This window comes from Arthrobacter sp. 10N43 (assembly GCF_056394525.1).
In genome coordinates, this window is sequence record NZ_JBFTIA010000002.1 from 1 (window position 1) to 115,343 (window position 115,343).

General features: G+C 66.6%; 100 protein-coding genes and 1 tRNA gene (1 of these 101 running past the window's edge). 63 read left to right on the forward strand and 38 right to left on the reverse strand.

What is annotated here, in order from left to right:
- Positions 1-193 precede the first annotated feature (193 nt).
- Positions 194-691, reverse strand: a complete 498-nt coding sequence (locus AC1DDO_RS02580; RefSeq protein ID WP_476971376.1) for a pyridoxamine 5'-phosphate oxidase family protein — start codon at positions 689-691, stop codon at positions 194-196.
- 157 nt (positions 692-848) lie between these two features.
- Between AC1DDO_RS02580 and AC1DDO_RS02585 the strand changes: the two genes are divergently transcribed.
- Complete coding sequence (locus AC1DDO_RS02585; protein WP_476971377.1) at positions 849-2,549, forward strand: GAF domain-containing sensor histidine kinase; 1,701 nt, start codon at positions 849-851, stop codon at positions 2,547-2,549.
- A 37-nt stretch (positions 2,550-2,586) separates the two neighbouring features.
- Here the strand turns inward: AC1DDO_RS02585 and AC1DDO_RS02590 are convergent, their stop codons facing one another.
- A complete protein-coding gene (locus AC1DDO_RS02590) occupies positions 2,587-3,318 on the reverse strand; it encodes a response regulator (RefSeq protein ID WP_441408688.1) in 732 nt (243 codons plus the stop codon).
- A gap of 292 nt (positions 3,319-3,610) precedes the next feature.
- On the opposite strand from AC1DDO_RS02590, the gene AC1DDO_RS02595 reads away from it, so the two are divergent.
- On the forward strand, positions 3,611-4,054 hold the full coding sequence (locus AC1DDO_RS02595; RefSeq protein WP_476971378.1) for a universal stress protein: 444 nt from the start codon (positions 3,611-3,613) through the stop codon (positions 4,052-4,054).
- 51 nt (positions 4,055-4,105) lie between these two features.
- On the opposite strand, the gene AC1DDO_RS02600 is transcribed toward AC1DDO_RS02595, so the two are convergent.
- The 3 genes from AC1DDO_RS02600 to glgC form a co-directional block, all read right to left on the reverse strand.
- On the reverse strand, positions 4,106-4,573 hold the full coding sequence (locus AC1DDO_RS02600) for a pyridoxamine 5'-phosphate oxidase family protein (protein WP_476971379.1): 468 nt from the start codon (positions 4,571-4,573) through the stop codon (positions 4,106-4,108).
- 92 nt (positions 4,574-4,665) lie between these two features.
- A complete protein-coding gene (locus tag AC1DDO_RS02605) occupies positions 4,666-6,174 on the reverse strand; it encodes an SDR family NAD(P)-dependent oxidoreductase (protein ID WP_476971380.1) in 1,509 nt (502 codons plus the stop codon).
- 61 nt (positions 6,175-6,235) lie between these two features.
- Positions 6,236-7,651: a glucose-1-phosphate adenylyltransferase gene (glgC, locus tag AC1DDO_RS02610; RefSeq protein WP_441408632.1), complete on the reverse strand. Its 1,416-nt coding sequence runs from the start codon at positions 7,649-7,651 to the stop codon at positions 6,236-6,238.
- 102 nt (positions 7,652-7,753) lie between these two features.
- Here glgC and glgA point away from each other — a divergent pair, with 102 nt between their 5' ends.
- Positions 7,754-8,974, forward strand: a complete 1,221-nt coding sequence (gene glgA, locus AC1DDO_RS02615) for a glycogen synthase (RefSeq protein WP_476971381.1) — start codon at positions 7,754-7,756, stop codon at positions 8,972-8,974.
- Positions 8,975-9,069: 95 nt separating this feature from the next.
- Here the strand turns inward: glgA and AC1DDO_RS02620 are convergent, their stop codons facing one another.
- Entirely contained in the window at positions 9,070-11,250 is a 2,181-nt protein-coding gene (locus tag AC1DDO_RS02620) for an acyl-CoA dehydrogenase family protein (protein ID WP_476971382.1), read from the reverse strand.
- A 60-nt stretch (positions 11,251-11,310) separates the two neighbouring features.
- Positions 11,311-12,084, reverse strand: a complete 774-nt coding sequence (locus AC1DDO_RS02625; RefSeq protein WP_476971383.1) for a TetR family transcriptional regulator — start codon at positions 12,082-12,084, stop codon at positions 11,311-11,313.
- A gap of 61 nt (positions 12,085-12,145) precedes the next feature.
- On the opposite strand from AC1DDO_RS02625, the gene AC1DDO_RS02630 reads away from it, so the two are divergent.
- The 3 genes from AC1DDO_RS02630 to AC1DDO_RS02640 are packed head-to-tail and all read left to right on the forward strand — an operon-like array spanning position 12,146 to position 15,799.
- Positions 12,146-13,537, forward strand: coding sequence for an acetyl-CoA C-acetyltransferase (locus tag AC1DDO_RS02630; RefSeq protein ID WP_476971384.1), 1,392 nt, complete (start codon positions 12,146-12,148; stop codon positions 13,535-13,537).
- A gap of 10 nt (positions 13,538-13,547) precedes the next feature.
- Positions 13,548-14,888, forward strand: coding sequence for a 3-oxoacyl-ACP reductase (locus AC1DDO_RS02635; RefSeq protein ID WP_476971385.1), 1,341 nt, complete (start codon positions 13,548-13,550; stop codon positions 14,886-14,888).
- Positions 14,885-15,799 carry a MaoC family dehydratase gene (locus AC1DDO_RS02640; protein ID WP_476971386.1) on the forward strand — a complete coding sequence of 305 codons (915 nt, stop codon included), beginning with the start codon at positions 14,885-14,887 and terminating at the stop codon, positions 15,797-15,799. The genes AC1DDO_RS02635 and AC1DDO_RS02640 overlap by 4 nt, the downstream gene beginning before the upstream one ends.
- Before the next feature lie 93 nt (positions 15,800-15,892).
- On the opposite strand, the gene AC1DDO_RS02645 is transcribed toward AC1DDO_RS02640, so the two are convergent.
- The 4 genes from AC1DDO_RS02645 to AC1DDO_RS02660 form a co-directional block, all read right to left on the reverse strand.
- Positions 15,893-16,954, reverse strand: a complete 1,062-nt coding sequence (locus AC1DDO_RS02645) for an FUSC family protein (RefSeq protein ID WP_476868131.1) — start codon at positions 16,952-16,954, stop codon at positions 15,893-15,895.
- A 184-nt stretch (positions 16,955-17,138) separates the two neighbouring features.
- Complete coding sequence (locus tag AC1DDO_RS02650) at positions 17,139-18,206, reverse strand: glutathione S-transferase family protein (RefSeq protein WP_476971387.1); 1,068 nt, start codon at positions 18,204-18,206, stop codon at positions 17,139-17,141.
- A gap of 44 nt (positions 18,207-18,250) precedes the next feature.
- Positions 18,251-19,015: a M50 family metallopeptidase gene (locus AC1DDO_RS02655; protein WP_476971388.1), complete on the reverse strand. Its 765-nt coding sequence runs from the start codon at positions 19,013-19,015 to the stop codon at positions 18,251-18,253.
- Positions 19,012-19,170, reverse strand: coding sequence for a hypothetical protein (locus AC1DDO_RS02660; protein WP_476971389.1), 159 nt, complete (start codon positions 19,168-19,170; stop codon positions 19,012-19,014). Before AC1DDO_RS02660 ends, AC1DDO_RS02655 begins: the two co-directional genes overlap by 4 nt.
- Before the next feature lie 167 nt (positions 19,171-19,337).
- Here AC1DDO_RS02660 and malQ point away from each other — a divergent pair, with 167 nt between their 5' ends.
- From malQ to AC1DDO_RS02680, 4 genes are all read left to right on the forward strand, one after another.
- The gene (gene malQ, locus AC1DDO_RS02665; protein ID WP_476971390.1) at positions 19,338-21,575 is read left to right on the forward strand and encodes a 4-alpha-glucanotransferase; all 2,238 of its coding nucleotides are present in this window, start codon (positions 19,338-19,340) and stop codon (positions 21,573-21,575) included.
- 112 nt (positions 21,576-21,687) lie between these two features.
- Positions 21,688-22,806 (forward strand): alkaline phosphatase family protein, encoded by a 1,119-nt coding sequence (locus AC1DDO_RS02670; protein ID WP_476971391.1) that lies wholly within the window; start codon positions 21,688-21,690, stop codon positions 22,804-22,806.
- A 247-nt stretch (positions 22,807-23,053) separates the two neighbouring features.
- Entirely contained in the window at positions 23,054-24,574 is a 1,521-nt protein-coding gene (locus AC1DDO_RS02675; protein ID WP_476971392.1) for a CYTH and CHAD domain-containing protein, read from the forward strand.
- 34 nt (positions 24,575-24,608) lie between these two features.
- A complete protein-coding gene (locus AC1DDO_RS02680; RefSeq protein ID WP_476971393.1) occupies positions 24,609-25,739 on the forward strand; it encodes an AI-2E family transporter in 1,131 nt (376 codons plus the stop codon).
- Between the two features lie 157 nt (positions 25,740-25,896).
- Here AC1DDO_RS02680 and AC1DDO_RS02685 read toward each other — a convergent pair.
- Positions 25,897-25,979 (reverse strand) — tRNA-Leu (locus AC1DDO_RS02685).
- Positions 25,980-26,143: 164 nt separating this feature from the next.
- Between AC1DDO_RS02685 and AC1DDO_RS02690 the strand changes: the two genes are divergently transcribed.
- Positions 26,144-27,460: a M20/M25/M40 family metallo-hydrolase gene (locus AC1DDO_RS02690; RefSeq protein ID WP_476971394.1), complete on the forward strand. Its 1,317-nt coding sequence runs from the start codon at positions 26,144-26,146 to the stop codon at positions 27,458-27,460.
- Positions 27,461-27,475: 15 nt separating this feature from the next.
- Positions 27,476-28,636, forward strand: a complete 1,161-nt coding sequence (locus AC1DDO_RS02695) for an acyl-CoA dehydrogenase family protein (protein ID WP_476971395.1) — start codon at positions 27,476-27,478, stop codon at positions 28,634-28,636.
- Positions 28,637-28,662: 26 nt separating this feature from the next.
- On the opposite strand, the gene AC1DDO_RS02700 is transcribed toward AC1DDO_RS02695, so the two are convergent.
- Positions 28,663-28,896, reverse strand: coding sequence for a DUF5703 family protein (locus AC1DDO_RS02700; protein WP_476971396.1), 234 nt, complete (start codon positions 28,894-28,896; stop codon positions 28,663-28,665).
- A 39-nt stretch (positions 28,897-28,935) separates the two neighbouring features.
- Between AC1DDO_RS02700 and AC1DDO_RS02705 the strand changes: the two genes are divergently transcribed.
- Entirely contained in the window at positions 28,936-29,208 is a 273-nt protein-coding gene (locus AC1DDO_RS02705) for a hypothetical protein (RefSeq protein ID WP_476971397.1), read from the forward strand.
- A 75-nt stretch (positions 29,209-29,283) separates the two neighbouring features.
- Here the strand turns inward: AC1DDO_RS02705 and AC1DDO_RS02710 are convergent, their stop codons facing one another.
- Positions 29,284-30,219: an aldo/keto reductase gene (locus AC1DDO_RS02710; protein ID WP_476971398.1), complete on the reverse strand. Its 936-nt coding sequence runs from the start codon at positions 30,217-30,219 to the stop codon at positions 29,284-29,286.
- Between the two features lie 51 nt (positions 30,220-30,270).
- Between AC1DDO_RS02710 and AC1DDO_RS02715 the strand changes: the two genes are divergently transcribed.
- Together AC1DDO_RS02715 and mshC are read left to right on the forward strand one after the other, a co-directional pair.
- On the forward strand, positions 30,271-31,104 hold the full coding sequence (locus AC1DDO_RS02715; protein WP_476971399.1) for an undecaprenyl-diphosphate phosphatase: 834 nt from the start codon (positions 30,271-30,273) through the stop codon (positions 31,102-31,104).
- Between the two features lie 15 nt (positions 31,105-31,119).
- Positions 31,120-32,400 carry a cysteine--1-D-myo-inosityl 2-amino-2-deoxy-alpha-D-glucopyranoside ligase gene (gene mshC / locus AC1DDO_RS02720; RefSeq protein WP_476971400.1) on the forward strand — a complete coding sequence of 427 codons (1,281 nt, stop codon included), beginning with the start codon at positions 31,120-31,122 and terminating at the stop codon, positions 32,398-32,400.
- A gap of 31 nt (positions 32,401-32,431) precedes the next feature.
- Here mshC and AC1DDO_RS02725 read toward each other — a convergent pair whose 3' ends face one another.
- Complete coding sequence (locus AC1DDO_RS02725) at positions 32,432-33,337, reverse strand: PAC2 family protein (RefSeq protein ID WP_476868096.1); 906 nt, start codon at positions 33,335-33,337, stop codon at positions 32,432-32,434.
- Between the two features lie 153 nt (positions 33,338-33,490).
- Between AC1DDO_RS02725 and AC1DDO_RS02730 the strand changes: the two genes are divergently transcribed.
- The 18 genes from AC1DDO_RS02730 (at position 33,491) to AC1DDO_RS02815 (ending at position 54,764) form a co-directional block, all read left to right on the forward strand.
- Positions 33,491-34,264, forward strand: a complete 774-nt coding sequence (locus AC1DDO_RS02730; protein ID WP_476971401.1) for an HAD family hydrolase — start codon at positions 33,491-33,493, stop codon at positions 34,262-34,264.
- Entirely contained in the window at positions 34,257-35,444 is a 1,188-nt protein-coding gene (locus AC1DDO_RS02735; RefSeq protein WP_441408654.1) for a site-2 protease family protein, read from the forward strand. The genes AC1DDO_RS02730 and AC1DDO_RS02735 overlap by 8 nt, the downstream gene beginning before the upstream one ends.
- A 101-nt stretch (positions 35,445-35,545) precedes the next feature.
- Positions 35,546-36,622, forward strand: coding sequence for a tRNA (adenine-N1)-methyltransferase (locus tag AC1DDO_RS02740; RefSeq protein WP_441408655.1), 1,077 nt, complete (start codon positions 35,546-35,548; stop codon positions 36,620-36,622).
- Positions 36,623-36,706: 84 nt separating this feature from the next.
- Positions 36,707-38,518, forward strand: coding sequence for a proteasome ATPase (gene arc, locus AC1DDO_RS02745; RefSeq protein ID WP_476868092.1), 1,812 nt, complete (start codon positions 36,707-36,709; stop codon positions 38,516-38,518).
- Positions 38,519-38,574: 56 nt separating this feature from the next.
- Complete coding sequence (gene dop / locus AC1DDO_RS02750) at positions 38,575-40,185, forward strand: depupylase/deamidase Dop (protein WP_476971558.1); 1,611 nt, start codon at positions 38,575-38,577, stop codon at positions 40,183-40,185.
- Between the two features lie 90 nt (positions 40,186-40,275).
- Entirely contained in the window at positions 40,276-40,479 is a 204-nt protein-coding gene (locus tag AC1DDO_RS02755) for a ubiquitin-like protein Pup (protein ID WP_026266331.1), read from the forward strand.
- Between the two features lie 86 nt (positions 40,480-40,565).
- Positions 40,566-41,408, forward strand: coding sequence for a proteasome subunit beta (gene prcB, locus AC1DDO_RS02760; RefSeq protein ID WP_476971402.1), 843 nt, complete (start codon positions 40,566-40,568; stop codon positions 41,406-41,408).
- Between the two features lies 1 nt (position 41,409).
- Positions 41,410-42,117: a proteasome subunit alpha gene (prcA, locus tag AC1DDO_RS02765; protein WP_441408658.1), complete on the forward strand. Its 708-nt coding sequence runs from the start codon at positions 41,410-41,412 to the stop codon at positions 42,115-42,117.
- Position 42,118: 1 nt separating this feature from the next.
- A complete protein-coding gene (pafA, locus tag AC1DDO_RS02770; RefSeq protein ID WP_476971403.1) occupies positions 42,119-43,483 on the forward strand; it encodes a Pup--protein ligase in 1,365 nt (454 codons plus the stop codon).
- A gap of 111 nt (positions 43,484-43,594) precedes the next feature.
- Positions 43,595-44,530 carry an FKBP-type peptidyl-prolyl cis-trans isomerase gene (locus AC1DDO_RS02775; protein WP_441408660.1) on the forward strand — a complete coding sequence of 312 codons (936 nt, stop codon included), beginning with the start codon at positions 43,595-43,597 and terminating at the stop codon, positions 44,528-44,530.
- A 40-nt stretch (positions 44,531-44,570) separates the two neighbouring features.
- Positions 44,571-44,966, forward strand: a complete 396-nt coding sequence (locus AC1DDO_RS02780; protein WP_018772903.1) for an FKBP-type peptidyl-prolyl cis-trans isomerase — start codon at positions 44,571-44,573, stop codon at positions 44,964-44,966.
- Between the two features lie 155 nt (positions 44,967-45,121).
- Positions 45,122-47,188 carry a helix-turn-helix transcriptional regulator gene (locus AC1DDO_RS02785; protein ID WP_476971404.1) on the forward strand — a complete coding sequence of 689 codons (2,067 nt, stop codon included), beginning with the start codon at positions 45,122-45,124 and terminating at the stop codon, positions 47,186-47,188.
- Positions 47,189-47,193: 5 nt separating this feature from the next.
- Complete coding sequence (locus AC1DDO_RS02790) at positions 47,194-47,577, forward strand: hypothetical protein (RefSeq protein ID WP_476971405.1); 384 nt, start codon at positions 47,194-47,196, stop codon at positions 47,575-47,577.
- A 35-nt stretch (positions 47,578-47,612) separates the two neighbouring features.
- Positions 47,613-47,882 (forward strand): Sec-independent protein translocase subunit TatA, encoded by a 270-nt coding sequence (tatA, locus tag AC1DDO_RS02795; protein ID WP_390202465.1) that lies wholly within the window; start codon positions 47,613-47,615, stop codon positions 47,880-47,882.
- A gap of 48 nt (positions 47,883-47,930) precedes the next feature.
- Positions 47,931-48,725, forward strand: coding sequence for a twin-arginine translocase subunit TatC (gene tatC, locus AC1DDO_RS02800; protein ID WP_476971559.1), 795 nt, complete (start codon positions 47,931-47,933; stop codon positions 48,723-48,725).
- Positions 48,726-48,749: 24 nt separating this feature from the next.
- Positions 48,750-51,689, forward strand: a complete 2,940-nt coding sequence (locus AC1DDO_RS02805) for a DEAD/DEAH box helicase (protein WP_476971406.1) — start codon at positions 48,750-48,752, stop codon at positions 51,687-51,689.
- Positions 51,690-51,828: 139 nt separating this feature from the next.
- The gene (locus tag AC1DDO_RS02810; RefSeq protein WP_476868086.1) at positions 51,829-53,517 is read left to right on the forward strand and encodes an amidohydrolase; all 1,689 of its coding nucleotides are present in this window, start codon (positions 51,829-51,831) and stop codon (positions 53,515-53,517) included.
- Positions 53,518-54,026: 509 nt separating this feature from the next.
- Positions 54,027-54,764 carry a polyprenol monophosphomannose synthase gene (locus tag AC1DDO_RS02815; RefSeq protein WP_441408666.1) on the forward strand — a complete coding sequence of 246 codons (738 nt, stop codon included), beginning with the start codon at positions 54,027-54,029 and terminating at the stop codon, positions 54,762-54,764.
- 144 nt (positions 54,765-54,908) lie between these two features.
- Here the strand turns inward: AC1DDO_RS02815 and AC1DDO_RS02820 are convergent, their stop codons facing one another.
- From AC1DDO_RS02820 to AC1DDO_RS02835, 4 genes are all read right to left on the reverse strand, one after another.
- Positions 54,909-55,256: an RNA polymerase-binding protein RbpA gene (locus AC1DDO_RS02820; protein ID WP_208748926.1), complete on the reverse strand. Its 348-nt coding sequence runs from the start codon at positions 55,254-55,256 to the stop codon at positions 54,909-54,911.
- Positions 55,257-55,622: 366 nt separating this feature from the next.
- Positions 55,623-56,579 carry an SPFH domain-containing protein gene (locus AC1DDO_RS02825; protein ID WP_476868085.1) on the reverse strand — a complete coding sequence of 319 codons (957 nt, stop codon included), beginning with the start codon at positions 56,577-56,579 and terminating at the stop codon, positions 55,623-55,625.
- A 91-nt stretch (positions 56,580-56,670) separates the two neighbouring features.
- On the reverse strand, positions 56,671-57,132 hold the full coding sequence (locus tag AC1DDO_RS02830) for an NfeD family protein (protein ID WP_441408668.1): 462 nt from the start codon (positions 57,130-57,132) through the stop codon (positions 56,671-56,673).
- Between the two features lie 210 nt (positions 57,133-57,342).
- Entirely contained in the window at positions 57,343-58,224 is an 882-nt protein-coding gene (locus tag AC1DDO_RS02835) for a methyltransferase domain-containing protein (RefSeq protein ID WP_476971407.1), read from the reverse strand.
- 178 nt (positions 58,225-58,402) lie between these two features.
- Here AC1DDO_RS02835 and AC1DDO_RS02840 point away from each other — a divergent pair, with 178 nt between their 5' ends.
- The gene (locus AC1DDO_RS02840) at positions 58,403-60,472 is read left to right on the forward strand and encodes a S9 family peptidase (protein ID WP_476868083.1); all 2,070 of its coding nucleotides are present in this window, start codon (positions 58,403-58,405) and stop codon (positions 60,470-60,472) included.
- 35 nt (positions 60,473-60,507) lie between these two features.
- Here AC1DDO_RS02840 and AC1DDO_RS02845 read toward each other — a convergent pair whose 3' ends face one another.
- The 5 genes from AC1DDO_RS02845 to AC1DDO_RS02865 form a co-directional block, all read right to left on the reverse strand.
- A complete protein-coding gene (locus AC1DDO_RS02845) occupies positions 60,508-61,179 on the reverse strand; it encodes a peptide deformylase (protein WP_476868082.1) in 672 nt (223 codons plus the stop codon).
- Positions 61,180-61,188: 9 nt separating this feature from the next.
- Positions 61,189-62,166, reverse strand: a complete 978-nt coding sequence (locus AC1DDO_RS02850) for a hypothetical protein (RefSeq protein WP_476868081.1) — start codon at positions 62,164-62,166, stop codon at positions 61,189-61,191.
- A gap of 90 nt (positions 62,167-62,256) precedes the next feature.
- Positions 62,257-63,435, reverse strand: a complete 1,179-nt coding sequence (locus tag AC1DDO_RS02855) for an FAD-dependent oxidoreductase (protein WP_476868080.1) — start codon at positions 63,433-63,435, stop codon at positions 62,257-62,259.
- Positions 63,428-64,168 carry a class I SAM-dependent methyltransferase gene (locus tag AC1DDO_RS02860; protein WP_476868127.1) on the reverse strand — a complete coding sequence of 247 codons (741 nt, stop codon included), beginning with the start codon at positions 64,166-64,168 and terminating at the stop codon, positions 63,428-63,430. Before AC1DDO_RS02860 ends, AC1DDO_RS02855 begins: the two co-directional genes overlap by 8 nt.
- Positions 64,169-64,203: 35 nt before the next feature.
- Positions 64,204-65,496 (reverse strand): type III polyketide synthase, encoded by a 1,293-nt coding sequence (locus tag AC1DDO_RS02865; protein ID WP_476868079.1) that lies wholly within the window; start codon positions 65,494-65,496, stop codon positions 64,204-64,206.
- Positions 65,497-65,617: 121 nt separating this feature from the next.
- Between AC1DDO_RS02865 and AC1DDO_RS02870 the strand changes: the two genes are divergently transcribed.
- From AC1DDO_RS02870 to AC1DDO_RS02880, 3 genes are all read left to right on the forward strand, one after another.
- Positions 65,618-66,049: a helix-turn-helix transcriptional regulator gene (locus AC1DDO_RS02870; RefSeq protein ID WP_476868126.1), complete on the forward strand. Its 432-nt coding sequence runs from the start codon at positions 65,618-65,620 to the stop codon at positions 66,047-66,049.
- Positions 66,046-66,465, forward strand: a complete 420-nt coding sequence (locus tag AC1DDO_RS02875; protein ID WP_476868078.1) for a VOC family protein — start codon at positions 66,046-66,048, stop codon at positions 66,463-66,465. The genes AC1DDO_RS02870 and AC1DDO_RS02875 overlap by 4 nt, the downstream gene beginning before the upstream one ends.
- 134 nt (positions 66,466-66,599) lie before the next feature.
- Entirely contained in the window at positions 66,600-68,993 is a 2,394-nt protein-coding gene (locus AC1DDO_RS02880) for an ATP-binding cassette domain-containing protein (RefSeq protein WP_476868077.1), read from the forward strand.
- Between the two features lie 40 nt (positions 68,994-69,033).
- On the opposite strand, the gene AC1DDO_RS02885 is transcribed toward AC1DDO_RS02880, so the two are convergent.
- Positions 69,034-70,131, reverse strand: a complete 1,098-nt coding sequence (locus tag AC1DDO_RS02885; RefSeq protein WP_476868076.1) for an AAA family ATPase — start codon at positions 70,129-70,131, stop codon at positions 69,034-69,036.
- Positions 70,132-71,501: 1,370 nt separating this feature from the next.
- Between AC1DDO_RS02885 and AC1DDO_RS02890 the strand changes: the two genes are divergently transcribed.
- Complete coding sequence (locus tag AC1DDO_RS02890; protein WP_476868075.1) at positions 71,502-72,299, forward strand: alpha/beta fold hydrolase; 798 nt, start codon at positions 71,502-71,504, stop codon at positions 72,297-72,299.
- 153 nt (positions 72,300-72,452) lie between these two features.
- Here the strand turns inward: AC1DDO_RS02890 and AC1DDO_RS02895 are convergent, their stop codons facing one another.
- The gene (locus tag AC1DDO_RS02895; RefSeq protein WP_476868074.1) at positions 72,453-73,268 is read right to left on the reverse strand and encodes an MBL fold metallo-hydrolase; all 816 of its coding nucleotides are present in this window, start codon (positions 73,266-73,268) and stop codon (positions 72,453-72,455) included.
- 318 nt (positions 73,269-73,586) lie between these two features.
- Here AC1DDO_RS02895 and AC1DDO_RS02900 point away from each other — a divergent pair, with 318 nt between their 5' ends.
- Positions 73,587-74,201, forward strand: a complete 615-nt coding sequence (locus AC1DDO_RS02900; RefSeq protein WP_476868073.1) for a dihydrofolate reductase family protein — start codon at positions 73,587-73,589, stop codon at positions 74,199-74,201.
- Positions 74,202-74,290: 89 nt separating this feature from the next.
- On the opposite strand, the gene AC1DDO_RS02905 is transcribed toward AC1DDO_RS02900, so the two are convergent.
- A complete protein-coding gene (locus AC1DDO_RS02905) occupies positions 74,291-75,880 on the reverse strand; it encodes a helix-turn-helix domain-containing protein (RefSeq protein ID WP_476868072.1) in 1,590 nt (529 codons plus the stop codon).
- A 155-nt stretch (positions 75,881-76,035) separates the two neighbouring features.
- Between AC1DDO_RS02905 and AC1DDO_RS02910 the strand changes: the two genes are divergently transcribed.
- The 3 genes from AC1DDO_RS02910 to AC1DDO_RS02920 all read left to right on the forward strand — a co-directional run bounded on the left by AC1DDO_RS02910 (position 76,036) and on the right by AC1DDO_RS02920 (position 81,608).
- Complete coding sequence (locus AC1DDO_RS02910; RefSeq protein ID WP_476868071.1) at positions 76,036-78,090, forward strand: hydantoinase/oxoprolinase family protein; 2,055 nt, start codon at positions 76,036-76,038, stop codon at positions 78,088-78,090.
- Between the two features lie 2 nt (positions 78,091-78,092).
- On the forward strand, positions 78,093-80,099 hold the full coding sequence (locus AC1DDO_RS02915) for a hydantoinase B/oxoprolinase family protein (protein ID WP_476868070.1): 2,007 nt from the start codon (positions 78,093-78,095) through the stop codon (positions 80,097-80,099).
- Positions 80,100-80,225: 126 nt separating this feature from the next.
- Entirely contained in the window at positions 80,226-81,608 is a 1,383-nt protein-coding gene (locus tag AC1DDO_RS02920; RefSeq protein WP_476868069.1) for a purine-cytosine permease family protein, read from the forward strand.
- An 885-nt stretch (positions 81,609-82,493) separates the two neighbouring features.
- On the opposite strand, the gene AC1DDO_RS02925 is transcribed toward AC1DDO_RS02920, so the two are convergent.
- Positions 82,494-84,203: an FAD-dependent monooxygenase gene (locus AC1DDO_RS02925; RefSeq protein WP_476971408.1), complete on the reverse strand. Its 1,710-nt coding sequence runs from the start codon at positions 84,201-84,203 to the stop codon at positions 82,494-82,496.
- A gap of 20 nt (positions 84,204-84,223) precedes the next feature.
- On the opposite strand from AC1DDO_RS02925, the gene AC1DDO_RS02930 reads away from it, so the two are divergent.
- The 8 genes from AC1DDO_RS02930 (at position 84,224) to AC1DDO_RS02965 (ending at position 90,052) form a co-directional block, all read left to right on the forward strand.
- Positions 84,224-84,814, forward strand: a complete 591-nt coding sequence (locus AC1DDO_RS02930; protein WP_476971409.1) for a dihydrofolate reductase family protein — start codon at positions 84,224-84,226, stop codon at positions 84,812-84,814.
- 219 nt (positions 84,815-85,033) lie between these two features.
- The gene (locus tag AC1DDO_RS02935) at positions 85,034-85,453 is read left to right on the forward strand and encodes a hypothetical protein (RefSeq protein ID WP_476971410.1); all 420 of its coding nucleotides are present in this window, start codon (positions 85,034-85,036) and stop codon (positions 85,451-85,453) included.
- Between the two features lie 405 nt (positions 85,454-85,858).
- Entirely contained in the window at positions 85,859-86,290 is a 432-nt protein-coding gene (locus AC1DDO_RS02940; RefSeq protein ID WP_441411020.1) for a LexA family protein, read from the forward strand.
- A 24-nt stretch (positions 86,291-86,314) separates the two neighbouring features.
- Entirely contained in the window at positions 86,315-87,613 is a 1,299-nt protein-coding gene (locus AC1DDO_RS02945) for a Y-family DNA polymerase (protein ID WP_476971411.1), read from the forward strand.
- A gap of 39 nt (positions 87,614-87,652) precedes the next feature.
- Positions 87,653-87,973: a hypothetical protein gene (locus tag AC1DDO_RS02950; protein ID WP_476971412.1), complete on the forward strand. Its 321-nt coding sequence runs from the start codon at positions 87,653-87,655 to the stop codon at positions 87,971-87,973.
- A 132-nt stretch (positions 87,974-88,105) separates the two neighbouring features.
- Positions 88,106-88,360 (forward strand): hypothetical protein, encoded by a 255-nt coding sequence (locus tag AC1DDO_RS02955; RefSeq protein WP_476971413.1) that lies wholly within the window; start codon positions 88,106-88,108, stop codon positions 88,358-88,360.
- A 510-nt stretch (positions 88,361-88,870) separates the two neighbouring features.
- Positions 88,871-89,482, forward strand: a complete 612-nt coding sequence (locus tag AC1DDO_RS02960) for a VOC family protein (RefSeq protein ID WP_476971414.1) — start codon at positions 88,871-88,873, stop codon at positions 89,480-89,482.
- 99 nt (positions 89,483-89,581) lie between these two features.
- Positions 89,582-90,052, forward strand: a complete 471-nt coding sequence (locus AC1DDO_RS02965; protein ID WP_476971415.1) for a group II truncated hemoglobin — start codon at positions 89,582-89,584, stop codon at positions 90,050-90,052.
- Positions 90,053-90,091: 39 nt separating this feature from the next.
- Here the strand turns inward: AC1DDO_RS02965 and AC1DDO_RS02970 are convergent, their stop codons facing one another.
- Positions 90,092-91,009: a helix-turn-helix transcriptional regulator gene (locus AC1DDO_RS02970; RefSeq protein ID WP_476971416.1), complete on the reverse strand. Its 918-nt coding sequence runs from the start codon at positions 91,007-91,009 to the stop codon at positions 90,092-90,094.
- Positions 91,010-91,163: 154 nt separating this feature from the next.
- On the opposite strand from AC1DDO_RS02970, the gene AC1DDO_RS02975 reads away from it, so the two are divergent.
- From AC1DDO_RS02975 to AC1DDO_RS02985, 3 genes are all read left to right on the forward strand, one after another.
- Positions 91,164-91,574: a (R)-mandelonitrile lyase gene (locus AC1DDO_RS02975; RefSeq protein ID WP_476971417.1), complete on the forward strand. Its 411-nt coding sequence runs from the start codon at positions 91,164-91,166 to the stop codon at positions 91,572-91,574.
- Between the two features lie 24 nt (positions 91,575-91,598).
- Positions 91,599-92,456, forward strand: a complete 858-nt coding sequence (locus tag AC1DDO_RS02980) for an aldo/keto reductase (RefSeq protein WP_476971418.1) — start codon at positions 91,599-91,601, stop codon at positions 92,454-92,456.
- 349 nt (positions 92,457-92,805) lie between these two features.
- The gene (locus AC1DDO_RS02985) at positions 92,806-93,747 is read left to right on the forward strand and encodes a C2 family cysteine protease (RefSeq protein ID WP_476971419.1); all 942 of its coding nucleotides are present in this window, start codon (positions 92,806-92,808) and stop codon (positions 93,745-93,747) included.
- A 47-nt stretch (positions 93,748-93,794) separates the two neighbouring features.
- Here the strand turns inward: AC1DDO_RS02985 and AC1DDO_RS02990 are convergent, their stop codons facing one another.
- Complete coding sequence (locus AC1DDO_RS02990) at positions 93,795-94,379, reverse strand: helix-turn-helix domain-containing protein (RefSeq protein WP_476868056.1); 585 nt, start codon at positions 94,377-94,379, stop codon at positions 93,795-93,797.
- A 122-nt stretch (positions 94,380-94,501) separates the two neighbouring features.
- On the opposite strand from AC1DDO_RS02990, the gene AC1DDO_RS02995 reads away from it, so the two are divergent.
- The 3 genes from AC1DDO_RS02995 (at position 94,502) to AC1DDO_RS03005 (ending at position 97,011) form a co-directional block, all read left to right on the forward strand.
- Positions 94,502-95,563 (forward strand): NAD(P)/FAD-dependent oxidoreductase, encoded by a 1,062-nt coding sequence (locus tag AC1DDO_RS02995; protein ID WP_476971420.1) that lies wholly within the window; start codon positions 94,502-94,504, stop codon positions 95,561-95,563.
- 13 nt (positions 95,564-95,576) lie between these two features.
- Positions 95,577-96,416, forward strand: a complete 840-nt coding sequence (locus AC1DDO_RS03000; protein ID WP_476971421.1) for a class I SAM-dependent methyltransferase — start codon at positions 95,577-95,579, stop codon at positions 96,414-96,416.
- Positions 96,417-96,747: 331 nt separating this feature from the next.
- Positions 96,748-97,011, forward strand: coding sequence for a hypothetical protein (locus AC1DDO_RS03005; protein ID WP_441408412.1), 264 nt, complete (start codon positions 96,748-96,750; stop codon positions 97,009-97,011).
- Positions 97,012-97,282: 271 nt separating this feature from the next.
- On the opposite strand, the gene AC1DDO_RS03010 is transcribed toward AC1DDO_RS03005, so the two are convergent.
- Positions 97,283-99,313: a glycogen debranching N-terminal domain-containing protein gene (locus AC1DDO_RS03010; protein WP_476868521.1), complete on the reverse strand. Its 2,031-nt coding sequence runs from the start codon at positions 99,311-99,313 to the stop codon at positions 97,283-97,285.
- Between the two features lie 182 nt (positions 99,314-99,495).
- Between AC1DDO_RS03010 and AC1DDO_RS03015 the strand changes: the two genes are divergently transcribed.
- The 4 genes from AC1DDO_RS03015 to AC1DDO_RS03030 all read left to right on the forward strand — a co-directional run bounded on the left by AC1DDO_RS03015 (position 99,496) and on the right by AC1DDO_RS03030 (position 103,920).
- Complete coding sequence (locus AC1DDO_RS03015) at positions 99,496-100,545, forward strand: LacI family DNA-binding transcriptional regulator (protein ID WP_476868520.1); 1,050 nt, start codon at positions 99,496-99,498, stop codon at positions 100,543-100,545.
- A gap of 86 nt (positions 100,546-100,631) precedes the next feature.
- A complete protein-coding gene (locus tag AC1DDO_RS03020) occupies positions 100,632-101,882 on the forward strand; it encodes a sugar ABC transporter substrate-binding protein (RefSeq protein ID WP_476868519.1) in 1,251 nt (416 codons plus the stop codon).
- 2 nt (positions 101,883-101,884) lie between these two features.
- Positions 101,885-102,976, forward strand: a complete 1,092-nt coding sequence (locus AC1DDO_RS03025; protein WP_476868526.1) for a carbohydrate ABC transporter permease — start codon at positions 101,885-101,887, stop codon at positions 102,974-102,976.
- Positions 102,977-103,116: 140 nt separating this feature from the next.
- On the forward strand, positions 103,117-103,920 hold the full coding sequence (locus tag AC1DDO_RS03030; RefSeq protein WP_476868525.1) for a carbohydrate ABC transporter permease: 804 nt from the start codon (positions 103,117-103,119) through the stop codon (positions 103,918-103,920).
- Between the two features lie 40 nt (positions 103,921-103,960).
- On the opposite strand, the gene AC1DDO_RS03035 is transcribed toward AC1DDO_RS03030, so the two are convergent.
- The 7 genes from AC1DDO_RS03035 to AC1DDO_RS03065 all read right to left on the reverse strand — a co-directional run bounded on the left by AC1DDO_RS03035 (position 103,961) and on the right by AC1DDO_RS03065 (position 112,757).
- Positions 103,961-105,484 (reverse strand): glycoside hydrolase family 32 protein, encoded by a 1,524-nt coding sequence (locus AC1DDO_RS03035; protein WP_476868518.1) that lies wholly within the window; start codon positions 105,482-105,484, stop codon positions 103,961-103,963.
- 59 nt (positions 105,485-105,543) lie between these two features.
- Positions 105,544-106,422: a carbohydrate ABC transporter permease gene (locus AC1DDO_RS03040; protein ID WP_476868517.1), complete on the reverse strand. Its 879-nt coding sequence runs from the start codon at positions 106,420-106,422 to the stop codon at positions 105,544-105,546.
- 1 nt (position 106,423) lies between these two features.
- The gene (locus tag AC1DDO_RS03045) at positions 106,424-107,386 is read right to left on the reverse strand and encodes a carbohydrate ABC transporter permease (protein ID WP_476868516.1); all 963 of its coding nucleotides are present in this window, start codon (positions 107,384-107,386) and stop codon (positions 106,424-106,426) included.
- A gap of 81 nt (positions 107,387-107,467) precedes the next feature.
- Positions 107,468-108,763, reverse strand: coding sequence for a sugar ABC transporter substrate-binding protein (locus AC1DDO_RS03050; RefSeq protein WP_476868515.1), 1,296 nt, complete (start codon positions 108,761-108,763; stop codon positions 107,468-107,470).
- A 200-nt stretch (positions 108,764-108,963) separates the two neighbouring features.
- Entirely contained in the window at positions 108,964-109,983 is a 1,020-nt protein-coding gene (locus AC1DDO_RS03055; RefSeq protein ID WP_476868514.1) for a LacI family DNA-binding transcriptional regulator, read from the reverse strand.
- A 196-nt stretch (positions 109,984-110,179) separates the two neighbouring features.
- Entirely contained in the window at positions 110,180-111,448 is a 1,269-nt protein-coding gene (locus AC1DDO_RS03060) for an FAD-dependent oxidoreductase (RefSeq protein WP_476868513.1), read from the reverse strand.
- Positions 111,441-112,757: an MFS transporter gene (locus AC1DDO_RS03065; protein ID WP_476868512.1), complete on the reverse strand. Its 1,317-nt coding sequence runs from the start codon at positions 112,755-112,757 to the stop codon at positions 111,441-111,443. The genes AC1DDO_RS03060 and AC1DDO_RS03065 overlap by 8 nt, the downstream gene beginning before the upstream one ends.
- A gap of 48 nt (positions 112,758-112,805) precedes the next feature.
- On the opposite strand from AC1DDO_RS03065, the gene AC1DDO_RS03070 reads away from it, so the two are divergent.
- The 3 genes from AC1DDO_RS03070 to AC1DDO_RS03080 form a co-directional block, all read left to right on the forward strand.
- On the forward strand, positions 112,806-113,627 hold the full coding sequence (locus tag AC1DDO_RS03070) for an IclR family transcriptional regulator (protein WP_476868511.1): 822 nt from the start codon (positions 112,806-112,808) through the stop codon (positions 113,625-113,627).
- Positions 113,628-113,801: 174 nt separating this feature from the next.
- Positions 113,802-114,932, forward strand: coding sequence for a cupin domain-containing protein (locus tag AC1DDO_RS03075; RefSeq protein ID WP_476868510.1), 1,131 nt, complete (start codon positions 113,802-113,804; stop codon positions 114,930-114,932).
- Positions 114,929-115,343, forward strand: the 5' portion of a protein-coding gene (locus AC1DDO_RS03080) for a fumarylacetoacetate hydrolase family protein (RefSeq protein ID WP_476971422.1). Its footprint extends 422 nt past the window's final position; 415 of the gene's 837 nt are visible here — the first part of the coding sequence; the start codon lies at positions 114,929-114,931; the stop codon falls past the right edge of the window. The genes AC1DDO_RS03075 and AC1DDO_RS03080 overlap by 4 nt, the downstream gene beginning before the upstream one ends.

The window sequence follows — 115,343 nt, forward strand, 5'->3', positions numbered from 1 at the left end:
CCCGACGCACCGACACGCCGGGCGGCACCCAGGATCGACATCCCTGCGCATACCAAATCGAAGAATTCAGTGCGCGCATCCAGGGAAAACACTCTGGCCATCTAACGCTCCATCAATCAGAGCGTTGCTGCGACCATATGACTCTGCCGCCCTCAGGGCAGCTCTAACTGATAGCGCATGTGGTGTTTTGGGGTTATTCGAGGCCGGTGCGGGTGGAGTCGTCCAGCGGCGTCCACCACGTCATCGGCGGCACCACTTTGAAGCGCCGGCCGGTGATGGTGTCCGGCGTGATCCGGACGAAGTGTTCCTTTTGGCCGGCCTGCCACGGGAACAGCAGCAGGCCCACGGTGTCCATGACTTCCTGGGGGTTCTGCACCGGCGCGGCCTGGCCTTTAACCACAACGCTCCAGGCGACCCCGGTGTCCGCGTCCACGCCGTCCGCTTCCAACGCCACCGGCGTGTCCCCGGTGGCCGCCTGCAGCTTGGTGCCCTCCGCGGTCCGGAAGACCAGCGAACCGTGGTCCACCTTGTAGTTGAGGGGGAAGATGTCCGGATGGTCGTCCACCCACACCGCCAGCCTGCCGACCGAGACGCTGCGCAATAGCTCCCAGCATTCGTGATGCTCGAGGTTTTCCACCGTGTGGGCCTGGTCCTTTGACTCGTGACCGCCCGGGTTCGAATCAGTAGTCATGCACGAGAGCGTACGCGGACGGGCCGACGGCGGATAGGGCAAATGGACCCAAGCCCCGGGAAAAACTGCGAAATCTGAGGCCTTCCTGAGTGGTTCACTGTATTCTGGCATAGGGCCGTCAGCGTCGACAGTGGCCGGAGCGATTGGGGGCAATAACATGCATTCAACGGGTGAGAGTTCAGGCCATACCGTATCCGCGCCAAATTCTGCCGTCGAGGAACTTCTGACGGGATTCGGCGCCCGCGCGGAAGAGCTGCTCCAATCCAAGGAACGCATGGCCGGCCTGCTGGAAGCGGTCGTCGCCCTGGCCGAGGACCTGAGCCTGGATGCCGTCCTGGAACGCGTGGTCGAATCGGCCTGCCGGTTGCTCCATGCCCGGTTTGGTGCAATGGGAGTGATCGGTGATGACCACGCGCTGAGCCACTTCATCACCGTCGGTATCGATGGCGAACTGGCCCGGAGGATCGGTCCGCTGCCGACCGGGCATGGCGTGCTCGGCCTCCTGATCACGGACCCCCGGCCCCTGCGGCTGCATGATCTTCGCCAGCACCCCGAGGCCTACGGCTTCCCGGCGCACCACCCGCCCATGCAGTCGTTCCTGGGGGTCCCGGTCCGCGTCCGCGACGTGGTGTTCGGGAACCTGTACCTGACGGAAAAAATAGGCGGCGAAGACTTCAGCGCCGAGGACGAGGCCCTGGCCGTCGCCTTGGCGGCAGCCGCCGGCGTGGCCATCGAGAATGCCAGGCTCTACGACGACGCCCGCCGCAGGGCCCGCTGGCTGGAGGCCTGCATGGACGTCTCCGGGCTGATGCTGAGCACGGACCGTGACTACACCTCCGGCGGCCTGGATCCCATCGCCGGCCGCGCGCTCCAGGAGTCCGCGTCCGACCTCGCCCTGCTGGTGGCGCCCGCCGCCAACGGCGTTGCCCACGTGGTGGTCGGTGTTGCCGGTGAGCGCGGCATCGCGTTTTCGGGACGGTCACTGCACCTGGAATCAGAACTCCTGGACGAGGTTCTCGACGGCGGCGAGCCGCTGCTGTTCGACGACGCCTCGGAGGTGGTCGGGGAGGTCGACGCCGGCGTGACCGGGCCGCTGCTGGCCGTGGCACTTAGCACCCAGGGCGCCCACCACGGCCTGCTGCTGCTGGCACGGAACAAGGATTCGGTCCGCTACACCCGGACAGACATCGAAATGGGCGCCGTCTTCGGCTCCCACGTGGCCCTGGCCCTGGAACTGTCCCGCGTGCACCGGCTGCGCGAAGAGCTCCTGGTCTTCACGGACCGGGACAGGATCGCCCGCGACCTGCACGACCTCGTCATCCAGCGGCTGTTCGCGGCCGGACTGAGCGTGCAAAGCCTCACCCGGTTCACCAGGGAGGAGCTGGCGATGGAGCGCATCCGCAACATCACCGGCGAACTCGACGAGGCGATCCGCAGCCTGCGTGACACCATCTACTCGCTGAAGAGCAACACCGGCGTTACTGAACTGCTGAGCGGCCGGATCCGCCGGGTCACCCGGAGCTCCTCGAAATCCATGCCCTTCGCCCCGCGCCTGACCATCACAGGACCCGTCGATGCCGTGACGCCGGATAAGGCGGACAACGTCGTGGCGGTAGTCTCCGAAGGGCTCAGCAACGCCATCCGGCACTCCGGGGCGGACACCATCTCGGTCTCGGTTGCCGTTGTCAAGGGCCGCGTGACGGTGGTGATCAGCGACAACGGCGCCGGATTTGCCCAGCCGGGAAAGCGCAACGGGCTGAGCAATCTCGAGGACCGTGCGCGGATGCTCGACGGCGAATGCACCATCACGAGCGCGCCCGACGCCGGGACCAGCCTGGAATGGTCGGTGCCGCTTTAGTTAGTGTCCCCGTTGGCCGACGCCTACCGAATCGCGCCTACCTAACGCTGTGCGGCCGCGTCCCGTCCGTGGCACTCCCGGCGGAGGCTACCGGATATGCCGGGCTGGCGATGAAGACCGCTGCCTGGGTGCGGCGTTCGAATCCGAGCTTGGCCAGCAGTGAGGATACATAGTTCTTGACGGTCTTTTCCGCCAGGAACATTTCCGCGGCAATCTGCCGGTTCGTCAGTCCGCCGCCCACCAGTTCCAGTACCTTGCGTTCCTGGGGTGTGAGGGAGGCCGTACGGGGGTCCACTTCCTCGGCCTCTACGAGGCTGTCCACGACGCCGGCGGCGACGCCCTCATCGAAGAGGGACTCGCCCGCTGCTGCCCGCCGCAGGGCGCCGATCAGGTCAGTTCCGCCGATCTCCTTAAGCACGTATCCGCGCGCCCCGGCCAGGACAGCGCCACGGAGGGCCTGTTCGTCGTCGAAACTCGTCAGGATGATGCAGTTCAAGGACGGGTCCACTGACCGCACGTCGCGGCAGACTTCAATGCCGGTCCCGTCCGGAAGGCGGGCGTCCAGCACACAGACATCGGGGTGCAGGGCGGGAATCCGGCGCGTCGCCTCCACCGCGGAGCCGGAACTGCCAACCACCACGAACCCTTCGCCTTCGAGGAGTTCCTGGAGCCCGCGCCTGACGAGCTCGTGGTCATCAAGGATAAAGACGCGCATCACCGACTGCATACCCTCGGATGCAGTGAGACCTGCGTCTGCCCAGGCAATCATGATTCTCCCGTCCGGCCGCTTGGTGGACCGCTTGATCCTGTAGTTCATCGACGTACCCCAGCCCTGCCATTCTTCTGCACGGCGGGGCCACGGACAAGGGTCATAGTGCCCAGCCGGCCGGCTCCGGCCGCCGTCCGCACCGCCTTCGCTGGCTTCCGCCTGCGCCCCGGGTCGGTGCCGGACCGATGGCTGGATGTCTTTTGGCCCTAGCCGCCGGGAGGGCCGGGCGAAATTATGGGAGCGTCGCCAAACCGGGCAGGATGTCCGGCCGGCACGAGGGCAAGGATCACCGATGAACGAAGCCAGGGACGTGCGCACGATCGTTGTAGGCGTAGACGGCTCGGAGGCTTCGGTGGAGGCGCTGCGGCAGGCCCAGGGCCTCGCCGTGCCCCTGTCCGCCAAAGTGGTCGCCTTGGCGTGCTGGGACTATCCGCCCGTGTACGACGGCTACGTCGCCGTCGGCATTGGCGACTTCGACGTCCGGGCCGGGGAGATCCTCAACGAGGCGGTAGCGAAGGCCTTCGGCCCAGAGACTCCTGGGAACGTCGAGATCCGCCTCGTCCAGGGCCACCCCCGCAACATCCTCATCGACGAGAGCAAGTCGGCGGACATGCTCGTGCTCGGCCGCCGCGGCCGCGGCGGGTTCGGCGGCCTGCTGCTGGGTTCGGTCAGCTCCGCCTGTGTGGCGCACGCTCATTGCCCCGTGCTGGTGGTTCACGCACCGGAGAAGGCCTGACGCCCGCGCCGTGCCTGACTCGAATGCCATGCCTGTCTCGAATGCCGGGCCTTACTCGAATGAAGAGCGCCGCGGATCCGACAGGCGCGTGGTCCACAGATCGGGCTTGTTGACCTTGAAGCGCCGACCGGTGAGCGCATTGGGCGCCACACGTACGTAGTAGGCCTTCTCGCCCGGCTGCCAGGGCTCCAGGAGCAGGGCGTCCGCCGCATCCTTCTCGTCCTGGCTTTCGATGAGCTCGGCTTCGCCGCGGGCCATCACGCTCCAGGCCGACTCGCCAGGGGCGTCATAGCCGTCGATCTCGAATGCCACCGGCTTGCCCGTGATGGCGCCCCACAACTTCGTCCCGCCGGAGGTGCGGAAGACAATCCTCCGCCGCTCCAGCACGAAATTCACCGGAAAGATCTCTGGATGGCTGTCCACGATCAGTGCCACGCGCCCCACGACTTCGGTGTCGAGCAGGGCCCAGCACTGGTCCATGGTCAGCGAGTAGTCCGGCGTGGGCGAGGTGGTGTCCATGTGGAGCCACGTTACGGACCGTCCCGGACCTCGATTAGGGCCATAAGACCCGCGGTGCGCACGTGCGGGCCGTACGCCGCGCGGGCCGCCGGTCACCAGGGACTGGGCTTGTAGTCCTTCAGGAAGACGCCGTACTGGTCCTCGCCGGTCTCGCCCATCACGATAGGGTCGTAAACGCGGGCCGCGCCGTCAACCAGGTCAAGGGGTGCATGGAAGCCCTCTTCCATGAGGCGGACCTTGGTGTAGTGCGGCCGTTCGTCCGTGATCCAGCCCGTGTCCACGGCTGTCATCAGGATGCCGTCGGCGTCGAGCATTTCCTGGGCGCTGGTGCGCGTCATCATGTTCAGCGCCGCCTTGGCCATGTTGGTGTGCGGGTGCCCGGGGCCCTTGTAGGCGCGGGAGAACTGGCCCTCCATGGCGCTGACGTTGACGATGTACTTCCGCCGGGCGGTGGAGCGCTTCATTGCCCCGCGCAACCGGCTGACCAGCAGGAACGGAGCTGTCACGTTGCACAGCTGCACTTCGAGCATCTCGAGTGGGTCCACCTCGTCCACCACCTGGGTCCAGCTGTTGATTGTGGCGAGGTCCGGCACCAGTCCGCCGGCGTCGATGGCGGTACCGGAGGCAATGCGCTCCAGCGATGCGGAACCGGTGGACAGCGCCAGTGAGGTGATCGCGTCCCCGGCGAGCACGGGGTGTTCGAGCACGGTGCTGGCCAGGGCAAGCGGGTGCTTGTCATGGGCGTGGCCGAATGTCACAAGCTCGGGTCCGCCGTTGGCGGCCTGGAGGGCGGCGGGCAGCGGCTCGTCCTCGGCGTCTACGAGGGGCTTGTAGGCGTTTCCGGAGCGGCGTACCGTCTGGGCCGCGTTGTTGATGATGATGTCCAGCGGCCCCGCTGCGTCGAGCGAATCTGTCAGGGCCATCACTTGGGACGGGTCGCGGAGGTCGATGCCCACGATCCGGAGCCGGTGCAGCCAGTCGGCGCTGTCCTCCATCGCGGCGAAGCGGCGGGCAGCGTCCTTGGGGAACCGGGTGGTGATCGTCGTGTGGGCGCCATCGCGCAGGAGCCGGAGCGCGATGTACATGCCGATCTTGGCCCGGCCACCGGTGAGGAGGGCCCTGCGGCCGGTCAGATCGGTCCGGGCGTCGCGCTTGGTGTGGCTGAAGGATGCGCATTCGGGGCACAGCTGGTGGTAGAAGGCGTCCACCTGCGTGTAGTGCTGCTTGCAGATGTAGCACGGCCGGGACCTGATCAGGTGCCCTGCGATCTCGCCGGTTGCGGACGGGGCAAGCTTGTTGCCGCGCGTCTCGTCGTCGATCCTGTCGGGGGCCGCCGTCGCCGTCTGGGCGATCACGGCGCGGTCCGCTTCGGCGATCTCGTCGCGCTTGCTGACCCGCCGGTGGCGCTTGACGGCCTTGAACATCTTCCCGGTGGCGCGGCGCACGGAAACGTAGTCCGGGTGCTCCTCGTCGTAGGCGTGGATCGTGTTCAGGACCTTCAGGCAGGCGCGGATTTCCTCCGGGGTCAACTCGGCAGCGCCGGACCCGGCGACACCAGGCTCGGCAGAGGGGAGATCGGAGGACAGATCGGGGGAGCTCATTGCCCTAATTTTACAGGGTGCGGGGAGCCCGGCCTTACGCCAGCGCCGGGCCCCCGCCGGGCTAAGCCGTGGGAGTTTGCTTGCCGGAGGCGTCCGCACCTACGGCGGCGGCCTGCACATCTGCGACCTTGTCCACTGACTCCCGCATTTCGGGCCAGTTTTCCGTGGCGGAAAGAACGGCCGACGGCACCAGGCGCAGGTTGGCGGCCGAGAGCGCACGTTCCGCGTCGCTGGGATCCGGCACCAGCTGCCCCTTGGACAGGACCGTGATTCCGGAGTCGGTAACCTTGAATCCGCGGGCGCGATCCAGCTCGGGGTCGAGACCGATCGCGGCCCCGGCAGGAACCTTGACGTTCTTGTCGAGGATGGCACGCTTGATCACCGCGCCCTCGCCCACATTGACCTTGTCCATCAGGACGGAATCCAGGACCCGGCTGGACGTGCCGACGTAGACGTCGTTGGAGAGTACGGAGCCCTCCACGATGCCGCCGGAGACGACGACGCCGTTGGCCACGATGGAATCGAGGGCGGTGCCTACCGTGTTGGATTTGCCGCGCACGAACTTGGCCGGCGGCGAGACGCTCTGCCGGGTGTAGATCGGCCATTCGGAGTTATAGAGGTTGAACACAGGGACGGGGGAGATGAGGTCCATGTGGGCGTCGTAGAACGAGTCGATGGTGCCGACGTCGCGCCAGTAGGTGCGGTCCCGTTCGGTCGATCCGGGAATGTCGTTGAGGGTGAAGTCGTAAACGCCGGCCTCACCCTTGGTGACGAAGTAGGGGATGATGTCCCCGCCCATGTCGTGCTTGGTGTCCAGGCGCTCGGCGTCAACGTGGAGGGCTTCGACCAGGGCGTCGGCGTCGAACACGTAGTTGCCCATGGAGGCCAGGAACTGGCTCGGATCGGCCGCGAGGCCGGGCGTCGAGGACGGCTTTTCGACGAACGCGGCGATCTTGTCCGGGTTCTCCGCGTCCGTTTCGATCACGCCGAACTGGTCCGCCATGTGCAGCGGCTGGCGGACGGCGGCCACAGTTGCCTTGGCCCCGCTGGCCACGTGTTGGGCCACCATCTGGGAGAAGTCCATCCGGTAGACGTGGTCTGCGCCGACCACGACGACGATGTCGGGATTGGCGTCATGGATCAGGTTCAGGGACTGGTAGATGGCGTTGGCGCTGCCCAGGAACCAGCTCTTGCCGACGCGCTGCTGGGCTGGAACGGAGGCCACGTAGTTGCCCAATTGGGTGGACAAACGCCACGTTTCGGAAATGTGCCGGTCAAGGCTGTGCGACTTGTATTGCGTCAGCACCACAATTTGCAGATACCGGGAATTCACAAGATTGGAAAGGGCAAAGTCAATAAGCCGGTAGCTCCCGGCAAAGGGCACGCCCGGCTTGGCCCGGTCCGCCGTCAACGGCATGAGCCGGTTTCCCTCGCCACCTGCGAGGACAATTGCCAAGACTTTCTTTTGATGCGGCATGGTGATCGCTCCTGAACGCCTTCGTTACTCCCCAAAACAGTCCGGCATGCCCGAACGTCTTCACACTAGATCAGTTCCACCGTAACGACTACCTTGGTGCATGTGCGAATAGATATTGTGACTAAAGAATTCCCGCCGGAAATCTACGGCGGCGCCGGAGTCCATGTGGCCGAGCTCAGCAGGGTGCTGGCCCAACATGTGGACCTACAGGTGCGTGCCTTCGGCGCGCCCCGTGAGCCCGGGTATCACGGGGCGACTGTCACGTCGTACTCCGTGCCCGAAGACCTGGGTTCAGCAAACGCCGCCATCCAGACCCTCGGGGTGGACCTGAGGATCGTCCCGGACATCGCCGGCGCGGATCTGGTCCACTCCCACACCTGGTACGCCAACATGGCCGGACATATCGCGTCGCTGCTCCACGGCATCCCGCATGTCCTTAGCGCCCACAGCCTGGAGCCGCTGCGACCGTGGAAGGCCGAGCAGCTCGGTGGCGGATACGCCGTCTCCTCCTGGGTCGAAAAGACCGCCTATGAGGCCGCCGCCGCCATCATCGCCGTCTCGGAAGGGATGCGCCAGGACATCCTGCGCAGCTACCCGGACGTTGACCCGGCCAAGGTCAGGGTGGTCCACAACGGCATCGATGTCAGCCACTGGACCCGGGACGAGGACGATGACATCATCCGTGCGCTCGGCATCGATCCGGACCGGCCCAGCGTAGTCTTCGTCGGCCGGAACACCCGGCAGAAGGGCGTTCCGTACCTGTTGCGGGCCGCCGCCAAGCTTCCGGCCGACGTCCAGCTCGTCCTGTGCCTGGGAGCCGCCGACACTCCGGAACTGGCGGCCGAAACGGCACGCCTGATCGAGGAGCTGCAGAGCCAGCGCAGCGGCGTGATCCTGATCGAGCGGATGCTTCCCCGCAAGGAGGTCATCCAGGTGCTGAGCCACGCGACGGCGTTCGCGTGCCCGTCCATCTACGAGCCGCTGGGCATCGTGAACCTCGAGGCGATGGCGTGCGGCGCCGCCGTCGTGGCAAGCGCCACCGGCGGCATCCCCGAAGTTGTCCGGCACGGCGAGACCGGACTTCTCGTCCCGATCGAACAGGTCACCGACGGTACTGGCATCCCGCTGGACCCGGAGAAGTTCGTCACCGACTTTGCCGAGGCACTCATCGACGTGGTGTCCGATCCCGCCCGGGCGCGCGCCATGGGCGTGGCCGGCCGGCGCAGGGCCGAGGAGCACTTCTCCTGGGAGTCCATCACCGAGACCACACTCGAGGTCTACCGCTCAGTGCTAGACAAATCGGCGCCCAGCAAGGACTCCTGAGAAAGCATTCAAACAGCAGACCGACGACGGCGCCGCCCCGGCTGAGGGGGCGGCGCCGTCGTCGTAATCCGGCCGGTTCAGTTGACGCGGAGCTGTTAGCGGGTGGCCCGTGCGCCGGAGCCTTTTGTCCCGTGGGCCGCGCGTGCAAGCAGGATCTTTTCATCCAGGGGCGCCTGGCCGCTGGCGCGCTGCTTCCGGAAGTAATCCCGGGCCTCGTCCTGGCGGGCCTTTTCCGCGCCGGTGGAGATCTCCGCGCGGAGGTGCTCCGGACCGTAGCCGAAGGCGTCCACGAGGTCGATGGCGTGGGGGCGGATCTTCACGAGCAGGCGGTTGATGTACTCGCCCACGGTGCGGCCGCGCTGCATGGAGAGCCTGCCGTTCATGAGGTACCAGGCCAGGTTTTTCTCGATGAGGGACAGGCCGAAGAGATCACGCAGCCACGTCAGGACCTTGTGCGTGCCGGGGTCGGTCACTTTCCCGAGGGCCTCGGTGAAGGCCTCCCACTGCAGCAACTCCGCGTGGGCCTGGGCCGCTTCGATGAGTTCGTGCTGGTGGGCGTTGAACAAGGCGGCGCCCTGCTCCTGCGGGAGCCTGTTCGCGCCCTTGAGGGCTGAGGCGACCTCCGCCACCATGGTCTGGACCCGGTCCGTCAGCAGCGTCCGCTGGCTGGCTTCGTCCTTGATTGCCAGGGCAGCCTTCTGCACTGATCCGGTGTCCGCCACGAACTGGGCGACGCCGCGCAGCCCGGTGCGGTGGATGGCGACGCCGGTGGCCTGGCCCACGACGTAGCGGGCCAGCACGCCGAAGTTCACGCTGCGGAATTCCTTGGCGTAGTCGGCCAGCAGGCGCTTGGCGACCAGCTGCAGCAGGACAGTGTTGTCGCCCTCGAACGTGGCGTACACGTCCAGGTCTGCACGGAGCGAGGCGAAGCGGTTCTCGATCAGGAAGCCGGCGCCGCCGCAGGCCTCGCGGCATTCCTGCAGGGTGTCCAGGGCGTGCCAGGTGCTGAGCGGCTTGAGGGCGGCCGCGAGGGTTTCGAGGTCCTGCCGGTCCTCGTCGGTGTCGTGACGGCCCGAAAAGACGTCGTCGAACTTCTGCAGCAGCTGCTCGCTGGCGAAGCTCGCGGCGTACGTGGTGGCCAGCCGGGTGAAGAGCCGGCGCTGGTGCCGCTGGTAGTCGAGCAGAACCTCCTCGTCGGCCTGGGAGGAGGCATTGAACTGCCTGCGTTCCGTGGCGTACTGGATGGCGGTTTTCAGGGCCAGCTTCGACGCCGTCACGGCGGCGCCGTCGAGCGAGACCCGGCCCTGGACCAGCGTGCCGAGCATGGTGAAGAAGCGGCGGCCCGGGCTGGCGATGGGGGAGGTGTAGTTGCCCTCGGCGTCGACGTCGCCGTAGCGGTTCAGCAGGTTGGTGCGCGGGATCCGGACCTGGGTGAAGTGCAGCCGGCCGTTGTCGATGCCGTTCAGGCCGCCCTTGACGCCGTCGTCCTCTCCGCCGATGCCCGGCAGGAACTCCTTGGTCTCGGGATCCCGGAGGTCCATGTAGAACGCGTGCACGCCGTGGTTGACGCCCTTGGTCACCAGCTGGGCGAACACGACGGCGGCCAGGCCATCGGAGGCGGCGTTGCCGATGTAGTCCTTCCACGCGGCCCGGAACGGCGTGTGGACCACGAACTCCCCGGCTGCGGGGTCGTAGGTGGCGGTGGTGGCGATGCTCGCGACGTCGGATCCGTGGCCGGTCTCGGTCATGGCGAAGCAGCCCGGGATCTCCAGGCTCATGATGCCCGGCAGCCACTTGGCGTGGTGGTCGGCGGTGCCGAGGTGGTTCACGGCGGAGCCGAAGAGTCCCCACTGGACGCCGGCCTTGATCTGCAGTGACGGGTCGGCGATGACCAGCTCCTGGAAGCCGGCCACGTTCCCGCCGTGATCGTCCGAGCCGCCCACGGAGACCGGGAAGGCGCGGTGGACGGCACCATTGTCGACGAGGATCTTGAGCTGTCCGAACGCGCGCCGGCGGTGCTCGGTGTGGGTCAGCCCCTCGATCTTGTGCAGTTCCCGGCGGCCGGCGAGGGCCCTGGACGCCAGGCGGATGTCGGCCCACTGGCCGAGCAGCTGTTTGCCCAGGGCCGCGACGTCGACGGCGGGCTCTTCAGCGGAGCCGGGTCGGGAGCCGGGTTGCGCGCCGTCGCGGCCGGCTGCTGTGGGTTCGGCCGGCAGTTGTGGTCGCGGCGTGCGGCGTGGCGCGTTGCCGGTGGTGCGGTCGGCTAGTTCAGTCATGTCGATTTCCTTCTTTGGTTCTGACAATCTCTGGTTCTGACAATCTCTAGTTCTGGCAATTCAGTTCGTAGGCGTGGGACCGGCGTGTCCGGACTGGGCCGTGTCCTCGCCCGCCGGGCCGCCCTGGTTCGATTGACCGGCCTGCGCCGGGGCCGTTGACTGCAGTTCGGGCGCGATTCCGAAGCAGAGCCAGTCCGTGATCTGCCGGGCCATGGCTTCCTGGTCTGGCTTGGCGGGCCCGGGCGGGCTGGCCAGCCACTGCTCTCCGGCGTTCCGAACCAGGCCGATCGCGGCGTTCGGCCAGTAGCCGATCACGGCTTCCTTGTCCTGGCCGCTGCCCAGGTGGCTGCGCATGGGCCGGGCAATCATGTCGCTGATGGCGGCGAAGAAGTGGCTCAACGCACCGGCGGTGGAAACCGGCGCGCTGGCGGCATCCGCTTCGCCCGGGGCGTGGCGGGTGACGAAGGTATAGACATTCGGGCTGGTCTCGGCCATCTGCAGGTAGGCGGACACCATGGCGAACAGGCCTTCGCGGGGGGTCTGGGCGCTCTGGGCCGCCTCCTGGATGCGCCGCTGCATCTGGCTCAGGACCACCTCGCCGACGGCCTGCTGGAGCCCGGCTTTGTCGCCGAAATAGCGGTAGAAGACAGACTTTGACGTTCCCGCGGCCGCGGCGATGTCCTCCATGGAGGCGTCGCTGCCAAGGGCGTGCACGGCCCGCCGGGCCGATTTGATGAGCTCCCGCCGCCGTTCCTCGCGGTGCGACTGCCAGCGGGAAGCGCGGCCGTCGACGGCGGTGTGCCCGTCGGGCGCGGTTGCGTCGGAGATGTTCACGATACCCAGCGTATCAGGTACGCTGGGTATCGGTAACCGTTTTGATTGAAGGAGACAGCCCATGTCCGTCAACGGACAGTCAGTACCCCGCCCCCAACCAGCCGCCGAATCAGCTGCCGCACCAGCCGCAGCAGGGGAGGCGCCCGCCGCCTCGGCGCGGCTCCGCAAGGCTGTGGTGGTGGGCGGCAACCGCATCCCGTTCGCCCGGACCGGCGGCGCGTACACCAAGTCCTCCAACCAGGACATGCTGACCGCCGCCCTGGACGGACTGATCGCCCGCTTCGGCCTCCAGGATGAGCGGATCGGCGAAGTCGCTGCCGGAGCTGTCCTGAAGCACTCCCGCGATTTCAACCTCACCCGGGAAGCAGTGCTCGGCTCGGCCCTTTCCGCCGAGACCCCGGCATACGACCTCCAGCAGGCCTGCGCCACCGGCCTTGAAACGGTGCTCGGCCTGGCCAACAAGATCAAGCTGGGCCAGATCGAGTCCGCAATCGCCGGCGGCGTCGACTCGGCCTCCGACGCCCCCATCGCCGTCAGCGAAGGACTCCGCGAGGTGCTCCTGGACCTCAACCGCGCCAAAACGGTGTCCCGGAAGCTGCAGGTGCTCAGCCGGCTCCGGCCCAAGGACCTCGCCCCCGATGCCCCCAACACGGGGGAGCCGCGGACCGGACTGTCCATGGGCGAGCACCAGGCGCTGACCACTGCACAGTGGAAGATCACACGCGAGGCCCAGGATGAGCTCGCCTTCAACAGCCACCGGAACCTTGCCGCAGCCTACGACGCCGGCTTCTTCGACGACCTCCTGACCCCCTACCGTGGCCTGAGCCGCGACTCGAACCTGCGGGCCGATACCAGCCTGGAGAAGCTGGCCACGCTCAAGCCCGTATTCGGCAAAAACCTCGGCGCCGAGGCGACCATGACGGCCGGCAACTCCACCCCGCTGACCGACGGCGCCTCCACCGTGCTGCTCGCCTCCGAGGAATGGGCCGACGCCCACGACCTCCCCAAGCTCGCCACCGTAGTCGACGGCGAGGCTGCCGCCGTCGACTTCGTCCACGGCAAGGACGGGCTTCTCATGGCGCCGGCGTTCGCGGTGCCCCGGCTGCTCGCACGGCACAACCTCACCCTCGATGACATCGACTTCTTCGAGATCCACGAGGCCTTCGCCGGCACGGTGCTGAGCACCCTGGCCGCCTGGGAGGACGAGGAATTCGGCCGCACCCGCCTCGGCCTGGACGGTGCCTTCGGCAGCATCGACCGTTCCAAACTGAACGTCAACGGCTCATCGCTCGCCGCCGGACACCCCTTCGCTGCCACCGGCGGCCGGATCGTGGCGTCGCTGGCCAAGACCCTGCACACCACCGGCCAGGTCAACGGGCGCCCGGCCCGCGGCCTTGTCTCCATCTGCGCCGCCGGCGGCCAGGGCGTCGTCGCAATCCTCGAAGCACTCTAAGGAGCATCGGATGAGCGACAAATACACGCAGTTCGTCAGCCACGGACTCGGCAAGGACATCGCCAAGCGGCTCGGGCTCCCACAGCCGGTGGCCCTCCGGCGGTACCAGCCCGGCGTCCCCCTCATTGAAGGTCCCGTCCTGGTCCAGGGGTCAACCAGGGGCGCCGACGACCTCGCCGCCACACTCCTGGCCTGGAACCTGGACGTCCGCCGCCACGCGATACCCAAGGAAAAGCTCGGCGCCATCATCCTGGTCCTGGACGAACTGGCCCACCCCGCCGACCTGGAGATACCGGTTCTCACCGCCGCCAGCTCCCTGCGTGATCTCGCCCGGAACAGCCGCGTCATCACCGTGTCCCGCACGGCGCATGCCGCCGCGGATCCGGCGGCGGCAGCGGCCCGGCAGGGCGTGGACGGTCTCCTGCGGTCGCTGGCGAAGGAACTCCGCGCCGGCGCCACCGGGAACGGCATCCTGCTCGCCGACGGTGCCGGGACCACCAGCCCCGGAACGCTCGGTGCAGTGCGGTTCTTCCTGTCGGGCCGCTCGGCGTTCGTGGACGGGCAGTTCCTGACTGTCAGCTCGGGCGCGGGGCAGCTGCCCGACGCCGTCGACAAGCCGCTGGCCGGCAAGGTGGCCGTCGTGACCGGCGCCGCCCGGGGAATCGGGGCCGCGATCGCCCGCACCCTGCACCGCGACGGCGCCACGCTGATCCTCGTCGACATTCCGGCGGCCGGGGACCACCTTGCGGAGGTGGCCAACGAGGTCCGCGGGACCGCGCTGCAGCTGGACATCAGCCGCGAGGACGCTGGACAGCGGATTATCGAGCACGCGGCGGCACGCCACGGCCGGCTGGACATCATGATCCACAACGCCGGAATCACCCGTGACAAGCTGCTGGCCAACATGGACGCGGGCCGCTGGAACTCCGTGATCGGCGTCAACATCGCCGCGCAGCTGCGGATCAACCAGGCACTCTTGGCCTCGGACCACTTCGGTGAATCGCCCCGCATAGTGTCCGTGGCCTCCACGAGCGGCATCGCCGGAAACCGCGGCCAGACCAACTATGCCGCGTCCAAGGCTGGAGTGATTGGCATGGTGCGCGCCACGGCTCCGCTGATCGGCGAGCGCGGCGGGTCCGTCAACGCCGTGGCCCCGGGATTCATCGAAACCGAGATGACCGCCAGGATCCCCTTCGCCACCCGCGAAGTGGCCCGGCGGCTCAATTCCCTCCAGCAGGGCGGGCAGCCGGGCGACGTCGCCGAGGCTATCGCGTTCCTGGCCAGCGACGCCGCGGGCGGAATCTCCGGGGAGGTGCTGCGGGTCTGCGGGCAAAACCTGGTCGGCGCATGAGCGGTTCCCAGACCGTCATCCTGGGCGAGATGCCTGCCCTGTCCAAGCTCTACGTCAACGCGGCGGCCGCTGCGGCACGTCGCCGGGTGCTGGGCACCCACGGCGGCACCGAACTGCCGGCCTACACTCACGAGGTCCGTGGCGTGAAGGCGGACGTAGCCAACCTCACCGCCTATCAGCACCTGATCGGCGAGAGCGCGAGCGACGTCCTCCCCGCCGGTTTTATCCATGCCCTGGCGTTTCCGCTGGCCATGAGCGTCATGAACCGGGACGATTTCCCGCTGCCGCTGCTCGGCATGATCCACCTGAACAATAAGGTGGTGCAGTCCGCGCCGGTTCTGTTCAGCCAGGCCTTGGATATTCGGGCCCGTGTGGAGAACCTGCGTGGGCACCGGGCCGGCACCCAGCTCGACCTCGTGGCGGAGGTCCGTACCGCAGGGCAGGAGGACCTCAGCTGGCGCGGGGTCTCGACCTATCTGGCCAAGGGCGTTTTCCTTCCGGGGATCGACAAGCCCTCAGTGCCCGTGACGCCACCGCCGTTCTCGGTGCCGGATCCGACGGCCCTGTGGCAGCTGGGCGTCGACACCGGGCGCGCCTACGCGGCCGTGTCCGGCGATTTCAACCCCATCCATCTCAGCGTCCTGACGGCCAAGGCCTTGGGGCTCCGCCGTTCCCTTGCCCACGGCATGTACCTGGCGTCGCGGGCGCTGGCCGACGTCGGCGCCGTCAGAGGGGATTCGTTCAGCTGGGACGTGGCGTTCGAGGCGCCGGTGTTCCTGCCGGCCCGGGTGGCGCTGGACATCAGCAGCATGCAGGCCGACGGCGGCGCCTGGCAGCGCTCCGACTACGTGGCGTGGAACGCACTCTCCGGGCGCCGGCACTTCAGCGGTTCCGTCGCGGCGCTGCCGTAGCCGCCGTCGTTCCTGCCGCACGCCTTCCCGGCTGGCGGTGCGCTCCGTTGCCTGGCCTGTGGGCGGGTTGGCCTGTTGTGACCTATGTCCGACCTATGCCGCCGGTTGGGCCCCGGGTTGTGCCTCTGGCCTGCCGGGCGTGGCCACCTTCAGCATCCGGTGCAGGCTCAGGAGGATGGATTCCACCGCGCTCGGGGCATCCTTGCTGTGCTCTTCGGAGCCCAGCCGGGCGGTGAGTTCGTTGATCCCCGCATCGGCGGTGACGGCCAGCTCGGCCTGGCGTTCGGGCTGTTCTTCCTCCATGGCACGGAGGACGTCGCCGACGGAGGACAGGGCGTCCGCGAGAGGCGCCGCGTAGGCGTCCGGAATCACGAACGGGGTGTCCTCGTCCCAGATGACCTCGGAGAGCACCTGGGTCACGTCCTGGACGTGGAACGTCAGCCGCTCGAGGTCCCGCAGGCTCCGGTAATCGAGGTCCAAGTCGTGCGGATGCAGGTGGCGGCGGGGATTGGCCTGACGGCTGGCGTCGGCCTTCTCCACGGCGAGGCGCACGGACCGGGCGTGTGCCGCGAGCGCTTCCGAGCGGCGCGACCAGTTTTGATGTTCCGGCGGCCAGCTTTCCTTCAGGGCCTTGCCCATGTCCCAGAGTTGCTGGGCGAGGGCCTGGCGCAATTCCGCGATGCTCAGGGCGGCGGCCCGGAAATGCAGCGGCGGGAAGACCAGCAGGTTCACGATGATGCCCACCGTGACGCCGACGCCCATCTGGAAGAGGTACCCGAAGGAGAACGTGTCCGGATTATGTCCGCCGACCAGCAGCACCAGGAGCGCCGCCGTCGGGATCCAGTCCCGGCCCGAGCCGATCTTCGGCAGCCCGGCCAGGATTACGCCCAGGGCCATGACCAGGGCGACCGTGAGCGGAGTGGGCGAACCGAGGCTGAAGAGCATGAACGCGAGGCCGACGCCGATCGCCAGGCCGACGAGCGTCTGGAGGCCCTGGCGCATGGAACCGGCAACGTTCTCGTACATGGCCACCAGGGCGCCGAGCGGGGCGTAGTACGGGTACTCGGCAGCGGAGCCGGGCATGAAGGGAGCGATCGCGAAGGCGATGCCCGCGGCCAGTCCCGCCTTCAGGGCCAGCTGGAGCCGGGGCCACAGGATTGCCGCGGAGACGGCATGGGAAACGTTGCGGGACCATCGGCGCGGCGCGGAGGGTGGGCTGCCGGCTGTCTTTTCTGGGGTGACCATCCCGGCTCACCCTAGGGCCGGAAGCGTGCTGCGACAAGTGGACTAACCAGCCGCGGCTGTGGTCACTTCACGGACGGACCGGCCGGGGGACCGCTCAGGCAGCGCCGTGTCCGGGGGTGACCTCTTCACCGGCGCGGACCGGTCCCGGCGGTGTGCCGGTACCGAACGGCCGGCCGCCCAGCGCTTCGCGGCCGTGTTCCGAGAGCCAGTTGCCCAGTTCGGGGCCGCGGGGGACCACTCCGGTGGGATTGATGTCCTCATGAACGATGTAGTAGTGCTGCTTGATCTGGACGAAGTCGGTGGTGTCGCCGAATCCGGGCGTCTGGAACAGATCGCGGGCGTAAGCCCACAGGACCGGCATCTCGCTGAGCTTTTGCCGGTTGCACTTGAAGTGGCCGTGGTAGACGGCGTCGAAGCGGGCCAGTGTGGTGAACAGGCGGACATCTGCCTCGGTGATGGTGTCGCCCACAAGGTAACGCTGCCCTGCCAGCCGTTCTTCGAGCCAGTCCAGGGCCGTCCAGAGCCGGTCGTAGGCGGCGTCGTACGTCTCCTGGGAACCGGCAAAGCCACACCGGTAGACGCCGTTGTTCACCTCGGTGAAGACCCGCCTGTTGACGGCGTCGATCTCATCCCTCAGGTGCTCCGGGTACAGCTGCGGGGCCCCGGCCCGGTGGAACTGTTCCCATTCCGTGGAAAAGTCGAGGGTGATCTGGGCAAAGTCGTTCGTCACTACCTGTCCGCTCGGAACGTCCACGATCGCCGGGACGGTGATCCCGCGGGGGTAGTCGGGGAAGCGGCGGAAGTAGGCGTCCTGGATGCGCTCAATCCCCAGGACGGGGTCCGTGCCATCCGGGTCCAGGTCAAACGTCCAGGACCGGACGTCGTGGGTGGGGCCGGGCTGGCCGAGCGAGATGACGTCCTCCAGGCCGAGCAACCGCCGCACGATCACTGTGCGGTTGGCCCACGGGCACGCGCGCGCCGCGATGAGGCGGTAGCGTCCCGGCTCCACCGGCCAGCCCGGCTCGCCGTTGCTCCCCGGTGCGCCGTCCCGGGTGATCCGGTCCTCAATGTAGTTGGTGTCCCGGGTGAATTCCGCGCCGCCGGTCACGTAGGCGCCTTTGGTGCTGAATCCGGGATCGTCGGTGTGGGTAGTCTGGCTCATGGTCCCAGCCTAAGGCCGGGAAATAGATGGCCCGAACTCCGTTGCTAGAGTGCCGTGAACACCGGCGCCATCGGCTGCCAGGCAAACCACCAGGCACCGGCCACTACCGCGGCGAAGAGTGCAATCCACATCACGGCAGGAACAGAGGTAGCCTGGGCGAGCAGATAGGCATCAGACGTCGGCAGCCTCTCACGGTGCCGCAGATGGACGTTGGCGAGTTTGCCGAGGTCCCGGACGGCAGCGACCATGAGCGCGAGTCCGAGCACGATCATCACGTGTCCGTTGAACGCCGGCGGCACGAACAGCACCAGGAGCGCGGCGGCCAGCACCGCTGCGGCGGTGATGAGGAGCCCGACGCCGTTGCGGAGGAAGAGGAATGAGGCCAGCAGGATCAGCGTGCCCACTGACATCGCGGCCGGGCCCCAGCCGTTGAAACCGCACCACACCATCAGGGCGCCGACGACGGCGGGAACGGGGTAGCCCCAAAAAGTCGACCAGGCGGCCGAGAGCCGGCTCCTGCTGTACGTCGTGGTGGTGCCGGAGTGGTCCAGGCCCAGCCGGATGCCGCCGAGCCGCTGGCCGGTGGTCAGGGCGGCAAACGCGTGGCCGAGTTCGTGGGTCACGGTGCCAAGCAGGCCAAAGTAGCGCCACGTCAGGCGCGGCAAAGACAGTGCGACGGCCAGCACGATCACGACGACGAGCTCGGTGCTGGTCACGTGCGGACTGGGAGCGTGCGAGAAACCTGCAACGATCCGCTCCCACCACGTCACGGCGAGGTTCGGTTCCGCGGGCAGGCCGAGCCCGGTCATGCCCGGCCCGAGGCGTGCCCGATGCAATGCGGGGCCAAGGGCGCGGCCTCCAGCCGGCCCTCCGGAATCGGGGCGCCATGAAGGGTGGGCAGGAGGGCAAGCTTCCGGTCACGTTCCTCGTGCAGCAGGACCCGGAACCGTTCGACGTCAACCATAGAATGCAAGGCTAGCGCGGACGCCGTGGCGGCGCCTAAACGGACCGACGGGCCGGGCCGCGCGCCTGTGTAAGGGAATGGCTCCAAGGAACACCTCGAAACTGGTAGATAAATCCCATCTCCTCGGAGGGGGCGCGGGGCGTGGGGGCAGCGTCTAGAGTGGGCGCATGGCGGACCGCACCTTCCTCGAGAACCCCGACGACTCCGACGACGTAGAAGTCCCAGTGAGCCCCGGGAGCCCCGGGAGCCCCGGGAACATAGATGCGGCGGATGCGCTCCTGCGCGAACTCGCCGCGGCCCACGGTGTGGACACGAGCTACTGGGGCTGGGACGGCATGGAACGGTCCGTGGCGGCCGGCACGCTCCGTGCCGTGCTGGCGGCCCTGGGCGTCCCCGCCGACGGGCCCGGCGAACAGCAACGTTCCCTGTCGGAGTCCCGGCTGGCGCCCTGGCGGCGCATCCTCCCCCCGGTTCTGGTGCTAAGGGAGGGACGGGAGACCCCCGTGGACGTCCACGTACCGCACGGGGCCGGAGTCCGGGTCTGGATCGACGCCGAAGACGGCGGCAGGCATGAGGCCACCCAGCAGGAGAACTGGGACCAGCCGGTCGACGTCGACGGCGTCCTCACCGGCCGTGCCACGTTCACCATTCCCGGCGACCTCGCCCTCGGCTGGCACACCCTGCACGCGGACGCCGGCGGCACCCTGGCGCAGTGTCCGCTGGTGGTCACACCCGGCCAACTCCGAACCCCTGCCCCGATTGCGGGACGCCGCACCTGGGGGCTGACGGCCCAGCTGTACTCCGTGCGGTCCTCCCGGTCGTGGGGGATTGGCGACTTTGCGGACCTCAGCGACCTCGCGACCGTTGCAGGTGGGCAGGGGGCCAGCTTTGTGCTGGTCAACCCGCTGCACGCCGCCGAACCGGTGCCGCCCGTGGAGGACTCGCCGTACCTGCCCACCACACGGCGCTTTTTCAACCCGCTCTACCTGCGGGTGGAGGAAATCCCCGAATACGGTTACCTCGACGCCGCCGGCCGGGCCGAGGTCGCGGGCCTGGCCGAAAGCCTGCAGGCAGCCAACCGGTCCCGAGACCTGCTGGACCGCAACGCCAGTTACGCCGGGAAACTCGCGGCCCTGGAACGCGTGTTTGCGGTGCGCCGCGGTCCGGCGCGCTCCCGGGACTTCGCGGACTTCCGCGCCGATCAGGGCAAGGGGCTCGAAGACTTTGCGCTGTGGTGTGCACTCGCCGAAGAGCTGCCGCCGACGGCGCCGGAGTGGGCCGGTGCGGCGGCAACCCCGGAATCGCCGTATTGCGTCGAGCAGCGGCCGCGGCTCGCGGGCCGGATCGAATTCCACTGCTGGCTCCAGTGGCTCTGCGACCAGCAACTCGAGGCGGCCCAGCGCTCGGCGCACCACGCGGGCATGGGGATCGGCGTCGTACATGACCTTGCCGTCGGGGTAAATCCTGGCGGCGCCGATGCCTGGACGCTGGCCGGCGTCCTGGCCCGCGGCGTGACCGTGGGCGCACCCCCGGACATGTTCAACCAGCTGGGCCAGAACTGGTCGCAGCCGCCGTGGCATCCGGGCCGGCTCGCCGAATCCGGGTATGCCGCCTACCGGGACATGCTCCGGACTGTGCTGCGGCACGCCGGCGGCATCCGCGTGGACCATATCCTTGGCTTGTTCCGGTTGTGGTGGATCCCTGCCGGGGCAGGCCCGGAGAGCGGCACGTATGTCCATTACGACTACGAAGCCCTGATCGGCATCCTGGCACTTGAGGCGCAACGGGCGGGGGCGATCGTGATCGGCGAGGACCTGGGCGTGTTCGAGCCGTGGGTCCGCGACTACCTGGCCGAGCGGGGGATATTCGGCACATCGATTCTCTGGTTCGAGCACGACGCCGACGGCCCGATTCCGCCGGAGCGCTACCGCCGGCAGTGCCTGACCAGCGTCAACACCCACGATCTGCCCCCGACAGCCGGTTACCTTGCCGGCGAACATGTCACTTTGCGGGAGTCTCTGGGACTGTTGCGGCGCCCTGTGGAGGACGAACGCGCGGAGGCGGCAGCCGAGCAGGAAGCCGTGCTGGCCCAGGTCCGGGCCCGCGGACTGTTGATGGACACTCAGGACCCCTCGGACGGGCAGGGCCCGGATGTCCGGACCACGGTGGAGGCGCTCTACGCGTACACGGCGCTGGCCCCGTCCTCGCTGCTGGGCGTGGCGCTCGTGGACGCAGTGGGGGAGACCCGGACCCAAAACCAGCCGGGCACCAGCACCGAGTACCCGAACTGGCGGATCCCGCTGGCCGCTCCCGAGGGCGTGGTGCTGATCGATGACCTGCCCGGGAACGAGCGGTTCCTGTCCCTGCTGGGCACCGTCCGGGAAGCGCTGCATCAAGGGGACTGACGCGGGTACTTCAGCTGTGCCCTGAACGATCACCTCAGCGACCTGAGCAATTCCTGAGACCTGAACTGCGGGCAGCATTGGCTGCACCGATGCCGGCCGCTAGCATGGTCCGATGACGCGGATCGGCCGAGGTTTTTTGGCCGGCGGGTGGGCGCTGGCGATGATGCTGGCGGGGTGCACCGCGGTGCACCCCTTCCAGGCCGGCCCGCCGGCGCCCCCCGAAGCCCCCTCCTCCGAAGCCCCGTCCTCCGGAGCGCCCTTCTCCGAAGCGCCCTCCACCGACGCCCCGCCTCCTGAGGCCACAGCCACGGACTCGCCGCCGGCTACAGCCCCGCCTGCCGAGCAGGCGCCGCCGGGCCAAGGCACCCCTCCCGCCGCGAGCCCGCCACCGTCCCCGTATTTCGCACAGCCGGCACCGCACCCGGCGCCGGGACCGCAGGGCGGCGGCATCCGGCACATCGTGGTGATCGTGCAGGAAAACAAGGCGGCCTCGGAGATCATGGGCGCCAGCGAGGCGGGCTACTTCAACATGCTCGCGGCAGAGTTCTCGGTGGCCGCCAACTACCGGGCGATCATGCACCCAAGCCTTCCCAATTACCTCGCCCTGACCAGCGGGACCAACGCGGGAATCACCAGCAACTGCAAACCGAAGTCCTGCACGGCCAATGTGCGCTCCATCGCCGATGAGATCCAGCAATCCGGGCGCACCTGGAAAATGTACGCCGAAGGCATGCCCGCGCCCTGCACCGCGCAGGACTCCCGGCGGTATGCGGTGAGGCACAATCCGTTCATGTATTACCCCGCCGTGACGGGCGACTTGGCCTCGTGCTCAGACCATGTTGTGCCGTTTTCCCGGCTGGACCAGGACCTGCAATCGGCGGCGACCCTGCCGGACTACTCCTTCATCACCCCTGACCTGTGCAACGACACCCACGACTGTCCCATCGGCACCGGGGACGGCTGGCTCTCCCGCGAGGTACCGAAAATCCTGGGGTCGCCGGCCTTCACGACGCAGAATTCCCTGCTGGTGGTCACCTGGGATGAGGGCAGCAAGGACGACAACCGGGTGGCCACAGTCTTTGCCGGGCCGGCCGCACGCAGAGGCTTCACGTCCAATGCGGCCTACTCGCACTACTCCCTGCTGCACACTGTCGAGGACCTGTGGGGGCTTCAGCCCCTGACCGACAACGTCCGCAACGCGCCCCTCATGAGCGACATGCTCAACCAATAGCGCTGCTGCCCGGTGCAGCCGGCCCGGGTTGTGCGCGGCAATTCACAGCCACCGACGACGGCGCCCGCCGCTTCCCGGCGAACACACAGCAAACACTGCCCATAATGGTCCCGAAGCTCCGGTCAACCGCTATTTGGTCGGAGCTTCGCCACGTCCACCCTTGCCCGCGAAATCTGTGCACCCGGGTGCTGCGATAAAAGGGCTTTGGACACGTGCCGGAAGTGCATGCCGGTTCCTAGAATGGATCATGGCTGGTTCCGAAGTGATTGAGGTGGAACACAAATACAGCCCTTCCGAATCCGACGCCCTGCCGAGGCTGGCATCAATACAGGGCGTAGATCGCGTGGGGGAACCCGTAAGCGAACAGTTGGACGCGGTTTACTTTGACACCCAGGCACTGGCGCTGGCCGCACGGCGGATCACCCTGCGCCGCCGGTCCGGTGGCCCGGATGCGGGCTGGCACCTCAAACTCCCGGTCGCCGCGGGGGAGCGGCGGGAGATCACGGAGCCGCTCGGAGCCGATCAGGAGGCCGTGCCGGAGCGTCTGCGCCAGTTGGTGCTGGTTCACACCCGCAACCACGCGCTGGTGCCTGTGGCGCGTATCAGGACCAGCCGGAGCTCGACCCCTTTGTACGCCGCCGATGCCGCACTCCTGGCCAGGTTCAGCGATGACCGCGTTGAGGCACAATTCCTGTTGCCGCCGGCGGAACCGTCGCGGTGGCGGGAATGGGAAATTGAACTCGCCGACGGCCCCAGGGCGCTGCTCCAGGACGCTGACGAAGTGCTGGCCGCAGAGGGTGTCCCGGTCTCCGCCCTGCCCTCCAAGCTCGCCAGGGCGCTCGGCGCCAGGTATCCCGGGGAACCGGCACCGGCGCCAAAACCACGACGGCGCGGGCCGGCGTCGGATGTCATGCTGGCCTACATCTTCCAACAAGTCCGGGCCTTGAAAGTCCATGACCCCGAAGTCCGCGTCGATGCGCCCGATGCCGTGCACCAGCTCAGGGTGGCCGCGCGCAGGTTGCGGTCGGCGCTGGCGACCTTTCGGAAGCTGACGGACACGACGTCGTCCACGTTCCTGCGGGCCGAACTCCAATGGCTCGCCGGCACGGTAGGCCAGGCGCGGGACACCGAGGTCATCCGCGCCAGGCTGAAGGACATGCTCGATGCCGAGCCGCCGGAGTTGCTGATCGGTCCGGTGGCCCGGCAAATCGAGGAGCAGCTCGGCACCATCCAGCTTCAGGGCCGCGCCGCAGGTTTGGAGGCACTGGACAGTGACCGCTACTTCCGTCTCCTCGATTCCCTCGATGCCTTCCTGGCCGCACCTCCGCTTTCCGGCGCTGCCCGGAATGAAGCGCTGGGAACGATTGGCCGGCTGGTCTCGGCTGACCGCAAACGCCTGAAGGCAGCGGTCCGGTCCCTGAACGGCGGCACCGACGGGACGTCGCAGGATGCCGCACTCCACGATGTTCGCAAGAGCGCCAAGCGGCTGCGGTACGCGGCCGAAGCGGCCTCGCCGATTTTCGACAAGCAAGCAACCACCCTGGCCCGGGCCGCGGAGGAAATCCAGGAAGTGCTCGGAGATTTCCAGGACAGCGTGGTCACCAGGGAAACCCTGCTGATGCTGGCCGCGCAGGCAGCTGCCGACGCGGGCAGCGGATTCACTTACGGGAGACTGCACGCCCTGGAGCAACAGCGCGGCAATGAAGCGCGCGTGCGCTTCCTGGACTCCTGGCAAAATTCCAGGCCGGAACCCCTGCACTGGGAGTAACCGCGACGACGCAGCGCTGCGAAAGAGGGCACCAATGACCGAACTCCGCACCGGTTTAGCGGCCTTATGGTCGGACGGACTCGGCCGCGCCAGCATCCGTTCCGTCCAGGCCCTTTCTGTGGCCGCCCTCGCGTGGGCGATCATCTGGTCCGCGACGCGCGTTTCGCTCGTCGTGATTCCGGTCCTGATTGCCGTCATCCTGGCCGCGGCCATTTCCCCCCTGGTCCGCTGGCTCACCGGGCGCGCATGGCCGCGCGCCCTCGCCGTCGTCGCCGCGTTCGTGGCCATCCTCGCCGTTGTTGGCGGCGTCATCGCCGGTATCGTGATCCTGGTCTCCCGCCAGTGGGCGGAGCTCTCGGCCCGTGCGACTGCCGGGGTTGACCAGCTGCACTCCTTCCTCAATACCGGACCTGTCCCCGTCAGCGACCAACAGATCACCGCCGCGATCAACTCCGTGCGGGAGTTCTTCACGTCCAGCTCCTTCGGTGCAGAGGCAATCACGGGAGCCCGTACCGCGGGAGAAATATTCGCCGGCTCGGTATTGATGGTCGTGACGCTGTTCTTCTTCCTCAAGGACGGGCCCGAGATCCGGACGTTCCTCATCGGTTTCCTTCCCGCCGACCAGCGCGCCAAGGCACGCCTGGCCGCAGACCGCAGCACTGTCGTCCTGGGCGGGTACGTGCGCGGCACCGCCATTGTCGCCGCGATCGACGGTCTCGTCGTCGGGATTACACTCGCCATCATGGGCGTACCCCTGGCGCTTCCGCTGGGTGTGTTCGTCTTCATGGGCGGCTTCATCCCGATCGTCGGCGCCACAGTGGCGGGCACCCTCGCCGTCGCCGTCGCTTTGGTCTCCAACGGCCTGATCCAGGCGCTGATCGTCCTGGCCGTCGTCATCGGGGTCAACCAACTCGAACACCACTTCCTGCAGCCGGTCCTGATGGGCAAAGTGCTCAGCATTCACGGACTGGCCATCCTGCTGGTCCTGGCCGCCGGCACTTTGCTCGCCGGCATCGTTGGAGCGTTGCTGGCCGTGCCGATCACGGCTGTTGCCTGGACTGTCCTCAAGACGTGGACCGGCCGCGATCCGCTGCCCGAGCCCAAGCTGACGGAACCTGGGCTGACGGAACCTGAGCTGCCCGAACCAGAGCTGCCGGCTGGTTAACCTGCCCAGTAGTCTCAGCTCTTCGTCACCGGGGGATCCTATGTGCTTGAAATCACACCCCGGACATCGAGGCAGTCCCCGGCAGCGGGCTGGCCCCCGCTTGGGTGAAGACAGAAAAAAACCCCTGGAATCCTTGGATTCCAGGGGTTTTCCCTTGTGCGCGGAGGGGGACTTGAACCCCCACCCCCTTTCGAGGACTAGCACCTCAAGCTAGCGCGTCTGCCATTCCGCCACCCGCGCAGGTGGTAATTCCGAGTTCGTTTCGCCTCTCAGCGTTTTGCTTTTCTCGGAAGCAGCGAGAAAGACTCTAGCACGACTTTTCCGGAAACAAATAATCGGGGTCCGCGGGGGTGGTGTGGGTAGGCTGAAGTCAGCAATTGAGCCACCCGCTAAGAGGAGCCGCAATGACTGACAACCGGACTGAACCCAGGCCCGAGGACGAGGTCGTCAGGATCTGCCAAGAGCTGATCCGGATCGACACATCCAACTACGGAGACGGCTCCGGCCCCGGTGAACGTGCGGCCGCCGAGTACACCGCCGGGCTCATGGCTGAAGTCGGGCTGGAGGCGGAAATCTTCGAGGCCGCCCCCGGCCGCGCCAGCGTCGTGACCCGGCTGGCGGGGGAGGACCCCTCGGCCAGCGCGCTCGTGGTCCACGGCCACCTGGATGTTGTCCCGGCCCTCCGCGAGCAGTGGTCGGTGGACCCCTTCGGCGCCGAGCTGAAGGACGGCCTGATTTGGGGACGCGGTGCCGTGGACATGAAGGACATGGACGCCATGATCCTGTCCGTGCTGCGCAACTTCGCCCGCACCGGCCGGAAACCCAAGCGGGACCTCATCTTCGCGTTCTTCGCCGATGAGGAAGCCGGCGGCACCTACGGGGCCCGCTACGCCGTCGACAAGCGGCCGGAGCTCTTTGAGGGGGCCACGGAAGCGATCTCCGAGGTTGGCGGTTTTTCCGCCACGATCGGCGGCCAGCGCACCTATCTGCTCCAGACCGCGGAAAAGGGCCTCTCCTGGCTCCGCCTTGTCGCCCACGGCCGGGCAGGCCACGGTTCCCAGATCAACACCGACAACGCCGTGACCCGGCTCGCCGGAGCTGTCTCCCGGATCGGCGCCTACAACTGGCCCATCGAGCTCACGCCGACCACCCGGCAGTTCCTCGACGGCGTCACCGAACTCACCGGCGTCGAATTCGATCCCGACGACCCGGACAAGATCCTCAGGGAACTCGGCACAGTGGCCCGTTTTGTCGGAGCCACGCTGCAGAACACCACCAACCCCACCCTCCTCAAGGGCGGCTACAAGCACAACGTCATCCCGGAATCCGCCGAGGCCCTCATCGACTGCCGCACGCTGCCCGGACAGGAAGAACAGGTGCTGGAGATCGTCCGGGAACTCGCAGGGACCGGCGTGGACATCAGCTACGTGCACAACGATGTCTCACTGGAGGTGCCGTTCGCCGGGAACCTCGTCGATTCGATGATCGACGCCCTGCATTCGGAGGATCCGGGCGCCAAGGTGCTCCCGTACACGCTGTCCGGCGGAACGGACAACAAGTCCCTGAGCCGGCTTGGCATCACAGGCTACGGGTTCGCCCCCCTGATGCTTCCGGACGAGCTCGACTTCACCGGCATGTTCCACGGCGTGGACGAGCGTGTCCCGGCGGATTCCCTGAAGTTCGGTGCGCGGGTGCTGGACACCCTGCTCACCAACTACTGATCGGGCGCCCCGGCCATGACGCCCGAGGACATCCTCACCGCGCCGCTGCTGGAACGGATCCGCGGCCGCGCCGCCGGCTACGACCGCGACAATGCCTTCTTCCATGAGGACCTCGCGGACCTGGCGGCGGCCGGCTACCTGAAGATCTTTGTCCCCGTGGCCGACGGCGGGCTGGGACTCGGGCTGGCGGACGCGGCGCAGCTGCAGCGCCGGCTGGCGACGGCGGCGCCGGCCACGGCGCTGGCCGTCAACATGCACCTGGTGTGGACCGGCGTCGCCCACGTGCTCGGAGCCCGGGGGGACTCCTCCCTGGACTTCATTCTCCAGGAGGCCGCCCAGGGGGAGATCTTTGCCTTCGGCAATTCGGAGGCCGGCAACGACTCGGTGCTGTTCGATTCCCGCACCGAGGCCGTTCCCGTGCCCGGCGGAGGCTACAGCTTCACCGGGCGCAAGATTTTCACGAGCCTCTCACCGGCGTGGACCCGGCTGGGGATCTTCGGGAAGGACTCCTCGGCGGCCGACGGCGCCGGGGAGCTGGTCCATGGCTTCATCACCCGGGATACGCCCGGGTACCAGATCCTGCCGGACTGGGACACCCTGGGCATGCGGGCCAGCCAGTCCAACACCACGGTCCTGGACGGCGCCGTCGTGCCGGGGGAACGGATCTTCCGGAAACTTCCGGTGGGCCCGAACGCGGACCCGCTCATTTTCGCGATCTTTGCCTGCTTCGAGACCCTGCTGGCTGCGGTTTACACCGGAATCGGCGAACGGGCCCTCACACTCGGGGTGGAAGCCGTCCAACGCCGCACGTCGTTCAAGAACGGCGGCCGCAGCTACGCCCAGGACCCGGACATCCGCTGGAAGGTGGCGGAGGCGGCGATGGCCATGGATGCGCTGTACCCGCAACTCTCCCGCGTTGCCGCCGACGTCGACGAACTGGCTGAGCACGGCAGCCAGTGGTTTCCCCGGCTGGTGGGCCTCAAGGTCCGGGCCACGGAAACGGCGCGCACCGTGGTGGACCTCGCGATCCGGGTGTCGGGCGGATCAAGCTACTTCCGCGGCTCTGAACTGGAGCGGCTGTACCGGGACGTGCTGGCCGGCATGTTCCACCCGTCCGACGACGAATCGGCGCACAACACCGTGGCGAACGCCTGGCTGGGCCCGCTGGAGCCCTAGGGGCGGCCCTGGGGCCCGGGGGAGTCCTATGCGGTGCGCTGGACCTGGATGACTTTCCGGCGCAACCAGAACCGCCGCCCGCCGCCTACGTAGAGGCGGCTGCGTTCCAGTTCCCATTTGCCGTACTCGGAGTGCTCCACCAGCCGGCGGCGGGCCTCGGGCAGGGAATCCTCAGGGCCGACCGTCAGGACGAGGTACTCGTACTGCTTCACATAGTCCCGTTCCCGCCGGACCGAGCTGCTCAGAAAATGTTCTTTCATTGCTCTCCATTTTCGTCTTTTTCCGACTAACGTGAAGTCATGAGCATCGATCCGCGTGTCGCGCTTCAGTCACTGACCTCTGCACTCGAAGAGCACCTGGCGGCGGCCTCCGCCCGCAGAAGCGACGGGGATCCCGCGGTCGAAGCGGCGTTCTTCGCCGTCGCCGATGCCTTTGAAGTTTACGACGACGCCCTCTATGAGGCCTATGGGGAAGTGACGCCCCTGGAAGTGATCGACGGCGACGACGACGATGACGTGGACGATGTCGACGACGAAGAAGACCTCGAGATCCTGCAGAACTCAGAGAACTGAGCGGCCAGGAAGCTGAGCAGCCGGAAAACCAGGCCGCCAGAGAACTAGGCTGGCCTGCGACTTCTTTGGACGGCCCTAAGCCGGGTCGGAGACGTCTTCGAGCGCCTGGGCGATCTCCGGCGGCAGCGGCGCCAGGGCCGAATCCAGGATCTCCTTGAGCTGGACCGGCGTCCGCGCGCCGACGACGGCAGTTGCCACGCCCTGCTGGGCCAGCAGCCAGCTCAGCGACACATCCAGGGGCGTCCGGCCGAGACCCTTCGCCGCCATGGCGACCGCCTCCACCACGCTCGACGCGGGTGCCTCAAGATACGGCTCCACGTAGGTGGCGAGCCGCTGGTTGGCGGCACGGGAATCCGCCGGGATGTGCCCGCGGTACTTTCCGCTCAGGACGCCGCGTCCCATCGGTCCCCAGGCCATCAGGCCGAGCCCGGCGTCCTCGATTGCCGGAATCAGCTCGATTTCCGCGTTGCGCTGCAGGAGCGAGTATTCGGACTGGTTGGCCACGAGGGGAAAGCCGGCGATCGCGGCGGCCTTGGCCGTCTGCCAGCCGTTGAAATTGGAGACGCCGGCGTACCGCGCCCGGCCGGATCGCACGGCGAAGTCCAGCGCGGACAGGGTTTCTTCCAGCGGCACGTTGGGATCCCAGGCGTGCGCGAACCAGAGATCCACGTAGTCGGTTCCCAGCCGGGCCAGGCTCGCGTCAAGGCCGGAAAGCATGCCGTTGCGGGAGGTGTCGACGCTGCGGCGGCCGTCCGACGTCGTCAGCCCGGCCTTGGTGGAGATCACCACTTCGGAACGAGCGACGACGTCGCCGAGCATTCCGCCGAGCATCGCCTCGGCCTGACCGTCGGCGTAGGACGCCGCGGTGTCAATCAGGGTTCCGCCGGCATCGACGAAGGACCGCACCAGGGCGGCGGCATCCTGTTCCTCGGTTTCCCGGGCCCAGGACATGGTGCCAAGGGATAGGGCGGACACGCGCAACCCACTGTTGCCGACATAACGCTGCTGCATGCCAGCAAGCTTACGGGAGTCGCCGTGCTTCATAACGTAGGGTCTATAAACGTGAACTGGATACAAGCGGCCCTGCTGGGCCTGGTACAAGGCCTGACCGAGTTCCTCCCGATTTCCTCAAGCGCCCATTTACGGATCGTCGGCGCCTTCCTGCCCGATGCGTCCGATCCCGGCGCGGCCTTTACGGCCATCACCCAGCTGGGCACCGAGACGGCTGTGATTGTCTATTTCTGGCGCGATATCCTGCGGATCATCCGAGCGTGGTCCGGTTCGCTGACCGGCAAAGTGTCACGGAAGGACCCGGATGCGCGGATGGGTTGGCTGGTGATCCTGGGCAGCATCCCGATCATCGTCCTCGGCCTGCTGTTCCAGGACCAGATCGAATCCGTGCTCCGCAGCCTGTGGGGCGTCGCCACCATGCTGATCGTGTTCGGCATGGTCCTCGCGGTGGCTGACACGGTTGGCAAGCAGAACCGCGAACTGACGCAACTGACCTACAAGCACGGCCTCTATTACGGACTCGCGCAGGCCCTGGCCCTGTTCCCGGGCGTGTCCCGCTCCGGCGGCACCATCAGCGCCGGTCTCCTGATGGGCTACACCCGTGAGGCGGCAGCCCGCTACTCGTTCCTGCTGGCCATCCCCGCCGTGTTCGGCAGCGGCCTTTACCAGTTGTACAAGGTGGTCTCCAAGGAAGGCATCACCGGCCCGTACGGTCTCCCGGAGACGGCCCTGGCCACCGTGATCGCCTTCATCGTGGGCTACGTCATCATCGGCTGGTTCCTCAAGTACGTCTCCACCCGCGGCTACCGGCTCTTCGTCTGGTACCGGATCATCCTGGGAATGTCCCTGTTCCTGCTGCTCGGTTTCAATGTCATCAGCGCCTAGCACTAGGCTTGGGCTGTGAAATCCTGGATCTCCCGCCCCGTTGCCCAGCTCCCTGGCAGCATGCCCGCCCTGCGCCTTTTCGACACCGCCAAGGGCGGAATCGTCACCTTGGAGGCCACGGGTGAGCAGTCCATGTATGTCTGCGGCATCACCCCGTATGACGCCACGCACATGGGCCACGCGGCCAGCTATGTCGCCTTCGACCTGTTGAACCGTGCCTGGCGGGACGGCGGCCAGCAGGTCGCCTACGTCCAGAACGTCACCGACGTCGACGATCCCCTCCTGGAGCGCGCGACGGCCACCGGCGTCGACTGGCGGGACCTCGCCGCGAGCCAGATCGAGCTGTTCCAGACCGACATGGAAGCCTTGAACGTCCTCGCTCCGGACCACTACGTCGGTGCCGTCGAGGCCGTTCCGCTGATCGTTCCCGCCATTGAGCGCCTCCTGCACAACGGACTCGCGTACCGCGTGCCCGGCAGCGCCGGGGAGCCCGACGGCGACGTGTACTACGACGTCGAGGCCGCCGGTAAACATTCGACGGACGACGCCGACGCCTGGACCCTGGGATCCATTTCCGGACTCTCCGACGCCGAAATGCTCGAACTCTTCGCCGAGCGCGGCGGCGACCCCGGCCGGGCCGGGAAGCGCCAGGCGCTGGACCCGCTGCTGTGGCGGGTTGCCCGCGACGGCGAGCCCAGCTGGCCCGGCGGCGAACTGGGGGAGGGGCGGCCCGGCTGGCACGTCGAGTGCACCGTGATCGCCCAGGAATACCTGCCCAAGCCCTTCACCGTCCAGGGCGGCGGCTCGGACCTCATCTTCCCGCACCACGAAATGGGCGCTGGCCACGCGTACTCGCTGGCCGGTGTGCCGCTGGCCCGCCACTTCGCGCACGCCGGCATGGTGGGCCTCGGCGGGGAAAAGATGAGCAAGTCCAAGGGCAACCTTGTCCTGGTGTCAAAGCTCCGCGGTGACGGCGAAGAGCCGGCCGCGATCCGCCTGGCCATCCTGGCCCACCACTACCGTACGGACTGGTCCTGGACCGCTGAGGGGTTCGCCGAGGCAAAGGACCGGCTGCGCACCTGGCGCGAGGCCCTCGCCGTGGCTCCCCAGGGCTCCGCCGCGGGGCTCATCGGCCGGATGCGGACCGAACTCGCCAATGACCTCAACGCGCCCGGCGCCCTCGCCGCCGTCGACGCCTGGGCCAAGGCAGCCCTGGAAACGCCGGAGACGGCCGCCGCCACGGACGCCGCACTGGTGAGCGACGCCGTCAACGCGCTCCTCGGCGTCGAACTCTAACCCGCCACACTCTACGCTCGGCAAACCCCTGCTAGGGCTTGTCCTTGCCCCGGCGCTTGAGATAGCGCTCGAATTCGCGGGCGATGGATTCACCGCTGGCCTCCGGGAGGTCGGCGGTGTCCTTCGCCTCCTCCAGCTGGCGCACATACGCCGCAATCTCGGGATCCTCGGTGGCGAGCTCGTCCACGCCCCGCTCCCACGCGTCGGCCTCCTCCACGAGTTCCGTGGTGTCCAGCGGGACCTGGAGCAGCTCCTCAATCCGGTGCAGGAGCGCAAGCTGGGCCTTGGGCGAGGGCGCCTGGGCGACATAGTGCGGCACGGCGGCCCACAGCGACACGGTGGGAAGCCCGGCCAGCATGGCCACCTCGGCCAGCACGCCGACTATCCCCACCGGGCCCTCGTACTGGGAGGCCTCGAGGTCCATCCGTTCGCGCAGGGCGGCGTCGTCGGTGGACGCGCTCACTGGAATCGGCCGGCTGTGCGGCACATCGGCGAGCAGCGCCCCGACCAGGATCACATAGTCCACGTGGAGGGCCTCGGCATGGACCAGCAGCTCTGCCGTGTAGGCACGCCACTTATAGGACGGCTCGGTGCCCTGGACGAAGATCACGTCCACGTTCGAGTCGGGGACACTGGCCTTGAAGATCCGTGTTGACGGCCACTTGATCTTCCGTTCGCCGGCCGCCGTCCGGCGGATCGTGGGCCGGGTGAACTGGAAGTCGTAGTATTCGTCGGCGTCGATCGCCGCGGCCTTCTTGCCGCCCCAGAGCTTGTTCAGATAGCGCAGGGCATCGCTGGCGGCCTCGCCGGCGTCGTTCCAGCCCTCAAAGGCAGCCAGCATGACGGTGATGCGCCGGCCCTCGGGGACGGGCAGCAGCAGCCGCTCCGGCTCGGAGACGGCGCCTGGTTCGGTGGGGTCTGCCTCGAAGCTGTTCATGCCATCACCCTACGTCCAAGACCCGGCCCCGCGCAGGCAATTGGGCGCTCAGCGTGCCCAATTTCCGCCCCGAATCCCGCGGTGCGGCGGCCGGAATTCGCCGTAGGCGTAGCGCGGGCTCCGGTCCGCGGGCTTCCCCGTAGACTGGAGGGCATGCGATCCTCAGCTTCCCGGCCCCTTCTAAAAGCAGCGCTCTGGGACATGGATGGCACCATTGTCGACACCGAGCCCTACTGGATCGAAGCCGAGCGCGCCCTCGTTGAAGCCCACGGCGGACAATGGTCCCAGGAGCAGGCCATGCAGCTCGTCGGGCAGGCCCTGACGTTCTCCGCGGGCATCCTGCAGGAAGCCGGCGTGAAGATGGAACAGCGCGAGATTATCGACACACTCACCGGCCATGTCATCAGCCAGGTCCGGAACTCCGTTCCCTGGCGGCCGGGGGCCCGCGAACTGCTCGACGAGCTTTACAACGCCGGCGTCCGCTGCGCCCTCGTGACCATGTCCGAGGGCCCGCTGGCCCGGGAGATCGTCGCGAGCCTGCCGGAACCCTACTTCGAGTTCCTCGTCACCGGGGACACCGTCACGCAGGGGAAACCGCACCCGGAGGCCTACCTGACGGCCGTGGAACTCCTCCAGCAGCAGGATCCCGAACTGAGCCTTGACCACTGCGTGGCCCTGGAGGACTCCGTGCCGGGTGTCGCCGCCGCCATCGCCTCCGGCGTCGTCACCGTCGCCATCCCGCACATCCTGCCCCTCCCGCACGACCCCCGCCGGGCCACCTGGGACACCCTCGAAGGCCGGACCGTTGCCGACCTTGAGGAGCTGGTGGCCCTGCGGCAGGAATTCCCGGACGCCACGTTCGGCCGGGCGGCCGAATCAGGCCTGCACCAAACCGCTGCCTCAGCAGGGAGCCAGCACCGTGGCTGACACCGGCAGCCGGGGGCAATCCGGCAAGAGCACGGCTTCCCGCCGCGAGGGGATCCCGCTGGGCCGCATTGCCGGCATCCCTGTATTTCTGGCGTATTCCTGGTTCATCATCGCCGCCTTCACCGTGATCGCGTACGGCCCGGTCCTGCAGAGCAACAATCCGCGTCTCGGCGTCACCGCGTTCTTCGTCGCCTTCGCCTACGCGCTGCTGCTCCTGATTTCCGTGCTCGCGCACGAACTCGCCCACGCGCTGACCGCGAAGATCTTCCACTGGCCCACGGAAAAGATTGTCCTGAACCTTTGGGGCGGGCACACGCAGTTCCAAAGCTTCACGGCCTCACCTGGCCGCTCCGTCCTGGTGGCGATGGCCGGACCGGCCGCGAACTTCGTCCTGGCCGGGGCAGGCTGGCTCCTGCTCTCGTTCGGTGACCTGCGGGGTGTTGGTGACATCCTGGCCAACATCTTCGTCTGGGCCAACCTGCTGATCGGTATCTTCAACGTCCTTCCCGGCCTTCCCCTGGACGGCGGCCGGCTGGTGGAGTCCGCCGTCTGGAAAGTCACCGGCAGCCAGGAAAAGGGCACCATCGCCGCGGGCTGGGCGGGTCGGATCATCGTGGTCGCCCTGGCACTGTGGTTCATCATCCTGCCCCTGGTCAGCGGCCAGCGGCCGGACATTACCTTCACCCTTATCACCGCCCTCGTGGGCAGCTTCCTGTGGATGGGCGCATCGGCATCGATCCAACAGGCCCGCCTGCGCGGCCGGCTGTACCTTGTCGACGCCGCTGCCCTCGCCGAGCCGGCCCTCGGCCTACCGGAAACCGCCACAGTGGCCGACTTCCTGGACCGGGCGCCGGCGGGAAAGCCTGCCGTGGTGCTGTGCGACCGGGACGGCCGCCCCGTCGGCATCGTCGACGCCGGTGCCGCAGCCACCGTGCCCGCCGCGCTGGCCGCCGCGACCGCCCTCACTGCTGTCTCCTATCCCCTTGGCGCCGGCGCCTATGTCCCCGAATGGTCCAAAGGCCAGGAACTCGTCCAGTACCTGGCCCAGCTCGAAGGCCAGGAGTACGCCGTCGTGGACCGCGACGGCGCCGTCACCGGGCTGCTGCGCCAGTCCGCTGTGCTCAAGGCCATCACGGGCAAGTACCGGAACGAGCGCCAGAACCAGGGGCAGAACCGGTAGAGTTACTGGGCGGTCGTGAATTTCCGGCCCCCACGCGCAAGGACCGGTGACCGCCGGCATGTCCGCGGCCACACAGCTTTACAGGAGCGAGGAACATCTTCATGAGCAGCGACACCGCCGCAGGCACTAACACCGCCACCACCCCCGCCGCAGGCGACACGACTGCCGCCGCCCCCGTCAACGGCGCGACCGGCGCGGCGCGCCGCCGCGGACCGTTCCGCGAAGGCGAGCGGGTCCAGCTCACGGACGAGCGCGGCCGCATGAACACGATCACGCTCGAAGTCGGCGGGGCTTTCCACACCCACCGGGGATTCCTGAACCATGACGAGATCATCGGCCAGCCGGACGGCTCCGTGGTGGTCAACAACGTCGGACAGCAGTACCAGACCCTGCGCCCGCTGCTCTCGGACTTCGTGCTCTCCATGCCGCGCGGCGCAGCCGTGGTCTACCCCAAGGACGCCGGCCAGATCGTCACCATGGCGGACATCTTCCCCGGCGCCCGCGTGGTCGAAGCCGGCGTCGGCTCGGGCGCCCTGTCCATCTCGCTGCTGCGCGCGGTGGGGGACAACGGCTACCTGCACTCATTTGAGCGCCGCCAGGAATTCGCGGACATCGCCCGCGGCAACGTCGAGACCATCTTCGGCGGCCCGCACCCCGCCTGGAAGATCTCGCTCGGCGACTTCCAGGAGGAAGTCGTCCGCACCGAGGAACCCGGCTCCGTGGACCGCGTGGTCCTGGACATGCTCGCCCCGTGGGAATGCCTCGACGCCGTCGCCACCGTCCTCGCACCGGGCGGAGTGTGGATCAATTATGTCGCGACTGTGACGCAGCTTTCGCGGACAGCCGAAGCCATCCGCGCCGACGGACGGTTCACCGAACCTGACGCTTGGGAATCCATGGTCCGCGGCTGGCACCTCGAGGGCCTGGCCGTACGACCTGATCACCGGATGGTCGCCCACACCGGATTCCTGCTCGTAACCCGCCGGCTGGCCGACGGCGTCACGGGAATCTCGGTGAAGCGCCGTCCCTCCAAGACTGACTTTAACGAAGAAGACGTCAATGCCTGGACCCCGGGCGCGGTGGGCGAGCGGGCCGTTTCGGACAAGAAACTGCGCCGCGCCGCCCGCGACGCAATCGCCGGAACAAACGTCGTGGACGCCCCGGAGATAACGAACTAGGCAGCATATTTAGGATGTCTCCAGCGGCACCAGCCTTCTTAGGACTATGGTCTTAACAGAAGAGCAGGAAGGGGCTGATACACGATGGAGACTCCGAACACTGACCCGGGCCGCACACCGGCTGAGGACGCAGCGGATGCCACCGCACGCTCGGATGCGGCTCGGGCCGCATCCGGCGAGGGCGAGCGGTACCCCGCCAGTGAACTGTCCGTCGCAGAACGGCAGGTCAATATCCTCAGGGATAAGCTCCGCCACATTGACCGCCAGCTTGCTGCCGCGACGCAGAACAATTCCAAGCTCGTCAGCATGCTGGAAACGGCCAAAGCCGAAATCCTGCGGCTCAAGAACGCCCTCGACCAGGAGGGACAGCCGCCGTACAGCTTCGGCACCATCCTTCAGCTGAACCCCAAGCGGCTGCCGACCGCCGGGAACAGCGGCCAGGCGGCCACCGAAGAATCCGTGGACATCTTCAACGCCGGCCGCAAAATGCGTGTGGGGATCAGCCCGCTGGTCAACCTCAACCAGCTGGCCGTGGGGCAGGAAGTCCTGCTCAATGAGGCCCTCATGGTGGTCGCCGGGCTCGGCTACGAGCGCGCCGGGGACCTCGTCACGCTCAAGGAAATGCTCGGGCCGGACCGCGCCCTGGTGGTCGGCCGCGCCGACGAGGAGCGGGTGATCCGGCTCTCCGGTGCCCTGCTCGCCCAGCGGCTGCGGGTCGGTGACGCGCTCTCGATCGATTCACGCACCGGCTACGCACTGGAAAAAATCCCGCGCTCCGAGGTGGAGAACCTCGTTCTCGAAGAAGTTCCGGACATCACGTACCAGGACATCGGCGGCCTGGGCCCGCAGATCGAACAGATCCGCGACGCCGTCGAACTGCCGTTCCTGCACCCTGACCTGTACCGCGAGCACGGGCTGAAGGCGCCCAAGGGCATCCTGCTGTACGGCCCGCCGGGCTGCGGCAAGACCCTGATCGCCAAGGCCGTGGCCAACTCGCTGGCCGCGCGGGCCGCCGAGCGCGCCGGCAAGACGGACATGAAGAGCTATTTCCTGAACATCAAGGGACCCGAGCTGCTGGACAAGTACGTCGGCGAGACGGAACGGCACATCCGCCTGATCTTCGCGCGGGCCCGGGAAAAGGCCTCGGAGGGCAGCCCGGTGGTGGTGTTCTTCGACGAAATGGATTCCCTGTTCCGCACCCGCGGCACCGGCATTTCCTCCGACGTCGAAACGACCATTGTCCCGCAGCTGCTCAGCGAGATCGACGGCGTCGAACGGCTGGACAACGTGATCGTGATCGGCGCGTCCAACCGGGAGGACATGATCGATCCGGCCATCCTGCGGCCGGGCCGCCTGGACGTCAAGGTGAAGATCCAGCGTCCCGACGCTGAGGCCGCCGCGGACATCTTCAACAAGTACATCACCACGGACCTGCCCTTCCACGAGTCCGACCTCGCCGAGCACAGCGGCGACGTCCAGGCGACCGTGGACGCTATGGTCCAGCGGACCGTCGAGGCGATGTACTCCACCGAGAAGTCCAACGAATACCTCGAGGTGACCTACGCCAACGGCGACACCGAGATGCTCTACTTCAAGGACTTCAATTCCGGCGCCGTCGTGCAGAACGTCGTGGACCGGGCCAAGAAGTACGCCATCAAGGACCTGCTGACCATCGGGCAGAAGGGCCTGCGGATCGACCACCTGCTCCGGGCGGTCGTGGACGAGTTCCGTGAACACGAGGACATGCCCAACACCACCAACCCGGATGACTGGGCACGGATCTCTGGCAAGAAGGGCGAGCGCATCACCTACATCCGCACCATCGTGCAGGGCAAGGCCGGCCAGGAGCCCGGGAAGTCCATCGAGACGATGCCCAGCACAGGGCAGTACCTGTGACGGCTGTTGTCCCCGGCAAGCCGGCCGACTCGGGCGGGCTGCCGGTCGGCGGTGCGATGCGGGTGATGGGTTCAGAGACCGAATACGGCATCCACGCGCCCTCGGCCCCGGGAGCCAACGCCACCATGATGTCCGCCCGGGTCATCCAGGCGTACGCGCAGGTGACGCGGCAGCGCGCCGCCGGCGGCGCCGAAACACGGTGGGACTACACCGACGAGGAACCGCTGCACGACGCCCGCGGCTGGACCCTGGAGCGCAGCAGCGCTGACCCGGAACAGCTCACGGACCAGCCTCCCGTCCTCGACGCCGAGGCGATCGCCCTCGCCTACGGACGGCAGGAACTGGAGGCCGACGGCGAGGACGAATCCGGCACGCTGCTCATGAACATGGTGCTGGGCAACGGCGCACGGTTGTACGTCGACCACGCCCACCCGGAGTACTCCAGCCCCGAGGTGACCAACCCGCGCGCCGCCGTGACGTGGGACGCCGCCGGCGACCTCGTGGCGTTGGCCGCCGTCCGCCGCCTGGCCGCCGATTCCGAACTGCCGCCGGTCAACCTGTACAAAAACAACACGGACAACAAATCGGTCTCCTACGGCTCGCACGAGAACTACCTCATGCCCCGCTCAGTGCCGTTCGGCGAGATCGTCCGCGGCCTCACGCCGTTCTTCGTCACCCGGCAGATCATTTGCGGTGCCGGGCGGGTGGGCCTGGGCCAGGACAGCGCCCGGGCCGGCTACCAGATCAGCCAGCGCGCGGACTTCTTCGAAACCGAGGTGGGCCTGGAAACCACCATCCGCCGGCCCATCATCAACACCAGGGATGAACCCCACGCCACCGCGGACAAATACCGCCGGCTCCACGTCATCATCGGCGACGCCAACCTCAGCCAGGCATCCAACTTCCTCAAGTTCGGCACCACCGCCATGGTCCTGAGCCTGATCGAGGCCGGGCTGGCGCCGCGGATCGAAGTCCACGAGCCCGTCGCCGCCCTCCAGGCCATTAGCCACGACACCTCGCTGACCACGCTGCTGCGCCTGGGCGACGGCCGACGGATCACAGCCCTGGACCTGCAGTGGATCTACTTCGAGGCCGCCTCGAAACACGCTCAGGACACCGGCGTCGCGGACGCCGTGGACGGTGACGGGCACACCCATGAAGTGCTGGAACGGTGGTCCGCCACATTGAGCGAGCTCGGCGGTGACCGGGCCGCGGCCGCGTCCTCGGTGGAGTGGCTCGCGAAGCTGTCCCTGCTGGAGGGCTACCGCCAGCGTGACGGCTTGGACTGGGACAGTGCCAGGCTGGGCCTGGTGGACCTGCAGTGGGCCGACATCCGCCCCGAAAAGGGGCTCTACTACCGGATGCTGGCCCGCGACCGGATGCAGCGAATCGTCGACGACGCCGCGATCGCCCGCGCGGTGACCGAACCGCCGTCGGACACCCGGGCGTACTTCCGCGGACGCTGCGTCAGCCGGTTCGGCGCGGACCTCGCGGGAGCCAGCTGGGACTCGGTGATCTTCGATCTCCCCGGCCGGGGCAGGCTCCAGCGGGTCCCCACCCGCGAGCCGCTGCGCGGAACCGAAGCCCTCACCGGCGGCCTGTTTGCCCGCCACCGGGAGGCCGGGACGTTCCTGGCCGAACTGCTGGGACTCAGCCCCGGTTCCTAGGAATAAAGGCCCCCGCCGGCGCCCCCGGCGTGGCACTATTGCTACAGGATGTCCCTTAGGAGAAAAGGGACGGACATGAAGGAGAAAACAATGGCAGGCCAGGAGCAGCAGCAGCCGCAGTCGCGGGACACCGAGGTTGACGAGGACGTCCCCGCCGCGCCGCCGGCCCCCGCGGACGCCCAGGCGTCGGCAGCCACCCAGGGCGTGGACGATCTCCTCGATGAGATCGACGGCGTGCTGGAGTCCAATGCCGAGGAGTTCGTCCGCGCCTTCGTCCAAAAGGGCGGCCAGTAGGAGCGCCGCCGGCCGCCGGATGAGGGCGGCGGGAGGGGCTAAGGGCCGGAAGAGTCGTTGATCCACCACGTTGAGGGAGAGCGTTAGTGCAGGAAACAACAGCCAACCGAGTAGCAGCCAACGCGACGTCCTCATTCACCGAGCATCTGCAGCGCGAACGGCCTGACTTAATGCCCTTTGGCCAAATGCCGTTCAGCCAGCTGCCGGCCACCGGGCATGCCGCCCAGCCGGCGGCTGCGCTGCAGGTCCCGCACGGCACGACGATCGTGGCGATGACTTATGCCGGGGGAGTGCTGATGGCCGGCGACCGCCGCGCGACGATGGGCAACGTGATCGCGAGCCGGCACATCGAAAAGGTCTTTCCCGCGGACCAGTACTCCGTGCTGGGCATCGCCGGAACAGCCGGAATCGCCCTCGACATCACCCGGCTGTTCCAGGTGGAACTCGAGCACTACGAGAAAATCGAGGGCACGCTGCTCAGCCTGGACGGCAAGGCAAACCGGCTCGGCGCCATGGTGCGCGGCAACCTGCCCATGGCCATGCAGGGCCTCGCCGTCGTCCCGTTGTTCGCCGGATTCGACCGGCCCGCGGGCTTTGGCAGGCTCTTCTCCTACGACGTGACAGGCGGCCGCTACGAGGAGCAGGAGCACCACGCCGTGGGCTCCGGCTCGATGTTCGCCCGCGGCGCGCTGAAGAAACTCTGGCGCCCCGGCCTTTCGGAACAGGACGCCGTGGCGGTCGCCGTCGAGGCCCTGTACGACGCCGCCGACGACGACTCCGCCACGGGCGGGCCCGATCCGGTCCGGCAACTATGGCCGGTGGTGTACATCGTGAACCGAACGGGCGCCTTCCGCGTCCCGGAGCGGGATCTCGCCGCCGTCGCCGGCCGCATCATCGAATCCCGGGCCGTCGCCCAGCGGGAGGCCTGAGATGACCCAGCAGTTCTATGTATCGCCCGAACAGCTGATGAAGGACCGTGCGGATTTCGCACGGAAGGGCATCGCCCGCGGACGCTCGGTGGTCGTCATCAGCTGCAGGGACGGGATTGCCCTCGTGGCCGAGAACCCGTCTCCCTCGCTGCACAAGATCGGCGAGATCTACGACAAGATCGCGTTCGCCGCCGTCGGCAAGTACAACGAGTTCGAAAGCCTGCGCCAGGCCGGGGTGCGCTATGCCGATGTCCGCGGCTACTCCTACGACCGGGAGGACGTCACGGCCCGCGGCCTCGCGAGCGTATACGCGCAGAGCCTCGGCGCGGTGTTTACGGCCGAACAGAAACCCTTCGAGGTGGAACTGGCCGTGGCCGAGGTCGCCCAGACCCAGGAGGCGGATCACCTGTACCGGCTGACCTTTGACGGCTCCATCGCCGATGAACAGGGCTTCATTGTGATGGGCGGCCAGGCGGACAAGGTTTCCGAAGCAGTCGCGGCGGGCTGGCAAGGCGAACTGGACTTCGCGGGCGCCATCCGGCTGGCCCTCGCCGGACTCGTGGCGGACAAGGAAACAACCACGCTGCCGGCGTCCGCGCTGGAAGTCGCGGTACTGGACCGGGCCTCGGAGAGCGGACGCGGCACCCGGCGGGCATTCCGCCGGCTCGAGGACCCGGACATCGTGGCATTGCTGGCTGAGGAGAAGTGAGATGGACAAGCGCATATTCGGCATCGAAACCGAATTCGGAATTTCCTATTCAAGTCCGGAGTCCCGGCCGCTCGCGCCCGAGGAAGTAGCTCGCTACCTCTTCCGCAAGGTGGTCAGCTGGGGACGGTCCTCCAACGTGTTCCTGACCAACGGTTCGCGCCTCTACCTGGACGTCGGCTCCCACCCGGAGTACGCCACTGCCGAGTGCGACGACCTCGCCCAGCTGATCGCGCATGACCGGGCCGGCGAACTGATCCTCTGCGACCTCGTGGACGAAGCCCAGGAGCGCCTGGCGGCCGAGGGGTTCAACGGCACCGTCTACCTGTTCAAGAACAACACGGACTCGGCCGGGAACTCCTACGGCAGCCACGAAAACTACCTCATCCCGCGCCGCGGCGAATTTTCCCGGCTCGCGGAGATCCTGATCCCGTTCCTCGTGACCCGGCAGTTGATCGCCGGGGCCGGCAAGATCCTGAAGACCCCGCACGGGGCCACCTTCGCCTTCTCCCAGCGGGCCGACCACATCTGGGAGGGCGTCTCCTCCGCCACCACCCGTTCCCGGCCCATCATCAACACCCGGGACGAGCCGCACGCCGACGCCGAGTTCTACCGCCGCCTGCACGTGATCGTGGGCGACTCCAACATGTCCGAATCAACGGCCCTGCTCAAGGTCGGCACGGTGGACCTGATCCTGCGGATGATCGAGGCCGGAGTGATCATGCGCGACATGCGCATGGAGAACCCGATCCGGAGCATCCGGGAAATCTCCCACGACCTCAGCGGCCGGGCACTGGTCCGGCTCGCCAACGGCCGGCAGCTCACCGCCCTGGAAATCCAGCGCGAGTACCTGGGCAAGGTCACGGCGTTCGTGGCCGAGCACGGCGCGCACAACGCACACGTGCCGCTGATCCTGGACCTTTGGGAGCGCACGCTGGACGCCATCGAAAGCGGCGACACGAGCACCATCGACACAGAAGTGGACTGGGCGATCAAGAAGAAGCTCATGGACAACTACCGGGAACGGCACGGGCTGGGGCTGGACGCGCCCCGGATCGCGCAGCTGGACCTGACCTACCATGACATTTCCCGCGGCCGCGGACTGTTCTACCTGCTCCAGGCCCGCGGGGCCGTCCGCAGGATTGTGGATGACACGGCAGTCAAGGATGCGGTGGATGCCCCGCCGCAGACCACCCGGGCCAAACTCCGCGGCGACTTCGTCCGGCGTGCCCAGGAGCTCGGCCGCGACTACACGGTGGACTGGGTTCATTTGAAGCTGAACGACCGCGCCCACCAGACCATCCTGTGCAAGGATCCGTTCCGGAGCGTCGATGACCGGGTGGATGCGCTGCTGGACTCGATGGGCTGATACTCAGCTTCGCACGTTATTCTGAGGTAGGGCCGCCTGGCGGCCGCCGCTTTCTTTGCCGCGGGAAACCGAACGGCACTGAGTCCACCCTGCCTCGACGAAAGTTTCCAAGTGCGCCGACTACTAGCAATTCTTCTTCCCGGACTGCTGCTGCTGACCGCCTGCGGCGGCGGCGAAGCGCCCCCGGCTCCGGAACCCACCAGCCAGTCCGCGGGTGAGACCGCGAAGCTGGACTCGGTCAAATTGACGGAGAACGGTGACAAGAAGGCCCCCGGTGTCGAATTCACCAAACCGCTCGATGTCAAGGAACCCACCGTCAAGGTGGTCACCGAAGGCAGCGGCGACCGGGTCAAGGCCAACCAGATCGCCAACATCTCGATCGTCGCCTTCAACGGCAAGGACGGCAGCACCCTCGAAGACACGTTCCCGAACGATCCCGAGCCGCTGGAGCTGAACGACGAGCTCAAGAGCAGCAGCCCCGTGATCTACAACGCGTTCGTAGGCGCCAAGATTGGCTCCCACCTTGCCCTGGCCGTCCCCGGCCAGGCCGCAGCCGAGGGTACCGAGGCCAAGCCGACGCAGCTCCTGATCGTCAAGGTGCTCTCCGCCAAGGACGCTCCGCCGGTCCTGGACAAGCCTGAGGGCGACGCCGTCACCCCGCCGGCCGGGCTGCCGACCGTCAAGGAAAACGACAAGGGCATTCCGGAAATCTCCGTGGCCGGCGTCAAGGCTCCCACCGCGCTGGTCTCGCAGGACCTCATCAAGGGCAAGGGCCAGGCCCTCAAGGAGACCGACACCATCACCGTGAACTACGTCGGCGTCGCCCTCGCCACCGGCAAGGTCTTCGATTCCAGCTTCGACAGTGGCAAGAAAGCCACCTTCCCGCTGACCGGCGTCATCAAGGGCTGGACCCAGGGCCTGACCGGCAAGACGGTCGGCTCCCGCGTCCTTTTGGTGGTCCCGAAGGACCTCGCCTACGGTGATCAGGGCCAAGGCGACGCCAAGGGCGACCTCGTCTTCGTCGTCGACATCCTCGGCGTCAAGTAATCCACCGCATCCACAACACGTCACCCCCAAAGGAGCACCCATGTCATTTGGACAGCGCAACCTCGACCGCGAAAAGCCCGAAATTGACTTCCCCGAAGGAGACGTCCCCACCGAACTGGTCATCACCGACCTGATCGAAGGGGACGGCGCCGAGGCCAAGCCCGGCGACACTGTTTCCACCCACTACGTGGGCGTTGCCTGGTCCACCGGCGAAGAATTCGACGCCTCCTGGGGCCGCGGCGCGCCGCTGGACTTCCGGGTCGGCGTCGGCCAGGTCATCCAGGGCTGGGACCAGGGCCTGCTGGGCATGAAGGTCGGCGGCCGCCGCCGCCTGGAGATCCCGTCCGAGCTCGCCTACGGCTCACGTGGCGCCGGCGGGGCAATCGGCCCCAACGAGGCCCTGATCTTCGTCGTGGACCTCGTCGCCGTCCGCTAAGCACGGACGCCAGCTACGCGGGCTGAACCGGTCGTCTGATTCAGCCCGCTGAATCAGCCGCACACGGCGCAAAGCGCGGTAACAATCGGGAAAGTTCTTCCGGCTGTTACCGCGCTTTCGTCATTTTCCGGGACGGGCTTTAGTACCCTTACGAGGTGTCCGCCTCACGTACAGAACGCCTCCTGAACCTGCTCATCGCCCTGCTCAATACCAAGTACGGCCTGCGCCGCAGCGAGCTGCGCGAAAAGGTCTACCACGACACGACGAGCACGGACGTGGCCTTCGGCCGCATGTTCGAACGGGACAAAGGCGAGTTGCGCCAGTTCGGGTTCGACGTCGAAACCGTCACGGACACGGGCTGGGGCTCCGACGACCCGGCGACCACCCGCTACCGGATCGGCAAGGAATCGAACCGGCTGCCCGACGTCAGTCTCACGCCCGAGGAATGCACCGTCCTCATCCTCGCAGCGCAGCTCTGGGAGCACGCCGCCCTCGGCTCCGCCGCCGTGGACGCGGTCCGCAAACTGCAGGCCGCAGGCGGCCTGCCCGACGCCGAACTTCCCACCGGAGTCCAGCCGCGCATCCGCCCCGCAGGCCAGGCCTTCGAAGACCTGGTCGCCGCGATGCACGCCCAGCACCCGGTCAGGTTCAGCTACCTCGCCGGCAGCACGGGCGAGGAGCAGGAACGACTGGTGGAGCCCTGGGGCCTGGGCAGCCGCTTCGGCCAGTGGTACCTCGTGGGCCACGACCGGGACCGGTCGGACAAACGGTTCTTCCGGCTGTCCCGGCTGACGTCCGCCGTGACAGTTCTGGACAAGGAGAGCTTCACGCCGCCTCCCGCCGGCTTCAACGTCCGCGCCGAACTGGCCGCTCTGGCCGAATTGCCCGTGCAGACCGCCGTCGTCGACGTCGAGGAAGGACGGCTCCTGGGACTCCGCAAACGCGCCCTGCCGGTCACAGACCCGGCACAGGAACCCGGGGAGCCCGGATCCGGGGGACACCGGTCCGGAGGACTCCGATCCGGAGAACGGCGGCACGCGGCCGGCACGGACCGACTCGCGGTGACCTTCCGCGACGCCGAGACCCTCGGCGAGGAACTGGCCTCCTACGGTCCCCGGGTCACCGTGATTTCGCCACCCGACGTTGCCGCAGCCGTCCACCGCCGTCTCAGCGCCGCCGCCGCATTCGTTGCCCGGCCGGCGCCCGAGGTGGCGTTCCCGGAGGCCGGGCGCGCCGGCCGGCCCCGAAAACGGACGTCCGAGGATCAGCTCAAGCGGATGCTGCAGCTGGTGCCCTTCCTGGTCCACAACCAGGGACTGCACATCAGCGAGGTAGCCGCCCGGTTTGGGATCACCCGCAAGGCGCTCGAGGACGACCTGCGGATCCTGATCTGCTCGGGCCTGCCGGAAGGCTACCCCGATGATCTGCTGGACATTCAGTGGGACGATGACCACGTGTTCATCACCCAGGACCTGGACCTGACCCGCCCCGTCCGGTTCACGGTGGACGAGGCCTGCGCCCTCCTGACCGGTCTGGAGACCCTCAACGGCTTGCCAGAGATCGCCGAAGGCGGCGCGCTGGAATCCGTGACGCTCAAGCTCATGGCCGCGGCGGGGGAGGAGGGGCTCAAGGCTGCCGCGCTCTCCGGGCCCGAGGTGGCCCCGGGCAACACCGAAACGCTCGAAACCGCCCGCGCGGCCATCGAGTCCGGCGCGCAGCTGCACCTGAGGTATTTCTCGCCGCAGCGCGACGCCGTGTCCGAACGCGATGTGGACCCCTTGCGGCTGTATTCGCTGGACAACACGTGGTATCTCGAGGCGTACTGCCACTCCGCCAACGGCCTGCGCAACTTCCGGCTGGACCGGATCGAAGCCATGGCGCCCAACGGCCGGCCCGTGGCAGACAGTGCAAAGCCGGCGGACAGCTTCCCGGTGAAACTTTTCACCCCGAACGACGACGACACGGTGGTGGTCGTGGAGCTTGCGCCCCGTGGCACCGGACTAGCCGACGACTATTACGCCGAGCGGACCGCGGCCCTGCCCGGCGGAGGCCTCCTCGCCGAAATCCGGTTCGGCAGCACCGAGTGGCTGCCGATGTTCGTGGCCCAGCACGGCGGGATGGTGCGGATCCTGCAGCCGGGCGCCGTAGCAGACGCGTCCCGGGAGTGGCTCGCCGCGGCCCTGACGCAATACGAAGACTCGTCGGATCGCCCGATAGACTGATCCGCATGCCTTGGTGGTCCTGGATCGTGATTTGGATAGCGCTCATCGCGCTTTCGCTGTTGTTCTTCGGCGTGCTCGGCTTGCGGCTGTTCCGGCAAGCAACGACGACGCTCGCAGAACTGAGTGAAGCCGCGGACCGCTTTTCCCAGGTGCCCTCATTTGCGGACCCCGGATCGGGGCACACTGCGGCCGACGCCGACGCGCCGGGCGGCGCGGACGGAGCCCTCCGGCCCGAACCCGGGAGCGCCGTTTTTGCCTCGCCTGCCCGGATGCGTCATGATTACCACGCATCCAAGTTCTCCCGGCAGAACGCCCGCCGGTTGCGCCGCATCCAGCGCAAGAAGGATCGCGGGCAACCCCAGGCACTGCGCGACATCGAAACGCGTTAGACATAGGATGTATTCAAACGAAAGGACCTCCCCAAATGAGGCTTGAAGGCTGGCATCTCATCATCATCATCGTTCTGGCATTGGTGCTGTTCGCTGCGCCGAAGCTGCCGGGCATGGCCCGCAGCTTGGGCCAGTCGATGCGCATTTTCAAGTCGGAAGTCCGTGAAATGAAGAAGGACGGCTCCTCCGACGCCAAGGATGGCTCCGAGCCGGTCGAGGGCCGGGTCATCAACCACCCGCAGGCCGGCGCTCCGGAAAGCCGCACGGGCGACGGAACCGACGTTCCGCCGTCGACCCGCGCCTAAGACCGCATGGCAGTAACCATGAGCCGTCGATCGAACCCCGAGGGGAGGATGGCGCTCCTCGACCACCTCAAAGAGCTGCGCAACCGGCTCTTCAAGGCGGCAATCGCCGTCGTCCTCGGAACAGTGGTGGGTTTCTTTGTCTACCAGCCGATGCTGTCGGCGCTGATCAAGCCCATCCGCGATCTGAACACGCACGAGGGCCGCCAGGCCACCCTGAACTTTGACGGCGTCGCGAGCTCCTTCGACCTGATGATCCAGGTGTCCGTGTTCCTTGGCCTGATCATCGCCAGCCCGGTGTGGCTCTACCAGCTGTGGGCCTTCATTGTGCCCGGGCTGCACAAGAAGGAACGGCGCCTTGCCTTGTCCTTCGTAGCAGCTGCCGTGCCGCTGTTCCTCGGCGGTGTCCTGCTGGCCTGGCTCGTGCTGCCCAACGCGGTGCGCGTCCTGACCGATTTCACGCCGTCGGGCGGCTCCAACTTCATCAGCGCCCAGGTGTACCTGTCCTTCGTCCTGCGGCTGCTGCTGGCCTTCGGCATCGCTTTCCTGCTCCCGGTGGTCCTGTTCGGGCTGAACCTGGCCGGCCTGATCAAGGGCCAGCAGCTTCTCAAGAGCTGGCGGATCACGGTGTTCCTGGTGTGCCTGTTCGCCGCGATGGCCGCACCCGGCGCCGACGCCATGAGCATGTTCTACCTGGCCGGTCCCATGCTGGCGCTGTTCTTCGCCGCGATCGGGCTCTGCCTGCTCAACGACCGCCGGCGCGAACGGCGTGCCGTCAAGCGCGACGCCGAGACCGAAGCCACAGCCGACCACGCCACCCCCAGCTCCGAGCTGGAGAATCTCTAGCCTTTCGCGCATTAGGCTGGAAGCATGTCGTCACACCCCGGGCCGGAATCACCGTCCGAACGTTACCGCGCCAGCGTCGAGCGGGCCGCCGAAGCCAAGACCTATCTGGGCGGATTCATCCGGACGCTCGAATTCGAGCTCGATGACTTCCAGCGTGAAGCCTGCCTGTCCCTGCAAGCCGGGCGCGGCGTCCTGGTGGCCGCCCCTACCGGGGCAGGGAAAACTATTGTGGGGGAGTTCGCCATCTATCTGGCACTCCAGCGCGGGCTCAAGGCGTTCTACACCACACCCATCAAGGCGCTGAGCAACCAGAAATACTCCGAGCTGGCCGCCAAGTACGGCGCCGCCCAGGTGGGCCTGCTCACCGGCGATACCAGCATCAACGGCGACGCCCCCGTCGTGGTCATGACCACCGAGGTGCTCCGCAACATGCTCTACGCGGATTCGGACACCCTTGATGACCTCGGCTTCGTGGTCATGGACGAGGTCCACTACCTCGCCGACAGATTCCGCGGCGCGGTGTGGGAGGAAGTCATCATCCACCTTCCCAGCGAGGTCCAGGTGGCCTCGCTTAGCGCCACGGTGTCCAACGCCGAGGAGTTCGGTGCGTGGCTGGACACCGTCCGCGGGCAGACCGACGTGATTGTCTCCGAACACCGCCCGGTGCCCCTGTGGCAGCACGTCATGGTGGGCCGGAAGATCGTGGACCTGTTTGCCGGCGACACCAGCTTTGACGAAATCGCCCCCGCCGGCGAGGTCGAAGGAAGCGAGGCCGGCGCCGCCCAGGAGTCGGCGACCACGGCGGCGCTGATCGCCTCAACGCAGCCCGCCGTCACTGCGGAGTTGCCCGGCCGGGCCGGGTTCGAGGTCAACCCGGAACTACTGTCCATGGCACGGGCCGAGAGCCAGATGAATTTCCGTGGCCGCTTCGGCCACGGCGGCCGCAGCCAGCGCCGGAACCAGCGCAGCCAGCGGGACGAACCGCAAAGCGCCCAGCGCAGCCCGGTGCGGAAGGCCAGCCGGCCGCAGGTCATCGCCAGCCTGGACCGGCAGGACCTCCTGCCGGCCATCACCTTCATCTTCTCCCGGGCCGGCTGCGATGCCGCCGTTGCCCAGTGCGTCGCGGCCGGACTGTGGCTGACCACCGAGGCGGAACAACTTCTCATCGCCCAGCGCGTCGACGAAGCCGCCCAGGACATCCCCTCTGACGACCTCGACGTCCTCGGCTTCTGGAGCTGGCGGGACGGCCTGATGCGCGGACTCGCGGCGCATCACGCCGGCATGCTGCCCACGTTCAAGGAAGTCGTGGAAAAGCTGTTTGTCGACGGACTGGTCAAGGCCGTCTTCGCCACCGAGACCCTCGCCTTGGGCGTGAACATGCCGGCCCGCTGCGTCGTGCTGGAAAAGCTGGACAAGTTCAACGGCGAGGCGCACGTCAACATCACGGCGGGGGAGTACACCCAGCTGACGGGCCGCGCCGGACGCCGCGGAATCGACGTCGAGGGCCACGCCGTCGTCCTGTGGCAGCCGGGCACGGATCCGGCCGCCGTCGCGGGCCTCGCCTCCCGCCGGACCTACCCGCTGAACTCCAGCTTCCGGCCCACATACAACATGTCGATCAACCTCCTGGCGCAATTCGGCCGGCCCCGTGCGCGGGAGATCCTCGAATCCTCCTTCGCCCAGTTCCAGGCGGACCGTTCCGTGGTTGGGCTGGCCCGTCAGGTCCGGAGCCGGGAGGAATCGATCGCCGGATTCAGCAAGGCGATGACCTGCCATCTGGGCGACTTCACCGAATACGCGCGGCTGCGGCGGGCGCTTGGCGACGCCGAGACGACCGCCTCCCGGAGCACCTCGCGGGCCAGGAAGTCCCTCACCGAGGACTCCCTGAGCCGGCTGCTTCCAGGGGACGTGGTGGACGTCCCCGCAGGCAAGTCACCGGGCCTCGCCGTGGTGCTCAGTTCCGACCACGAGTCCCGGGAACCGCGCCCCGCCGTGATGACCCTGGACAACCAGCTGCGCCGGATCGGCCTGCACGACGTGGAGGGCCCGTTGTCGCCGATCACGCGGATCAGGATTCCCAAGTCGTTCAACGCCAAAGTGCCCAAATCCCGGCGTGACCTGGCGTCCTCGGTGCGCAACGCCATCCGCGAGCACCGGCCGCCCGCGCCCCCGCGCCGCGACGACGACTTCGGCCGGGCCTCCGCCGCGCCCAACCAGGAGAAGCGGATCGCCGAGCTGCGCCGGGAGCTCCGCGCCCACCCGTGCCACGGCTGCAGCGAACGCGAGGACCATGCCCGGTGGTCCGAGCGCTGGTGGAAACTGCGCCAGGAAACGGACGGGCTGATCCGTCAGATCCAGGGCCGGACCAACACCATCGCCAAGACGTTCGACCGCGTGTGCGGCGTCCTGACCGGCTACGGCTACCTGGAGACCTCGGACACCGGTGCGCTCTCCATCAGTGCAGACGGGCAACGGCTGCGCCGGATCTACGGCGAAAAGGACCTGCTGATTTCGCAGTCCCTGCGAATGGGTGCGTTCAACGACCTCGACGCCGCCGAAATCGCCGCGCTGGCCAGCGTGCTGGTCTACCAGGCCAAACGGGAGGACCGTGGGCTTCGGCCCAAGATGCCCAGCGTGTCGCTGGAATCCGCGGTGGATACCGTGGTGCACGAATGGTCTGCCCTGGAGGACGTCGAGGAGGCCAACAAGCTGCCGCTCACCGGCGAGCCCGAGCTTGGCCTCGTCTGGCCGATCTTCAAATGGGCCAAGGGCCGGCACCTCCAGGACGTGCTCAGCGGCACCGACCTGGCGGCGGGAGACTTTGTCCGCTGGGTCAAACAGGTCATTGACCTGCTGGACCAGCTCGCCGACATCCCGAACCTAGACCCCCGGATTGTCCGGCTCTGCTCGGAGGCCATCAAACTGATCAAACGCGGCGTCGTCGCCTATTCCTCCGTGGCCTAGGGCCGCAGCAGTGGGGCCGCGCCCGGGGCCTCGACTGCGTTTTGCGAGCTTTCCGTGTTTTTTGCGCCTTATTGAGTTTGCCGAATTTTCGATCGCGCCGGCGTTGGGCCGGCCACCAGCTACAAGGAGTGCCCGCCCCATGACCGATTCGCCGGCCGCCGCCCGCAACGTCACGCTGTACCGCAATGGCTCCGTCTACACAGCGGCCGATCCCTTTGCCACCGCCATGCTGGTCGACGGCGACACCGTGGCCTGGGTCGGGTCCGAGCAGGCTGCGTCCTCCATCGCGGACTCCAGCATGGAGATCATCGATCTGCAGGGCGCGCTCCTGGCACCGGGTTTCGTCGATTCCCACGCCCACCTGACGGAAACAGGAATCGCGCTGGACGGGCTCCAGCTGGCGGGCGTGCGCTCGGCCGCCGAACTGCTCGATGCTGTTGCGGCTTCCAGCGCCTCCGCCTCCGCCTCCGTATCCGGTACCGTCCTGGGCCACGGCTGGGACGAAACCACGTGGGCCGATCCCACCCTGCCCTCCCGGGAGGAAATCGAACGCGCGGCCGGCGGCCGCCAGGTCTATCTGTCGCGCGTGGATGTCCACTCGGCCCTCGTGTCCAGCTCTCTGGCGGCGGCTGCGAGGCTGGACGGCCTCGACGGCGACGGCGGCGGCGGCCAGGTCAAGCGCGGGGCGCACACCGCCGCCCGCCTGGCGGCCCGCCAACTCCCGACGGCCGCCCTGCGCGCCTACCAGCAGCAGGCCCTCACAGAGGCGGCCGCCAACGGGTACGTTGCCCTCGCCGAAATGGCCGCCCCGCACATCGGGAGCATCGAGGACTTGCAGGTCGCCTCGGCCTGGAACACCACCCCCGGCGGGGAGAACCATGCAGACAACGCGGCCGGCATGGCGGTGCCGGAGATCCTGCCGTACTGGGGCGAGCTCGCCACATCCGAGGAACATGCCCGCTCCATCCTGGACGGACTGGGTATCGCGGTCCTGGGCCTGGCCGGCGACCTCAACATCGACGGCTCCATCGGCTCACGAACCGCGTCCCTCCGCGCGGACTACGCCGACGCCCCCGGAGAGCGTGGCAGCCAGTACCTCTCCGTCGCCGACGCAGCGGCCCACCTTGCGGCGTGCTCGCTCCTGGGGATCCAGGCAGGCTTCCACGTGATCGGCGACGCCGGCCTGGACGCGGCCCTGGACGCCCTCGACCTGGCTGCCGCCGAGGTAGGTGAGCAGCGCGTCCGCGCCGCAGGGCACCGTTTCGAGCACGTCGAACTCGCCGACCCTGCGGCCATCAGCCGGCTCGCACGCTATTCGATTACCGTCAGCGCCCAGCCGGTCTTCGACGCACTGTGGGGCGGTGAGAACAGCCTGTACCAGCAGCGCCTGGGTTCCCGGCAGCTGGGAATGAACCCCTTTGCAAGCTTCTACTCAGCCGGTGTGCCGATCTGCTTCGGCAGCGACAGCCCGGTGACGCCGCTGCGGCCGTGGTCCAGTGTGAGGGCCTGCCTGCAGCACACCAACCCTGCGGAGCAGATCTCCGCCCGGGCAGCGTTCCTTGGCCACACCCGCGCCGGCTGGCGGGCTGCCCGCTACCCCAACCCGATGGCCGGACAACTGGTGCCGGGGGCTCCGGCCAGCTTCGCGGTCTGGGAAGTCGAGGAACTCATGGTCCAGGTCTCCGACGGAAGGGTGCAGTCCTGGAGCACCGACCCGCGCGCCCGGACGCCGCTCCTGCCTGCGCTGGACACCGGAAGCGACCCTGTCTGCCTCCTGACCGTACGAGACGGCCAGCGGCTCTACGCCAGTGGCACCCTCGGCGCCTGAGCCGTTCTCCTAAACTGGGCACCCGAAGCGGGCGGCCGCCGTCGGGCCCCTGTTACTAAAGCCCGTCATCAAGGCCCGTCATCAAGCCTGCGGAGCCGAAACATTCCCCCGCGCCGCTCTGCCCTGAACTGGAACGACGGACATAAGGGCAGGTCACGGCTCGGTTGACAGATCGGGCCGCCCCCGTAGCATTGAGGGGCAACGGCGGCTTGCGTATGGCGTAGGCTCCGGCAGTCCCCGGTCCATTCCAGGTTGCCGCACCCGCGGGAACTTATACTGGTCATGACCACGGGCACCCCCAGGGGGCGGGTCTACTTCGCAGCAGAAAACGGTTCCGGCGCCGCAATTTTCAGGCCTGACGGAACTGGCCCGAAGCGGGTGGACCTGCCCGGGCGATGATGCGGGCCTGTCATGCGCGCACAACTCCCTATAATGGGAAGTTGCGCCTGAATTTCCCGAACGATCGTCTTTCGGCGCACCGACCGCTCCCTTCAAGGAAAGGCCTCGCTGTGCGTGTCCTCACCATCATCCCCACCTATAACGAGCTGGAATCGTTGCCCAAGACCCTCGGTCGCCTGCGCACAGCCGTGCCCGCGTCCGACGTGCTGGTTGTCGACGACAACAGCCCCGACGGCACGGGGCAGCTGGCAGACCGCATGGCCGCCGAAGACGGCCAGGTCCACGTCCTGCACCGCGCTGGAAAGGCCGGGCTCGGAGCCGCGTACATCGCGGGCTTTAAGTGGGGCCTGGACGCCGGCTACGACATCCTCGTGGAGATGGACGCCGACGGCTCGCACCAGCCCGAACAGCTGCCCCAGCTGATTGAGGCCGTGGAGCAAGGCGCAGACCTCGCCATGGGGTCGCGCTGGGTGCCCGGCGGCAGTGTGGTCAACTGGCCCATCTACCGGCAGGCCATCAGCCGGGTCGGCAGCACCTATGCCCGGATCATGCTGGGCGTGAAAATCAAGGACGTGACCGGTGGTTTCCGCGCGTTCCGCCGGACCACTCTGGAGAAGCTAAACCTGGATGCGGTGGACTCGGTGGGCTACGGCTTCCAGGTGGACCTGGCCTGGCGCGTGGCCAAGCTCGGGCTGACGATCGTGGAGCGCCCCATCACCTTCGTCGAGCGCGAACTCGGCGCTTCGAAGATGAGCGGCAACATAGTGGTCGAAGCCATGATCAACGTCACCAAATGGGGACTGACCGCCCGCTGGAACAAGCTGCGCGGCAAGCAGGACGGCAAGTAGGACCACCGGCAGCGCGGACGGCTCCCGTCCCGCAAGGCACCTAAGGCGCGCAAAGCACGCAAGGCAATTGCCACAGAAAAGGGCCGGGCCCGCATCAATCAACTGATGCGGGCCCGGCCCTTCCCGTAGCGTGTGTGCCGGGCTCTAGGCTGAGCGGCGTTCGCCGCGGCGTTCGCGCAGGATCGTGAGGCGGTCTTCGAGGATCTGCTCAAGCTCGGGAAGCGTGCGGCGCTCCAGCAGCATGTCCCAGTGCGTGCGCACTGCCTTTTCGTTGCTGTTTACGGGGCGTTCGCCGTCCACCAGCAAGGCTTCCTTGCCCGTCTTAGAAACCCAGACCGGGGGGATTTCGGCTTCCGAGGAGAACGTCACGAACACCTGCTCGCCGTCCTCGCAACGGTATTCAACCCGCTGGCGCGGAGCCGGTTCGACGCCGGATTCGGTCTCCATGCTCTGTGCGCCAAGGCGCATACCCCGCAGGCTGCGATCGCTCATCTTTTCTCCCTCTATTCGGTTCGCAGGGTCAAGCCCTGCGTTGTCCGGGGACCGTCGGGCGCCGGACTTCTGGTTGCACAGCGCTGTACCGTGCCTGGCCCGTGTGGCCCGGCCAAATGACAGTCACCAGTGAACAAAACTGTTTGGAACGTCATTGGAATCAACGCTGTGCGGAGCGTATTTGTTCCGGACGACTGAACGGACCGGACAAATATTCAAGTATACGGGAGTGGTGTGGGTGAGGTAAAGCGAGTACCCATGCAGCGCGAACTGCGTAGGCTGTACCCGGCCAATCAGGCCTTAAGCTGATTGGCCCCCGCAACCGCGCCGGAAAGGCGGGGCTGCGGGGGCCGACAGGTGCGGGGGCTAGGACCGGCTTACTTGGCCATCAGCCGCGGCGGGCGCTGGCTGCGGAGCAGCCTCCGGCGTCGACGGCTCCTGCGCCTGGGCCGGGACGCCGCCCAAGACGCTGCCTATCCCCTTGAGTGCCTCGCCGATCTCGCTCGGAACAATCCACAGCTTGTTCGAGCTGCCTTCGGCGATCTTCGGGAGGGTCTGCAGGTACTGGTAAGCCAGCAGTTTCTGGTCCGGGTTGCCCTTGTGGATCGCGTCGAAGACCTTCTGGATGGCCTGCGCCTCGCCGTCTGCCCTCAGGATTGCGGCTTTGGCGTCGCCTTCGGCTTTCAGGATGGAGGACTGGCGCTGGCCTTCGGCGGTGAGGATTGCAGACTGCTTGGTTCCTTCCGCGGTCAGGATAGCGGCGCGGCGGTCACGCTCGGCCCGCATCTGCTTCTCCATCGAATCCTGGATCGAGTGGGGCGGATCGATCGCCTTGAGCTCCACCCGGGAGACGCGGATGCCCCAGCGTCCGGTCGCCTCGTCCAGGACTCCGCGGAGCTGGCCGTTGATCTGGTCGCGGGACGTCAACGCTTCCTCGAGGTTGAGTCCGCCGACCACGTTGCGCAGGGTGGTGGTGGTGAGCTGCTCCACGGCCTGGATGTAGTTGGCGATCTCGTAGGTCGCGGCCCGGGCGTCAGTGACCTGGAAATAGACCACGGTGTCGATCGAAACAACCAGGTTGTCCTCGGTGATGACGGGCTGCGGCGGGAAAGAAACCACTTGCTCACGCAAGTCCAGCAATGGCAGCAGGCGGTCCACAAACGGAATCAGCAGGGTAAGGCCGGGATTCAGGGTGCGTTGGTATTTGCCCAGCCGTTCAACGACGCCGGCCCGGGCCTGTGGAATGATCCGGACCGACCGGACCAGCACAATAATTACGAACACAATTAGTACCAGCAGCACAATCGCGACTGCGATATTCATACTTCACCTATTCCCCAGTTGTTTGATTTTGGTCCCGCGCCTTGCAGATCCGCGGCCTGCTGCCTGCAGGTGACCGCAGAACTGGCGTCCCCTATTGGATGGCCGATTCCGGCTGCGGCGCCACGATGGCAGTGGCACCGTCGATGGCGCTGACCACCGCCTGTTGGCCGGGTGCCAGGACTCCTGATTCGGACCGCGCGCTCCAAACGTCCCCGCCAATTTTGACGAGCCCGCCGCTTTCGCTCACCGCCTCCATGACGACGGCGGATTCGCCGATGAGTCGCTCAATGTTCGTGCGTTGATCTGCAGGGCCTCGATGGAGGTGTTTAAGTGCCACCGGCCGGACAAAGCCGATCATCAGCAGGGATGCCACGCAGAAGGCAATAATTTGAAGCCACAGATCGGCCCCCGCGAAGTCCGCTACTAATCCGGCGAGAGCGCCGCCGCCGAGCATGATGAAAAACAGGTCCAGGGTGAGCATCTCGACCACGGCAAACAGGAGAAACAGGGCGAGCCACAGCGCCCACCAATTCTCGACCAGCCATACAGACATCAATTCCCCCTTGAGTTCCGGGAGCTGAAGGCACAGCCCCCCAGTACTGTATTTCCATCCTATGCGGAAGGCAGAGGGCTGGGACCGGCAGGCGGAAATTCATGGCCAAAGTGGCCAAGTCGTTATTTCCCGGGGCAATTTCTCCGTCCGGAGTCCCCGCCCTGGTGGGCTAGGGGCGGCCTGAACCGCTCCGCGGCACCCCGGGAGTGTTCACGCGACGGGTTCAAAAACGCTGATCCGGAAGCGTGCCGAGACGGCGGTCCGCTCCGGAAGGCCGGCCTCGAGGGCACCGAGCGCGGCACGGTCCAGGTGATGGCCTGCGGGCCCCATGAACGCAAGGTTGGCTACATCACGCGGGCTCAGGGACAACGGCAGGTCCAGATCCCGGGATTCGACGGGCGCGAAGTGCTGGCCCAGGGACGCCACGAGACGCTCGTCCTTGCCCGGCTCGATCCCCAGCATCCCGGCCTGCCCGGCAATCTCGGCCAGATGGCCGGGCCGCGGCGTGACCACCACCAGCCGGCCGCCGGGTCGGAGCACCCGGGAGAACTCGGGCGCGTTGCGCGGCGCAAAGACCACCATGACGACGTCGACGGCGTTATCCGCGACGGGCAGCGGCTGCCAGACATCCGCGACCAAATTCACGGCTTCCGCGTTCATCCGTGCGGCGCGGCGCAGTGCGAACTTCGAAATGTCCAAGCCGATTGCCGCGGCCAAGTCACCGTCCTGCCGATCCACTGCCGTCAGATCGAGCAGGGCCCTGAGGTAGTGGCCGGTTCCCGTTCCGGCGTCCAGCACCACCGGGGGGCGGGACGTCGCCTCCATGACGGCGGGCGCGGCCATCCGTGCGACGGCTTCGGCCAGGGGCCGATAGTGCCCGGCGGAGAGGAAATCGAATCGAGCGGCCACCATGTCGGCTGAATCTGCTTCAAACACGGTTCCCTTGCCGACCAGGAAGTTGAAGTAGCCCTGCTTGGCGGCATCAAAACAGTGGCCGCCCTCGCACACGAGCGTGCGGGCCGCGCCCCCGCCGGGCCGGAGAACGTTCCGGCAAACCGGGCACAGGAGGGGGAATTCGAGGGCGGGAGGCATAGCTTCATCCTAAGCGGGCATCCGGTACTCCCTGCGGGCCAGGGAATACGCGCCGGGCCACGTGGGAGCGGTCCCGGCCCGGCCCTACACACCGCGGGTGGACGGTTGGAGCGTCCGCGCCGCACCGCAGGGAGTGAGGTATTTCACAGTGCGCGCACCACGGGCTAGGCTCGCAAGCGTGAAATCTGAACAACTTCCGCTGCTCAATTCCGTCTCCGCCCCCGCCGTGCACCCTGACGGCTCTCGCGCCGTGGTGTCCGTAATCCGGCCGGACTTCGACGCCGACGCCTACGTGGGACAGCTCTGGACCGTCCCCGTGGTCCCGGACTTGGACTCTCCGGACTTCGACGATTCTGCCCAACGGCCCCGCCGATTGACCCGCGGATTCCGGGACACGGCACCTGACTTTTCGCCGGACGGGCAGGCGCTGGCCTTCCTGCGCGCGGCCCCCGGCGGCAAGCCGCAGCTGCACGTCGTGGAGGCAACCGGCGGCGAACCGCAGCCGCTGACGGCAGCCCCGCTGGGAGTCAGCTCCTTCGCCTGGTCACCCGGTTCCCGGACCATTGTCTTCAGTGCCAGGACCCCTGATGGGGGCCGGTACGGCAGCGTCGAGGGCGTGGGCGCGGGCAGCGAGGACGCCCGGCTGATCACCGATTTCAAGTACCGGATAAACGGTCTTGGCTACACCGCGGACAAGCCCCTGCACCTGTTCCTCCTCGAAGTACCGCAGCTCGATGCCGAGCCGAAGGTGGCCCCGGCCGGACGCGCGCTGAAGGCACTCGGCGCCGCGGCTGATCCCACGGAGGCTGCCGGGCGCGTCCTGCCGGGCGCCAAGCAGCTCACCACCGGTCCAGCCGATCACAACGGCGCCAGCTTCAGCTCCGACGGCGGCACTATCTACGTCACGGCGGCGCTCCATGAAGGCCAGGACACCGACCTCGTCAGCCTGATCTATGCGATTCCCGCCGGCGGAGGGCAGCCGCAGGCCATCACGCCGGCCAACGCCCGGCCTCAGACCGTCAGTGCCGTGCGCCAGTCCGCGGACGGGAAGTGGCTGTTCTTCCTCGCGCAGGACCTGGGCCCATCCGGCCGGGACTTCGTTGGCCAGAACACCGCCCTGTACGCCATGCCGGCCGGCGGCGGACAAGCCACGGCGCTCAGCGACGTCGAGACTCTTGACCTCTCCGGCAGCAACCGGATCGAGCTGCGCGGCCCCGCCGGCGCGCTGGTCCTCAACAATGCGCGAGGAACCGTGGAACTGCACGAGTTCGGCGCTACGGGCGGCCACACCGTCCTCCTGGAGGGAAGCCGGGTGGTGACCGGCGCTGCGGACGGCGGTGGGTCCGTGGTGGTCAGTTTCACCGATTCGACCACGGCAGGCGACCTCGCCGTGCTCGACGGCGGGCGGGTTCGGCGCCTGACGGACTTCTCCGCGCCGCTGCGGAGCGTCGCGGGCATCTGCGAGCCGCAGGAACTGACCTTGCCCTCAGCTGACGGGTACCCGGTCCATGGTTGGCTCGTGAAGCCGGCGGGCCCGGGCCCGCACCCGGTGCTGCTGAACATCCACGGCGGCCCATTTGCCCAGTTCAGCGGGGCCTTGTTCGACGAAGCCCAGGTCTACGCCGGCGCAGGCTACGCGGTACTGATGTGCAATCCGCGGGGTTCGGCCGGCTACGGCCAGGAGCACGGACGGTCCATCAAGGAGCGGATGGGAACGGTGGACATGCAGGACGTTCTCGCCTTCCTGGACGGGGCCTTAGAGAAGTTCGAGGACCTGGACGCCGCCAATGTCGGCATCATGGGCGGATCCTACGGCGGCTACCTGACGGCGTGGACCATCAGCCACGACCACCGCTTCCGGGCGGCGATCGTCGAGCGCGGTTTCCTCGATCCTGTGAGCTTCATCGGTTCCTCTGACATAGGTTGGTTCTTCGGCGGCGAATACACCGGCCGGTCCGAGGAGCAAATGGCGGCCCAGAGCCCCATGGCCCGCGTGGACAACGTGCGGACGCCCTCGCTGGTGATCCACAGCGAGGAGGATCTCCGGTGCCCTGTGGAGCAGGGGCAGCGGTATTTCACCGCCCTCAAGCAGCGGGGCGTGGAGACCGGGTTCCTGGTCTTCCCGGGCGAGAACCACGAGCTGTCCCGTTCCGGCACCCCGCACCACCGGAAGCAGCGGTTCGACGAGATCCTGAAATGGTGGGCACGCTACCTTCCATCCGCCGAGAATCCGGCACCGCAGCCCTAGTCGGCCGCCCTAGTCGGCAGCCCCAGTCAGCCGCCTTAGTCCTCCGCCGGGTCCGGCAGGAACCCCAGTTCCTGCCGGGCGCGGCTGATGTCCGGTTGCGCCCAGCGGGCGGAGTATTCGGCACTGCTGCTGATGGAGCGCAGCTCTGCCCGGTCAAGGAACAGGACCCCGTGCAGGTGGTCGGTCTCATGCTGGACAATCCGTGCCTGCCAGCCGGAGAGGGACCGCTGCATCGGCGTGCCGTCCGGCGCCGCGAAGTCGAGCTGGACCGATTCCGGCCGCATCACCGCAGCCTGCAGGCCCCCAATGGAGAGGCAGCCTTCGTAGAACGCCACAGACTTGGGGCCAAGGATCCGATAGCTCGGGTTCACCATGGCGAAGAACGGCAGCGGCTCCCGGCCACGGACTGCGGCTACCTCGGCATCGACGTCGAACTGGTCCTCCAGGACCGCGATCTGCAGCGGAATCCCCAGCTGCGGTGCCGCCAGGCCAACCCCGGGGGCCTTGTGCATTACGCTGCGCATGAGGTCGATGAGGTGACCGAGTTCGGCGTCCGTCAACTGGCCCTCGTACGGTGCCGCCACGTGCCGAAGCACTGGATGCCCTGCCTGGACAATCGGCGGAAGGATACCCGCGCTGAGGATCTCCTGGACCGTTTCGCTAATCCGGGCGGCGCTGAAGTCGGTGGGCCTGGCGTCATAGGACATGCCCCCACACTACTGGCGGCCGCACGCCGTTGTAACAAAGTCGTAGATCCGGCCTCGAAGTTGGGCATCGGCGCCTACTTTCAGGACCCCCTCCCGGCCGGCCACCCTGACCCGCAGCGGCAGGAGGGTGCCTACCTTGTCTTCGGCCACGGCATGCGGGTCGCAGCGGGCGGGCCGGATGCCGAGCCGCACTTCCTGCGGCGGCCCGCCGGCGCGGAGCGTCAAGGAGCGGGGCCATGGAGCCTGCGTGGCTTCCGCGAGGAGGGTGGTTTCGTCTATCCGGTCGATCACCAGTTCAGCGCCGCCTGCATCGGCGGCATCGGTGGCATGCGGTTGCACCAGCAGGCGCACGACGGCGGTCCGCCCGCCCGCGGCGACCTCAAGGTCCGGAGCGAGCCGGATAGCGGCCACGGCCGAGGCCGCACCGGTCAGGCACATCTCGGCATTGTTCCGGGCCAGGACGCCGAACGGGTCTGCCGCCGGCGTTGTGGTGCCGGCTGGGCCACCGTCTGGGGGCTGCGCCAGCCGGAGGGAGACGAACGCGGTGCCCGGTGCGCCGCCGGATGCAGCATTCGTCCCTGGCGGCCCCGTGGTCGCGGCCGGGCTGCCGCATTCGGGTGCGGGCAGCGGTGCCGGCAGGCTCTTCGTCTGTCCGGGCGGGAGGACGATCCCGCCGGAGTGCGCCGGCCAGGCGATCGCGGCGGAGAATAGCGGGCTGCTCAGCTCCGCGCCCAGGACCGTCAGGGCGCTGCCGGTGGTGTTCGTGAGCTGGATTTCGATGATTTGCTTGCTATAGTTGTCGCGGAACTGGCTGATTTCCGCGGTGACAGGCCCGGCGGCGGTGGGTGTGACCGTCGTCGTCGGCGTTGGGGAACCTGTGCCCGGGAACCCGTTGCCCGAGCAGGACGCCGCGGTCCCAAGCACGGTCACGGCAGCCATGATCCGCAACAGAATCCGGCACTGGCGCGTCACAGGGTGGCCGTCCATGCGCACAGTCTATTCCTGGGCGCCGCCCAGTCCGGGGCGCGGGCTATCGGCAGGCGGAGCCCGGGTGGGGAGGCAGACGACGGGAGCCGGCTAGTGCATCGTGAAGCGGCGGGCGATCAGTGAATTTACCGCCGGAACCGCAGCGATGCCCCCGATGGCCCGGTTCCGCACCGCCAAGAGGCCGTCCGCCAGGGGCCTGCCCAGGGCCATGTTGATTTCCGCCTGGCGCGCCGCCCGGGCTGCCGCCCTCAGCCGGGTGTGTTCGAAAGTCCTGAGGGAACCCGTCACATCCCTGCCGCGCACCGCCGCCTTCACGATCGGCGCCAGCATCGCGGCATCCAGCCAGCCCAGGTTCATGCCCTGTCCTCCGATGGGACTGACCTCGTGGGCCGCGTCCCCGATCAGCACCGTCCGGCCGGCCACCATCCGGCGGGCAAGGCGTGAGTGGACGCCGAAGCTGCTGACCATGCTGTTGGTCCCGGCGTCGATCTCCAGGCCAGTCCGTTCCCGCACGCAGCGCATCAGCCAGCACGCGTCGCCGCCCTGATCGCTGGCCGTGAGACCGTTGGCAGTCGGGCCGCCTGCACGGGGATCGGCTGGCCCCAGGCGCACCACCCACCGGCGCCGTTGACCGGGCAGGGGGAACGACTCCACGATGCCCGCACTGGCCAGGAACAGCGCGGCGTCCGGACCGAACCCGGTCCGGTCGGCGAAGTCACCCATGAGGTAGCTGTCCGGATACTCCTTGACGCGCAGGCCGATGCCCTGGCTGGCCCGCACCGTGGAGCGCACGCCGTCGGCTGCTATGAGCAGCGGCGCCGAATAGCGCAGCGCGCCGCGCGGGGATTCGGCTTCGGCGGTGAACCGGGCGCCGTCGTCGGAGAGCCGGGTGAGGCGGACGGCGCGGTGTACGGCGCCGTCGTCGAGCTCGCTGACCCGACGTTCCAGCAGCGCCTCTGTCCTGCACTGGGGCAGGGACAGGACGAACGGAAACCGGTCCGAGACGCCGTCGAAGGACATCTCGGCAAGGGTCTTCCCGCGGGCCACGGCCACTCCGCGGCGGATCTGGACCCCCTCGGCAACCAGGGACCCGGCAACGCCGGCCCGGGCCAGGGCCGTGAGCGCCGGCGGATGGATGCCGATGGCACGCGAATGGGGTTCCGGTGCGCTCCGCTGTTCCAGGACCTGGACATCGACGCCGTCCTGGAGCAGCAGCGCAGCCATGAACAGTCCCACGGGGCCGGCGCCCACAATCAGCACCTCAGCCACGGGGATCGGGCCCCGTCCTCGAGCCCCCGTCGGCGCTGTCCAGCAACAGCAGGTTCCGGAAGGGGGCGTGGCGGGCAACCGTCCATCCGTCGGGAGCGGCGGCAGCCAGCTCCGCGGCGGTGTAGCTCCGCCGGATCGAGGTCAGCCCGTCCCGCCGGATATAGGAGCCGGTGAACACCCAGGAGGAGGCAAAGAAGAGCGCGTAGGCGGCGGGGCTGCGGCGGATGTCGTTGTGGACCACCGTGCTCCGGGACAACGCGGCCGACTCGGCCAGGAACGCTGCCAGCCCCTCAAGGTGGTGCAGCACGTGGTTGGACACCACGACGTCGTACAGCTCGCCCTTCTCGATCAGCTCCGCAGCGGACGATTGCCGAAACGTGACATTCTCTGCCGCGTGGCGGCCGCGGGCGAACAGGATGGCCCGCGGATCCGGGTCAATGGCGGTGACCTCGAGGCGCAGTCCATCCCGGGCGGCCCAGCGGGCAAGCAGCACCGAAACGTCGCCCCCGCCGCAGCCGATATCCAGCAGCGAGGTAGGGGAGTCCGCGGACAGCCGCGGCCGCACCCGGGTGCGATAGATACCGTGCCAGCCGGCGATTGCGCGGTTGACCAGCGCAAACTGGGCATAGGTTCGCTCCAGCAGGCCGGGATCGCAGCCGGGCAGGTCCATTTCCTCGACGGCGTCCCAGGCGCGGTCCCGCAAGAGGGCCGAGCGGAGACGCTTCGTGCCCAACTGCTTCACGCCGAGCGGTTTCAGGGTCGCCGCTCTCAGGCCTGCACCGAGACCGGCTCCGCGGCGTCAGCAGAATCCGCCGGTTCCGCGGCCACCGACGCGACCGGCTCGCGCCGTGCGGCCGCAGTGGAACGCGGAGCGGCCAGCCTGGTGAAGAGTGCCGTTTCCACGGTCAGGCCCGGGCCGAAGGCCATCGAGCAGATCCGTTCCTCACCCGGGCGGGCTGGGCCGTCTGGGTCACTTTGGTTGGGCTGGCTGCCTGCACTGCCGCCGGCGTCGTTCGCGGCCGGCAGGTCCAGGATGTGCCGGATGACGAACAGGACGGTGGCGCTGCTCATGTTGCCGTAGTTTCGGAGCGTTTCGCGGGCGGGGACCAGCTGTTGGTCGCTGAGGTCCAGCCTGGATTGGACCTTGTCCAGGATGCTGCGGCCGCCCGGGTGGATTCCCCAGTGCTGGATGTCCCGGTAGGGGAGCCCCTGCAGCGAAGGGTCGCGGGACAGGAGTGGTTCGAGGGCGCCAATGATGTGGTCATCGATGATGTGGGGGACATAGTTGCCCAGAACCATCTCGAAGCCCTCATCGCCGATGTTCCAGGCCATCGAGTCCTCGCCGACCGGCGTGAGGACGGTTTCGAAGTGGTCCAGCCGCAGCAGGGCAGGTTCGCCGGGGATGTCCCGCGCGGTGATGATGGCGGCTGCGGCGCCGTCGGCGAACAGGGCCGATCCCATGATGGTGTCCGGATCGTTGGAAGTCCGCACATGGAGGGAACAGAGTTCGGCGCAGACCACCAGGACCGTCGCATCCGGATCCGCCTCACAAAATGACTTCGCGGCCCGCAGCGCAGGGAAGGCGGCGTAGCAGCCCATGAAGCCGAGGTGGTACCGCTGGACGGCCGGGTTGAGGCCGAGGGCCCGGACGATCTTATAGTCCGGGCCGGGATTGAAGAATCCGGTGCAGGAGACGGTGATCAGGTGGGTGATGTCCGGCGCCTCGATTCCCGGACAGGCATCGAGGGCTTTTTGGGCGGCCTCGATGAAGAGTTTGGTCGCTTCCGTGGCGAATATGCCGTTGCGGATCTTGGTGCTGGGGCTGAGCACCAGGCCGGTGGCCGGGTCGAAGAACTGGGGATCTTTTGCCCGGCTGTCCGTGGTGAGTTCCTCGACGGCCGTATGCCGGGTGTCGATGGCGGCCGAGTCAAAGCACGTGTTGACCAGCCGGGATCCGAGGCGCGTGAGCCCGGGTTGGGCGGCGAACACGGCCCTGGCCTCGGGCTGGACCAGGATGGTTGGCGGGACTGCAGTTTCTAAGGACCTCAGGTAGACCGTCATGGTTCATTCTCAGTGAGCCCGCCGCCAAAGACAATGGACGGACCCGGGATTTGGCTGGGGTCCGGGGTGGACATCTTCGGCGCGACGTAGCACGATCTGACTTGTGACCAGCAAACCCGACATGGCGCAGCACTTGCGCGACCTCGCGCTGCTGCGCCGCGTCCGTGACCGGATGGACCGGGAGTACGCCCAACCGCTCGACGTCGAGGCCCTCGCCCGCGGTGTGCACATGTCCGCCGGGCACCTCAGCCGGGAGTTCCGCGTGGCCTATGGCGAGTCGCCCTACAGCTACCTGATGACGCGGCGCATCGAGCGTGCCATGGCGCTGCTGCGCCGGGGCGACCTCAGCGTCACGGAGGTCTGCTTCACGGTCGGCTGCTCGTCCCTGGGCACCTTCAGCACCCGTTTCACCGAACTGGTCGGCGTACCGCCCAGCGTCTACCGGCGCGAGGCGGCACGCGCGACCGCAGGGATGCCGTCCTGCGTGGCGAAACAGGTCACCAGACCGGTCAGGAATCGAGAAGTACCGGCCCTGGAGCCGCAGTTAGCATGAGTGCCATGGACATCAACATTCACGCTAGTTTCCTCCCGCACAACGATCCCGACGCCGCCCTGGCGTTCTATCGGGACACCCTCGGCTTCGAGGTCCGCAACGACGTCGGCTACGGCGGAATGCGCTGGCTCACGGTCGGCCCCGCCGACCAGCCGGACACGTCAATCGTCCTGGAGCCGCCGGCCGCGGACCCCGGGGTCACCGACGACGAACGCCGCACCATCGACGAGATGATGGCCAAGGGCACCTATGCGCGCATCCTCCTGGCCACCAAGGACGTCGACGCCACCTTCGACCGGGTGCAGGCCAGCGGCGCCGAGGTGGTCCAGGAGCCGACCGACCAGCCCTACGGGGTTCGCGACTGCGCCTTCCGCGATCCCGCGGGCAACCTGATTCGCATTCAGCAGCCGCACTGAGCCGTCCGGTGACCGGGAAAACCACAGAACCAGAGAACCTCGGGACAACCTGCCCGCAGCTGGTTAGATAGAGCAAAGCGACGCTGGCGGAAGCCGGCTGGGGCAGGCAGCCCCGCCCAATAGATGGAGACACGATGAGCATTGCCACGAGCCCGGAGACCCAGTCGCCTGCGCTGCACGTAGCGGACAGCCACGATTTGATCAGTGTGCAGGGCGCGCGAGAGAACAACCTGAAGGACATCAGCGTCGAGATCCCGAAGCGCCGCCTGACGGTGTTCACGGGTGTTTCCGGCTCAGGCAAGAGCTCGCTCGTGTTCGCCACCATCGCCGCCGAGTCGCAGCGGATGATCAACGAGACCTACAGCGCCTTCGTGCAGGGATTCATGCCCAGCCTGGCGCGGCCCGACGTCGACCATCTCGAAGGACTGACGACGGCGATCATCGTCGACCAGGAGCGGATGGGCGCCAACCCCCGCTCCACGGTGGGCACCGCCACCGACGCCAACGCCATGCTCCGGATACTCTTCAGCCGGCTGGGATCACCTCACGTGGGCCCGCCCACTGCGTTTTCCTTCAACGTCCCGACGCGGAAGGCAAGCGGGGTGATGAGCACCGAGAAGGCCGGTGGCCGGGTCGAGAAGAATGTGGTGCACGGCGCTGTCTACCTGGGCGGCATGTGTCCGCGGTGCGAGGGCATGGGTTCGGTCTCCGACTTCGACCTCACCGCGTTGTACGACGACAGCAAGTCGCTCGCCGGCGGCGCCCTCACGATCCCCGGCTACAGCATGGACGGCTGGTACGGGCGCATTTTCAGCGGCGCCGGCTTCAACATGGACAAGCCGATCAGCAAGTTCACCAAGAAGGAACTGGACGACCTTCTCTACAAGGAACCGACCAAAATCAAGGTCGAGGGCATCAACCTCACCTATGAGGGACTGATTCCCAAGATCCAGAAGTCGATGCTCTCCAAGGACGTCGAGGCGATGCAGCCGCATGTCCGGGCCTTCGTGGAACGCGCCATCACGTTCCAGTCCTGCCCCGAATGCGGTGGCACGCGGCTCAGCCCGGAGGCCAGGTCCTCCAAGATCCAGGGCAAGAACATCGCCGACCTGTGCGAGATGCAGATCAGCGATCTGGCCGCGTGGGTCCGCGAGCTCAATGAGCCCTCTGTGGCACCGCTCCTGAAGGGTTTGCAGCACCTGCTGGACTCCTTTGCCGAAATCGGGCTGGGCTACCTCTCGCTGGACCGGCCGGCAGGCACGCTGTCCGGGGGAGAGGCCCAGCGCACCAAGATGATCCGGCACCTGGGCTCGTCCCTGACAGACATCACCTATGTCTTTGACGAACCGACCATCGGCCTGCACCCGCACGACATCGAGCGGATGAACCAGCTGCTCCTGCAGCTGCGCGACAAGGGCAATACGGTCCTCGTCGTCGAGCACAAGCCGGAGACCATCGCCATCGCTGACCATATCGTCGACCTAGGCCCCGGCGCCGGGACCGAGGGAGGCAGCGTCTGCTTCGAGGGAAGCGTGGAGGGGCTGCGGGGGAGTGACACCATCACTGGCCGCCACCTCGATGACCGGGCCGCGGTGAAGGAATCGGTGCGGACGCCGGCCGGCAAGCTCGAGGTGCGCGGCGCCTCGACGCACAACCTCAAGGACGTGGATGTCGACGTTCCGCTCGGCGTGCTGTGCGTGGTCACGGGTGTGGCTGGTTCGGGCAAGAGCTCGCTGATCCAAGGCTCGGTGGCCGGCCGCGACGGTGTTGTGGTGATCGACCAGGGCGCCATCAAGGGCTCGCGCCGCAGCAACCCGGCCACGTACACGGGCCTTCTCGAGCCCATCCGCAAGGCGTTCGCGAAGGCCAACGGCGTGAAGCCGGCGCTCTTCAGCTCCAACTCCGAAGGCGCCTGCCCCACCTGCAACGGCGCGGGCGTCATCTTCACCGAACTGGGCGTTATGGCCACCGTCGAGTCCGTCTGCGAGGACTGCGAAGGCCGGCGGTTCCAGGCGCCGGTGCTGGAATACAAGCTGGGCGGCCGCAACATCGCCGAAGTGCTGGCATTGTCGATGACCGAAGCCGAGGTGTTCTTCAGCGAAGGGGAGGCCCGTACACCGGCGGCCCACAAGATCCTCGACCGGCTCGTGGACGTCGGACTCGGCTATCTCACCCTGGGCCAGCCGCTCACCACGCTCTCCGGCGGTGAGCGGCAGCGCGTGAAGCTGGCCACCCAGATGGCGGAGAAGGGCGACGTCTACGTCCTCGACGAACCCACTACCGGCCTGCACCTTGCCGACGTACAGAACCTGCTGGGCCTCCTTGACCGGCTTGTCGAGTCCGGCAAGTCAGTGATCGTCATCGAGCACCACCAGGCCGTCATGGCGCACGCCGACTGGATCATTGACCTCGGCCCCGGCGCCGGGCACGACGGCGGCCGGCTGGTCTTCGAGGGCACGCCCGCCGAGCTCGTCGCGAAGCGCTCCACCCTCACCGGTGAGCACCTCGCGGCCTACGTGGGCGCCTGAGGTACAGCGAACCCGAGTTACAGGGGACCCGCCGCGTCGTTCAGGGCCTGGCCTGGGCGCGGAGGTACTGGCGAAGGCCGGGTATGGCGAAGTCCACCTTGCCATACCCGGCTGATTCGATCAGGCCGGCCGCAATGAGCCTGTTGCGGTACTTGGACACCAGGTTGGGCCTGGATTCGATGATGTGGCCGATCTGGGCAGCCGTTGAGGGACCGTCCTGCTCGGCCATGGCATCGAGGAAGTCGCGGTCCTTTTCGGAGACGTCTGAGAGCGCCGACTCGACGACCACCAAGGTATTCCGCCGCTGCGCGGCCGCAATGGCGGTGCGCACGCTGTCCGCGCCCAAGGTCCAACCGGCCCGGTCTGCCTCCATCCACAGGTAGTAGCCAACGAGCTGAATGAGGAACGGGTAGCCTTCAGTTGCCTCCGCAGCCTCGCTCATCAGGTCCGCAGAAACCTCGATGCCTCCCTCGCTGAACAGTTCCAGGAAGGACGCGGTGACTTCGGCGATTGCCGCCTCGTGAAGATTGATCCTGTCGGCCCGCCGCAGGAATGTGGCCACGCCTTCGTTGAGCAGGTCGGACACGGCAGACGGCAAACCGGCAAAGACCAGGCCGATGGGCAGACCGTCGCGGATGAAGTGCTGCACATCGGCGGCCAGCTGCGAGATTTCGGTCCGGTCAACGGCGTGGATCTCGTCAATGGTGATGACCAGGCCTGTACCTTTCTCATCCAGCAGCCGCAGCAGCTCCTCGCCGGTCCGGCGCCAGTCCGGCACCCGCTCCTGGGGGAGCTGGGTGGTCAGGCCGAATCCCGCCGCGGAGAAGGCGGTGATCTTCCGGGTGGGCGGGCCGTCGCCGAACTCGTCGATGAGGCGCAGCATGTCATCACCGATTCTGGCCAGGAACCCCGGATTGGCCGTCCGGGAGACCACGGCCCACCCCTGGCTCCTGGCGATCGCCTCTGCAGCGCTCAACATGACGGTCTTGCCGATGCCCCTGGAGCCGGTGATGATGGTGAGGAGCCCCGGGGCGCCCGAACCCTGCCGCAGGCCATATTCGAATTCGTCCAGGAGCCCTGCGCGTCCGATCAGGTCCGGCGGGGTAGCTCCAGCGGTGGGTTTAAAGGGATTCTGCACCGACGCCTCCGGGGTGAATGTAGGTGAAACTGGTGAATCTGGTGAAACTTCGGCCAGCCTACCACCCTGACCCTGCTAGCTGATGGCCTCATTTGGACGCTCCGGCGGGTTGCCGCAGGGGGAGTCGGGCCAGCTATGCCCTGGTCTGACCATTCACAATGCTTCGCCAGGGCACGCCGAAGTGGCGGCGACACATTGCTCAGCCAGCAGCCCCGGGCAGCCATCCAGAGCGGCCATGCGTCGCCGTCGGGCAATTTTCTGTTGCCTGACGACGACGAATGTGGAACTCGGGATTCCATCAGCTTGCGGCTGGCGATAATCGGCAGCATGGCGATGTCGCCTGAATACCGGACTGGGATCGCTGGCGTGAGCTCGTGTCACAAAGACGTGCCAGGCGCTCAAGATCAGCCCCTTCCGGCTGATTCTAAAACGCCGATAATCAACATTATGTAAAGTAGAATCGTGATATTGCATCTGATGCAATATCACCAGCCGCACGGTCCATCCCCCCATAGCGGATCCGTTCCGACCAACGAAGCTGCCTCCGCCACCCAGAAACACGCCACCGCGTCAGCCGAAGCCTGGTCCGGCTATCTAAGGATCAAGTCCACACGGATAATGGCTGACACCATCGGAATGGATCGATAACCACTCTCAAAGATCTTCAAATCCGGTGCGGAGGCGGAGGCTATGGTGGCAACAAAGGATGAAATGCCGCGGAGGCTTCAACGCATCGTCCGCTGGTCCCTTCCAGTCATGGTCATCATGCTGATCTCCACCGTCCTAAGCTTCGTCGGTGTCGATTCGGAGCCATGGCTCTGGACTCGGACCATCCTCTTCGGCATCGCCGCCGTCGTGATGGGCGTCCAAGTAACCAGACTCTCGCTATGGCAGCGAAATGAGTACTGGCGGGAAAAGGACGGGAGCCTAAGCATCCGGAGCGATTTCCGTCGGCCGACGCTGAATAGTTCTAAATCGAATAATGCTGGTTACCAGTAATACTCTGCGTATCTCGTCCGATGAATCATCCAGGCCCTCTCCCCCGGCGTTCCGCGGCACGCGTTCGACCAGTTCCACCGGTTGCGACGGAAAGCATTCGGATCAGGACACCGGCGAACAGTATGAGTACCCACCAGGCCGTATAGAAGGCTCCCCGTTCCCTGCCTTTCCACCAGCCAAGACTCCCCTTGACGTCGCCCGGGGGCTTACGATCGGCGCTGGAGAACTGGCCCACGAGCAGTCCCGCTATCGCGACTGCCTCAACCGAGTACAACAGGACGCCGCTGGCAGGGCCTGCAGAATGAATGATCAGCGCAGCCAGCAGGAACGCGACCACGGCCAACCAGCGTCCCTCAAAAAAGGAGCAAGTCATGGGTGAAGCATTCAACGCCGTGGATGGCGTCCAGATTTCCTTCCAGGAATCGGGCACCGGCCCCACCATCGTTCTGGTGCACGGCTCAGGGCTTTCCAGAGCCATCTGGCGGGGCCTCGGCTACGCGAAAGCGTTGGAAGAACGATTGCACGTGGTGACTCTGGACCTACGGGGACATGGCCGAAGCGAAAAACCACATCACGAAGACGCCTACAGTATGGATCTGCTCGTCGGAGATCTTCTGGCAGTCCTGGACGCCGCGGGAGTGCAGTCAGCCCACTACTTGGGGTATTCCGCTGGCGCGAGGGTCGGATTCTCCCTGCTGGCCAGCAGCCCCCAGCGTGTCGAGACATTCACTTCTGTTGGCGGCACCTACCGGTCGCCTGCCGGGCAAATCGAATCAATCTTCTTCCCCGGATATGACGAGGCGCTGGACCGGGGCGGCGTGCCCGAACTTCTGCGTCAATGGAGTAGTTCCACGGGTCGCGAGATCGATCCACAAACCGCGGCAGCATTTCTGGCCAATGACGCCGCCGCACTACGCGCCTACTTCCGGCGCAGCGAGGACGAACCCGGAATCCCGGAGGCTGATCTCCGGACAATGGACACACCCACCTTGCTGCTCGCCGGCACAGAGGATCCGCTCCGGTACCGGGACTCGGAACGAGCGGCACAACTGATGCCCAACGCCCAATTCCGTGCTCTACCTGACCGCAATCACGGCCAGACTTTGATTCCCGCCAGCCCCGTCCTCAACATGGTCAACTCATTTATTGCATCGACTCGAGGGTATTGAGCAGGGAGGCTGTCCGGGTATCGGACATGCTCTTCAGCACCGGAGTATCAGGCGCGTCCTTGTCCGGCCACGCTTCGATGACTCCGGGCAGCAGAATACGCACCAACAGGATCCGCAGGAGTGCCAGTAAGACCTCGGAGCGTTCCCCACCCGCTAGTCGGGCGTCCCGTCGCTCTCGCTTCGCTGGTGCAGGCGTTGCAGTTGCCCTGCGTGCACGTCGCTCACCCATTCCCAGCCGGGCTTGGCCGACGAACCGATCCGCGGGTCGCTGGGATCCAGGCCGTCACGCAAGGCGTGCATGTAGGCCCGGTCCTGATCGATCCGTGCACGCAACTGGTCAGCTCCGCCAACTGACCCGTGGCCCGGAACTACAACGTCGACGTCGCCCGCCACATTCTCGAGCAGCCTCAGCGCCGTGAGATAGTCCTCTATCGGGTCGGCGGCGCCGTTAAGGTCGAGCATCGGCATCAGGACATCAGAAAGCATGTCGCCGGCGACGAGGACGCCGTGTTCCTCGATCAGCAAAGCCGCATGCCCCGCAGCATGCGCCTGATGCTCAATGATTCGGATTTCCGGCCCATCCCACGGAATCCGCGCCGTCCCGTCGGGCAGGCCCGTGATGAGGCCGAGCAGATGCAGGGAGACGTCCTCTGGGATGCCGAACCGGCGTGCATCGATGCCGCCCGCCAGCCGATCCCGGACGGTCGCCGCACAGCGCGCCGTGCCGTAACGCGGCGCCGTACCGAGCCCTTCGTGCCAGAGCAGGTGATCCCAGTGCGGATGCGTCGAGAAACCTGCCACGACGGCGTTCCCCAAGTCCGACAGGTCGCCCACGAGACAGGCCATCTCGCTCTCGTGCACCCCGGCGTCGATCAGCAACGCGCCGGCCCCGCCCTGCACTACAACGGCGTTGCTCTGGCAAAACTCACTCTCGTGGATGAGCACACCTTCCGCGACCTGCCTCAGCACGCGCTGGCCTCTCTTTCATCCCGGGTGGCATAGCAGGGCTGCAGAGGCATCGTCATGCGCAAAATACTCCCCCGGTGACCCTCGGCGACGCAAGGGCAGCGAGAACCCGCCGGCCAGGAATCGGGGCCTCTCCCCCGGCCGCGGCGCAGCTCCGGTGACCTATCCATGGGGGCGGCAAGGCCCCGCCGCCTCCGTTCATCTCTCGACCTGCCATGTGCTCGACGCTAGTCTGGCACTCAGAGGCGCCGATTCCGGATCTTCTTGATTCAACGCTGGTAGAGGCGGCATCCGGCCGTCGTTCACGCGAAGGAGCACACCGTGGGAATCCTCTCCGTCGACCTGTTCATCACCCTCGACGGCGTGTATCAGGCACCCGGCGGCCCTGACGAGGACCTTGAGGGCGGCTTCAAGTTCGGCGGCTGGCAGGCGGCATATTCCGACGACGAGACTGGCGGGGCGATCGTCGAGGGCATCAACCGCATGGATGCGCTTCTTCTCGGACGCAAGACCTACGACATCTTCGCGGCGTACTGGCCCACCAGGGGCGACAACGATCCGATCGCGGTGACGTTCAACGCCCTGCCGAAGTTCGTGGTGTCGCGCTCCCTGACCGACCCGGCATGGCAAGGCACCACTGCGCTGTCGGATGTCGCGGAGGTGGCAGCGCTGAAAGACCGCTTCAGCGACATTCACGTCATCGGCAGCGGCGAGCTCGCACGGTCACTGCTCGACGCCGACCTGGTCGACCGGCTGAACCTCTTCCTGTACCCGCTCACCTTCGGATCGGGCAAGCGGCTGTTCCCGGATGGCACCGGCGTGCCCGCGGCGTTCCGATTGGCGCAGCCGCCGCAGGCGTTCCCAAAGGGCTCCGTCTCGCTCGTCTACCAGCGCGCGGGCGAGCCGATCACGGGAATCGATATCAGCCAGGTGTGACGGCACCCTCGAAGTGCTGGTCCACGCCACCAGCGCGGACTTTCCGCCTATTTCTTGATCCCGTAACGCTGCACAGCTTAGGGATCGGGTCATTCGTTCCTGGCATGGCTCAAGGCAACGATTTCGTCATGAAAGGCAAGGTAAACGTTCGCAATTACCCGCGAGCTCGAGAGCGATCCCCCAACCAAGTTTTCAGCCTTCTTCAGGCGATACCGGACAGTATTCGGGTGGACGAACAACATCGCGGCAACCTTCGCGACGTCCAGGTCATTCACTAGGTAGCAGATGACCGTCTGCTTCAGTTCGCTGTCGACGTTAAGGTCTGCGACAAACCGTTTCAGCTTGTCCTCCGTGGCCTGTGGCGACTGCTGACGTGCAAGGAGCCATGTGGCCGGGTCGACCTCATCCAGCCGGACGATCCCCCGATAAGCTCCGGAGGCGGTGGTCGTTGCGGCCTGGATCTGCCGTCGGGCAATTCCCGCTGCTGTTTCTGCTTCTCGGAAAGCCTCGGGGGTCCTTGCAAGATCGGTATAGGGTTCAGACAGCCCAAGGAAAATGGCCCTGTCCGTCAACTCCAGCCAGGCGTCCAGGGCTGATGAGTCCGAGACCACTGCATGAAAGCCCGGTGGGTGTTCGGGTGTCCGCCCGTTCTCTGCCAGCAAGAGCCCCAGGCCACTGGTTTCGGCTCCTCGCAGGAGCCGTTCGAAAAAGGCATGGTCCAAGGGCTGCTGCTCGAGATTTGCTGCGACCACCGCCCGTAGCGGTTCGTAGGGCGTAAATCGGAATGCGCGCATCCGCTCCCAGTGCCTGAACTCGCGGGCCACCGGCACACCGTCTTGCAGCATGGTCAGCAGCTGCGTGTTTTCGTGCCGTTCCCTTGTATCTGAGAACTGAGCGATCCCATGTACTGCGGCCAGGAGCCGCTGTGTAGTTTCCAGCAATGCATCTCCGAGATCCTCCAGCACGCGGTGGTTCCTACTCGCCACGGCCAGGGTGAATCCATCGCCCCGAAGCACCAGCGGCCTCGCCACGACTCCCCACTGGCCTATCACGATGGGATCAGACTCGCTTTTTCGATTGCGCAACTCCTTCCAGACCAGGTGAGTCGGGCCGTCCCCGGAGGATTCGACAATCCGCCCGGAATCTTCGTAAAGCACCGCTGTACCCCGGCATGCCGTGGCGAGTCGGGCTATGAGGGCTTTGACAGGTTCCTCAGCAGAAATGCTCTGCAGCAGGTCATTACTTAGCCACAGTGCGCGTTTTTGCCGGTAGGCATCAGGAGATGCCTGCGACTTGTTGATGAAGTTCTCGATGCGGTGGAAGGGAACATCAGGTGCCACGGTATACAACGGGAAGCCTGCTTGTTTGCAGGCCGCGACCAGCTTGGCGGGCACGCGGTCAAAGTAGACCCCGATGCCGAAAAATATGGCTGCCACCCGGGCTTTCCTTAGATCTTCTACCAGTCTCACGGCCAGCAGTTCATCCCGTTCGGCATCCACAAACCTCAGCCCGGTGGTCAGCAGAACGGTGTCCGGCTCCAGCCAGGCCGCCGGGTTGTGGATGTCACTGGTGTGCGCGCCCGTTATGACTATGGCGGGGTTACCCGGAACGACGGGGACCAAGCCTAGAGGAGCTTCTGCGGCTACGTCACTAAGGGTGACGGCGGGCTTGTCGGGCATCTGGGCTCCTGGCCGAAGGGTACGGAATGCCGGAGTGGAAGCTGATTGTAGTTTTCACAACGGTCTCTGCCTCTTATTTTAGTTTCGCCAGTGACAGAGACGCACGTCACATCGGATGGTTGTTGGGACCCAATCAGCATCCTGGAGGAACAAAGATGTCCAATGTTAGAGTCGCCGTCGACGTCGGGGGCACATTTACTGACGTCTGCATTTTCGATGAAGAAACGCAACGCATGCGTGTCACCAAGGTCCCGTCAACCCCGGCCGACCCCATGCTGGCGATCCTGAGTGGCGTGGAACGCGCCGATATCAATCTGGCGGACGTCTCACTGTTCTCACACGGCACCACCGTAGCAACGAACGCCCTGATTACCCGGAACTTTCCTCCCGCAGCCATGGTCACGACGAAGGGGTTCCGGGACGTCATCGAAATCCGGGACGGTACGAAGGACGATCTTTGGGACGCGTACAACGACGTAAGCGGCCCCTATATCCGCCGGCGCGACAGGTTCGAAGTGACGGAGCGTATTGACTACGCAGGCAACATCGTCGCTCCCCTTGACGAGGAGGAAGCCCGCCGCCTGGCCGCGGTGCTCCGTAAACGCGGCGTCACCACCATCGCTGTTTGCTTTATCAACTCCTACGCCAACGCCGAGCATGAAATCCGGATGCGGAAAATCCTGGAGGAGGAACTTCCGGAAGCCACGGTCTCCACCTCGGCCGAAATCCTGCCCGAAATCTTCGAGCACGACCGCTTCAATACCGCCGTCTCCAACGCCGTACTGGGACCCCTGGTGTCCGGCTATGTCAGCCGTCTCGCCGAAGAGCTCAAAACCGGCGGTTACGACGGCGATCTGCTGCTCCTGCACTCCGGCGGTGGTTCCATGACTCCGCGCATGGTCAAGCGCTACCCTGTCCGCCTCGCAGCATCCGGCATCGCGGCCGGCGCCATCGCGGCCAAGCACGTCGCCCAGCAGTGTGGCTTCGAAAACGCGGTGGGCCTGGACATGGGCGGCACGTCCACCGATATTGCCCTTGTCTCCGACGGCGAGCTCCGCATCACCAAGGAATGGCAGGTGGAATACGGCCACCCGATCGTGTTCCCCAGCATCGAGGTTCTGACCATCGGCGCCGGCGGCGGCTCGATTGCGCACATTGACATTGCCGGTTCGCTGCGCAACGGCCCGCAGTCCGCGGGCGCCGATCCCGGACCCGCCTGCTACAACATGGGCGGCGAAGAGCCGACCAACTGCGACGCCAACGTGGTCCTGAACAGGCTCGGATCCACCCTGGCCGGCGGCGCGAAGACGTTGGACCGCGGACTCTCGCAGGCTGCCATCAAGCGTGCCATTGCCGAACCGTTGGACATGAGCGAAGCGGAGGCCGCCCACGCCATCCTCCAAGTCGCCAACGCCAATATGGCCGACGCCGTCCGCCTGATCTCCATCCGCCGCGGCTATGACCCCCGGGACTTCGCGCTGATCGCCTTCGGGGGCGCGGGCGCCCTGCACGGCGCGGAGGTGGCCAGGGAACTGAACATTCCCACCGTCGTCGTACCGCCCAACCCCGGCGTCACGTCCGCCCTGGGGTGCCTCCTGGTGGACATCAGGCACGACCTGTCCGCGATGTACACGGCCGTTGCCGCGGACGCGGATCCGGAGGATCTGGAGAGCAAGTACAGGGCCCTCGAAACGGAAGCCACCGCCCGGCTCCGCCACGAAGGCGTGTCGGAAGAAAATTCGGTCCTGCAGCGGATTATCTCCATGCGCTACCAGGGACAGTGGCGCTCGCTGGCCGTAAATATGGGAACCGGCGAAGGTGCTCTGGAAGAAGCTATCCAGAGCTTCCACCAGCAGCACGAGCGCGAATTTGCGTTCCGCCAGGATGACCAGCCCGTGGAGATTTACCAGCTGCAGCTGTCCGCTGTGGGCAAGACGCCCAAGCCCTCCTTCGCCCCGGCGACGGAGTGGGTCTCCGAGCCCGGCGAACCCGATTCTGTCCGGCCGGTGTACTTCGGCGAGGACGGCTGGGTCGACACCCCGGTCTACGACCGGACCAGGCTCGGCGCCGGCGCGAAGTTCCACGGACCCGCCATCATCGACCAGCTTGACTCAACGACAGTTGTGCCTCCGCGCACCATCGCCGAGATCGACGAGTGGCTCAACATCCGGATCCACCTCACCGAGTTCAACGACGAGCAGGAAGCCTAATCATGACCGACGTGATCACCATGCCAGATCTCCGTGTCGCACACGCCGGCGCACGGCAGGCCTCAGGCCTTGACCCCGTGACCTTCGAAGTGCTGAAAAACGCCTTTGTCACCAGCGTCGACCTGATGAGCGAGCAGATTCTGAGGACCTGCTACTCCTTCGTTATCTACTCCCGCGACTTCTCCTCCGCCCTCTGTGACGCCAACGGAAACACCGTCATGCAAGGCAGCGGCGACATCGCCGTCCACGTCGGTACCCTGCATTTCCAATGCAAGGCCGTCATCGATGAATTCGGAAGCGACATCCACCCAGGCGACGTGTTCGCCATCAACGACCCCTACCGGGGCGGCACGCACTTCAACGACGTCAGCTTCATCCGGCCGATCTTCTCCGACGGGGAGGTGATCGCCTTCGCCCAGAACAAGGGCCACTGGGCTGATATTGGCGGTAACGTTCCGGGCTCGTTCGATGTCAACGCCAAGGAGCACTTCGGTGAAGGCCTGCGGATCACACCGGTCAGGATCTGGAGCAAGGGCGTCTTCCTTCACGACGTCGCCCAACTCCTGGTGTCAAACACCCGGGCACCGCGCCAGGCGATGGGCGACCTCCACGCCCAGTCAGAAGCGACCGCCGTCTGTGAGCGTGAAATCCACCGTCTTGTGGCCAAGTATTCGAAAACCACGGTTGTCGCCGCGATGCAGGAAACCCAGGACTACGTCGAAAGAATCGTTCGACGTCGGCTCGAGCACCTGCCGCAGGGACAGTGGGAAACCACCGATTACATCGACTTCGATCCCGGCAAGGGCGAGGGCCTGGTGCCCATCAAGATCAAGCTGACCCTGGATGGCAAGGGCATCCACTACGACCTGACCGGTTCCGCGCCCGCCGTGGAAACCTTCCTTAACTCCGGTTACGGCACCACTCACTCCGCCATCTATGCCGGCACCAAGACGTTCTTCCCGGACGTTCCGCTGAACTCGGGCTTCTACGCCGCCGTGGATGCGGAAATCGGGCCGGAAGGCACCGTGGTCAATGCCGGTTGGCCTTACGCGGTCACCGGGTTTTGCTCCGGTCCCTACGAAAAGCTGATGAACGGGATCTTCGAGCTGTGGTCCCGGATCATGCCCGAGCGCGCCATGGCATGTGCATTCAACCTCGAGTACCTCCTGGTGGGCGGCCGCGATGGCCGCACCGACGACAACCCCTACTTCATGTGGTACGACTGGATGGCCGGCGGCTGGGGTGGCCGAGCGAGCAAAGATGGGGCGAGTGCCACCGCCCCTGTCTTTGGCCCGGGCCTGGCAGTACAACCCATAGAAGGCCAGGAGCGGCTCTCACCGGTCCTCACGACCGTCCACCAAATTGGAACCGATTCCGGAGGGCCCGGCAGATTCCGTGGCGGCCTGGGAATCGAGAAGGGCGGCATGCTCGTAGACGCGACGAAAACGGTCATGAGCTACTGCTGCGACCGCGCACGTTCCATCACCTGGGGAATAGAGGGCGGGTTGCCATCTATCCCTCATGGAGTCTGGATGAACAAGGACACCGATCAGGAGAAATTCCTCGGCTCCAACTTCTCGGCGGTTCCTCTCCACTCCGGGGACTCGTTCACACGCCCGTCCGCAGGTGGCGGCGGTTACGGCGATCCCTTGGACCGCCCCTTTGACGAAGTCCTCGAAGACGTCATCGACGAGTACGTGTCAATCGAACGGGCAGCAAAGGACTACGGCGTCGTCATCCGCGAAATCGACCGCGAACTGGACCAGTTCGAGATTGACCACGCAGCCAGCGCCGAGCTGCGCCAGCAGATCCGCACCGACCGCCACGCGTGGCTGACTGCCGATCCGGTCGCCGTCGCGGAGAAGTACCGCGCCGGAGCGGTGGACATGCTCGACGTGATCCGCCGCCATGGCGTCATCCTGGACTGGGGCACCGGCGAACTGTTCCCGGAAACCACCTCAGAGTTCCGCAAGAGCATGCAGAAGCGTTCCTCGTCCCACTGGCATTAGGCACATTCTGGCCCAACACCGGGTGCGCCGATGCTTGCGTCGGCGCACCCGGCTGGTAATATCCGCCCGTGGTCCAAGCCGTCACCATTCCCTCTTCCCCCGCGTCCTTGCCCTGAAGGAGCATCAATGTCAGTTACACCTGGTCAGGCGGCAACATACTCGTCGTATGTTCTCCCACCACAGCAAAAAGTCCGCCGCTGGTCCCTCACCATGGCATGGTGGGCTTTGTTCTCCGCCATGTTCTGGATTTACATCGCGGTCGCGTCAGCGGGCGCAGTCGGCGTACCCAATACGATCATCGGCATGATCCTGACGGTCGCCACCTACGGCGTCATCAACATGGTGCTCACCAAGTTTGCTGCCAGGACCGGCCTATCCGTTGAGCAGTTCTCCCGCACCCTCTTTGGACTGATCGGTTCAGCCTTGGCTACCTTGATCTTCGCCGCAACGGCCATCTACTACGCGGTCTTTGAAGGTTCAATCATCGCAGTCGCCCTCGAGAGCTTCTTCGGCGGATCAAGGATCATGTGGTACGCCATTGTCGTCGCCTACGCCATCCCCCTTGTTGCCGGCGGAGTCCAAAACTGGCTGGACAAGCTCAACGGTTTCCTCCTGCCCCTGTACTTCGCAGGCCTAGTGGCCGTTGTGGTCGCCGCGACCGTTATCCGCGGCGTGCCCACTGACTGGATCGGGCAGGCGGCAGCTGCCTCGCCGACGCCTGGCTGGGTGACGTCCTACCTTATCTACATGGGTGTTTGGGTCATGATGATGTACACGTTCGACTATGCCCGCCTCGGGCGGCAGCGGGACGAAAAATTCCACGCCACCGTGAGTTTCGGCTGGGTGTTCTACGCGTTCACTTTCGGACTGAACGGACTCGTCGGCATTTACATCATGAGCGCCTGGGGCCTCGAGGCCACGGAAACCGGAGTGGTCCAGGCTTTCATTTCCTCCCTGGGCTTCTTCGGGCTGCTGGTCATCTTCATCTCCCAGACGCGCATCAATACAGCCAACTACTACTTGGCATCCCTGAACCTGGGCGCATTCATGGAGCGAGCCTTCAGCCTCCGCCTCCCCCGCTTCGTCTGGGTCCTCGCCTCCGGCGCCATTGCCTTCCTATTCATGCTGACCGACGTGCTCTCCTACCTCCTAAAAGCCTTGGCATGGCAGGGCGTCTTCGTCACCGCCTGGGTCGCCGTCGCCCTTGTCTACATTGCCCTCCACCGCAACACCCTGGGCAGCACCCTTCCCGAGGTCCGGCCCGAGAAACTCAAGCCCATCTCCGCCGGCGCAGTGGCGTGGCTCGTGGCCTCAGGGACCGGCATTTTCCTCACCGAGCAGACCGCTAGTCCCCTGGCGGCCCAGTTCGCGCCGGTCATCACAGTCGCATTGGCCGGGGGCCTGTACTATGCCGCACACCGCCTGCAGGCACCGCCCGCCATCAGCGCCGCAGAGGCTGAGGGACTGACAGCCTCACCTCACCACGAAAAGGCCGCAGCACAGCTCTAACCCGTTCCATGGTCCCGCTTCGCCGTCGCTTGCTGCCGGCGAAGCGGGACACACGCTTTTTCCACGCCGAGGATCACGACGCCGGTCGCCGCGCTCTCAGAACTCATTCCGCACACTGGACGGCGATCTCAACGAATGCAACTCGCTCCGCTACGGCGGCAGACCCGGGGGTTCGGCGTCGGTCCCGGCAGGTGAGATGCGCGCGGCACGAACCTTGGCTTTGCCCCGCACCTAACCATTCTGACGAATTCCTACTGTTGAAACATGAAAACAAGAGCAGCTCTCGCACTGTCCCTCACCGGCATCCTTCTCACCGGATCCGCCGCTCTCGCCGGAAACTCGCAAACGCCCAGCAGATCCCATCCGGGCATCAGCGACGACGTCAAGAATGTCCTTGTCACGGACGATTCTGTCACCGGAACCCCCGCCCCTTCCCGAGCCACAAGCGTAGCTAATGCAGTACCGGAGGTGGCTGCCAAGGCCAGCGACGATAAGAACGTGTCAGCGGCCAAGAAGGCCGTCAGTCCCGCCGAACCAGGCGATGACAACGGCGGGCGGACCACTGCTCGAACGATCCCCGGCACCACCTTTACGTCACAACCGGGCGATGACAACGGCGGTATACGGACGACACGGGAACCTTGGGATGACAACGGTGGTCCCCGGTCGGACCCGGCGCCGCGGGCCGCCCAAGCCAGCGATGACAAGGGCGGACTCCGGAAGACGTCTGAACCGGGAGGTGACAGCCGTGGGCATGGTGGCCACGGCGGTGACGACTGAACCTTGACCTGGTTAGCCATCCGCATCCCTGCAGCTCCCAGCGGTACAGGCCGCCACCCCACGTAACCGGCGGCGGGCGGGGCCGGCTCCACAGTGGCAGAGTGCCTACGCCACGGCAGAGGCTCCGAACCAGGCTCTCAGTGCGTCAGCGAGCCCCGCCTCGGTGCGCTCCCCCACCCAGGCCACATAGCCGTCGGGCCGAATCAGCACACCGGTGGGAGCCGGGATTTCCCCGAGCACCGGAAGCTCCCACCGGCCACCGTATTCAGCATCGATCGGCCGCACCCGATCCGGCAGCGGAATAGCGTCGAACGCCCCGGGCGCACCGAGGTTGAGCAGGAGCGGCCGGGCATCATGGAGCAGGGCGAAGAGCCGCAGGGTGCCGTCCGGGGCGACCAGGTCGAGATCGGGCATGCGGCGGCCGAGCAGCGGGTGACCTTCGCCGGCGTCGTAATGGCCGACGTCGTAATGGACATCCAGACCGGACTGCATCGCGGCGAAGCGTTTGCGCGGCTCCTCCATGCTGAGGAGCTCGGCCAGGACCTCGCCGACGGCCTTGATCCGGTCATCCGCGCGGCGAAGCGCCGTCTGCGCCATCGTGTTGCGCAGCACGCGGGCAGCCACCGGGTGACGCTCGGCGTGGTAGGTGTCCAGGAGACTGTCCGGGGCTGTCCGGTTAACCACCAGGGCCAGCTTCCATCCCAGATTCACTGCATCCTGCACACCGATGTTGAGGCCCTGCCCACCGTCCGGGGCGTGCACGTGCGCAGCGTCGCCCGCCAGGAGGACCCGCCCGTCACGGTACGCGGCCGCCTGCCGGGTCATGTCCGTGAACCTGGAAATCCAGGTGGGGCTGTGGGCCCCATAATCAGTCCCGCAGACGGCGATGAGGGCGTCGCTGAGGTCGCGCAGGGTGGGTTGTGTCGCGGGTCCGACGTGTTCTTCGGTCACCATTACCCCCACCGGGCCGCCTTCCTTGTAGACCACCTGCCCGTCGTGGATCTCGTACTCCAGCTTGCCGAAGGAATGAATGCCAAAGGGATTGCGGTGGACGCCTAGTTCCGGTTCCTCCACCATTTCGACCTCGGCGATCAGGCTGCTGGTCGTCGGATCCCACCCGGGAAAATCGATACCGGCCGCCTTGCGGACCAGGCTGCGGCCGCCGTCGCACCCGGCGACGTATTCCGCCCGCAGCGACTGGCCGTCAGAGAGTTCGACGTCGACGCCGGCGCCGTCCTGCGCGATCCCCACGACTTCGCGTCCGCGGTAGATCGTCACGGCCAGTTCGTCGACCCAGCCGGCCAGTATGCGTTCGATGTGTTTCTGCCACAGCCCGAGCCCGTAGGGGTGCCGGGTGGGAAAGTCGCTGATGTCCAATCGGTTGGAGGCGAACCCTGCGACCTGGGCCACCTGTCCCTCCGAGAGGAACCGACCGGCGATTCCGCGCTGGTCGAGGACCTCGATGGTGCGGGAGTGCAGACCGCCGGCGCGCGCGCCCGGGAGGTCCTGGTCGGCGCGCCGCTCGACAATGGCGACGTCGACGCCCGCGAGCGCCAGCTCACCCGCCAACATCAGTCCTGTCGGGCCTCCTCCGACGATCACCACCGCATGCTCAATCATTTCGTTTCTCCCGTTCCGTAGGTTCTGGCCACTGGCGATTATGCGGCACCACCGGGGGCTTGCCACAAGCCCGGGGGCGGAGGATAGATTGGAAATGGAAGCAGTACGGCCTGGCGCCGCTCTGCCCGGCCAGGACGGCTTGGGCGGGGCACGACGGCGACAACTGCGGGGCTCCGGCCGGACTAGAACCGCCACGGTGATGGCATGATGGGCCCATGAGCCAAGTCACGTGCGATCTGACCATCTCCCTTGACGGATTCGTTGCCGGCCCGAACCAAAGCCTGGCGGCCCCATTGGGCGAGGGCGGCGAGCGCCTGCACCGATGGCAGTTTGAAGAACCCGAGGCCAACGCGGCCGCGCGCGAAGGCATCCTCGCGGCCGGCGCCTACATCATGGGACGGAACATGTTCGCGGGCCCCGGGCCGTGGGATGAACAATGGCGGGGATGGTGGGGTGAAGAGCCTCCCTATCACGCGCCCGTATTCGTCCTCACCCATCATCCGCGCGAGCCCCTGCAGATGCAGGGCGGCACTACGTTCAGCTTCGTGACCGATGGGATCGAATCTGCGCTGGCCCAGGCGCGGTTGGCCGCCGGCAGCAAGGACGTGGCCATTGCCGGAGGGGCGGATATCGTTCGCCAGTACCTCTCGGCCGGGCTGATCGACGAGCTGCGGCTCCACATCGCGCCGATGGTCCTGGGAGCGGGCGAGCGGCTGCTCGACGGCGTCGGCAACCTCAAGCTTGAACCGACGGAAGTGAGCGGTACCGGCCTCGTAACCCACGTGCGGTATCGGGTCCTCGGCTGAAACGCTGAAGCCTGAAGCCTCCAGGAACTGACCCCGGCGTGGGAAAGCGGAATCGACGCCGTCACCGTGTTGCCGTACGAGGGGTACTTCGCACAGCGACTGAGCCGGCGGCACCTCGTTGTGTCGGCCGCAACCAGGAACAGCACTGAGTACTACGGCACGGCGCTAAGAGAAAGCACACCGTAGGGCTGTTGGTTCGCTTCTGGTTAGGATGAGCCAGTGAAAGCACTTCCAGTCCTCCTCGCCGCCACCCTGGCCGCTGTCTTGTCCGGCTGCACCGTCGCGGCGAACGAGGCTCCCTGCCGGAACTTCGAAACGGCCTACAACTCGGTCGATCTGGGGGCCCAGGCAGGGCCCCTGGAATCCGGCGGAACTTCCTACGGAGCCGCCCTAAAGCTCCTTGCCGACAAGACTGAACCAGACGCCCGGAATGTGGCATTGGGCGAAGTCCAGAGGTACATGATGGCAGTCGTGATCGGACAGGTCAGGTATGACGACGCCGGCACCAGCCGCGCAAACGGTGACTACACCATCTCTGATGTCCGGGCCGAACTCAGCGAATCCTTCGCTGGCCTGGCCAAGGCCTGCAAAGACTCTGGCTACCCGATCGAGCTCAAGCCGGAACACCCCGCTCCCTGACGCCGGCAGCCGAGCCGAGCCGTGGAGGCCTCTCGGTCACCGTCCGCGCTAGGGTGCTTCGGGCATGAGGATGGTAATTCCAGCGGACCCTTTGGGACCCTCGTTAGACGGCGAGCCGGTGCCACCGTTGACCATCCACCGGGCACCGCTCTCCAAGATCGCTTTGTGTCCGGCACAGACAGGCGCTTCCAGGTTGGAACCGGGCATCAGCCGAAAGAGGGCCGTCGGAGTCTCGGGACAGCGCAGCACAGAGCATGTGGTCATGCTGGTGATGCTACTGAAGGGATGGGCGATCTGGAGTCCGGATCCCCTCCTTCAGCGGTAGCAGTGCCGCGAGGAAGGTCTTTTGTCGGACCGGGCGGATACACTGAATGCATCGAACATATATTCGAATAAGGGTGTGTTGTGGGCGTTGTTGTCGGTCCCCGCGTAATAGACGCGGGCATGTCGCTGCTGTCGGTGCTGATCTCCCCGGTCCCGGTCGCGGCAGGGTACCCGTCGCCCGCGCAGGACTACTTTGATGGGCGGATCGACCTGAACGAGCATTTGATCAAGGACATCACCAGCACGTACGTCGTGCGCGTGTCCGGGGACTCGATGGAAGGTGCCGGGATCAGCGACGGCGATGAACTGATCGTGAACCGGGCCCTGGAACCCAAGGACGGGTCCGTTGTCATTGCCGTCCTGGACGGGGAGCTGACCATCAAGCGGCTGAGGGTCACGGCCGCCGGCGTCGTGCTGCAGGCGGAGAATCCGGCGTACCCGGACATCCGGGTCCCGTCGGTCGCGGACCTGGTCATCTGGGGCGTCGCGACCCGGTGCCTGCACCATGTCTGAGGCACGCGATGCCTGAGGAGAACCATGTCTAAGCCCGCTACGATGCGCCGCATGCCCCAGATCGCACACGTGGATGTGAACTGCTTTTATGCCTCGGCCGAGCGGGCGTTCGACCCGTCCCTGGAGGGCCGGCCCGTCGTCGTGCTGTCCAATAATGACGGCTGCGCCGTCACCCGGTCCCCGGAAGCCAAGGCCCTCAGCATCCCCCTGGGGGAGCCCTGGTTCAAAATCGCCCCACGGGCCAAGGAGTGGGGACTCGTCGCCCTCTCCAGCAACTACGAGCTCTACGGCGACATCAGCGCCCGGGTGATGGAACTGCTCGGCCGCTACTCGGCATGGCTGGAGGTCTACAGCATTGACGAGGCCTTCCTCGGCGTCAAAGGCACCCCGGGTGAACTCATCGCCCTGGGGCGGACCATGAAGGCCGCCGTGCGCCGCAACGTCGGCGTACCGGTCTGCGTGGGGGTCGCCGGGACCAAGACCCTGGCAAAACTGGCCAACAAATGGGCGAAACACAACCCGGCCTTCGACGGCGTCTGCCACTGGGACTCCGTACCCGCCGCCGACAGGGAATCCCTGATGCGGCGCCTGTCCGTAATCGAGATCTGGGGTGTCGCCACCCGACTGACCAAACGGCTCAACGGCCAGGGCATCCATTCCATCTTTGACCTGTCCCGGGCCGATCCTGTCACGATCCGGGATCGCTTCTCCGTGGTCATGATGCGCACCGTCCTGGAACTGCAAGGCACCCCCTGCATCCCGATGGAGGAGGAACGGATCGGCCGCGACCAGCTCATCTTCTCCCGCTCCTTCGCCACGCCCATCACCACCGAGGCCAGCATGCGGCAGGTCCTGAGCGTCTACGGCCAGCAGGCTTCGGCGCGGCTGGCCAAGCACGGCCTCCAGGCCAAAGTCCTCACCGCGTTCGCCGGCACTTCACACTTCAACCCGAAAGACACCTCCTACCCCTCGGTCTGCGTTCCGCTGCCGATGCCCACCGCGGACCCAGTTCTGCTCACCAAGGCCGCCCACGCCCTCCTCCCCCAGATCCACGAAGGCATCAGGTACGCGAGAGCCGGCATTATGGTCACCGACCTGCGGCCCACCGGCAACCAGGCACCGCTGGCCCTGTTCGAGAACCCGCACGAGGAACGCCGCATCGGAACCCTCTTAGAGGACGTGACCCGACGCTACGGCCGCGGCTCCATCGGCCTCGGCCACGCCGGAATACGGGCCGGACCGGACTGGACCATGAAAAGGGACATGCTCTCCCCCCGCTACACCACCCGCTGGGACGAACTCCTCCTCGTCAAAGCCGCATAAACATAACCGCACCGCCGCACCACGAAAGAACACCGCCACATGACCCTCGCGCCCAACGCCACCGCAAAGACCCCCGGCCTGCAGGTCCGAACAGACCCGACCGGCAAACCCCTCGCCATCCGGCACAACGGACAGATCTGGCTAGTCGATCCCGCCACGGAGTCCCATCACCTGCCCGGGCGGGACGCCCGGCGGACCACCCAACCCGGGGCAGCAGCGCACGGCGGCGAGCCGGACGGCGTCGAATGTTGGCGGGTCCACGCCCGCCTCGGTTCAACGACTGCCCTCCGGATCTTTACCCTCCGCCGCGAACGGACCTCCAACCAGTGGGGACTGGAAAACATCAGCGACGGCGACTAGGCACCAGTGCAACTTGACCGCCAACCCATCAGTGATCAGACATGGACTGGGATTCGTAGCGAATTCACCCTTCCTGCCCTGGAGCATGTCCGCCGCCGGCTCTCCGAGCTCATGGAAGACCCCGAGCCAGTCATGCGGCAGCTTGTCCGCGTTTTCATCGACGACGGCACGTTCTGCCCCGGATTCCAGTTCCTCCCGGGAGGACAACTCCACCCGACCGTCGTTGAACTCTTTCACCGGGCGATGGAACGGCAGATCCCGCACAACTACTTCACCGTCTGGATGGTCACCCCATCCCGGGACCTGGCCGGAGCCCGCCCGGTTGACCTCCTGAAAGGCAGCCCCGCTCCCCTGCTTCGCGCACTGGGATCCAGCCGATGGAAGTAGTGATGACCATTGCAAAGCATGCTTAGCAATGTCTAGGGTGACCTTGGGAGGAGACTCGCCAGCGAACGCGGGCCCCCGGCACACGCCAATTGCCGGCTCTCCGACGGCCGGTTCCACGCCCAGTCGCGGGCCGGCCTAGAGAGGAAGCGCCGACGATGCGGGCCCGGCAATCATTGCGGACCCTACCAAACTTGCCTATCGTAGTGCCATATAAGTGGCCCGGGGCAACCACTATCGGGGGCGGGCCATTGTTGCCTTGGCGACGATATCAAAGCAGGACCCCCACCTGAGCACGGAGAAGTGCAGGTGGGGGTCCTGTCCTTTGCCCCGGGCCGCCGGCCCGCAGGTCCGGGCGAAGACCCGCAGTGATTCCTGTGGAAGATGCGCAGATGCGCGGCCTTCTCTGTGGACGGATCCCACATTCGGATCGATCAGGATCTAAGAAGCAATCAGCCGGCCCGCGGCATAGTGTCAAGAGCATCACCAGTCCGCCTCACTGAAGGACCTGCCATGACCTCCATCGAATCAGTCACCCTCGAAGTAGATGACCCCGCGGCCGCCACCGCCTTCTACACCGCCGCCTTCGGACTGGGAACTCACGTGCGCGTGCGAGCCACCGACGCCCCGACCAGCGGGTTCCGTTCGTTCACACTGTCGCTCGTCGTGTCGCAGCCGTCCACCGTCAGCAGCCTGGTCGAGACCGCCGTCGCGGCTGGCGCCACGACGCTGAAGCCGGCCCAGAAATCGCTGTGGGGCTACGGCGGCGTCGTGCAGGATCCGGATGGCGCGATCTGGAAGGTCGCGACGTCGGCGAAGAAGGACACTGGCCCGGCCACCCGAAAGGTCGACCAGATCGTGCTCCTGATGGGAGCCGCCGACGTTGCTGCGAGCAAACGGTTTTACATTGACCAAGGCCTCGCCGTCGGGAAGAGCTTCGGCAAGTACGTCGAGTTCGCCATGCCGTCGAGTCCCATAAGGCTGGGGCTCTACGGGCGCCGGGCGCTCGCCAAGGACGCCGGCGTCTCTCCCGAGGGCACCGGGTCGCACCGACTCGCGATCGGCAGCGACGCCGGCCCGTTCACGGACCCGGACGGGTTCGCCTGGGAGGGCGTTACGGCCTGAGCCAGGTGACGGCGTCGACGTCGTTACCCCGCCTGCCGATTCGCTGCCGCCTTTGGCGGCGTCCTTCCGCACACGGGCGCTGCGTGCGATCGTTACAGCATGCAGACCGTGTACGAGGCTGCCGGCGGCGACGGCTTTTTCCTGTCGCTGGCCGGCGCGTGGCATGTCAGGGTGCTGGCGGACGAGGTGGTTGGGCACGCTTTCAGCCATGGGTTCCATCCCGAGCACACGCGGCGGCTGGCAGCTTATTGGGCGGAGGCGTTGGGTGGCCCGACGACCTATTCGGACTCCTATGGCGATGAGACATCAGTGGTGCGGATGCACAGTGGCAACGGCCCGCACGAGGACATGGACCGCAGGGCGATCGTCTGCTTCGATCAAGCGCTGACAGACGTCGGGCTCACCGACGCTGACCCGCTACGCAAGGCGCTCCACGACTACTTCGCTTGGGCGACCACCACCACGATGTCCCGGTACCAGCGCTCCGCAGATGACGTTCCGTTCGGCCTTGCCATCCGGCAGTGGTCTTGGGATGGGCCCGTCAGCAGGACGGGTCCAGGCGACTCCTGATCGCACAGGCGCCCGCTGCGGACGCGTCGGCGCTTATGGTCAGTCCCGTGGGTCGACGTCGGGCGGGCTGACCATTGCGGTGCGCGATTTTCCCGCCGCCGGACGGGTTGGGACCTCTTCCCCTGCGCTCCAGTTAACGAGGAAGTCGAGCTGTTCCTGGGCGTGGGAGCCGGGTTCTGCGGTGTAGGCGATGAGGGTCAGGCCCTCCCCGGGGAGTTCGAGTGCGTCGCCGGTGAGTTCGATGTCGCCGATCAGCGGGTTATGCAGTGTCTTGCGGGCCGAGCGGTGGAAGCGGACGTTGTGCCGTGCCCAGCGTGTCGAGAATTCCGTGCTTCCGGTGGCGAGGTCACCAATGAGGCTGTTGAGGGCCCTGTCGCGCGGATTGCGGCCTGCTTCGGTGCGGAGGGCGGCTGCAAGGTCATCTGCGAGCGTCTCCCATTCGAGAAAGAAGTCTTTCGAGCGGGGGTCAAGGAACATGAAGCGGGCGAGATTCAGCGGCAGGTTCTCGGGGCTGAGGATCCCCGCGTAGAGGGCGAAGCAGAGGCTGTTGGCGGCGACAATGTCTCCGCGCGAGTTACGGACGTAGGCGGGCGTGCCCGTCATGCCGGCCAGGATACGTTGAACACTGGGGCGCAGTTCTGCCCGCACTCGGCGCCTACCTGATTCCCGCGAGGGCGCCGCGGCCTTCGCCAGGTCGAGCAGGTGCGCCCGTTCAGCCTCATCGAGCTGGAGTGCGCCGGCGAGGGATTCGAGGACACTCTCGGAGACTCCCCGCAGGTTGCCCCGTTCGAGCCGGGCATAGTATTCGGTGCTGACGCCGGTCAGCATGGCCACTTCCTCGCGCTTGAGCCCCGCCACCCTCCTCGTGCCGCCGTAGTCCGGCAGCCCGGCCTGGGCCGGAGTGATGCGCGACCGCCGGCTCATCAGGAACTCGCGGACGTCTTGACTGTTCTCCATGACCTCAACGCTACGGCGGCCCGGCCCGGCCTAACAGGAACTGGCAGTACACCGCACGACAGGCACTGCCGCGCGCCGGAAATTGCTGGTTGTCTTGAATGCAGGGCAGCACGGCACTCAGCACCGGCTGACATCCGGGCAAAGGAAGGACGCAATGCAACTCATACCCACCACCCCAACGATCAAGGGCCCCAGCGACAGGTTCGCCGGAGACGTCTACCTCAACAACCTTTACCAGGGTCAGGTTCCCTCCCGGTTAATGGCCGCGATGGTCCGCTTCACCCCGGGCGCCCGCACCAAGTGGCACTCCCACCCCCTGGGCCAGACCCTGCACTGCACCGACGGGACCGGGATCATCGGCACCCGCGACGGCACTGTCATCGTCATGCAGCCCGGGGACACGGTCCACACCCCGCCCGGCGAAGAACACTGGCACGGCGCCACCCGGGACTCCATGATGTGCCACCTGGCCCTGGTCGAACACCTCGACGGGGCGAGCGCCACCTGGCTGGAACCCGTCACGGACCCGGCCTACGAAGCCGCCCACACCCAAACCCGCCGATAACCACTGACGAATCAAAGGAATTTCATGAACAGCGTCACCCTCAACAACGGCGTCAAGATGCCGATCCTCGGCTTCGGCGTCTTCCAGATCCCCGACGCCGAAACCCAGGCCGCCGTTGAAGCAGCCCTCGCGGCCGGCTACCGGCACCTGGACACGGCCGCCTCCTACCTCAACGAGGCCGCCGTCGGCGCCGCGATCAAGGCCAGCGGCATCGCCCGCGACGAGCTCTTCATCACCACCAAGCTCTGGATCCAGCATGCCCCCACCGGCAACGTCCAAGAGGACACCAGGCGCGCCTTCGGAAACTCCCTCAACCGGCTCGGACTGGACCACCTCGACCTCTACCTGATCCACCAACCCCTCGGCGACTACTACAGCGAGTGGCGGGCCATGCAGGACCTCCACAAGGAAGGCCTCGCCCGCGCGATCGGCGTGTCCAACTTCCACCCCGACCGCCTCGTGGACCTCATCGACCACAACGAGATCATCCCGGCCGTCAACCAGATCGAGACCCACCCCTTCCACCAGCGCGCCACCGACCAGGAACTGATGCGCGAACGCGGCGTCCAGATCGAGTCCTGGGGACCCTTCGCCGAGGGAAAGAACCACCTCTTCACCAATCCGGTCCTCAGCGCCATCGCCGAAGCCCACGGCAAATCAGTCGCCCAGGTGGTGCTCCGCTGGCTCATCCAGCGCGAGGTCGTCGTCATCCCCAAGTCCGTGCGCCCGGAACGCATGGCCGAGAACCTCGACGTCTTCGGCTTCACCCTCACGGACGAGCAGATGAGCCAGATCACCACCCTGGACACCGGTGCCAGCCTCTTCTTCGACCACCGCGACCCCGCCATGGTCAGCTGGCTGGGCGGACGCCGAATCGCCTGAGATGGCTACCGGCCCAACGACCACTGGGCGGCAGGTCCTGCGACCAGCGGTCGCGTGTCCGGGCGCCGCCACGCTCCCAGACAGGGTCATAAAAGCTGCGCCCCGGGAGACCGTGCCTGCAGCCATTCCCGCGTAGGCTGCAGGCACGCAAGCCGTGAACTTGCTGTGACTTCCAGTGTTTTGGCTGTGAATCATCCGGCGTTCCTTGCGCGAGTCTGGTTGCCTGCGGCAAGCTGTTGATGACCTGAAGAATTGATCTTCATGGGGGTCCGACAGCAAGGGTGCCGTGGGACCTTGCCGTCGCGAAACCGCAGCCGGGCAGGAGCCCGCAGAACGGGAGGCACGTACCATGAACCGTGCACCATCCAGCCCGGCTAAAACTCGCGCCATCGTCATTTTCTCGATTGTTGCGGTGGTGGCAGTTCTGGGACTTGTTTTTATTTTCATTTCCCGGCCCGCCGTGACGCCGCCTCCCGGTGCTTCGTCGACTCCGGGCGCGACGTCCGCTCCGGGAGGGTCCGGGGTTTCGCTGAGCAATCCTGCAGTGTCCGGGCGCGCGACTTACCAGAAAGTCCCCAATCAGGTCCTGTACGCGCTCGACAGCGCCGGTAACCCGAATATCTCCGGGAACCTGACCAATATCAAGCAGGGCGACGCCGGCGATTGCTATTTCCTGGCAGCCTTGATGACAGTGGCCGCGCAATCGCCCGAAACCATTTTGAACATGGTCCGCGACAACGGCGACGGTACTTACACCATTTCGTTCCACAGCAAGTATGACGGCGTTCCCAATCCGGTGAGGGTGACGGTCAACGGCGACCTTCCATACCGCCGCGGCACTCCCTTCGAGAACGGCATCGAGAACATCGACGGCAAGAACGTTTCCTGGGCCGCAATTATCGAGAAAGGGTGGGCGGCCGTCAACGGCAACCACTACAACGGCATCGATGGCACCGATCTCAGCAACGCCCAGGATCACGATGTGCACAATGCCCTCTATGCCATCACCGGCAAAGAGGGCGTCGACCGCAATCCCGGGGGCCCCATGACGGGAGTGACCTTTGAGCAGATCCAGCAGGATTTCACGAACGGCCTGATAACCCTTGGGACCTCCAACGACAACGGCAAACTGGTGGCCGACCATTCCTACGCATTGCTGGGCGTGAATTCCTCCGACCAGACCGTCGTGGTGGGAGACCCGGAGGGCGGCCAGGAGACGCTGTCGTTCGAGACGTTCCAGTCCACGAACATCAACCAGTACATCGCCATCCCGACCTATCCCAAGGCCTGAACGCTGAAGGCATGACGGCCGTCCCTTCGCCCATCGGGCCACTTCAGCTATGAGGGCTTTGGCCGGGCGCGTACGTGCATCCGCTCACCCTGCTGTCCAAATAGACTGATGAACTCGACGGGTCTGCCGTCAGCGCTGGCGAACCAGTGCGGCGTATGGGTGTCGAATTCCGCAGCTTCGCCGGGGCGAAGTTCAAAGTCCTTGTCGCCCAGAACCAGACGCAGTCGTCCGTTGAGGATGTACAGCCATTCGTAGCCTTCGTGAACGCGCGGGTCGGGCTCTGCCCCGCGGTCTTCACCGGCGAGCACCATCTTGAAGGCCTGCAATCCACCTGGCCGGCGCGTGAGGGGAACAGCCGTCATGCCGCCATGGGTGATGGGCCTGAGGTGAATTCTCGGATCCCCGGTGGGTGGGGCGCCGACCAGATCATCGAGGGGAACACCGTACAACCTCGCGAGGGGCAGCAGGATTTCGAGGTTTGGCCTGCGTTGGCCGGACTCGAGGCGGGACAGCGTGCTGATTGATACCCCGGATGCGGAGGACACCTCTCCAAGGGTGAGGTTGCGTTCCGCGCGCAGAGCCCGAAGCCGGGGACCGACCGCGCCGAGGACATCGTCAAGCTCATTTGCCATATCCATACTTTGCCATATCGGCAAATACATTTGTCAATCCTCGTGCATGCGGTGAAAGCTGGTGTGACCGCCCAAGGACGCTGGCGGCGAACTCTCAGGACTCGACGAAGGAAAAATCAGTAATGGACACCACACGGCATGACGTTGTCATTGTTGGCGGCGGCGCGGCGGGACTGAGCGCGGCCACGACGCTGGGCCGGGCGCTGCGCTCGGTACTGGTCATCGATTCCGGAACCCCACGCAACGCACCCGCGGCGGGTGTACACGGTTATCTTTCCAGGGACGGGATGAACCCCGGCGGGCTCCTGTCCGTCGGGCGCAGCGAAGTGCGCTCCTATGGAGGAACGGTCATTGGCGGCGAAGCCGTTTCGGCACGGCGAACCCCCGATGGGTTCGAGGTGGCCCTCGGAGATGGCCGCCGGTTCTCCGGCAGACGCCTCCTGGTCACCACTGGATTGACGGATGAGCTGCCGCCCATCGACGGGCTGCGGGAGCAATGGGGAAAGGGTGTTGTGCACTGCCCCTACTGCCATGGCTGGGAAATCCGCGGGCAACGGATTGGAGTGCTGGGCACGGGCCCGCTGTCCGTCCATCAGGCACTGTTGTTCAGGCAGTGGTCCCGGGATATCACACTTTTCCTCAACGACACCGTGGAACCCACCGACGAGGAGTGGGACAAGCTCGCCGCCCGGTCCGTAACGGTCGTCGAGGGCGCTGTGGCTTCTGTTGACGCCGTCGATGGTGTCCTCACCGGGCTCACCCTCCGCCAGGGTTCGTCGTTCGACGTACAGGCGCTTGCTGTCGGAGCGCGAATGGAGGCAAGATCCACATTTCTGGAATCACTCGGGCTGACTTCTCAGGTGCACCCCTCGGGGGCCGGACGGTTTATCGAGACCGACGCTATGGGTGCCACGGCAGTCCGCGGCGTGTATGCGGCGGGCAACGTCTCGAACTTGATGGCCCAGGTAATCACGGCGGCGGCAGAGGGTGTCATGACTGGCGCGGGAATCAATGCCGACCTCATTGAAGAGGAAACCCGGTGGGCCGTCGAGGGCCACTTCGGCCCCTTCTCGGCCGCCGCGGAAGCCGCCGCCTCTCAGATCCTGCCGGGTCACCGACGCCACGGCGTTGATGATTGGCAGGAAGCCGCCGGCATGGGCCGTGCGGCCACAGTAGAACAGTAGAAAGGTAACCGGCATGGATCACCAGCCCCACCGGACACGGGACAATAACCACCAGAACCACCAGCGATCTGGCGGTCATGAGCAGCACCGCGTCCTCGATCTCGATGCCGAGGTGTTCGGCGACCACCTCGCGGCCGCCCTGGACTTGGCCCGGGTGCCAGTTGCGCGCAGCGTCGTTGACCTCGGCGCCGGCACCGGTGCAGGCAGTCGGCTGCTGCGCAGGCGGTACCCCGATGCTGCTGTGATGTGCGTCGACAACGACCCGCAGATGCTCAAGCTGCTGCGCGGGCAAGGCTTCGCCGTGGTCGAGGCCGACCTCGACGACGGCTTACCCGCACTTCCCGGCCCCTTGACCACGGCGGATCCAGCGGCTGAAGCGCACATTGACCTGGTGTGGGCGTCCTCCTCACTCCACCACGTCGCCCACCCCTCGCGGCTCCTGTCGGGAGTCCGCCGGGCGCTGGCACCGGGCGGGATCCTGGTCGTCGTCGAGCTCGCCGCCCTGCCCCGCTTCCTCAGCGATCCGCGCGAAGCGCAGCTGGAGCAGCGCTGCCACACCGCCGCGGCGGCCGAGGGGTGGAACCATCACCCGAACTGGGCGCCGGTCATCGAGGTCGCCGGGTTCAGCGTCACCCAGTCCGAGGTGACGACAACCGCACCCGCGACCCCGGCTGCACGGGAGTATGCCCAGCAGTGGTTCGCGCGCTTCTCGCACCTGACCGCCCTGACCGCGGACGACCGTGACTCCGTGGAAGACCTGCTGGAACGGTTCCCCGACGACATCGAGCTGGAACCCCGCGCCACCCGGACCGTCTGGGTGGCCACCCCGGACCAGAACCAGCAGCTGCCCTGAACCAGCACGCCCCAAGGCAGAATCCGCACGCAGGAGAAGGGCCTGCTTTTCACGGCTCCACGCGACAACGGGCCCGCATTCTCCGCCGGTACCAGCGCTGTTCAAAGACCATGAACAACCCCAGAACGGCAATGTTGATGCCACAGATGACCACCGCAGTGACCAAAGACCCCCTGCACATCCCGTATTCCGGTGCCCGAATCTGACCTCGCCTGACAACAGCTGAATGTGGCCTTGCACGTTGCTAAAGGCCTTGTTTGGGTGGGAAACGACCAGTAGCGTTCTGCTCAGTGGGCCTGCGGACCGCTGGCCCCCTTCGAGAGGACGCGCTATGCCAACCGTGATCGGCCACCACGATGTGAAGGACAAGGATCATTGGCTTGCCTCACCGAAACGCGAAGAGGTCTTCGGGCCCCTCGGAGTCACTAACATCCGGACGTTCGTCAACCCTCAGAACCCGACGCAAGTGGCGGTGCTGATGGACGTTCCCGACATGGATGCCCTCATGGCCCTGATGCAATCCGGGGCCGGGGCCGAGGCAATGGCGTATGACGGCGTGCTGCCCGAGACATTGGTGATTCTCGTCGAGGCGTAGTTCCCTTTCTCGGACGCGGGCGCGGCCAATTCTTCACTTAGATAGAAGTCGTCTGCGTGGTCTGCCTTACGGGAGCGAATGCGTGCGGGGGCGACAGATCTCGGAGTTGCCAAATAAATGGTTCCCGCTTCTACACGAAGCCGCCTCATCAGTTTGCGATAATCCTCCTCGGGCATTCTTTCGGGACCAAAAAAGAAAAGTCGAGGACGACGTCTGCCACACCCGGCGCCAAACAGCGCCGCAATAAGACCGCCATTTACCGCCGAAAGTCTCAGGCGGGGAACACCGTCACTTTTCCCCCGGCGTCGACCTCCACGCTGAAACGCGTCTTGCCGGAACGCAGTCCCTCCACGCGCATGGCGCCGAACGGCGTCGGGCTGGAGGCTGAGCTGAGGGGAAGGCCGTCGGAGCCTTGCGGCTTCAGGTCGAGGGTGGCCAGCATGACGGGAACCACCGACGCCGCCGCCCAGGCCTGGGGGCGGCACGATGCCGGGTAGGGCAACGGCCCGCCCTCCTCGGCGGTATCGCCGGAGAACAGTTCCGGCAGGCGGTAGCCGAAACCTTCCGCGGCGTTCAGCAGCGCCGCCGCGAGCTGCGCGGCCTCGGCCGGATGGCCGGCTGAGGCCATGCCTTGCAGGATCACCGCGGTGTCGTGTGACCAAACAGATCCGGCGTGGTAGCGCAGCGGCCAGTAACCGGCGTTGCCTGTGTCCAGGGTGCGGATGCCGAAGCCGGAGAACATAGATGGGTGCATCAGCCGCCGCACCACCACCTCAGTCTCCTCGGCGTTGAGGATCCCCGTGCCGAGCAGGTGGCCCATGTTGCTGGCCACGCCGTCGACGGCGCGTTTGTCCACGTCGAGCGCGATGGCCGGGTACGGGCCGAGGTGGTCCGCGCACCAGAATGATGCCCGGAACTTGCCGGCCAGGTCCGTGGCGTAATCCCTCCATTCGTCCCCGCCCGGTCGGCCGAAAGCGTCGAGGATATCGGCCGCGTTGACGGCGGCTTGATAGGCATAGCCCTGCACCTCGGCCAGTGCAATGGGGCCGGTGGCGAGTGATCCGTCGTTCCACCGGATGGAGTCGCCGGAATCCTTCCAGCCCTGGTTGGCCAGTCCGTGGCCGGTCTCGTCGATGTATTCCAGGAACCCGTCGCCGTCGGCATCCGCCCAGTGCTTGAGCCATTCGAGCGCGCGGTCCAGGTTGCCGAGCAGGCCCTCGACTTCGAGCGCGGGCATGCCCCATTTCCAGGCGTCGTGGAGGAGGGAGACCCACAGCAGTGTGGCGTCCACAGTGCCGAAGTAGACCGGGGGAAGTGCCAGCCCCTCATGACTGCTGCCCTCCGGAAACCGCAGTTCGCCGCGCCGCACCTCGTGCAGGATCTTGCCCGGCTGCTCCGCCGTCTCGATGTCGTTCCGTGTGCCCTGCCGTGCGGCAAGGGTGCGCAGGGTGCCGGCGGCGAGGGCGGGGTCCACCGGCAGCAGCATGCGCGCCGCGATCAGGGAGTCACGGCCGAACAGCGTGAAGAACCAGGGCGCGCCGGCTGCAAGGAAGACGTCCTCCGGCGCCTGGGCCGTGGCCATACGGAGACCGCCCAAATCCGCCATGGCCTGGCCGGCGAGCAACGCCAACCGCCGATCGTCCGCGCGGACGTGCATTCCCGCAGGAGCCTTGCCCGGGGCCGCGACCACCGGCGCCTCGCTGTCCGCCGCCCGCACGGACCAGTCCACGGCGACGGATCCTCGGGCCGGGACGGTGACTTCCCAGCGCAGCCGGAGCCGGTGGGCCTCCGGGGAGACAGCCGCGCCGGCGGCGGTGATCACCGAGGTGACTCCCCCTGCGGCCGCGCGCCAGGCGCCGTCGTGCTCTTCCGGCCGGACGGGGTGGGAGGCGGCGCCGGACTTCACCGCTTCCAGGGGCGAAAAGTCGTTACCCAGAACCAGTTCCACCACGGCGGTGACGTCATGGGCGAGGTCCGAACTCAGCCGGATCTCCTCGGACACGGCCCCCGTTGTGACGCTCCGTGTTCTGGTGAGCCGGACCAGGGGGTCGCTTCCTTCGCCGCCGACGGTGCGGACCAGCGCCTCGAAGGAGGAAACGCCGCCGCGCGTTCGGCCGCTGCCGATCGCTTCCGGTTCCTCGCCAGTGACCAGCAGGACGGCCTCGTCGACCACGCGGGTGTCGGCGCAGTAGATCCCCTGGGCCCCCTGGCGACGAAGCTGCCCGTCATGACCGCTCCACGCCTGCATGGGTGCGGCGAGCAGAACGTTCAAGTCGTGCAGGAAGGGTTGGCGGTGGGTCATGAGGTTCCTCCTGGGAGTCCTGCGGACCCCGTTGAGTTGATGTGAGTTGGGCGATTTCCCAAGGACAGTTGACAGTGACCTCGGCCACAATCCATGATGAGGATAACTTTTTTGATCGATCAAATACAGTTTTATCCCAAATTTGATCGATCTAAAACCCCTAGAAGGCAATCGGAGGAACAATGGCGTCGAGGCCTACCCTGGCCAGCCTGGCCGAAGAGTTGGGCCTGTCCCGGCAGACCGTCTCCAACGCCATCAACGCGCCCGAACGGGTCAAGCCGGACACCCTGCGGCGCGTGAACGAGCTGATCTCAGCGTCCGGTTACCGCCCCAACGCCGCGGCGCGGCAGCTGCGGACCCGGCGCTCACGGAACCTAGGTTTCAGGCTTATGCCCACCGGGGACGGAATCAACGGCGCCATCCTGGACCGGTTCCTGCACGCGTTGACCGAAAACCTGCAAGATCACGGCTACCGGGTCACGCTGTTCGCGGCGCGCAATGACGAAGCTGAGATGCAGTCCTACGAGGAGCTCCTGGAGACCTCCGACCTCGACGGTTTCGTGCTCACCGGCACGCACCACGGTGACGCGCGGACCGACTGGCTGATGGCCCGGGACATCCCCTTCGTGACTTTCGGCCGTCCCTGGACCGGATCCGGCAATGACGAAGACTGTGCCCACTCCTGGGTGGACGTGGACGGACAGGCGGGCACCGCTGAGGCAACCACGTACCTGCTGGGCCGGGGGCACCAAAGGATCGGCTTCCTCGGCTGGCCGGCCGGCTCTGGCGTCGGCGACGACCGCCGGGCAGGTTGGGCATCCTGCCTCGCCACAGCACTCCCGTCGTCGGACCTCGAGGCCCTGGCGATCGGAGTGGACGACGGCGCACGGCAGGGCGCGGAAGGTGCGCGCCAGCTCCTGGAACGGGGCGCCACCGCAGTGGTCTGCGCCAGCGATTCGCTCGCCCTCGGCGCCTCCGAACAGCTGCGGGCGGCGGCGCCGGGCACGCCGCCGGCCGTAATCGGGTTCGATGACACCCCGGTGGCGTCCGCCCTGGGCCTCAGCAGCGTCGCCCAGCCGGTGGAGGCTGCCGCGGTGGCGATCGTCGACATCCTGCGCCATGTCCTCGACGGAGCACCGGAGCAGCCCGTTCCGGTGACGCACCGGCTGCTGAAGCCGAGGCTTGTCCTGCGCGACGGCGGCGGTCCCCTCGCCAGCCCGCACACCCATTAGTTCCGCCCACCTCACCACACTTTCCAACCACCCATGATTTGCCGTGCGCCCAACGATGGGCGCCCTACTGAAATGGAGTTCGACCCATGGCAAGAACCCGAACACAGCGACTGGTCACCGGCGCCGTCGCCGCCATCGGAGCCCTCGCGCTCAGCGCGTGCGGCTCCGGCTTTAGCAGCCCGGCTTCCAGCGGCTCGGCCGAAGCGACCGGCTCCGGTCCCATCAGCGTCCTGATCGGCAGTTCCGGCGACGCGGAGACGACGGCGGTCAAGTCCGCCGTCGCCGACTGGTCCAAAACATCCGGGACGGAGGCCTCGGTGAGCGTTGCCTCCGACATGGTGCAGCAGCTGAGCCAGGGCTTCGCCTCGGGCAAACCGGCAGATGTTTTCTACGTCTCCACCGACCAGTTCGCCGGATTCGCGGCCAACGGATCCCTGGAGCCCTACGGCGACACGCTCACGAACAAGGCCGACTTCTACCCCGGCCTGGCCAAGGCGTTCAGCCATGACGGCAAGCTCTACTGCGCCCCCAAGGACTTCTCCACCCTCTCGCTGGTGATCAACACGGAGAAGTGGGCGGCCGCCGGGCTTGGCGAGGGCGATATCCCCACCAGCTGGGACCAGCTGGAGTCAGTGGCCAAGAAGCTCACCAGCGGACCCACTACCGGACTGTCGTTCAGCCCTGAAATCGCCCGCGTGGGCGCCTTCTTCCCGCAGGCCGGCGGTTCGTTTGTGAGCGAGGACGGCAAGAGCGCCACAGTCAACAGCCCGGAAAACATCCAGGCCCTGACCTTTGTGAAATCCATGCTGACCGACGGCGCCGCCAAGTACTCTTCCGACCTCGGAGCGGGCTGGGGTGGCGAGGCATTCGGGAAGGGACTCTCGGCCATGACCATCGAAGGCAACTGGATCAGCGGTGCGTTGAGCAAGGACTACCCCAACGTGAAGTACCGTACGGTGGAACTTCCCGCCGGCCCCAAGGGCAAGGGAACCCTGCAGTTCACCAACTGCTGGGGCATCGCCGCGGACAGCAAGAACAAGCCAGCCGCGAAGAAACTGGTGGAGCAGCTGACCAGCACGCAGAGCCAGATCGGCTTCGCCAAGGCCTTCGGCGTGATGCCCTCCGTCGAGTCCGCCGCCACCGAGTTCAAGTCGGCCTTCCCCGATCAGGCAGCATCCCTGGCCGGCGCCGAGTACGCCCAGACGCTGCCCTCGCAGCCCGGCGCAGCTGATGTCATCAAGGACCTGAATGCCAAGCTGGCCACGCTGAAGACCTCCGACCCGAAGGCCATTCTGGACGCCGTCCAGACCGAAATGACCGCGGTCCTGGCTAAGTGACTGTGGCCCCACAGCAGCTCCCCCGGCGGCGTTCTGGTATCCACGGACACCAGAACGCCACCGGGTGGCTCTTCATCGCACCCGTCGTGATCATCCTTGGCCTGTTCCTGGCGCTGCCGGTGGCCATGGCGGCGTGGGTCAGCGTGTCCGACTGGACCGGCCGCGGCAGCCCCTTCGCGGGCACCACCCGGTTTGTCGGGGCCGGCAACTACGAGGCCATCCTCTCCGGCGGGGGCCTCGCCGCGCGCGACTTCGGCACGGCGCTGCGCAACAACTTCTACTACGTCATCCTCACCGTTCCGCTGCAGACCACGCTGTCCCTGCTGCTGGCTGTGCTGGTGAACCGGCGGATCCTGAAGGGCCGGGGATTCTTCCGCACGGCCTTCTACTTCCCCTCGGTGACCAGTTCGGTGGCCATCACGGTGCTTTGGCTGTTCCTCTTCAGCGCCGGCGGTGTGGTCAACAAGCTGCTCGGCCTCGTCGGCGTCGCCGGGCCCAACTGGTTTCAGGACCCCAACGGCGTGCTGCACCTGCTGGCCGGGAGCCTGGGCGTCACCACGCCGCCGGCCGCGCTGGCCAGCGGAACGTTCCTGGGTGTCAGCTGGTGGGAGTGGCTGTCCGGCCCCTCCGTGGCGATGTCCGCCTTCATCCTGATGGCCGTCTTCACGACGTCGGGCACATTCATGCTCTTGTTCATCGCGGCGCTGCAGAATGTGGGCGGCGAGCTGCAGGAAGCGGCCATGCTCGACGGCGCCGGCGGCTGGCAGCGCTTCTGGTACGTGACCCTGCCGATGCTCCGCCCCACCCTGTTCACCGTGATCACCCTCGGTCTGATCGGCACCTGGCAGGTGTTCGACCAGATCTATACCGGCACCCAGGGCGGACCGGCCAAGACCACTCTCACCCCGGCGTACCTGTCCTTCAGCACTGCATTCAACAACCAGCAGTGGGGCCAGGGTGCGGCCATTGGCTTCATTCTGTTCGCCATCATCATTGTTTTTGCCATTGTCCAGCGGCTGATCCTGCGCGAACGCACCACCGTTCCGCGCCGCAAACGGTTCAACCCGCCACCGTCCAAGGGAGGAACCCCGTGACCGTTCCGCACACTGGTTCATCCGCCGTCACCGCTGAACTGCCATTCCGGCCGGAAACCCTCACCCAGGAGGAGACACCGGCGCCGGGCAGCCGCCAGCCGGCTCCTGCCCGCGGTCGCAAGCCTGTCGCGTGGGGCTGGGTGACCTACGCTGCCCTGATCCTGCTGGCGATCGTGTACATCTTCCCGTTCCTGGTCAATATTGCGACCTCGTTCAAGACCGAACCCCAGGCCGCCGCGGATCCGCTGTCCCTGATCCCCCCGACGTGGACGGCAGCCGCCTACGAACGGCTGTTCCTGAATTCGGATTTCCCGCTCTGGTTCAAGAACTCGATCGTGGTCACTGTTGTAGTCACGTTCGGGCGGGTGTTCTTTGACCTGCTGGCCGGGTACGCCCTGGCCCGGCTCCGGTTCCGCGGCAGGTCGGTCGTCTTCGCCGCCCTCGTCGCCGTCATGGCCGTTCCCGGCGTCGTGCTGCTCATTCCGAAGTTCCTCGTCATCAACCAGCTGGGGATCTACGATTCCTACGCCGGCATGATCGTTCCCCTGCTGGCCGATGCCGCCGGGGTGTTCATCATGAAGAACTTCTTCGAGTCGATTCCGGTGAGTGTGGAGGAACAGGCGAAAGTGGACGGGGCGGGAACCTTCCGCACGTTCTGGTCGATCGTGCTGCCCATGTCTGTCCCGGCCGTGATGACCATCATCATCCTGTCCTTCCAGGGGTCCTGGAACGAGTTGAGCCACTTCATCGTCTCGACCCAGGACCCCGGGCTGACCACACTGACCAAGGGCGTGGCCCAGCTGTCCTCGGGCCAGTTGAGCGCCGGAACGCAGTACCCGCTGAAGCTGGCGGCGGCCGCCATCATGACCATCCCCGTAGCCATCGTGTTCTTCGTCTTCCAGAAACGGATCATGAATGCCACCGCCGGAGCGGTGAAGGAGTAGCCGAGCGGTGAAGGAGTAGCCGTCGCGGTGCTCCCGCGGCTTACCCGCCTCCAACGACGGCCAGGCTCACCAGCCTGCCGCCGTCGCGGTCCGCGAACAGCCCTACCTGTGTACTGGATTCCGTGGGGAACACCTGGTCCGTGATGGTGGCGAGGCCGTCCTGGGCGAAGACCTCCACGGAGCAGCGGTCCAGGAAGATCCGCAGCCGCAGCCGGCCTTCTTCCAGCGGCACGGGCACGCTTTCCAACGAAGCGAACGATTCGTGGAAGTCCGTGTTGCCGGAAGCGGACCGGTCCAGGCTGAGCACGCCCGTGGCGCACTTGTAGGCGAGGACCGTCCGTTCGGCGCCGCTTGCCCGGAGCAGGAGGCCCACTTCTCCTGCGGCGCCGGGTTCGAATTCGGCGTCGATCCGCAGGACGTCGCCGGAGGCTTCCGCGGGGATCCAGTGCGTTCCGGCAGGAAGAGGCCGGGCGGCCTCGGTGTAGGGGGAGGCTCCGAGATTCCGGCCGGCCCCGACGCTCTCGAAGGGGTCCAACGCCGTCTGCATGGGCACCACGCGGCCGCCGCGGACGGCCAGCCTGAATTCCCGCACCAGGGACATGGCGCCGCGCCATCCGTCGGTGGGTGTGAGGGCCCCGTACTCCCAGTTGTTCATCCAGCCGATCATGAGCCGGCGCCCGTCCGGGGCGTTGCTGAAGGAGACGGCCGCGTAGTAATCCCGGCCCCAGTCCAGCCAGCCGTACTCGGCCATGCGGCTCTCATCCTTTTGGAGCCCCTCGGTGACCGTCGTCTCGGAAACGAACGCGACGCCGTCGAAGGTTCCAAGGAAGTACTGTCCGGCGGAACCGCCGGCGATTCCGCCGGGGTTCAGGTTCACCACCAGCACCCACTTGGTGTTTCCGGGATCGCCGTCCACCGGAAGCTCGAACAGGTCCGGGCATTCCCACACTCCCCCGGTGGCGTTCGCCGGGCCGAAGGTGCTCAGGTACTCCCAGGCTTTGAGGTCGGCGGACTTGTACAGGACAGCTTCCCGGTCCATCGCCTCGACGGCGACCATCACCCAGTAGCTGCCGGCGGCGCCGTCGTACCAGAAGACCTTGGGGTCGCGGAAGTCTGCGGAGCCGCGGTCCAGCACGGGGTTCCCGGCGTGTTTTGTCCAGGTGGCGCCGTTGTCCGTGCTGTAGGCAAGCGACTGCGCCTGCCGGCCGGACAGCGGGGATGCGGGCGAATAGGCGCTGGTATAGATGGCAACGAGCGGCGGATTGTCCGGGGTGCCGAATCCGCTGGTGTTGGCCGCGTCAAGCACGGCCGAACCGGAGAAGATGGCTTCCTGGTCATCGCAGGCGATGGCCACGGGTTGTTCGTCCCAGTGCAGCAGGTCCGCTGAAGTCGCGTGCCCCCAGGACATGTTGCCCCACCCGTTCCCGGACGGGTTGTGCTGGTAGAAGAGGTGGTAGGTGCCGTTGGCGTAGACCAGTCCGTTGGGATCGTTCAGCCAGTTGCGGTCCGCCGTGTAGTGGTGCTGCGGCCGGTACTGGCAGCCGAGCGCGGTGGTGGTTGTCATGGTTGTGCTGTCTGCTTTCACGGTGTGTGCCGGAAGGGTGGGTACGGAGCGGCGGGTGGTTAGCCCTTGACGCCGCTGGACGCGATGCTGTTGATGAAGGAACGCTGGAAGGCGATGAACAGGACCACCACGGGAACCGTGATGAGGGACGCGTAGGCCATCACTTCGCCCCAGGAGACGTTCAGCTGGAAGAAGTACTGGATGCCGATCATGACCGGCCGAAGTTCCTCGGACTGGACCACCATGAGGGGCCACAGGTAGGAGTTCCAGGCCGGCAGGAACGTCAGGATCGCGACCGTCGCGGTGGCCGGGCCCGCCAGCGGCATGACCACCTGGCGGTAGATCTTGAACCAGCCGGCACCGTCGATGCGGGCGGCTTCGTCCAGTTCCTTGGGGATGGATTCGAAGTACTGGTGATAGAGGTAGATGGAGAACGCATTGGCGATGAACGGGATGATCTGGACCTGGTAGGTGTCCAGCCAGCCCTTGGAGATCTCGAGGCTGAAGCCGTTGAGTTCGAAATAGGGCAACTGGTTGACCCACCAGACCAGCGGCAGGGCCAGGGTCTGGAACGGCACGATCAGCGTGGCCAGGATGACCGTGAACACCACCCGCTTGCCGCGCAACTCCATGCGGGACAACGCGAACGCGCAGAGGCTGTTGACGAAGATGCCCAGCACCACAGTGATCGCGGAGATGCCGATGGAGTTGACCAGGAACCGGGCGGCCGGGACCCGGTCGAACACCGCCGCGTAGTTGTCAAAGGAGACGTTTCCCACGGGCAGGAAGGCGGCCACGGAGGACATGTCCCCGAAGATCTGGGTGTCCGGCTTGAGTGAGGACACCAGCATGAAGACGATCGGGAAGGCCGCGACGGCGGCGAACAGGATCCGGACCAGCATGGTTGCCGCATTGTTGAGTCGAAGCGAATTTTTCACGTCAGTCCTTCTCTCGGGTCAGGTATCGCTGCACCGCGGAGATGAGCAGCACGAGGACGAAGAAAACCAGCGAGATCGCGGAGGCGTAGGAGGTTTCCTGCTGTTTGAAGCCGGAGCGGACGGCCTCGTAGATGATGGTGGTGGTGGAGTCCAGCGGGCCGCCCTGGGTCATGACACTGACCTGGTCGAACAGGCCGAGGGCCTGGATGGTGATGGTCACCAGGACCAGGCTGCGGGTGTGCTTCAGGCCCGGCCAGGTGACGTACCGGAACTGGTGCCAGCGGCTGGCGCCGTCCAGCTGGGCTGCCTCGTACAGTTCGCCCGAGATGCTCTGCAGCCCGGCGAGCCAGATGATCATGTGGAATCCGGCCGCCTGCCAGATGGACAGCGCGATGATGGCGGGCATGGCCGTGGCGGGGTCGTTGAGCCAGTCGGCGCCCTGGATCAGGCCGAAGCTGAAGGTGGACAGCAGCTCGTTGATCAGGCCTTCCTTGCGGTACATGAAGAGCCACAGGAGGGAGACCACCACCATGGATGTGACCACGGGCAGGAAGTAGATGGTGCGGAAGAAGTTCACGCCGCGGAATTTCTTGTTGATCAGCAGCGCCATGGCCAGGGCCAGGGCCGACTGGACCGGGACCACCACCACGGCGAAGTAGGTGACGTTCAGCAGTGACCGCCAGAAGGTCGGGTCCGCGAACAGCCGGGCAAAGTTGTCTGTGCCGACGAACTCCACCGGGCGGGGCGAGATCAGCCGGGCGTTGGTGAAGGCTAGGCCGAAGCCCAGGATGGCCGGCAGGAACACAAAGAGCAGCAGCAATACCGCTGCGGGGGCGATCATGCCCCAGCCGCTGATCTGTTCGCGCAGCAGGCCTGCCCGGCGGCGGCGCGGCGGGGCCGGCAGCGGCCGTGGCGCCGGTTCGGCGGCGGGGCGGGGACGGGTGGGAAGTGGGCTGGTTGTCATGGGATTCTCCGTTGACCTGCAGCACCGGGGGGACGACGACGGCGGAACTCTCCCGCCGTCGTCGTCCTCCGCGGAGGGCTGCTAGTTCTTGTAGCCGCCGTTGGATTTGATGTTGGCGTCGATGGCCTTGACGGCCTTGTCCAGGGCCGTCTGGGGGTCGGCGCCTGCGAGGACGTCCTGGACGGCTTTGCCGTATTCGGTGGCGATGAACGGGTAGGCCGGGGTCTCGGGACGCATCACTGCGTACTGGCGGGAGAAGTCCATGAAGATCCGGTTGGTGCCGCCCTTTGCGAACGACGGGACCAGGGCCGCGGCCTCATCCGTCGCCGGGATGGTGCCCGTGGCCTTGGCGACTGCGGCCAGGTTTTCCGGCTTCAGCGAGTAGGAGAGGTAGTCCATGGCGGCGTCGGTGTTGGCGCAGCCCTGGGTGACGCCCCACTGCCAGGAGGCGCCGCCGATCTTGGGTCCGTTGCCAAGGTCCACGGTGGGCATGACCACCAGGTCGTCGCCCAGGGCAGCCCGGGCCTTGTCCGCGGCCCACGAGCCGGTGTACAGCACGCCGCTCTTGTTGTTCAGGAAGTCCTGGGTGGAGTCCTTGCCGCTCTTGGTGGCCATGAAGCCTTGGTCGGCCAGTCCGCGGAACCACTTGGCCCATTCCACTGCCTTGTCCCCGTTGAGGACACCGTCCGCGCTCTGGAAGCCGTCGCGGTTGATCAGGTCGGCGCCGAAGGACTGCAGGAACGGCGAGTAGCCGTAGGGCAGCCATTCGCCGCTGCCGGCGGTCCCCATGTCCAGCGGGTACTCCCATTTGCCCAGGGCTTTGAGCTTGGTCAGCGCGTCCTGGAACTCCGCTTTGGTCCAGGGCTGCTCGATTGTTGCGGCGCGCACTCCGGCTGCCTTGAGGTCCGACGCGCGTGCAAGCATGGCCAGCGCCACGTCGTAATAGCCGACGGCGTAGGTTTGGCCCTCCCACTTGGCCACGGTGCTGGGCAGGTTGGCGGACAGGTCGGTGGAGAGCTTGAGCGGGGTCAGGTACTTTGCCCATGCCCAGTTGGGGACATTGGGTCCGTCGATATCGACGATGCAGGGAAGTTTGCCGGCGGCGGCCGCGGAGACCACGGAGTCGTTGTAGGACTCCTGCGGGAACGCCTGCACCTTGATCTTGGCCTTGGCGCCGCTGCTCTTGTTGTAGGAGTCCACGATGCCCTGGATGGAGGCCAGCTCTTCGGGGTTGCCGGCGTTGTGGGTCCACAGGGTGATCTCTTTAGTGCCCTCGGACGTGGCCGAGGCACTGCCCTTGCCGCACGCGCCGAGGCTGCCGACCAGGGCGGCCGCCGTTATGCTGGTGGCCAGGATGCGGGTGAATCGCTTGTTCATGAGTGAGTCTTTCTGCTTATTTTTGTACGCGGATGATTAGCCCGGGTCCTTGGGGGCGCGGCCGGTGCAACGGCCGCGTCCCCTTTTTGCGGGGCCCGGGATGGGTCTGTGGTGGATGCGTGTGGGTGCTGGTGTAGCTGAAGGGCTCAGTTTGGGGGCTCAAGCCCGGGGGCTCAGCCCGGCGGCCCAAGCCCGGGTGCTCAGTCCGGCGGCGGCCCGACGGACCCCCGCTCAATGAGCGGGCAGGAAAGCAGTTCCTGGACGGCTTTCACCTCGGGGCCTTCGATGTCGTCGAGGAGCCGGGTGACGGCCCATCGCCCCATCTCATAGTGCGGCAGCGCCACCGTGGTGAGTCCGGGCCAGAGCGCGGCGGCGATCAGCTCCAGGTTGTCCATGCCGACCACGGACAGGTCCTCGGGAATGCGGAGTCCCAGGGTGGCAGCGCTCTGGTAGGCGCCCATGGCCACGCGGTCGCTGAAACAGAACAGTGCCGTCGGGCGGTCCGGACGCTGCAGCACCTGAAGCGCAGCTTCCCGACCGCCGGGAGTATCAGCCGTGCCTGTGGTCACCAGCTCCGGATTGAACTGGAGGCCGTGGCGGGCCAGCGCGTTCCTGTAGCCCTGAAGCCGTCCGTGGGTTGCCGGGATGTCGTCAACGTTGTTCAGCATCCCGATCCTGGTATGGCCGGCCCGGACGAGGGCTTCCACTGCCGTTTCCGCCGCGGCCACCTCGTCCGGGACCACCGAGGAGATGGACCGGTCCGCGCTGACGGCGTCGAGGAGGACCGTGGGCAGCGTGTCCAGGTCTTCAGGAAGGCTGACGCCCTGGTGGTACATCCTCGCGTAGACAATCCCATCAACCTGGTGCTGCTGCAGCGTCCGGATTTCGCGGTTTTCCAGTTCCGGGTCGAGGCCCGAGTTGACCACCATGACGACGTAGCCGCGCTCGTAGGCGGCGTCCTGGGCGCCCCTGATCATGGCCCCGGCGAACGGTGTGGTGGTGATTTCGTCGCTGACGAGGCCAAGGATCTGCGAACGATGGTTGCGCAGCCCGCTGGCGAGCCGGTTGGGCGCGTAGCCAAGGTTTTTGGCGACGGCCCGGATGTGTTCCCGGGTTTCCGTTTTGACCCGGGTGCCGCCCGCTGGGTTGAGGGCGTGGGACACCGTGGTCACGGAGACCCCGGCAGCTTTCGCTACGTCCCTAATTCCGACCTTCGTCACCGTTGACTCCCTTTGCAAAACGTTTTGGCATGTTGTGTGGCTCACACTATCCAAAACGTTTTGGCAGTGTCAAGAGGCACAGCGTCAGCGGGCAGCGCCGTCGGGCCGCGTGCCTGAAGCAATGCGGACCCGGGCTTAACGCAAGAACCCCCTCAGGAGAGGGGGTTCTTGCGGTGCCGCATGCTCAGTCGCCGGGTCAGGCAGGAATGTTCTCCGCCAGCTTGGAGTGCGCCGCGCGGTCGGCCGGCACACCGTCGCCGTCCTGGCCGTACAGCCAGTCGTTGTACTGGAAGTCGTTGTCCTTCCGGCTCTTGAACAGCAAGTTGCGCAGCGTGCGGGCCAGCCCGGAGACGTGCCATGATTCGCCCCAGACGCGGGCGGTGCGCTGGACCCGTGCGGTGCGGCCGGCGCGGAGGCTGTTGAACTCCTTGATGGCCTGGTCCCAGCCTTCCGGGTTGACGCCGTCGGCGGTGAAGACGGTGCCGGTGCTGGCGTCCTGCAGGACGGCCGCGTCCTCGAGGGCCTGGCAGGCGCCCTGGGCGAGGTACTGCAGCATCGGGTGAGCGGCGTCGCCCATCAACACCATGCGGCCGGCGACCCAGTTTTCGATCGGGTCGCGGTCGTACATCGGCCAGCGCATGCCCGTGCCCAGGTTCTTCAGCGCCTCCCGGACGGCCGGGACGCAGTCCTTGTACGCGGCCTCAAGCTCGTCCACTCCCCCGTACTGCTCCTCGCCGCGCTCAAAGGAGGCGGACTTGAAGACGGCCACGGTGTTCAGCAGTTCGCCCTTGCGCAGCGGGTACTGCACCAGGTGGCAGTCCGGGCCGAGGTAGACAATGACGTCCTCGAGGTCGGCCTTGGGCGTGTTTTCGGTGATCGGCACGGTGCCCCGGTAGGCCACGTAGGCCGAGGGGACCGGCTGGTCGTTGGCCACGAGGGGACGCAGGGTGGACTTGAGCCCGTCGGCGCCGATCACGACGTCGGCCGAGTAGTCCACTCCGGCGGCGGTGTGGGCCACGCCGCGGCCGTTGACCGTTTCCACGCTCTCGACCATGACGTCGTTGACCAGCGTGACGCCGGCGGCTTCACAGCCTTCGAGCAGGACCCGGTGCAGGTCGCTGCGGTGGATCACGACGTACGGCGCTCCGTAGCGTTCCTCGAATTCCCCGTCGAGGCTCTGGCGGGTGAGTTCCTCGCCGGTGACGGCGTCACGGAAGACCAGGTGCTTGGGCTGGACGCCGATTTCCAGGGCTTTTTCCAGCAGGCCCCAGCGCTTCAGGACGCGGGAGGCGTTGGGGGCCATCTGCAGGCCTGCGCCGACCTCGCCGAATTCGGGGGCCCGTTCCACCAGAGTGACGTTGGCTCCGTTTTCCCGCAGCGCGAGGGCTCCGGCCAGTCCGGCCATTCCCCCTCCGATGACGAGGACATCGGTGGAGATATCGATGGACGGGGCGTGCTCAGACATTGCTTGCTCCTGTTGGTGAGGTTGAGGATTTTGACTTGAGTTTGAGGCCGACGGCGGCCAGCAGTACCGCGGCGATGGCGGCTGCACCGGCGAAGGCGAGGAAATTGGAACTGACGCCCAGCCCGGCCGCCAGCAGGAGGCCGCCGATCTGGGGTGCGGCGACGGCGCCGATGCGGCCGGTTCCCAGTGCCCAGCCAAGCGCGGTGCCGCGCAGGTGACCGGGATAGTGGCTGGCGACGGCGGCGATGATGAGGCACTGCGTGCCGTGGGTGCCGACGCCGGCGAGGACCAGCATGAGGTACACGACGGTGACCGGCGGTCCCGTAACGAGGACCACGAGGGCGCCGCCGGCGACGGCTGCGGCGGCGATCGCCGTCGGGATCGGGCCGAAGCGGGTCCCGGCCCAGGCTGTGATGACCGAGCCGGCCACCGCGCCCAGGTTCAGGGCAAGGGCGAAGGTCAGGGCGGAGCCAAGGTTGTAGCCGGCCAGCTGCATGAGGTTGGGCAGCCAGGTGCCCAGCCCGTACCAGGCGAACAGGGTGGCGATCGTCGCCAGGGCGAACAGCAGGCTGACTCCCAGGTACGGGGCGCGGAGCAGGGACTTGAAGCCGATCGGCTCCTCGAGGCTTCGGCCGCCGCTGGCGGCGCCGACCGGGGCCAGCGTCTCCGGCAGGTACTTCAGTCCGAGGGGCACCACGATCAGCAGGGCCAGCACGGCGACGAGGAACATGGACTCCCAGCCGAAGGCGGGGATCAGCTGGATGCCGACAAGGGCGGCGATGGATCCGCCAATGGGGACGCCGGACATCATCAGGGTGGCGATCGTTGACCGCCACTTGGCCGGGACAAGTTCGGCGACCAGGGCATTGGCCGAGGGCACCAGGCCCCCGAGTCCGACGCCGGCCAGGAGCCGCAGGGTGCCGAATACCGGGGCGTTGGGTGCGAAGGCGCACAGGATGGTGAAAATCGAGAAGACGATGGCGCAACCCAGAATGGTGCGGCGGCGTCCCCAGGAATCGGCCATCCGGCCGGCGAAGATCGCTCCGATCATCATGCCGACGAAGGCCATGGAACCGATGGTTCCGGCGGTGGCCTTGGTCAGCCCCCAGCCGGTCTCGGAAATCAGGGAGGACTGGACGGTGCCGTAGACAATCAGGTCGTAGCCATCGAAGACCACCAGGAGCCAGCAGACCAGGACGGCGGCGGCCGAGCTTTTGGAGAACCGTGCCGCGGGCCCGCCAACGGTAACGGGGGTGGGATCCCCCGGCGAGGACCGGCGCGGCGCTGCAACGGAGGGTGTGTGATTCATGCCACTACTGTCATGGCCTTCGCAGGTGAACCACAATACAATTCTGATGTGCAGAATACTCCATCGGCCCGATCCACCCGTAAGCCCGTCCAGAAGCGGCCGACCTATTCCATCGAGGCAGTGGACAACGCGCTGCAGCTGCTCCAGCTCCTGCGCGACGGCGGCGCCTTGCGTCTCAAGGACGCCGCGGCCGAGCTGGGCGTTGCACCCTCGACCGCGCACCGACTGCTGGCGATGCTGGTCTACCGGGGCTTCGCCGTGCAGGACGAAACGCGCCGCTATGTCCCGGGCCCGGCAATGGGGGTCGGGCCGGCCGGGCTGAGCTGGACCCGGCTGCTCCGATCCATCGCCCAGCCCCATATGGAACTCCTGTCCGCACGGCTGAACGAGACAGTGAATCTGATGGTTCGGGTGGGGACCAAGGTGCGGTTCCTGGCCACCGTCGAGGGCAGCAATGTGCTGCGCGTGGGTGACCGGCAGGGGACGGTAATGCCCGCCAACAAAACCTCCGGCGGGAAGGCCATGCTCGCGGAGCTGGAGCCGCCGATGATCGAGCAGCTGTTCCGCAGCCACAACGCGGAGATTGGCGGCGACACCATCCCGGATGACGAATTTCCGGCGTTCCTGCGGGAACTTGAGTCCATCCGCGGCAACGGCTTCGCAGCCAACTTCGAAGGCACGGAGGAAGGTGTAAGCGCCCTGGGGATGGCCCTGCACAACCGGCACGGAATAGTTGTTGGCGCGCTCAGCGTCGCCACTCCAGCCACCCGTTTCCGCAGGGTGTTCGACGCCGGGCTCGTCCCCGCCCTGCGGGAAACCTGCCGGCAGCTGGAGATCGACATCGCGGCCAACCCGGCGGAGCCGGACTGACGACCACCCAACTGACTCGCAGTTGAGGCCGTTTTGAGGGCCCATAACCGCCCCTGCTGCGAGTCAGCTGGGCTGCAGGGAATTCTGACCAGCAGAATATGTTGGGGATCACACGGATGAATCTTTAGTGTCGAACTACGCCAAGAACTGTTCTGACCTATCGAGGAGGCCCACGTGTCCATCAGCGCTGAGAACACGACTCATGAATCAGTGGCCGCGGGGCTTACTGCTCCGGAGCCGACACCTGAAGAGGCTGCCCAGCTGCAGGAGCTGTACCGGGATTTTGACCGGGAGAACCTGATTCCGCTGTGGACCGAGATCGCGGACCTGATGCCCATGGTCCCGACTCCCAAGGCGGTGCCCCACGTCTGGCGGTGGAGCGACCTGTACCCGCTGGCCGCCCGCGCCGGGGACCTGGTTCCCGTGGGCCGTGGCGGGGAACGCCGCGCCATTGCCCTCGCCAACCCGGGCCTGGCCGGGACGCCGTACGCCACCCCAACGCTGTGGGCTGCCATCCAGTATCTCGGGGCCCGCGAGACTGCCCCGGAGCACCGGCACTCGCAGAACGCCTTCCGCTTCGTCGTCGAGGGCGAAGGCGTCTGGACCGTGGTGAACGGGGACCCGGTCCGGATGTCCCGCGGTGACTTCCTGCTGACCCCGGGCTGGAACTTCCACGGCCACCACAACGACACCGATGAACCGATGGCCTGGATCGACGGCCTGGACATCCCGTTCGTGCACTATGCCGACGCCGGCTTCTTCGAGTTCGGCACCGAGCGCGTCACCGACGAGGCCACTCCGGACATCTCCCGCTCGGAGCGGCTCTGGGCCCACCCGGGGCTGCGCCCGCTCTCCGGGCTGGATGACACCACGAGCTCCCCCATCGCCGCGTACCGCTGGGAACACACGGACCGGGCTCTGCGCGAGCAGCTCCTGCTCGAGGACGAGGGCCACCCGGCCACCGTGTCCCAGGGCCACGCCGCCGTCCGCTTCACCAACCCCACCACCGGCGGTGACGTCATGCCGACCATCCGGGCTGAATTCCACCGCCTCCGCGCCGGCGCCTCCACCGAGAGCCTCCGCGAGGTCGGCTCCAGCGTCTGGCAGGTCTTCGAAGGCTCCGGCACCGTGGTCCTGAACGGCGAGACGAGGAACCTGGCGAAGGGCGACCTCTTCGTCGTCCCGTCCTGGCAGGAATGGTCGCTGCAGGCGGGGACCGAATTCGATCTCTTCCGCTTCAGCGACGCCCCCATTTTCGAACGGCTGAACTTCAACCGCACCTACATCGAAGGACGCAACAAATGAGACTCCTGACCCTCCGCACTGACAACGGAACCGGCACCGGGACCGTGGCTGTCCGCCAGGACGGCGACACCCTGACCGAAATCGACGGCTTTGCCGACGTCGGGGAGCTGCTCCGCACCGCGGACTGGGAAGCGACGGCCAAGGCCGCCAACGGCGCAACCAACGCGCTCGACGGCGCCGACCTGGCCGCCGTCGTCCCCTCCCCCGGCAAGATCATCTGCGTGGGCCACAACTACCGCAACCACATCAAGGAAATGGGCCGGGAGGTCCCCGAGTTCCCCACCCTGTTCGCGAAGTACGCCGAATCCCTGATCGGTCCCAACGATGACCTTGCCCTGCCGCAGGAATCCGACGCCGTGGACTGGGAGGCCGAACTCGCCGTCGTGATCGGCAAGAAGGGCCGCCGGATCA

Bases quoted from the DNA above. Each gene is read 5' to 3' on its own strand.
- AC1DDO_RS02580 (WP_476971376.1), bottom strand. From the start codon at position 691: ATGACTACTGATTCGAACCCGGGCGGTCACGAGTCAAAGGACCAGGCC.
- AC1DDO_RS02585 (WP_476971377.1), top strand. From the start codon at position 849: ATGCATTCAACGGGTGAGAGTTCAGGCCATACCGTATCCGCGCCAAAT.
- AC1DDO_RS02590 (WP_441408688.1), bottom strand. From the start codon at position 3,318: ATGATTGCCTGGGCAGACGCAGGTCTCACTGCATCCGAGGGTATGCAG.
- AC1DDO_RS02595 (WP_476971378.1), top strand. From the start codon at position 3,611: ATGAACGAAGCCAGGGACGTGCGCACGATCGTTGTAGGCGTAGACGGC.
- AC1DDO_RS02600 (WP_476971379.1), bottom strand. From the start codon at position 4,573: ATGGACACCACCTCGCCCACGCCGGACTACTCGCTGACCATGGACCAG.
- AC1DDO_RS02605 (WP_476971380.1), bottom strand. From the start codon at position 6,174: ATGAGCTCCCCCGATCTGTCCTCCGATCTCCCCTCTGCCGAGCCTGGT.
- glgC (WP_441408632.1), bottom strand. From the start codon at position 7,651: ATGCCGCATCAAAAGAAAGTCTTGGCAATTGTCCTCGCAGGTGGCGAG.
- AC1DDO_RS02620 (WP_476971382.1), bottom strand. From the start codon at position 11,250: ATGACTGAACTAGCCGACCGCACCACCGGCAACGCGCCACGCCGCACG.
- AC1DDO_RS02630 (WP_476971384.1), top strand. From the start codon at position 12,146: ATGTCCGTCAACGGACAGTCAGTACCCCGCCCCCAACCAGCCGCCGAA.
- AC1DDO_RS02635 (WP_476971385.1), top strand. From the start codon at position 13,548: ATGAGCGACAAATACACGCAGTTCGTCAGCCACGGACTCGGCAAGGAC.
- AC1DDO_RS02640 (WP_476971386.1), top strand. From the start codon at position 14,885: ATGAGCGGTTCCCAGACCGTCATCCTGGGCGAGATGCCTGCCCTGTCC.
- AC1DDO_RS02650 (WP_476971387.1), bottom strand. From the start codon at position 18,206: ATGAGCCAGACTACCCACACCGACGATCCCGGATTCAGCACCAAAGGC.
- AC1DDO_RS02655 (WP_476971388.1), bottom strand. From the start codon at position 19,015: ATGACCGGGCTCGGCCTGCCCGCGGAACCGAACCTCGCCGTGACGTGG.
- AC1DDO_RS02660 (WP_476971389.1), bottom strand. From the start codon at position 19,170: ATGGTTGACGTCGAACGGTTCCGGGTCCTGCTGCACGAGGAACGTGAC.
- malQ (WP_476971390.1), top strand. From the start codon at position 19,338: ATGGCGGACCGCACCTTCCTCGAGAACCCCGACGACTCCGACGACGTA.
- AC1DDO_RS02670 (WP_476971391.1), top strand. From the start codon at position 21,688: ATGACGCGGATCGGCCGAGGTTTTTTGGCCGGCGGGTGGGCGCTGGCG.
- AC1DDO_RS02675 (WP_476971392.1), top strand. From the start codon at position 23,054: ATGGCTGGTTCCGAAGTGATTGAGGTGGAACACAAATACAGCCCTTCC.
- AC1DDO_RS02680 (WP_476971393.1), top strand. From the start codon at position 24,609: ATGACCGAACTCCGCACCGGTTTAGCGGCCTTATGGTCGGACGGACTC.
- AC1DDO_RS02690 (WP_476971394.1), top strand. From the start codon at position 26,144: ATGACTGACAACCGGACTGAACCCAGGCCCGAGGACGAGGTCGTCAGG.
- AC1DDO_RS02695 (WP_476971395.1), top strand. From the start codon at position 27,476: ATGACGCCCGAGGACATCCTCACCGCGCCGCTGCTGGAACGGATCCGC.
- AC1DDO_RS02700 (WP_476971396.1), bottom strand. From the start codon at position 28,896: ATGAAAGAACATTTTCTGAGCAGCTCGGTCCGGCGGGAACGGGACTAT.
- AC1DDO_RS02705 (WP_476971397.1), top strand. From the start codon at position 28,936: ATGAGCATCGATCCGCGTGTCGCGCTTCAGTCACTGACCTCTGCACTC.
- AC1DDO_RS02710 (WP_476971398.1), bottom strand. From the start codon at position 30,219: ATGCAGCAGCGTTATGTCGGCAACAGTGGGTTGCGCGTGTCCGCCCTA.
- AC1DDO_RS02725 (WP_476868096.1), bottom strand. From the start codon at position 33,337: ATGAACAGCTTCGAGGCAGACCCCACCGAACCAGGCGCCGTCTCCGAG.
- AC1DDO_RS02730 (WP_476971401.1), top strand. From the start codon at position 33,491: ATGCGATCCTCAGCTTCCCGGCCCCTTCTAAAAGCAGCGCTCTGGGAC.
- AC1DDO_RS02740 (WP_441408655.1), top strand. From the start codon at position 35,546: ATGAGCAGCGACACCGCCGCAGGCACTAACACCGCCACCACCCCCGCC.
- arc (WP_476868092.1), top strand. From the start codon at position 36,707: ATGGAGACTCCGAACACTGACCCGGGCCGCACACCGGCTGAGGACGCA.
- dop (WP_476971558.1), top strand. From the start codon at position 38,575: ATGCGGGTGATGGGTTCAGAGACCGAATACGGCATCCACGCGCCCTCG.
- AC1DDO_RS02755 (WP_026266331.1), top strand. From the start codon at position 40,276: ATGGCAGGCCAGGAGCAGCAGCAGCCGCAGTCGCGGGACACCGAGGTT.
- prcA (WP_441408658.1), top strand. From the start codon at position 41,410: ATGACCCAGCAGTTCTATGTATCGCCCGAACAGCTGATGAAGGACCGT.
- pafA (WP_476971403.1), top strand. From the start codon at position 42,119: ATGGACAAGCGCATATTCGGCATCGAAACCGAATTCGGAATTTCCTAT.
- AC1DDO_RS02780 (WP_018772903.1), top strand. From the start codon at position 44,571: ATGTCATTTGGACAGCGCAACCTCGACCGCGAAAAGCCCGAAATTGAC.
- AC1DDO_RS02790 (WP_476971405.1), top strand. From the start codon at position 47,194: ATGCCTTGGTGGTCCTGGATCGTGATTTGGATAGCGCTCATCGCGCTT.
- tatA (WP_390202465.1), top strand. From the start codon at position 47,613: ATGAGGCTTGAAGGCTGGCATCTCATCATCATCATCGTTCTGGCATTG.
- tatC (WP_476971559.1), top strand. From the start codon at position 47,931: ATGGCGCTCCTCGACCACCTCAAAGAGCTGCGCAACCGGCTCTTCAAG.
- AC1DDO_RS02805 (WP_476971406.1), top strand. From the start codon at position 48,750: ATGTCGTCACACCCCGGGCCGGAATCACCGTCCGAACGTTACCGCGCC.
- AC1DDO_RS02810 (WP_476868086.1), top strand. From the start codon at position 51,829: ATGACCGATTCGCCGGCCGCCGCCCGCAACGTCACGCTGTACCGCAAT.
- AC1DDO_RS02820 (WP_208748926.1), bottom strand. From the start codon at position 55,256: ATGAGCGATCGCAGCCTGCGGGGTATGCGCCTTGGCGCACAGAGCATG.
- AC1DDO_RS02825 (WP_476868085.1), bottom strand. From the start codon at position 56,579: ATGAATATCGCAGTCGCGATTGTGCTGCTGGTACTAATTGTGTTCGTA.
- AC1DDO_RS02830 (WP_441408668.1), bottom strand. From the start codon at position 57,132: ATGTCTGTATGGCTGGTCGAGAATTGGTGGGCGCTGTGGCTCGCCCTG.
- AC1DDO_RS02835 (WP_476971407.1), bottom strand. From the start codon at position 58,224: ATGCCTCCCGCCCTCGAATTCCCCCTCCTGTGCCCGGTTTGCCGGAAC.
- AC1DDO_RS02845 (WP_476868082.1), bottom strand. From the start codon at position 61,179: ATGTCCTATGACGCCAGGCCCACCGACTTCAGCGCCGCCCGGATTAGC.
- AC1DDO_RS02850 (WP_476868081.1), bottom strand. From the start codon at position 62,166: ATGGACGGCCACCCTGTGACGCGCCAGTGCCGGATTCTGTTGCGGATC.
- AC1DDO_RS02865 (WP_476868079.1), bottom strand. From the start codon at position 65,496: ATGACGGTCTACCTGAGGTCCTTAGAAACTGCAGTCCCGCCAACCATC.
- AC1DDO_RS02870 (WP_476868126.1), top strand. From the start codon at position 65,618: ATGGCGCAGCACTTGCGCGACCTCGCGCTGCTGCGCCGCGTCCGTGAC.
- AC1DDO_RS02875 (WP_476868078.1), top strand. From the start codon at position 66,046: ATGAGTGCCATGGACATCAACATTCACGCTAGTTTCCTCCCGCACAAC.
- AC1DDO_RS02880 (WP_476868077.1), top strand. From the start codon at position 66,600: ATGAGCATTGCCACGAGCCCGGAGACCCAGTCGCCTGCGCTGCACGTA.
- AC1DDO_RS02890 (WP_476868075.1), top strand. From the start codon at position 71,502: ATGGGTGAAGCATTCAACGCCGTGGATGGCGTCCAGATTTCCTTCCAG.
- AC1DDO_RS02905 (WP_476868072.1), bottom strand. From the start codon at position 75,880: ATGCCCGACAAGCCCGCCGTCACCCTTAGTGACGTAGCCGCAGAAGCT.
- AC1DDO_RS02910 (WP_476868071.1), top strand. From the start codon at position 76,036: ATGTCCAATGTTAGAGTCGCCGTCGACGTCGGGGGCACATTTACTGAC.
- AC1DDO_RS02915 (WP_476868070.1), top strand. From the start codon at position 78,093: ATGACCGACGTGATCACCATGCCAGATCTCCGTGTCGCACACGCCGGC.
- AC1DDO_RS02920 (WP_476868069.1), top strand. From the start codon at position 80,226: ATGTCAGTTACACCTGGTCAGGCGGCAACATACTCGTCGTATGTTCTC.
- AC1DDO_RS02930 (WP_476971409.1), top strand. From the start codon at position 84,224: ATGAGCCAAGTCACGTGCGATCTGACCATCTCCCTTGACGGATTCGTT.
- AC1DDO_RS02945 (WP_476971411.1), top strand. From the start codon at position 86,315: ATGTCTAAGCCCGCTACGATGCGCCGCATGCCCCAGATCGCACACGTG.
- AC1DDO_RS02950 (WP_476971412.1), top strand. From the start codon at position 87,653: ATGACCCTCGCGCCCAACGCCACCGCAAAGACCCCCGGCCTGCAGGTC.
- AC1DDO_RS02955 (WP_476971413.1), top strand. From the start codon at position 88,106: ATGCGGCAGCTTGTCCGCGTTTTCATCGACGACGGCACGTTCTGCCCC.
- AC1DDO_RS02960 (WP_476971414.1), top strand. From the start codon at position 88,871: ATGACCTCCATCGAATCAGTCACCCTCGAAGTAGATGACCCCGCGGCC.
- AC1DDO_RS02965 (WP_476971415.1), top strand. From the start codon at position 89,582: ATGCAGACCGTGTACGAGGCTGCCGGCGGCGACGGCTTTTTCCTGTCG.
- AC1DDO_RS02970 (WP_476971416.1), bottom strand. From the start codon at position 91,009: ATGGAGAACAGTCAAGACGTCCGCGAGTTCCTGATGAGCCGGCGGTCG.
- AC1DDO_RS02975 (WP_476971417.1), top strand. From the start codon at position 91,164: ATGCAACTCATACCCACCACCCCAACGATCAAGGGCCCCAGCGACAGG.
- AC1DDO_RS02980 (WP_476971418.1), top strand. From the start codon at position 91,599: ATGAACAGCGTCACCCTCAACAACGGCGTCAAGATGCCGATCCTCGGC.
- AC1DDO_RS02985 (WP_476971419.1), top strand. From the start codon at position 92,806: ATGAACCGTGCACCATCCAGCCCGGCTAAAACTCGCGCCATCGTCATT.
- AC1DDO_RS02990 (WP_476868056.1), bottom strand. From the start codon at position 94,379: ATGGCAAATGAGCTTGACGATGTCCTCGGCGCGGTCGGTCCCCGGCTT.
- AC1DDO_RS02995 (WP_476971420.1), top strand. From the start codon at position 94,502: ATGGACACCACACGGCATGACGTTGTCATTGTTGGCGGCGGCGCGGCG.
- AC1DDO_RS03000 (WP_476971421.1), top strand. From the start codon at position 95,577: ATGGATCACCAGCCCCACCGGACACGGGACAATAACCACCAGAACCAC.
- AC1DDO_RS03005 (WP_441408412.1), top strand. From the start codon at position 96,748: ATGCCAACCGTGATCGGCCACCACGATGTGAAGGACAAGGATCATTGG.
- AC1DDO_RS03010 (WP_476868521.1), bottom strand. From the start codon at position 99,313: ATGACCCACCGCCAACCCTTCCTGCACGACTTGAACGTTCTGCTCGCC.
- AC1DDO_RS03015 (WP_476868520.1), top strand. From the start codon at position 99,496: ATGGCGTCGAGGCCTACCCTGGCCAGCCTGGCCGAAGAGTTGGGCCTG.
- AC1DDO_RS03020 (WP_476868519.1), top strand. From the start codon at position 100,632: ATGGCAAGAACCCGAACACAGCGACTGGTCACCGGCGCCGTCGCCGCC.
- AC1DDO_RS03035 (WP_476868518.1), bottom strand. From the start codon at position 105,484: ATGACAACCACCACCGCGCTCGGCTGCCAGTACCGGCCGCAGCACCAC.
- AC1DDO_RS03045 (WP_476868516.1), bottom strand. From the start codon at position 107,386: ATGACAACCAGCCCACTTCCCACCCGTCCCCGCCCCGCCGCCGAACCG.
- AC1DDO_RS03050 (WP_476868515.1), bottom strand. From the start codon at position 108,763: ATGAACAAGCGATTCACCCGCATCCTGGCCACCAGCATAACGGCGGCC.
- AC1DDO_RS03060 (WP_476868513.1), bottom strand. From the start codon at position 111,448: ATGTCTGAGCACGCCCCGTCCATCGATATCTCCACCGATGTCCTCGTC.
- AC1DDO_RS03065 (WP_476868512.1), bottom strand. From the start codon at position 112,757: ATGAATCACACACCCTCCGTTGCAGCGCCGCGCCGGTCCTCGCCGGGG.